The organism is Methylocystis sp. H4A (assembly GCF_015709545.1).
GTDB lineage: Bacteria > Pseudomonadota > Alphaproteobacteria > Rhizobiales > Beijerinckiaceae > Methylocystis > Methylocystis silviterrae.
This window is the reverse complement of record NZ_JADNQY010000026.1, coordinates 1-112,776: the sequence shown is the minus strand read 5'-3', so window position 1 is coordinate 112,776 and position 112,776 is coordinate 1. Positions and strand designations below refer to the sequence as shown.

The following is a 112,776-nucleotide window of genomic DNA, read 5'->3' as shown; positions in this document are numbered from 1 at the left end:
CGGTTCAGCTTTCAACTGCGATTTTCGGGACGCTCGCCCTGCTCATGCTTCTGTTCATCGCTTTTCCGTGCCTGGGGGCGCTGCGAACCTTCATCAGGAAGGCGCCATGAGTCAGATCCGACGCGATTGGATTAGCAAAACCTCGGCCGGCGCCATTCTGGGCTTCAGCCTCGCGATCGCGCTTGCGGGGCTGTTTGCCTGGCTCAGTCCCGGCGGATTGGCGACTCCAAATAAATTTCAGCTCGTGATGTGGCTGATCGCGCCGATCTGGCTGACGACGCTGAGCCTGTGTTTCTTCTTCTCGAGCGGTATGCGCGCCTGGCTCTGGCTGGGCGGCGTAAATCTACTGGCATACGCCGGCCTATTCGCCTGCCGCCTCCTCCTTCGCTAATTGGGACAACGCACGATGCGCAGCGACGTTGTTCGACTCTATAAGGTTGTTCATACGTGGACAGGCATCACCGCCGGGATGTTTCTGTTCATCGCCTTCTACGCCGGCTCCATCACGGTGTTCGCCGAGCCGCTCGCGCGCTGGGTTTCATCCCCGGCTCCAGTCCGCCTCACCGTCCTTGCCCGATCGGATGAATTGATCGCGCACACGCTTGCCGCTCGGCCTGACGCAGCGAAGGAATTCACACTTTATCTGACCGATACCGAAGATCTTTGGGCGCGCCTCACATGGCGGAAAGGCAAGGACGACAAGACGCCGTGGTCGGCGGAGCTCTCTCCCGAAGGCGACTTGCGCCTGGCGCAGTCATATCGCTCGAGTCTTGCCGACTTCGTCGACAACATTCACCGAACCGCTGGCATTCCAGGCGCCAATGACATCGGCGAGATCATCATGGGCGTCGTGAGCGCCGTCTATGCCGTCGCGCTTGTGTCGGGCTTGATCATCGTTCTGCCTTCGCTCGTTAAGGATCTCTTCGCCCTGCGGATAAGCCCCAATCTCAAGCGCATGTGGCTTGACGCGCATAATGTCGTAGGCATCGTCAGCCTACCGTTCCACATCGTCATCGCGCTGAGCGCGGTCGTATTCTGCCTGCACGAGCCGCTGTACGACACGCTCGACTACGTCGTCTACGATGGGCGCCTGAAGTCGATCATGGCCGCGAGCAACCCCTTCAACTCTGTCAAGAAGGACGAGCGACCCGCGCCCATGCTGCCCGTCAACACGCTCCTTGAGCGGGTGAAGGCGGCGTCGCCGAGTTTCGTCCCCGCCGAGATGCGTTACCGAAACGCTGGGCTTCGTGGCGCGTCCGTTCAAGTTTGGGGATACGACAGCCGCTATATGACGAGAGGAAAGGGGTTTGCGGTCATCAGTCCGGTCACGGGCGAGATTGTGAACACGGACTATCTTCCAGGCAGAGAGGGAACTTGGACGGGCGTCGTGGCGACGTTTTTCGCCCTGCATTTCGCCACCTTCGGCGGCGATGTCGTGCGCGTCTGCTATTTTCTTCTCGGCATCGCGGGCGCCTTCCTCTTCTATTCCGGCAATTTGCTTTGGATTGAGTCTCGCCGGCGTACTGAACGGCGAAACGGCGGGCCTGTAAATCAGAAGACATCGACGCGGCTGATGTCCGCCGCCACGGTCGGCGTTTGTCTCGGCGCGATCTGCGCGATCTCCATCACGATCGTGGCGGCGAAATGGTTGAACGGCCGCGTCGCGAACATCGATGTGTGGCACAATGGCGTTTATTACGCCGTGTTCCTTGCGAGCGTCGTTTGGTCGTTTCTCAGGGGAGCGGCCGCGGCTGGCGTTGAGCTTCTCTGGCTTGCCGCGATAGCCGCCGCAGCAATTCCTTTCACCTCACTGTTCAGTTGGGCATCGCCTGCGCTCGGCATGCAAGGCTCGGCGAGCATGGCCGCGCTCGGCGTCGACCTCGTCGCGCTTTCCGCCGCCCTATGCTTCGTCTGGATGGCGCGCTCCGCAGCTCATCGCGTGCAATATGGGCCTGCAGACAGTGTTTGGGCCGCGTCTCACCGGCAATTGCAGGAGGCGGCGCGATGACGACGCCTTGCCAGCAATTGTTGAAAGGCCGTTTCGGCCGAGACGTGGGTTCCGATCGCTGGTGGCGTCGGGTCGCCATCGAAGGCTGTCCAATTGTCCAGGCGATAGGCGGGGACCGGGCGCGCGTCTTGTTCTTGTGGCGTGATCCTGACGGCGATGCGACGACCTCAAGGACTCGATGCGTCTATATCGATATCTGCTCAGTCACTGATCATCATAGTAATGAACCCGCCTCTTTGGAGCGGATCGCCGGAACGGATGTCTGGCATTGGTCCTTCGAGGTAGAGGCTGAATGGCGCGGAAGCTATTGCTTCATTCCTCTCGATGACAACCATCTCCATGGCGCGCGCGGCGCTGAAAGCGAAATGTCGCCGAAGGATTGGTGGCGCGCCGCACTAAAGTTCGCTCAGACCGATTCGTTGAACCCCAACCTTAGCCATGTCGGCCTGCGCGGACAGCCGTTATCCGCCGCACATCTTCCACAGGCGCCGTTGCAAACGGCATGGCGAGACGTCGACCGCAACAGCCGACCCGCGGCCGATCAGAGCCGCCTGCATCGAATGGAATGGAACAGCGCTCGGCTGCGCAACAGCCGCCGTGTTTGGATTTATCGCACGGGCGCGACGCCTAAAGAAAGCAAGCTTCCTCTCGTCGTGCTCCTGGACGGCCAATATTGGGCCGAAGCCATGCCGGTCTTCGCTGCCCTGGACCATGCCACGCTCGCCGACTTGCTCCCGCCCAGCGTCTATGTGCTCATCGATTCGCTCAACGCAGACATGCGTCGTCGCGAACTCGCGTGTGACGAAGCCTTTCTGGAGGCCGTTCAGCGGGAGCTTTTGCCAATCGTGGCAGGCCTCGCGCCGTACGGCCACGATCCGAGCAAGACCGTCATCGCTGGACAGAGTTTTGGCGGACTTGCGGCGCTTTTCGCCGGCCTTCGCTCGCCAGAGTGTTTTGGTTGCGTGCTCAGCCAATCTGGCTCGTTTTGGTGGCCGGGAGGTTATGCGCGGGAGGATCTGCGGCCGCACGTTCCTGATACTCTCGGCGATGCGCGAGACGTCGTCGCCGATTTGATCGAGAGCAGCAAAAGCGGCGCTTCCCGTCTTCGCGTCTTCCTTGAGGCTGGAAGCTTTGAGAAAATCATTCGCGTCGCCAGCGACCGCGTTCATCGGACTCTCATCGACGCAGGGCACGACGCCCACTATCGCGTCTATTCGGGCGGGCACGATCCGCTTTGCTGGCGTGGCGGATTGCTCGACGGACTGTCCTTTCTGCTCGCCGACCATCGTGCCGCGCCAGCTGGCGCTCCGGCGTCTCGCTCGGACGCCTCAAGATTAGCAATTACAAACGCGACGGAGTGAATGTGTGAACGACGCGCAGCCAAACCCATTCGACGACGAAAGCCTTACGTTCCTCGTTCTGGTCAATTCCCAGGGCCAGCACAGTCTGTGGCCGACATTCGCCCCACAGCCCGCGGGCTGGCGACGGCTCTTCGGTCCCAGCGATCGGAACGACTGCGTAAAATTCGTCGATGAATATTGGACCGACATGCGCCCGCAGTCGCTTCGTGACGCTTTTCGTCCGCGCTAACCGAATGACTTCCTAGTCAGCCTTTCTTTCGAGAGGAACGACAAGTGCTTCTTGCTCCGCCTTTGCGACCTTCCGTGCCGAGTGAGCTTGAACTCCCCCTCATTGCCGCGCAGCCGGGCATCTGGATGGGGGATCAAGTTTCCCCGACGCGAAACGCCTTCATCGTCGCGCAATACGTAGAGTTGAAGGGCGCCGTGGATGTCGAATCTTTCCGCCTGGCCATTCGCATCGGACTTTCCGAGGCTGATACGATTCATGCACGGTTTATCGAGGCAGAGGGCCGGCTCTCGCAAATCATTCCTCAACGCAGAAACGCGGAGGACTTGCCCGATCCGGATGTCGTTGACCTTAGCGAAGAGCCCGATCCGGAGGCTGCAGCGCTTGCCTTCATGCGCGCCGATCTGGCGGCGGATCTGTCGTTGGATGGCGACGCGTTGCTTTACCGGCACGTTCTGATTCGCCTCGGTGAAACATCGATTGGCGAGCGTTGGTTTTGGTACCAGCGATACCACCATATGATGGTCGACGGTTTCAGCTTTACGGCCATCGCGCGGCGCATCGCTGAGATCTATACGACGCTAAGGCGCCGAAAGCCGTTAGGGGATTCGCCTTTCACTTCCTTCTCTGAGGTGGTCGAAGAATACCAATCCTACGAGGGCTCGAAGGCGCAGGAAGCAGACCGACGCTTTTGGCTGGACCACGCCCAAAATCTGCCGACCCCGATCGCATTGTCGCAGCCGAGCGCGAGGACCCCGCAGGCCGGGGCTGTGTCCTTGCCGCTGCGGCGAAGAATATCTCTTCCGCCAGACGTTATGACGGCGTTCGAGACGCAAGGCGCCGCGGTTCGCGTCTCCGGCGTCGAAATGGCGATGGCGGCCGTCTTTGCGTATCTGCATCGGATGAGCGGCGCGACGCGATTGACGGTCGGCATGCCCTTTATGCGACGCATGGGATCCATTGCGCTCTTCGCCGCAGGTCCTGTCGTCAACGTCCTTCCTGTACAGCTGAGCATCGCACCATCGATGTTGCTGTCGGAGGCGGCGACAGCGCTTGCCTCCGAATTGAAGGCGGTGCGCCGGCGCCAACGGTACGAAGCCGAACAGCTGCGGCGAAATCTTGGGTTGGTTGGTTCGGATCGATCGCTCTACGGGCCGATGCTCAATCTCAAGATGTTCGATTATCGGCTTGATTTCGATGGCGTCGCGGGCGTGACGCATCAGCTGGCGTCGGGGCCAGTCGAAGACGTGGAAGTCGATCTTTATGTTGACGACGGCAGGTTGACGATCGATCTCGTCGCGAATAGCGATCGCTACGACAAGCAAGATCTGGAATTGCACGCGAAGAGGCTCGCCTGCCTCGTGGAGCGCCTCGCGGAAGATCCCAAGCTTGCGATCGGCGCGTCGCCGCTCCTGACCGAAGGCGAGCGCGCGCTGATCGCGGCGGCGAACGACACCGCAAAAGATGTTCCACGGCTAACATTATGCGACATGCTCGCCGCCCAGGCGGCAAAGACGCCAGACGCTATAGCGCTCGTTGATGCAGACCATGCGTTCACTTATCGGGAGGTTCGGCGCCAGGTCTCTCGACTAGCGCAAATGCTTGCAGACGCGGGGGTGGTCGCCGAAGACCATGTCGCCGTGGCGCTTCCCCGTTCCGTTCATTTGAGCCTTGCGATCATGGCGGTGCTGGAGACGGGCGCCGCATACCTGCCTCTCGACATCAATTATCCCGACGAGCGACTGTCCTTTATGGTCGAGGACGCAGCGCCGCGCTTGATCATCACCTGTGAGAATCTGCGAAGCCGCTTCGAAAAGATGGGGCGGGTTCTGATTTTCGATGAACTCACGCCCGACATCGAAGAACATTCGTTCGCGCCCAACACGGCGCTCACAACCGGCCACCCGGCCTATATCATCTACACGTCAGGCAGCACCGGGAAGCCGAAGGGCGTCGTTGTCTCTCACGGCGCGATCGTCAATCTCCTGTACTGGCTTCAAGACGAATACTCGCTGACCGCCGATGACGTTATGTTGCAGAAGACGCCCTGCAGCTTCGATGTCTCGGTCGGCGAGTTCTTCTGGCCGCTGACGTGCGGCGCGCGTCTCGTGATGGCGCCGGAAGAAGTCGACCGTGATCCGGAAGCGCTGCTTCAGGTCATTCGCGACTATCGAATCACGACCATGAATTTCGTCCCGTCGCTGCTTGCCGCCTTTGTCGCCGGCGTTCGGACGACGGCGAACGCCGCGCGCGACGCAATAAGTCTGCGTGCGGTGTTTTGCATTGGGGAGGCCTTGTCGAAGGAACTCGCTGAAGCTTTCGAGAACCTGTTTCACGCCCCGCTTCATAATGTTTACGGACCGACCGAAGCGACGGTCGAGGTGACCTATCAACCTGCATTCGGACAAGCGCTCGCGTCGGCGCGTGGACCGGGCGTGCCGATCGGGCGCCCGTTGTGGAACACAGGCTTGCGCATATTGGACGCGCGCTTGCGTCCTGCGCCGATCGGCGTCGCCGGCGATCTCTATCTGACGGGCGCGCAACTCGCGCAAGGCTATAGGCGCCGCGCTTCGCTGACCGCCAGCCGATTCGTCGCCGACCCGGAGGCCAACGGCGAACGCATGTATCGCACCGGCGACATCGCGCGCTGGCTGCCTGACGGAACCGTCGATTATCTTGGTCGTAGCGACGATCAGCTGAAAATTCGCGGCCAGCGAATCGAGCTCGGCGAAATCGAAAGCGCTTTGCGGGACCAGCCTAGCGTCGGGCAGGCGGCCGTCGTCGCGCGAATTCTTGGCGGTGGAGAGGCGGCGGCGCTCGCGTCCGATGCGCGCCAGTTGATTGGCTATGTCACGCCCGCAATGCCCGGCGACGCGCTCGACGGCGAAGCGCTTCGCGCGGGGCTGGGGAAGGGCCTTCCGGCCTATATGACGCCGGTTGCGATCATGGTTTTGGAAGAATTTCCGCTGAGCGCCAACGGCAAACTCGATCGGAAGGCTTTGCCCGATCCGTCCGAGGCGGCTCAATCAAAAAGTCGTCAGCCGCTTCCCGGACGCGAAACGATGCTGGCCGAACTTATCGCTGGCATCTTGCGCGTGGACCACGTCGGCGCCGATGATGATTTTTTTCTTCTGGGCGGCGACAGCATTTCCGCGATAGGCCTTTGCACGGCGCTGCGTCGGCGCGGCGCCCTGTTGCGTCCGCGTGACATTTTTGAATGCCGAAGCGTCGCGCGCATGGCTCAGGCGCTCGAGTCGCAGGCGCCCACGCCGTCCGTAGCAACTCTTGAGTCCAACGAAATCAGCGAGGCGGAGCTAGATGCGTTGCGGGAGCGTTACGGTCCAATCGCCGCCGTATTGCCTGCATTGCCGTTGCAAGAAGGACTGCTGTTCCATGCCCGGCTCGGCGAGCAAGCCAGCCGCTACAACGCAATCTCCCGCTTTGACATCGCAGGTCCGCTTGACGTCGAAAGACTTAAGGATGCGCTGGAGACGCTGCTCCGCCGCCACCCTCAGCTGGCCGCCATCTTCGACGTTCAACACGGCGCGGCGCTGCAAATCCTTCCGCTGCTCGATGAGGGTTCCAGTCTACGTCACTGGCCATGGAAGCGTTGCAATCTCGACGCATGCGATGAAGAGCAGCAGTTCGCCGAACTCGATCGTCTCGAGCGGGCGGAGCTCGATCGGGAGTTTCTTGGCGCCGAGGCGCAGGAGCGGATGATGGCGCAGGCGACGCTCGTGTGCCTTGCCGCAGACAGGCATGTTCTGCTCATCTGCTCGCATCATTTGATCGGCGACGGCTGGTCTTCAACGATCATGCTGCGGGAGCTGCTCGGCGCCTATGCGGGTCATGCGCTGCCGCCTCTCACGCCGGATTATCCGACAGTCGTGCGTCGCCTCGCAAGCCGCGACCCGGCCCCAGCGCGTCTCGCATGGCGAGAGGCGCTGCAGGGCGTTGCGCCGACATTGCTGTTTGAAGACACGAAGCGCTTCGACGCCATTCATGAGCTGCCGCTTAATCTTCGGCCCGGGTTCCTGGAAGAGCTGGAGGCGCTGCGCCGCAGCCGCGGGCTGACGCTCAACACGTTGATGCAAGGCGTGTGGGGCGCATTCCTTGCAGCAATGACGGGTCGCAACGATGTCGTCTTCGGATCGCCAATGTCGGGCCGTTCCGAGGCGATCGAAGGCGTCGAAGCGCATATCGGACTTTTCACCAACACGCTGCCGGTCCGCTTGCGGCTGCGCCCGGATCAGCCGCTGCTCGAGCAGCTTGCCAATGTCCAGCAGCGGCAAATTCGCCTGCTGGAGCATGACGGCGTTGGGCTTGGCGAGATCCAGCGGCTGTGCGGTGTTCCGAACCTGTTCGACACATTGCTCGTGGTGGAGAATTATCCGGAAGACGCGAACCTGTTCGCAGCGGACTTTGGCGGTCTGCGATGCGTCGGCGCCCGAAACCGCGGCTATACGCATTATCCTTTGACGCTGATGGTTCTGCCGGGCCGCGAACTGGAGCTGCGGCTCGAATATCGCGAAGGCGTCAAGGAGCCGGAGCGCATTGCCTGCCGTGTGACGAGACTGCTGGAGCAGATCGTCGACCGACCCGACGCGCCGCTCTCTGCGATGGACGTTCTGCTCCCAGAGGAGCGAGATCTGCTCGCGCGCGTCAACACGACGAAGGTGGCGAATCATCCGAGCACCCTGTGCGAACTGCTGGCGGACCAGGCGCAGTGCACGCCGGACGCCATAGCGCTGGTCGACGGCGATCATGCGCTGTCCTACCGTGAGGTTCGGCGGCAAGTGACGGCGCTCGCGCGCAACTTCTTGGCCATCGGCGTCACGACCGGCGACATCGTCGCGATTGCGCTGCCGCGCTCTGTTCGACTCGTCATCGCGCTGATGGCCGCGCAAGAAGTGGGCGCCGCCTATCTGCCGCTCGACACCAGCTATCCGGAAGAACGTCTTGCTTACATGGTGCAAGACGCTCGACCTCGCCTCATCGTCACGACGCGTGATCTGCAGGAGCGCTTCGAGCAATTGGGCGCATCGCTCGTCTATGATGAGCTGTTGGATGGTCCGAACGAAGACAGCTTAAAGAGCGTAATCCGCCCAAGCCCCGACGATGCAGCCTATGTCATCTATACCTCCGGCTCGACGGGTCGTCCTAAGGGCGTGACGGTCTCTCACAACGCGATCGTCAATCGTTTGCGCTGGATGCAGCATGAGTACCGACTGAGCGCTGACGACGTCGTTTTGCAGAAGACGCCAAGCAGCTTCGATGTTTCAGTATGGGAATTTTTTTGGCCGCTGATTACGGGCGCGCGTCTCGTCGTCGCCCCGCCCGAAGCGCATCGTGATCCACGCGAGCTACTTCGGCTCATTCAGGACCACCGGGTCAGCGTGATCCATTTCGTTCCATCAATGCTCGCGACCTTCGTCGCGACGGGCAAATCCGAGTCCGCCCATGCGGCGGACTCCAGCAGTTTGCGTCTCGTCTTCTGCAGCGGCGAAGCCCTGTCAAAGGAATTGGTCCGGTCCTATGAGACGCTGTTTGGCGCGCCTTTGTATAACCTCTACGGTCCGACGGAGGCGGCCGTCGACGTCACCTATCAACAGGCCTGCGGAGTAGGCGCAGACGACGCTGCTGAGGCGGCCAGCGTTCCCATCGGCAGACCTGTGTGGAACACAGGCCTGCGGGTTCTCGACGGTTGGCTTCGGCCGACGCCCGTCGGAGTCGCTGGCGAACTTTATCTTTCTGGCGTGCAACTTGCCGATGGTTACCTCGGCCGCCCGTCGCTCACGGCCGGTCGGTTCGTCGCCGATCCTTTTGCGGACGGCGGGAGAATGTATCGTACAGGCGATATCGTCCGCTGGCTCGCGAACGGAACCATCGAATATCTTGGTCGAGGCGACGACCAGATCAAGATCCGCGGTCAGCGGATCGAACTCGGCGAAATCGAAAGCGTGCTGCTGGAGCAGCCCGGCGTCGCGCAGGCCGCAGTCATTGCAAGAGCGACGGGCGAACGAGTCGGCGGCGGCGCCGATGAGCGTCAGTTGATCGTCTATGTCGTTCCATCAAGAGATACGGAGCTTGATGGCGAGGCGTTGCGCAGCGCGCTTTTGCGTCGTCTCCCAGGCCATATGACTCCGACGGCTGTCATCTGCCTCAAGGAATTTCCGCTGAACGCCAGCGGCAAACTGGACAGGAAGGCGTTGCCGGCGCCGGGAAGCGCACTTCATCGCCAAGGCCGCAAGCCGCTTCCGGGAATTGAAACGACTCTTTCAGAAATATTCGCGCGTGTTCTTGGAATTGATGAGGTCAACGCCGACGACGACTTCTTCGCGCTCGGCGGACATTCCTTGCTCGCTATGCAACTCGCCGCGGAGTTGGAGACGGAATTCAAGACGCCTGTCTCCGTTGGCGAAGTCATCGTCAATTCGAGCGTTGAGCGGCTTGCGCGCGCGCTTTTCGAGGAACAAGCGGGCGAAGAGCGCAAGGCGGGCTTCGGCGAAGTGCTGCATCTTCGCTCGGGCGCCGATGCGCCGCTGATCTGTATTCACCCCGCGTCAGGCTTTTCGTGGCAGTTCAGCGTCCTCACCCGCTATCTCCAAAGCGACTGCCCCGTGATCGGACTCCAGTCGCCGCGGCCGAACGGAGTCATCGCCGTCTGCGATACGATGGATGAGGTCTGCAAGAGACATCTCGAAACGATCCGCAACATACAGCCTCGCGGACCCTACCGGCTGCTCGGCTATTCGCTTGGCGGAGTTGTGGCGCAGGCGATCGCCGCGCGACTCGTCGAAGAGGGCGACGCCATCGAATTCCTCGGATTGCTCGACACCTATCCGCCAGAAATTCAGGACTGGAGCAGACCGCCGACGGAAGACGAAGAGCGAGAGATCGAGAAGGAGCGCGCGCTGTTCATGAACGCCTCCAAAGATGCTCTCGACTCGGCCTTGGCGAAGGAGAAGGCCGAGATGTTCGGTAATATCATGAGGAACTACGAAGATTCAGTGCGTCTTCTCTCCACCGCGAAGACAGCGCGCTATCCCGGAGCGGCGACGCTATTCGTAGCGAGGCGGACCTTGCCGCCGGGAATGGACGTCCAGGAGACCTGGCGTCCCTATGTGGGCCAGCTCAACGTCGTCGTCCTGGACTGCGCCCACACGGACATTGTCTCTCCGCGCTCCCTGCAGGCTTTGGGGCCAATCCTCAATGGCTTGCTGCGCGACAGAGAGGCGAGGAGCTAGGGGATGGATACTCAGCACTCCCCAGAAGCGTCGCAAGAGACGCGCAACGAAGGCCATGCCGTATCGTCGGGTTCGTCTCGTGATCCGGCGGGCGCCGTCGCCAAGAACATCGCCAAGAACATCGCCAAGAACATCGCCAAGAACAAATCTACTCTGCTGATGGACCTTAGCCTGCTGCGCGACAATGCAGCGTTTCGTACCGTCGTCATCGCTCGAACCCTGTCGGTGTTTTCGCTGGGCATGCTGACAGTGGCGGTCCCAGTTCAAATCCAGGAATTGACCGGCTCGCCCATGCAAGTCGGAATTTCCATGGCGCTTGGCGGCGGCGGCGCCTTCGCCGGGCTGTTGGCGGGTGGGGTGCTTGCGGACCGGTGGGATAGGCGCAAGCTCATCCTCTTTGCGCGATCTGTGTGCGGCCTTGGCTTCGCGGCGCTCGCCGTCAATGGCTTCAGCTCGTCGCCCTCAGTGCTGGCGATCTATGCGTTGGCGCTGTGGGACGGATTTTTCAGCGCGCTCGGCGTTACTGCGCTGCTCGCGGCTACGCCTTTTCTCGTCGGCCGCGAAAATCTTGGATCTGCCGGCCAGTTCAACATGCTGACGGTCCGCATGGGCGGAATCCTCTCTCCGGCGCTCGGCGGGATGGTGATTGCGTCTTTCGGCGTCGGCTGGAATTACCTCGCAGCCGCGATCGGCGCGCTGCTGACCGTCGCTCAGCTCATGCGGCTTCCGCCGATGCCTCCCGCCAGACGCGAACCGCAGCACCCGCTGCGCGCGCTCGGGGCGGGCATAGGCTATCTTTTCGTCAACAGGCTTGTCGGCGCCGTCGTCGCGGTGGGGGCGCTTGTCAGTCTCGGCGGCGGCGTTCGCATTCTCATGCCGGCGCTTGCCGAGGATGTGTACCGCGTCGGGCCGTCGGCGGTGGGGATGATGTATGCCGCTGCGCCGCTTGGCGCGACGGTGGCGGCCTTAACGGGCGGTTGGCTCGGCGGCTTTGCTCGTTCCGGAGCGCTACTGCTCGCAAGCGGCGCGGCAGCTTTCGTCGCGCTCGGGTCGCTCGGATTTATCAGCTATCCTGTGGTCGCCTTTGTGGCGCTGGCGGGCTTTGGCTATTTGAGCTCGATCGCATCGCTTCTGCAGTTCACTCTTGTCCAACGCCACACGCCGGAACATTTGTTGGGCCGGGTCAATGGTCTATGGGCCGCTCAGGCGGTCACCGGCGACGCGTTTGGCGCGCTTGCGCTTGGAGGCCTGACTCGCGTTTTTCCGCTGACGTCAGCGGTTCTCATTTTCAGCCTTGTCGCGCTTCTTTCAAGCGGGGCGATGGCGATCGGATTTCGTTCGCTTCGTTTCGCCTCGTTAAAGAAAAGCGAGGATTTCCCTTCGACCGCCGCCGACAGAACAGCCGCAGCCTCAATTCTTGAAGAGTGAGAAGGCTTGATGCGCCGGGCGCGCATGTAAGGCCTTTGATGAAGAAATTCGATAGCAGAAGAGGTGCGACAATGAATGCGGTTAGTCTTCCTCCATCACATTCAAGCATTGAAGCGAACCCCACCTTCTTGTTCACCTCGCCGCACCGCAGCATCAAAGCGTTCGGCGTCGCCGAGGAAATTTGCCTTTCGGCGTGTGGCGCGGCGCATTCGGATAGTTTCCTGCAGACGGCCGTGCAGGGTGCAATCAATCGGGCGCGGCGGGCCGGACAGGCGAATCCCATCGTCGCGGGCGCCATTCCCTTCGACATTCGGCAGCCCTGCTCATTGTTCGTGCCAATGAGCTATACGGCTTTCGCGAGAGAGACGCTGATGGTCGAAGAGCGACGCTCGGAGCGCGCGCCCACGGTGCTCGGCATGCGTAGCCTCCCCGACAAGGACGCCTTTAAAGACGCCGTCACGCGCGCGATCACAAGCTTTCGCGCCGGGAAAATGTCGAAAGCGGTTCTATCCCGCATCCTCGAAATCGAACTCGCGCAACCGGTCGACGTCGCAGCGATCTTGAACGCCTTGGTGAAGCAAAATCCCAGCGGCTATCATTTCAAGGCGCCTTTGGGCGATGGCGCGATATTGCTTGGCGCAAGTCCAGAGCTCCTGATCCGAAAGGACGGAGCCGCCATTCGTTCTAATCCCTTGGCCGGTTCGGCCAAACGCAGATCGGACCCGGACGAGGATCAATTGGCGAGCCGCACGTTGTTGCAGTCGAACAAGGACAATTTCGAACACAGGCTCGTCGTGGAGGAAATACAGGAAGCGCTGGAGCCCGTATGCAAAGCTCTAACGACGCCCACTGAGCCAGCGCTCATGAACACGTCGACGATGTGGCATCTCTCGACATTGATCACCGGCGAACTGGCCAACCACCACACGTCGGCGCTTCAACTTGCCTGTCGGCTGCATCCGACGCCTGCGGTCTGCGGTTATCCAACCGCTGAGTCGCGGTCGCTGATTAGCGCTCTGGAGCCATTCGACCGCGGGGTGTTCAGCGGCGCCGTCGGATGGTGCGATTCAGCGGGCGATGGCGAATGGGCGGTGGCGATAAGGTGCGGAACGGTTCACGACAAAGCGATTCGACTCTTTGCCGGCGCCGGCATCGTCGAAGCGTCTGACCCGGAATCGGAATGGGCGGAAACTGAAGCCAAGCTCGGCACGATGCTGCGCGCCTTCGGAATAGAAACCGGGGAGCGCCCCGCATGCCGATAGAGTTCACGCCCTGGCCCAAAGTCTTTGCCCGCAGATATCGCGACAAAGGCTATTGGCGCGGCGAGCCGCTGACTGAAATTTTGCGATATACACGCCAGCATCGTCCCGACGGAGTCGCGCTGATTTGCGGCGATCGACATTTCACTTACGCTCAGCTCGACGCGAAGTCGTCGCGACTGGCGTCGAGCCTTGCACGGCGCGGAATCGAGCAAGGCGATACGGCTCTGGTTCAACTTCCCAACATCGCCGAGTTTTACATCGTCTTTTTTGCGCTGCTCAAAATGGGCGTGGCGCCGGTCAATGCGCTGTTCAGCCACGACAGGCTGGAGATGACCGCCTATGCGCAACAGCTTCGGCCCAAGCTTCTGATCGCGTCGGCCGAACATCGGCTCTTCGCGGATGACGCCTTTGTCACAGGCTTACGGCGCTTCGCGCCGACATTAAGCGTCATCGCGATCCACGGGCGAATTGGATATGCCGAAAATCTAGAGTCGCTGTGGGAAAGTGACTTAGACGGCGCGGCGGACGAACCGCGCCCTTCTGCGGCCGATCAGGTGGCGTTTTTCCAATTGTCGGGCGGCAGCACCGGCGTTCCCAAGCTCATTCCGCGCACCCATGACGATTACTACTACAGCGTGCGGCGAAGCGCGGAAATCTGCCGCCTCACATCCGAGAGCCGCTATCTGTGCGCGCTTCCAGCACCCCATAATTTTCCGCTGAGTTCGCCCGGCGCGCTCGGCGTCTTTCACGCCGGCGGAACGGTGGTGATGGCGCGAAATCCGAGCGCGGATCTCTGCTTCGATCTCATTCGTCGTCACAAGGTGAACTTCACGGCCATCGTGCCGACGGTTGCTTCGTTATGGCTTGACGCCGCCGCCAACGACTCTCGCGAAGCGCCGAATCTCACAGTGATGCAGGTCGGCGGCGCGCGACTCAGCGAGACGGTCGCCCGCCAAATTGTCACGACCTTCGGTTGTCGGCTGCAGCAGGTTTTTGGCATGGCGGAAGGCTTGGTGAACTACACGGGTCTTGACGACGATCCCGAGCGCATTTTTACGACTCAAGGGCGGCCAATGAGTCCCGATGATGAGCTGAAAGTCGTCGATGCAGATGGCGAAGAGGTCGCCGCAGGCGAAGTCGGAGAGCTGCTGGCTCGTGGTCCATACACGATCCGGGGCTATTATCGCTCCCCAGAACATAACGCTCGCGCCTTCGATGAAGACGGATTCTATCACACGGGCGATCTCGTCGAGATGACGGCGGACGGATATGTGAAAGTCGTAGGCCGCAAGAAGGATCAGATCAACCGCGGCGGCGAGAAGATTCCTGCCGAAGAGATCGAAAATTTGCTGCTGCAGCACCGGGCGGTCGTGCACGCGGCGCTCATTTCCATGCCCGATTCCCTGATGGGAGAGAGAAGCTGCGCTTATATTGTCGCGAACGATGCCGCGTTAAGGCCGTTCGCTTTGCGAAAGCATCTGCGCAGCCAGGGAATTGCGGAATTCAAGCTCCCCGATCGTTTTGAATTCATCGATCAGATGCCGCTTACCGCCTTCGGTAAGGTCGACAAGCAAACGCTGCGCGATGACATCCAGGCAAAGCTCAACGTCTAAAAGCAAACAGGAATTGACCATGGCCATACAATCCCTTGCATCCTACGCAATGCCGGGCCCGGATTCCTTCCGAATAAACAAAGTCAATTGGAATTTTGCGCCCGAGCGCGCGGCGCTGCTGATCCACGACATGCAAGACTATTTCGTCGGCTTCTACGGCGAGGAAAGTCCACTCGTCGATCAGCTCATCTCAAATATTCGAAGGCTGCGCGCCTTTTTCAGGGCCAGCGGCGCGCCAGTGATCTACACTGCGCAGCCTATTGAACAGAGCGATGAAGATCGCGGCTTGCTGAATGATATGTGGGGACCCGGTCTGAACGCCCAACCGCACCGACGCAAAATCGTTGAGCCTCTATTGCCGGACGCAGGGGATATAGTGCTGACGAAGTGGCGTTATAGCGCGTTCAAGCGCTCGCGATTGGCCGAAATGATGAAGGAGATGGGCAGAGATCAACTGGCGATCTGCGGCGTCTACGGCCACATCGGTTGTCTGACGACGGCGCTCGACGCGTTCATGCATGACATCAAGCCTTTCATGATCGCCGACGCCATCGGCGATTTTTCGCTCGAGGATCATCTCATGACTCTGAACTATGTCGCCGGACGCTGCGGCATGGTGGTCGGCGTTGACGACATGATCGCCACCCGAAACGCAAGTTCGGCTCTATTGACCAGAGAAGACCTCAAGAAACAGCTCTTGCCGGCGCTCGATGTCGAGGAATCAGAATTCGACCCCAACGAAAACCTTATCGATTACGGCCTCGACTCGGTGCGAGTCATGATGCTGGTCACCGAATGGCGCAAGCTCGGCATAGATGTGGGTTTTGACGAGCTGGCGAAAAAGCCGACCTTGAATGGCTGGTGGGAGATCATCGATCGCCGGCTCGCCGCGGTCGTGTCCGCGTGACATCTCGGCGGTTACGAATGGATTTTACAGGAAAGCGGATCTGGGTCACGGGCGCCGGCCAGGGAATTGGCTATGCGACGGCCGGCCAGTTCGCGGCGCTCGGCGGCGACGTTGTCGGGCTGGACAAGACATTTGCGGCCTCGAGCTATCCTTTCGCGACCGTGCGCCTCGACGTCAGCGAGCGCGATCAGGTGCAAAAAACCTGCCGAGCCTTGTTCGAAGAATGTCCAAGACTGGATGTGCTGGTAAGCGCCGCGGGCGTGCTGCGACTCGGTTCGACGGAAGAGTTGAGCTTTGATGATTGGTCCGCGTGTATGAACGTCAACGCGTCCGGCCCTTTCCACCTGTTTCAGCAGACCATCCCGCAGTTCAAACGGCAGCGCTCGGGCGCGATCGTCAGCGTCGGCTCCAACGCTGCGCATACGCCGCGCATGCTGATGAGCGCCTATTGCGCCTCGAAGGCGGCGCTGACCAGTCTGACCCACTGCGTGGGCTTGGAGCTCGCGCCTTATGGCGTGAGGTGCAATCTCGTCTCCCCTGGCTCCACGGACACCGCCATGCAGCGGTCCATGTGGCGTTCGGCAGACGCAGAGAAGCAAGTGATCGCCGGAGACCTTGGGGCCTTCAAATTGGGAATTCCGCTGGGAAAAATCGCTGCCCCAGAGGAGATCGCAAGCGCCGTCGTGTTTCTTGCGTCGGATCTCGCCAGCCATATCACGCTTCAGGACCTTGTCGTGGACGGCGGCGCGACGCTTGCAGCTTAAAGGCTGACAGGCGCGCGCGGCCGGGCCTGCCGACATGCCCTCGCGGGCGTCCGCGCGGCCTTCATGCCGTCCGCTCCGACTCTCTCGCGGATCAGTTCGAGCCCGAATTCCGAGAGGCGGCGAACGCGCAGAAGACGCGGCGGTGCTTCGCGCTCGTAGGACCCGACTTCCGGTCGCGTCGAAGATCACCACTCTTTGCTGGGCGCAGAACCGACATCCGCCGCGCGGCGCCTCGGGCGTTGGTTTTTGGCGGGACCGCTTCGACAAGTTATAAATCACCAAGCGCGATCGCGACACTCAAGCTTCGGAGAGCCGGCCCCCGGCCGGAACGATGATCAAAATCAACTTCTTACTGCCCGCGATCGTAGCCTGCTTCGCCATCGCTCTGTCCACGCCCGCATGCGCGGAAACCAGCTCCCTTCCGGCAAAAAAGATGCAGGTTGTGGTGTTGGAAAGTCCTCCGTTCGTAATGAAGTCTGACCAGGGGTTTACTGGATTTGCGATCGACCTGTGGGAGGAGAGCGCCAAACGCATGGGCTTGGATTACGAATACCGGGAAGCTTCAACCCTCCAAGAGCTTCTCGATTCGGTAACCACAGGAAAATCCGACGTTGCGGTCACCGAGCTGACCATAAACGCCGAGCGGATGGAGCGAATGGATTTTTCCCAGCCCTGGTTCGATGCGGGCTTGCAGATGATGATTCATCAAGCGCCACCGACTGGTTTCTGGAGTTTCTTCGAGCAGCTTGAGGAGAATGGCCATCTTAGAGTGTATCTTTGGATGGGGCTCGGCGTGATCGTCGCTTCTTTTCTGCTTACGGCGCTGGATCGGCGCCTGGACCCCGAGTTTCCGACGGAGTGGAAACAGGGCTTTTCCGAGAGTTTTTATCACGTCCTCTCGGTTCTGACGTCGGGGAAAACAAATCACAAGCTGGTGTTCGGAAGTTACGGGACGATGATCGCAGGTATCTGGCTCGTCATGGGCGCGGGGGTTGTGGCTTACATAACGTCGTCGATCACCAGCGTCATGACCGTCAACTCTCTGGAACGGCGCATATGGGTCGCAGACAAAGACAGGATCGAGGATTTAACGGATCTCAAAGGCAAGATTGTTGGCACGCTCAGCGGGAGCGTCGCGAACATGTATGTCGCGAAGGCGGGACTGTCCGGCCGGGGATTCAGTACCCTTGGCAATCTCGTCAAGGCGCTAGCGGAAAATCGCGTGGATGCGATCGTCGGCGACCAGCCTTCCCTCGTTTATCTCTTACATCAGCGCCCCGATTTACCCGTGATTCCCGTGGGCAAGGTCATAAAACACGAGAAGTATGGGTTCGCCCTGAAGGCCGGGAGCCCAATCCGTCTGAAGCTCTCGAAACAGGTGATGCTCGCCTGGGAGACCGGCCTGATAGACCGTTTACGAAAAAAGTATTTTGGCGGCTGAGAGCGCACGAAACGCGTGGCGCAATTACGAATTAGGAGATAGCGTGTCGCCGATAGCTACAGGAGAAGTTATGGCACACTTTCGGATTTTGGTGACCGCGGCTACACTTGGTCTTGGTTTTGCTTTCGCGCCTACAGCATCGAACGCCATGCCGGCAGCCTCGGTGAATGCTGCGGTTCAGGCTCCGATCGAGAAAGTTTATGGGGGATGTGGCGTTTACGGACACCGTGGCCCATATGGCGGTTGCCGGGCTGGCGGGCAGGCTAGTGGATGGCGCTATCGCCGGTAAGTGATCTCTCTATCTTTAGCCGATGCAAAGCACCCCGAGGACTTAGCTCCTCCGGGTGACTCGCTTGAGACCTGGTTGGCGGTATTCAGACGGGCTCTCAAGAGTGAATTCTAAAGGAGCGCACAGGCTTGCTGGGCCGTTCGCTCTTTGGGTGTTTAGGAGTGGGCCTTGGGGCGCGACGGTCAGAAACCATCGTCGCCAGAGTTTGGAGCCGCGGCATTTGCGGCGCAAGTAGAACGGCGCCTATCGACGCGGAAGCAATGTCGGCGTATCGAGGGGGGTACGACCGCTTCGAGGAATTTCCGTGACATCAAATACAGATCAGCCGAATACGACCGAGCTCGCCGCCGAAATCGTGGCGGCCTTCGTCTCTCGCAATTCGCTTCCAGTATCGGAGCTTCCCGCTCTGATTTTGTCCGTGGATGCGACGTTGCGTCGCCTCGCGACGGGCGCGCCGGCGACGATAGCTTCGCCAGCAGAGCAGCCCACGCCTGCCGTCTCCATCCGCAAGTCGGTTACGGCGGACCATCTGATCTGTCTGGATGACGGGAAGCGGTTCAAATCGCTCAAGCGGCATCTTGCGACGCTGGGCATGACGCCGGAGGAGTATCGCGCCAAGTGGGGCTTGCCCGCCGACTATCCCATGGTCGCGGCGAATTATGCGGCGCGGCGCTCGGATCTGGCGAAGAGCATGGGGCTCGGTCAATCGCGCGACAAGGCTGCCCCTCCGGCAAAGCGCGGGCGCAAGCCGAAGGCGAGCGCTTAAATCGGTGGAGCGGGTGGTGATCTGAGACGCATTCCCCTCCCAAACGCTCATGATCGACCTTATCCACCGAGACTCCTATGAAACCGCTTCTTCCGTGCAGCGGCATTCAGCGCATGGGTCTTTGCACCACGCGTCGCGAATCAGCCTTTTGGCTGCTTTGATCGCGAGGGCAGGGTCACTTCGGTGTAAATCGAAGTTGATATGGACCCGTAGGAAATCGGCCCAGCGAAATTCGGCGAAAGGCGCATGATCTTTCGGGCATCCGCAGTCCCGGCGCAGGCGGGCTATGAGGCTCCGGAAGGGATCGTCCGCCAAGTCCTGAAGCGCGCGCGGCAACTCCGAAAGGGTCTGCGGCGCGCCGCTAGAGCAAATTAAGTCGCGTTTCCGAAGCGCCACGAAAAACTGATTTGCATCGAGGCTAGATAGATCTTCGATCTGACGCACTGAAACCAAGTCGACTCTCTCCTGAAGAAGCGCGAGAGCCATGTGATGTCCGTCAATCAGGAAATATTGCGCGTCAGGTCCGTATACAGCAGGAAAAGGGTGACCCGCGAGAAAACGGAGTTTTTCTCCAGCCGACAAGGCGCGCCACTTCAAGCGCTTGGCGCTGACCCCCTCATATCCGACCGCAATCTGGGTCGGTCGCAGCTGTGCAAGCTTGACTGAAACAGTTTTCACGGCCGCTTCCATGCTTGGCAACCGTTCTGACGCCGTCCTTGACGTGGCCACGCCCGCTCCGCGCTCACAAGGCGCTTGCTGGGCAGGGAAAGCGGTCTGGCCAACGCAAATCCACCGAAGAAAACGCCCAGACTGAGCGGGCGCGTTTTATCAGGAGTCCCGCTGATCCTGACGAGGAGCGCCGTCTGCTACAATGCGGTCATTCGACGCGCGTATGCGTATCAGCCTGGCGGTTTTCCTCGGCTTAGTATGAAGAGCCTTGGCGAAGCTTTGGAAAGGGCGGGACGACAGGGTCACTAACGAGGCGGCGGGTCGCCAGCGCCGACGCGCGAATCGGCCAGCTCAAAAGACGTCGGTGCCGAGCCGCTTCGAGAGTCTCGCATTCGAAGCGAGATTCGGCCACGGGAAGCTTTTGTCGCGCGAGCGTCGCTTGAGGAGCCGTTGTCATGATTCGCATCCGAGAAATTGACCATCTCGTGCTTCGCGTCGTGAACCTTGACGCAATGCTGAAGTTCTATTGCGATGTTCTGGGATGCACAATTGAGCGGCGACAAGAGGCGATTGGCCTAATACAGCTGAGAGCAGGCCGGTCGCTTCTCGATCTTGTGCCGGTCGATGGCGAACTCGGCAGCGCCGGAGGCGAGGCGCCGGGGAAGGGCGGGCGGAACCTAGATCACTTCTGTTTCCGTGTTGATCCCTTTGATGAGCCCGGCATCCGCAGACATCTTGAAGCCAACGGCATCGAAGCCGGCCCGACCCGTTTCCGTTACGGCGCCGAAGGCGACGGACCTTCTATCTATGTCACGGATCCCGAGCGAAATGTTGTCGAACTCAAGGGTCCCCAAGGGCGCTAACTGTTCGCGGACATATCGACGTGCATGGGGCGGCTTATGATTGCTGTGCCTGGCGCGGCGGAGGTCGAGCGTGATTTAATCCGCACGCGTACCGGCGGAGGGCGCGCCCGTGCTAAATTGCGCGGTCAGCATATGGGGCGACCGAGCGCGAGAGCCCACGGATTTAGCGGCCCCAGATCTGAAAATCACCACAAATCCATGCGGGGACAGTTATGCGTGATCACGGGTCTTGCATCGCCTCGAAGAGATCCGACAAGGCGGCGCGAAGCTTGTCCGACAAAGTCAGATCGAACTCGATCTCTTTCGCGTCATAAGGGACGGCTATTGGGCCCATCTCAATGAGTTTAGCTGACATGGTGATCAGGATTTCTCGAAGTTGTGCGTCTGCATGGGTTGCGCGCGGCGACGTATTGATCACCGCAACAGGCTTGCCGGGAAATTCGACGCTCCCGACGAGCCAATCGAGTGCGTTCTTTAAAGAGCCCGGAACGCCGTGCGCGTATTCTGGCGATGCGATCACGACGCCGTCGCTTTGACCAATACTCTTGCGTAGCGCGCGAACTTCGCAGGGAGGAGGTTGAGACGCCTCGGCGCGATCGAGATCCGGATTGAAATGCGGCAGGCTTGCAAGCCCGTCGTAGAGAACAAAGTCGACGAAAGGAGGCGCGAGCAAAGCCATCGCCCTTAAGGTCGCACTGTTTGAGGATGCAGTTCGTAAACTGCCGGAAATCCCCAATATTCGCATGGCTTCTTCAACCGCCGTCGACAAAAGATCGAGCTGTCACCGCCGCTCCTACCTCGAGCGGCGTCGGGTCCGACCAAAACCGCGATGAAAATTTGCGCGCATCGACACGGTAGGGGCGATCCCAAAGAAACCGCATCTCAGTCATTTCCCGCAATAGAGGGGAGCCCAGTCCAAGGACTCGAAGGGATGCTAGCGGCAAGGCAAAAATACGTGGTGCGCGATCGAGCGCCTGGGCGCCAAGAGTTAGGATTTCACGCGGCGTGCGCGTCGGCGCGCAGGGGAGGTGCCAAGCGTGGCCGTAAGCGTCGTCTGGCGCGTCGAGCAGTGTGACGACCCCACGCGCGACGTCGGGAACATAAGCAAAATCATGCTGCGCGTCTGGCGGCGCGAGCAAAACGGCGCGCTTCCTTTTGGCGATTGCGCCGAAGGCGTTCGCGCCCAAATGAGATAAGGTGACGCCGGGTCCATAAAAATCTGAGGCGCGTAGAGCCGTCGCCCGGATTCGTCCAGCTTCCGCCGCCGCCATCCAGATACGGGTCGCCTCGACGCGAACGGCCGGCTTCACGCCAAAAGGAACAAGGGGCATGTCCTCGCGCAAGGGCGCGTTTTGCGGACCATACATGTAAAGATTATCGACAAACACCATGCGGGCGCGCGTCGCCTCGCAGGCGCTAACAAAATTCGTCATCGCGCGCGGCCAGGCGACGCGCCAGACGTCGCCCTCATAGGGAAATCCGACTGCTACGACGATTTGCTGCGCACCCTCAGTTGTCCGACGAACAGCCTCAGCGTCCAGGACGTCGCAAGCGATGAAACGCGCGCCTTGAGGTAAATCAGGCGGCGCGTGGCGCTGCGCGACGCGAACGGAGACGCCTTGCGCGAGAAGCCGCCGCGTCGTCTCCCGTCCCACCGGCCCGAAGCCGAAGACCGTAACATCAGAACTCATCCGCCTCTGCTTCGAGTCTCGTTAAATTTGCGAACGGCCTCTCCAACCCTCATGCGGGCGAGGTCGCCTTCTGCGCATGAGCATATCGCGGCCCGTTGTATATAGAAAATGCATTGTTATGATAGTTACTATGCATAAAGTGCATTTAGCTGGCGTTGATCTCAATCTCTTGCCGCCGCTCGACGCCTTGCTGCGGCGGCGCAATGTCACGCGCGCCGCCGAGGACGTCGGGCTGAGCCAGCCGGCTATGAGTCGCGCGCTCGCGCGGTTGCGGGACCTTCTTGGGGACCCACTCCTCGTTCGCACGCGCGAAGGCTTCGCGTTGACTCCGAAGGCGCAAACGCTGGCGCCGCAGGTCGTCGCTGCGCTCGATGGTCTCAAGCCGGTATTTGCGCCGACGCCATTCGACCCCGCGAAAGAACGCCGAGTCTTGCGCGTCGCGGCGGCCGACGTTCAGTCGATTTTGCTCGGACCGCCAATCATGAGCCGTCTGTCGCGTGAGGCGCCGCTGGTCGATCTTCGCTTCGAACCCTATGGCAGCGACGTTCTTAGGCGAATGGAGAGCGGCGCGCTCGATCTCGCCTTCGCCTTGGCGACCACGCCTCTCCCGCCAGGGGCCGTGAGCGAGACGGTCGCCTGCGATGAGCTTGCGCTCATTCTGCGCCGAGGTCATCGGGCGGCTAAGCGCCGGTGGAAACTCGAAGATTACGGTCGCTTCGATCATGTCGGCGTCGCGCTGCTCGGCGATGGCGCGTCGGAGATCGACGCCATGCTCGCGGCGTCAGGCGTGTCCCGCCGCATGGCCTTCATCGCCCCCCATTTTACGACCGCGCTCGCTTGCGTCGCGGCGACGGATATGGTGACGACTCTCTCGGCCACATTTGCGCGCCGCTTCGCGGATCACTTCGGACTCGTTTTGCTTAAGCCTCCTTTCCAGAATATCTCACTGCCGATGACTCTTGTTTCCTCCCAGCTTCGGGCCATGGACCCTTTGGTAAAATGGTTCTGCGCGCTCGTGCGAGACGAGGCGAAGAAAGTTTATGAAGGAGAAATCCCCTCTCCTAAGCGGTGGAGAACGCTCCGTTAAACGGCCGGACCAACTCCGATTCGGTAACGCCAAGACTGTTTCGCCCCTGGCGGACGTCGTCTCCGGTCGCATCAAGATCGCGGCACGGGGAGACGATTTCGCTGCAGAGTTCATCTGCGGCGCATTCGCAATGCGCGCGCCGCCGCTCAATCGGCGCTTCCGGCGGCGAGCGCCCAGAGTCGTCAAGCACGGTCGCAGGCAAAGCCGATGCAAGGAATTTCATGCCGCTCGTCGCGATATCGCGCCGAACACGTCATCATGTCGTGGCGCGACAGCGGAGCCTGAGCGCCTGCCTTTCGATTTGACGGGCGATTTACTTGAACGGCTTCTCGACGCCTGGCGGCAATGCGACGTGGAAACCCTGGTTGATCGCCGAAAACATCTGATAAAAACCGGACAGGACGACGAGTTCGATAAACCCTTCGACGCCGAACGCCTTGATGGCTTCGTCCTGAACGTTCTGCGGAATATTTCGCCAGGACAATGTCGACGCCAGCACCTCAGTGACGAGATCATAGGGCGATGAAGCGACGGCGCCTAAGTCTTCGTCTCTTTCAAGGGCGCTGATCAGCGAGGATGGAACGCCCGCCGCTTCGGCGTGCTGAACATGATCAGCCCATTCGAAGGCGGCCCCGGTCCGACGCGCGACGAACAGCACGATAAACTGATACACCTCGCGGGGTAGGTGGCCCTGGAATTTTAAATAATAGCCGAGGTCCTCGATCTTTTCGCACAGCTGCGGATGGTTCATCAGCGCGGCGTAGGGACCGCCGAAGCCTGCGCCTTGCGCCTTCCGCCGTTCGACCATGCGGTCATAGCGCGCACGATCGGCCGGCGACAGCGTTGAAGGATCAAAAGGCAACTCAGCCATCGGCGCTTCCCCTTGTCACTCGTGGTAGGAATAGGCCGCAATGGCCTCGGCCCAGTCCTTCACCGGGGTCGAGAAGGCCTTGTCGGCTTTGACGTCGATGAGGCAGGGGCCCACGCCCTGCAATGCTCTCTCGAATGCGCCGGCAAGATCGCCCGGAGAGCGCACGGTTTCGGCGCGAGAGCCCAAGGCCTGCGCAAAACCCGCCCAGTCGTGATCCGGCAATCGCGTCAATTCGTCGGGCGTTGGACCGAGTCCATGCGCGCGCAACCAGACATTGCCAAGCGCGGCATTGTTGATGACGACGTAGATCACCGGCAGCTGGTAGCGCGCCGCGGTGGCGATTTCCGTGCCGCCCATGCGCATGCATCCATCGCCCGTGACGACCGCCACGCGGCGGCGCGGCTGTGCGCATTGCACGCCGATCGCAGCGCCGATCGCCCAGCCCATCGGCCCGAGATTTGTGGCGGATACGTAGGTTTTGGGTTCGTAAGCTTCCCAGTAATGGCCGGCGAAGGCGCGATGGGCGCCGGAATCCACCACCAGAACGCCGTCGCGCGGGAATGCCTTTCTCAGCTCGCTGATGACGCGCGCCGGATGAATCGGAGCCGCATCGCTCTCGCAGTTTTCTGGGTCCTGCAGGCGAGGTTGAGCGCGGATTTCGGACATCCAAGCCGCGCGTGCGGAGAGCGTCGGCTCGAGAGACGCGCGCAACCTATCGCTTTGATCGAGCAGATAGCCAAGATAGGCGCCGCAGCTGCCAACGATCCCGCCGTCCTGGACATGCGTGCCGATCGCGGAGGGCAGCAAGTTGACGCAGATCGTCTTATTGGGTTTCACTTGGAGCGCCCAATGCATCGTGTCGCGCTCGTTCAGTCCCGACCCCAAAATGATCAGCAGATCGAGCGAGGGGTCCATCAGCGCGGCGCGGGAATGGTGCGTGCCCGCATAGCCGAACACGCCGAGCGAAAGCGGATGGTCCTCCGGGAAGACGCCCTTTCCGCGCAGCGTCGTCGCGACGGGAATGCGCCAAGTCTCGGCGAATTCCTTCAGCGCATTGGCGGCTTTCGAGTGCTCGACGCCCGCGCCGGCCAGTATGGCGATTTTGACGGGCGGCTTGCCGCCAGAACCGCCATAAAAATGTTGCAACGACGACTCGGCGGCCGCCATCGACAGCGCGTTGTAATCGACCAAGGCCCGATCGATCGGCGTATGGCTGACGGAAATCTCTGCGGCCAGGCAGTCGCCAGGCAATGAGAGGTGCACGGGCGCAGCGGGACGGGTACGAAGCTGTAGCAGGGCGTGCTCAAATAGATGCGGCATATTCTTCGGATTGTCGATCGATGAGGAATAGCGCGTCAGCGGCTTCATGATCGCGACGTCGTCCAGCGTCTGGGGGCTTGCGTCCTGAAATACGCCCAAGCCCTCGAGGACCGTCGCCACTTCGCCGCTCATCAGAAGAAGCGGCGAGCCGTCGGACTGCGCGGTCGCCACGGCGGTGACGGTATTAGTAAGGCCGGGCCCGCCGATGCAAAGCGCGGCGCCGAAATTTCCGCTCGCGCGCGCGTAGCCGTCCGCCATATAGGCGGCGCCGCCTTCTTGCGCGGCGACGATCGGCGTCAGCGCTTCCTGTCGTCCGAAAGCCGGCAGAAAAGGATCGACGAGGCCGCCGGGCACCATGAACACATGGTCGAGTCCTTCGCGCGCCAGCGCTTCGAGGATGAAGTCGACCCCTAGGTGCATTCCAAGCTCCATTGACGCGTCAGGCGCGCATGAAAAAAGCGCATTCGCCAGCACTTCATATAGTCGAGCGCAAGCTTGAGGATCAATGGAGGATTTTGACCGCGATAGGCGTGGCGGGAGCAAGCGGCGTCTTGCGGCAAATCGCGAACTCGGCCGTCGCCGGAAGTGAATCCGTGCGACCGAGTTCCTATTTATGCTGTCGGCGCTGCTCCAAGGGCCGCGCCGACGCGCTTTTCATATCTTCGGCTAGATGACCAAGGATCTGATCGTTCCCGCCGCGGAGGGCCTCTACTGCCCTCCTGGAAAATTCCACATCGACCCCTGGCGCCCGGCGGCTCTGGCGGTGATTACGCATGGGCATTCTGATCACGCGCGATGGGGCAGCGGCGCCTATCTCTGTCACGAGGATTGCGCGCCGATCCTGCGCAGACGCCTCGGCGACGTTCGCATCGAGACGCTGCGTTATGGCGAGAGCCGAAACATCGGCGAGGTGCGGCTCTCGCTGCATCCCGCCGGCCATGTCATCGGCTCGGCGCAGGTGCGCATCGAGCGCGGGGGCGAGGTCTGGGTCGCCTCCGGCGACTACAAGCTCGAAGCGGACGGCGTCAGTGCGCCTTTTGAGCCCGTCCGGTGCGATGTCTTCATCACCGAATCGACCTTCGGTCTGCCGATCTATCGCTGGCGCCCGCAAGCCGAAGTGATGGGCGACATCAATTCATGGTGGGCGGAAAATGCGCGCGCGGGACGCGCCAGCGTCATGCAAGCCTACGGGCTCGGCAAAGCGCAGCGCCTGCTCAGACATCTTGACGCCAATATCGGCCCGATCGTCTGCCACGGCGAGCTCGAACCGCTCAATCAGATTCATCGCGATCTCGGCATCTCGCTGCCGCCGACGCTCAACGTCGGCGCGCTCGACAAGGCGGGGCTTTCGCGCTGCTTTGCGCTGGCGCCGCCCCACGCCGTGCAAAGCGGATGGATTCGACGCTTTGGCGATCATTCGGACGCCTTCGCCAGCGGATGGATGCGGCTGCGCGGCAATCGCCGACGCCGCGGCGTCGATCAAGGCTTCGCGCTTTCGGATCACGCCGACTGGCCGGGTCTGTTGCAGGCGATCGCCGGAACCGGCGCAGAGCGTATCCTTGTCACCCATGGAAGCGGGGAGGCGCTTTCGCGCTATCTGCGCGAAAAAGGATATGACGCGCGGCCGATGGCGACCGAATATGGCGACGAAGAGGGCGAGGCGGAGCCGAACGCCGAGGCCGACACAGACGGCGCATGAAGACCTTCGCCACGCTCTACCGGCGCATCGACGCCGCGACGTCGACGCAGCACAAGAGACAGGCGCTGGTCGACTATTTGCGCCTTGCGGTCGGCGATCCGGAGCAATATGCCAGCGCCGCCTGGACGGTCTATTTTCTCGCCGGCGGCAAGCCGCGCCAGATGATCTCGACCAAGCTCCTGCGCCAGCTCGCCTTGGAGGCGACGGATCTGCCCGAGTGGCTCCTTGACGAGTGCTATCACAGCGTCGGCGACCTCGCCGAGACTCTGGCGCTTTTGCTGCCGCCGCCGACCCGTGTGGAAGACGCGCCGCTCGACGTCTGGATGAACGCACGGCTACTGCCGTTGCGCGAGCGTGATGACGCAGCGCGGCTCGCGGCGCTGCGCGGCTGGGTGGACGCCATGCCCTCCGACGACCGCTTGCCGTTTTTCAAGCTCGTCACCGGCGAAATGCGCATCGGCGTCTCGAAGCTGCAAATGACCCAAGCGATCGCCCAGGCAACGGAGCTCGACGCCAAGCTCGTCGCGCAGCGGATGATGGGCTACACGCAGGCGAACTGGGCGCCTCAGGCGCAAGATTTCGTCGCGCTCGTTGCGCCAGCCGAAGCGGGCGAAGACGGGCGGCCTCTGCGCGGCCAGCCTTATCCGTTCTTTCTCGCGCACCCGCTTCAGGCGCCGCTTTCGGCTTTTCCAGAACTGCTCGGCCCAGTCGATGACTGGCTCGTTGAATGGAAATTCGATGGCATACGCGCGCAGTTCATTCGTCGCGCCGGAGAGTGGTGGCTGTGGTCTCGCGGCGAGGAGCTTGTCAGCGACAGCTTTCCGGAGCTTGCCGCTCTCGTCGATTTTCTGCCCGACGATATTGTCCTCGACGGCGAGCTTATCGTCGTCGCGCCCCGTTCGAACGCGCGTCCCGCCGTGGACGATCTCAGCGATCTGCGCCCCTTTTCTGAATTGCAGCAGCGTCTCGGACGCAAGCTTCTCACGCCAAAAATGCTGCGCGACAGGCCAGTGGCGCTGATCGCTTATGATCTGCTCGAGAAAGACGGCCACGATCTGCGCGAAAGGCCGCAGCGGGAACGCCGTGCGCTTCTCCAAGAGGTCGTGTCGCGCACACATTCCTGCGCGATGCAGGTCGGCGCCGATTTGCCCCTGCGGCTCAGCCCGGGGCTGACGCAAACCGATTGGGAGTCCTTTGCAAGACAGCGCGAGGAGGCCCGGGCGCGCGGCGCCGAAGGCATGATGCTGAAGGCGATGAACGCGCCTTATGGCGTCGGCCGCCAGAAGAGCGGCGCCAATCTCTGGTGGAAATGGAAGCTCGATCCGATGAGCGTCGACGCCGTGCTGATCTACGCCGCGCGGGGCCATGGGCGTCGTTCCGGCGTCTACAGCGACTACACTTTCGCGGTGTGGAGCGGCCCGCCGGAGCAGACGGACCGCACGCTGCTGCCCTTCGCCAAGGCCTATTCCGGGCTTTCGGACGAGGAGATGCGCAAGGTCGACGCGACGATCAGAAGGACCACGATAGAGAATTTCGGGCCGGTGCGCAGCGTGCGCCCGACGATGGTTTTCGAGCTCGGCTTCGAGGGAATCGGTTCAAGCAACCGCCACAAAAGCGGTCTCGCGGTTCGGTTTCCCCGCATGTTGCGCTGGCGACAGGACAAGCCCGTGGAGGACGCCGACACGATCGAGGCGCTACACGCGCTATTGCCCGGCGGCGGCGCATGAGTGGACGACGCGCCAAACAGTCCGCCGTGAAGACCTTACTCACGGAGCGCGGCTGGGAGCCGTTTCGCTTCCAGCGGGACGTTTGGCGCGAAATGGCGAAGGGACGCTCAAATTGGGATCTGCCTGACGCCCGGGTTCCGCTACGGGTGGAACCCAGCTAACTCTTGGCGTCGATCGCGCGCAGTTCTCCCGATGGAAGCGCATCGGCTTCGTCTTTGAGGTCGACGCCCGTCAGCTGGCGTCGGCGCGCTTCGTTGCAAAGATAAAGCAGCTTGTGCGCGGCGTCGGCATAGGAAAGACCTTGCGGGCGGATATTCGAGAGGCAGTTGCGTTCGGCGTCAGTGCGGCCGACCCGCGGCGCAAATGTGAGATAGACGCCCATGCTGTCCGGCGAGGAAAGGCCCGGCCGCTCGCCAATAAATACCGCCGCGAGTCTTGCCCCAATCGTTTCGCCGATATCGTCGCCGAGGGCCACGCGCCCCTGTTCGGCGAGAACGATCGGCGCGATTTTCCACGATGTTCGATCGAGAGATTGCAGCGCTCTTTCGAGCACTGGAAGTGCATGCCGCGCGATTGCGCGGGCGGAAAGTCCTTCGGCGATGACGAACGCAAGGTCGTAATCGCCCGCCAAAGGTTTGAGATGCTCGCGGGACGCCTCGTCCAGTTTTCGACCGAGGTCGGGACGCAGCAGAAAGCTTCGCCGATCGCGCGCGGCGCTCTTCACGCGGACGGCCGTCAGCCCGTGCGAGGTCAACTCGTCGAAGAGCCGGTCGGCATCGAGTCGCTCTTCCACCGCATCCCGCGCTTCGGCATGCGCCAGCTGGAAATCGAGAGTAGCGCGCGTCGTCAGCGCCGCTCCGGCGCGCGGCAGGAATATTCTCGCCGGCGTCGCCGAACGCAGCATCGACATCTTATCGAGAGGCGTCGGGCGATCGTCGGCCATCCTCAAGCTCTTTCGAGAAGCGGCGCAAAGGATGCAGGCAGCGCCGGCGCCTGCAATTCACCATGCGCGTCCGTCAAACCGACGTCAGCGAGCCATTCCGCAAACTCCGGAGCGGGCGCCAGATTCAGCATACGCCGAACGGCAAGCACGTCATGATAGGAGGTGCTTTGATAATTCAGCATCACGTCGTCCGCGCCAGGGACGCCCATGACATAATTGACGCCGGCGACGGCGAGCAGCGTCAGCAGATCGTCCATATCGTTCTGGTCGGCTTCGGCATGGTTCGTGTAACACACGTCGCAGCCCATCGGCAGTCCAAGCAGCTTGCCGCAGAAATGGTCTTCGAGCGCCGCCCGCGTGATCTGCTTGCCGTCGAAAAGATATTCAGGGCCGATGAACCCGACGACGGTGTTGATCAGCAGAGGATCGAACATCCGCGCGACGCCATAGGCGCGGGCTTCCAGCGTCTGCTGATCGCAATTCCAATGGGCGTTGGCCGAAAGCGCGCTACCCTGGCCGGTCTCAAAATACATGACATTGTCGCCGATCGTTCCGCGCCTGAGCGCAAGCGCCGCCTCGCGGGACTCGCGCAATAGGGCGAGGTCGATCCCGAAGCTTGAATTGGCGGCCTGCGTGCCGGCGATCGATTGAAACACCAGATCGACGGGCGCGCGTCGCTCCATAAGCTGCAGCGTCGTCGTGACATGGGCGAGCACGCAGGATTGCGTCGGAATGCTCAGCGTCTCGCGCAGTTCATCGAGAAGGGTCAGGAGTTCATAGCACTGTTCCGGACTGTCGGACGCGGGATTGACCCCGATGACTGCGTCGCCATTGCCGAGCAGAAGCCCGTCGATGGCGCTTGCGAGAACGCCGCGCGCGTCGTCGGTCGGATGGTTGGGCTGAATGCGCGATGACAGTCGTCCGCGCAGGCCGAGCGTGTTACGAAATTTCGTGACGACGCGCCGCTTTGCGGCGATCAGGATCAGGTCCTGGTTGCGGCAGATCTTCGAGACCGCGGCAGCCATTTCGGGGATGATCCCAAAGGTCACGGCTGCGAGCGCTTCCTCATCGGCGCCGTCGGAGAGAAGCCAGTCACGAAATTCGCCGACGGTCAGCGAGGCGATCGGCGCAAAGGCGTTTCGGTCGTGGCCGTCGAGGATCAATCGCGTGACCTCGTCCTCTTCATAGGGGACAAGCGCTTCGTTCAAGAACACGCTCAAGGGCAGATCGGCGAGGGCCATCTGCGCAGCGACGCGTTCCGCGGCGCTCGTCGCCGCAATGGCGGCGAGGCAGTCGCCGGAACGCAATGGAGTCGCCTTCGCCATCAGCGTTTTAAGGTCTGGGAACCTGTAGCTCGTTCCACGTATCGTCGTTGCATACATGGCCAGACCTCGAAAGACCTTCTCACAGGCTATGGCGCCCCAGCGGACATGTCACTGTCCGCGCGTAAGGTTTTCCCCAGGGCCCTTCGTAGCCCATGGCCTTTGCGCGCCAGCCGCATATATTAGCTCAGTCAGAGTTTGCCTTATTGCCCGCCGGAGCCGATGTCAGCTCATACCGCAGATCCAGAAACTCTGATACGCGCGCTTCCGCTCTGGCGCGGGCCGATCGAGATCGCGCCGTTGCTCGGCGGCATCACCAACAAAAATTATATCGTCAAGGATGGCGATCGATCCGTCGTCGTTCGCCTTGGCGGCGACATTCCCGTTCATGGCGTCATGCGCTTTAACGAATTGGCGGCGAGCAGGGCCGCGGGCGCCGCCGGCATATCGCCAAAAGTTCTGTTTGCCGCGCCGATGGCGATGGCCCTCGAATATATTTCCGGCCGCACCTATGAGCCGGAAGACATGCGGGCGAACCGCAGACGCTGCGTCGATCTGATCAAGCGCGTTCATCGTGAGGTTGCGCTGCATTTGCGCGGGCCGACCCTAGCGTTCAACGTCTTCCATATCATTCGCGACTACGCCCATACGCTGATCGAGGACAAAAGCCGGATGTCGGCGAAATTGCCGCGCTTGCTCGCGGCGAGCGAGATTTTGGAAAAGGCGACGGGCGCGATCGACCTTGTCTTCGGCCATAATGATCTCCTTGCCGCCAATTTCATCGACGACGGGCGTCGTCTTTGGCTTGTCGACTGGGATTATGCCGGATGGAATACGCCGCTGTTCGATCTGGGCGGACTCTCCTCGAACAATGGCTTTGACGTCGCGGACGACGACGCGATGCTCGAGGAATATTTCGAGGCGGCGCCGACCGATGCGTTGCGGCGCCGCTTCAAGGCGATGCTTTGCGCCTCGCTGTTGCGCGAAGCATTGTGGAGCCTTGTCTCGGAGAGTCGGTCAGCGATCGATTTCGATTACGTCGCTTACTCAGAGCAAAATCTGACGCGCTTCGATGACGCCTGGGCGGCGTTCCAGCAGATGGAAAGAGCATGACGGATCTCCCGCGAAGCGCCCAGATCGTCGTCGTCGGCGGCGGCATCGTTGGCTGCTCCGTCGCTTACCACCTCGCCAAGCGCGGCGTGGAGACGCTGCTGCTTGAACGTCATCAACTGTCCTCGGGTTCGACCTGGCATGCGGCGGGACTGATCGGTCAGTTGCGGACCAACGCCAATATCACCAAGCTCCTCGGCTATTCGGTGGAGCTCTACGATCGGCTCGAAGCAGAGACAGGCTATGCGACCGGCTGGCGACGCAATGGCGGTCTTCGTCTCGCCTGCAACGCCGACCGATGGATCGAAGTCAAGCGGCAGGCGACGTCCGCGAGGAGCTTCGGTCTGGAGATGCAGCTCCTGAGCGCCAAAGAGGCGCAGGCGCTCTGGCCGCTGATGAATGTCGATGACGTCATCGGCGCGGCTTTCCTGCCGACGGACGGACAAGCGAATCCTTCAGACATCACCCAGGCGCTCGCGAAAGGCGCGCGGCTTGCGGGCGCAAAGCTTGTCGAGGGCGTCGCCGTCACGGACTTCATCATCGAGAACGATTGCGTGCGCGGCATCGTCACGAATCGCGGCGCCGTCGCCTGCGAGAAGCTCGTGCTCTGCGCCGGCCTCTGGACCCAGCCGCTCGCGGCGCGCGCGGGCGTCGCCGTTCCGCTCTCGGCGGTGCATCACCAATATCTCGTGACCGAAAAGATCAACGGCGTGAACAGCGATCTGCCGACTCTGCGCGATCCGGATCGGCTCACCTATTACAAGGAGGAGGTCGGCGGCCTCGTCATGGGCGGCTACGAGCCCAACCCCGTGCCTTGGTCATCCGGCGCCGTGCCCGAGGATTTCGCCTTTCGGCTTCTCGAAGACGATTGGGATCATTTCGAGCCGATCATGGATCTCGCGCTCGGCCGCGTGCCCGCGCTCGCCGAGGCCGGCGTCAAGCAGATGATCAACGGCCTCGAAAGCTTCACGCCTGACGGCAATTGGATGATCGGCGAAGCGCCGGAGGTGCGCAATTTCTTCGTCGGCGCCGGTTTTAACGCCTTCGGCATCGCGTCGGCGGGCGGCGCCGGCATGGCGCTGGCGGAATGGGCGGCGGACGGCGAACAGCCCTTCGATCTCTGGCCGGTCGACATCCGCCGCTTCGGCGCGCCACACAGGGACCCGTCCTGGGTGCGGGTGCGGACGCTCGAAGCCTATGCGCGTCACTACAGCATCGCCTGGCCCTTCGAAGAATTTACGTCTGGTCGGCCGCTGCGGCGCTCGCCGCTCTACGAACGCCTCAAGGCGAAGGGCGCATGCTTCGGCGAAAAGATGGGCTTCGAACGGCCCAATTGGTTCGCGGATGTGAGCGTGGGCGAAGCGCCGCGGGATCGCTATTCGTTCGGCAGGCCCGGCTGGTTCGATGCGGTCGGACGAGAGCATCGCGCATGCCGGGAGGCGGCGGCGCTTTTCGATCAGACAAGCTTCGCCAAGGCGCTCATTGTCGGCAAAGACGCCGAAGCGGCGCTGTCCTGGATCGCCGCCAACAATGTCGCGAAGCCGCCGGGCGCCGTCACCTATACGCAGTTGTTGAACCGCAACGGCGGCATCGAATGCGATCTGACGATCACGCGGTTGTCGAAGGACCGCTTCTATGTCGTGACGGGAACGGCTTTCGGAACGCACGATTTCGACTGGATCAGGCGATCGATTCCCGAGGGCATGGACGCGCGAGTCATCGACGTCACTTCGGCGAATTCCGTGCTCGCGCTGATGGGTCCGCGCGCGAGAGAGATTCTGCAATCGTGCTGCGACGATGATTTTTCGAATGCCGCGTTCCCATTCATGACTTCTCGCCAAATCCATTTGGCCGGCGCGCCGGTGCTGGCGATCCGCGTCACTTATGTAGGCGAACTCGGCTGGGAGCTTCACATCCCTGTCGATTTCGCCGTCTCGGTCTATGACGTGCTGGTTGGCGCGGGCGCGCCCTTCGGCCTTGTCGACGCGGGCTATCGAGCGATCGAATCTCTGCGTCTGGAGAAGGGCTACCGCGCGTGGGGCTCGGATATCGGTCCGGATCACACGCCGCCGATGGCGGGTCTCGGCTGGGCCGTCAAGATGAAGTCCGGCGCGCCTTTTCAGGGAAGAGACGCGCTCATTGAAGTCGGCGCGAATCCGTTGCCGCGTCTTCTCGCTGGATTCGTCGTCGACGATCCTGAGATCGCGCTGCTCGGGCGTGAAACGATCTATCGCAACGGCTTGCGCGTCGGATGGCTGTCGAGCGGCGGCTACGGCTATTCGATCGGCAAGGCGATCGGCTACGGCTATGTTCGAAATTCCGAGGGGGTCGATCCGGCTTTTGTGCTCTCTGGCGAATATCAACTCGAAATCGCCGGCGAGCGCCGGCCGGCGACCGTCTCTCTTTCGCCGTTATATGATCCGAAAGGCGAACGCCTACGCGCTTAGCCGCTGCGCCTACGCTTCAAGTGAATGGCCGACGTCGGCGGCGCCACGGAGAGTGCGCGGCGCGTGAAATTTCGAGATCGCTTCCTCGACGGCGTCGAGCGCAAGATCGAGGTCGTCTTGCGATATGACGAAGGGCGGCGCCAAGCGCACGACCGTGTGATGCGTCGCGGTCGTCAGTACGCCTTTGGCGAGCAGGCCCTCGCAGATTTCCCGCGCGCTCGCGTAGCGCGGGTCGATCTCAACGCCGGCCCAGAGGCCGCGCCCGCGAACTTCGCTGATCGCCGGGGCGCGCATCGCGTGCAGCCGTTGCAGCATTCTCGCGCCAAGCGCTTGGCTGCGTTCGACCAGCCGTTCGTCACGAATGACATGCAGCGCCTCTAAACCGACGGCGGCGGCGAGAGCGTTGCCGCCGAAGGTCGATCCGTGCGAGCCGGGAGTGAAAACATCCATCACCTCGCGTTTCGCCACGAAGGCGGAGACGGGCAGCACGCCGCCGCCGAGCGCCTTTCCCAGCATCACGCCGTCGGGAAGGACATTCTCATGCTCAAAGGCGAACCAGGCGCCGCTGCGCCCCAAACCCGATTGGATTTCGTCCAGCAGCAGTAAAACGCCGCGTTCGTCGCACAGTCGGCGTAGCCCCGCGAGCCAGCCGTCCGGCGGCACGATGACGCCCGCCTCTCCCTGGATCGGCTCGACGAGAATAGCGGCGGTCCGCGGAGTGATGGCGGCTTCGAAGGCCGCGAGATCGCCAAAGGGCGCGGCGCGAAAGCCGGGCATGAACGGACCAAACCCGTCCCGATATTCGCGCTCCGAGGAGAAGCTGATGATCGTGGTGGTGCGCCCGTGGAAATTGCCAGCGGCGACGATAATCTCTGGGTCGGCGACGCCCTTTACGCGATTGGCCCAGCGGCGCGCCGCTTTGATCGCGGTTTCTACGGCCTCCGCGCCGGTGTTCATCGGCAGCGCGACGTCGAGTCCTGTCAGGGTGCAGAGCTCCTCGAGAAACGGCGCGAGCCGGTCATTGTAAAAGGCGCGGGACGGCACCGCGAGCCGCTGCGCCTGCTCAGCGAGCTTTGCAAGGATTCGGGGATGCGCGTGACCGAGGCTGACAGCTGAATAGGCGCTCATCATGTCGATGTAGCGCCGGCCTTCCACATCCCACAGATATGCGCCCTGTCCCCGCGTGAGTACGACGGGCAGCGGGTCGTAGTTTCTGGCGACGTGCGGGTTCCTGAACTCCGAGTTGTCCATATCCGAGAGCTTTTGGCGCGCATTCGTATTGGATAAATGCGTGCGAGCGATCATGTACTGACTACATTACATGGGTACATGCGGGGCGCGGCGCCAGCCGCGCATCAGCCGCGAACATCGGGAGTTGAAATGGAGGCGCGCGCCTTAGATCGTGGCCTCGCCGGGGAAGCTGCGGCCCTCCTGCGCAAGCTTGGGGTCCAATCACAGACGTTTGAGCGCGGCTCGGTGACGACCCGTTCGCCGATTACTGGCGAGATCATCGCGCGCGTCGAGAGCACGGATTCGGCGGCCGCGCATGGCGCCATTGCTAGAGCGGCGCATGCCTTTCGCATCTGGCGCAACGTCCCGGCGCCGCGTCGAGGCGAATTCGTGCGCTTGCTCGGCGAGGAGCTGAGAGCGGCCAAGACCGAGCTGGGGCGTCTCGTCACGATCGAGGCCGGCAAAATCACGACGGAGGGTCTCGGCGAAGTCCAGGAGATGATCGACATCTGCGATTTCGCCGTTGGCCTGTCGCGTCAACTTTACGGCTTGACCATCGCCACCGAGCGCCGCGGCCATCGCATGATGGAGACCTGGCGCCCGCTCGGCGTCGTCGGAATCATCACCAGCTTCAACTTTCCTGTCGCCGTTTGGGCCTGGAACGCGGCGCTTGCGCTGGTCTGCGGAAATACGCTGGTCTGGAAGCCCTCTGAAAAGACTCCGCTTGTGGCGCTGGCGACCCAAGCGCTGTTCGAGCGCGCTGCGGCGCGTTTCGGCGATGCGCCGGACGGGCTTTCAACCGTGCTCGTCGGCGGGCGCGATGTCGGTGAAGCGCTTGTCGAAGACGCGCGGGTTCAACTCATTTCCGCGACGGGTTCGACGGCGATGGGGCGCGCCATCGCGCCGCGCCTCGCGGGTCGTTTCGCGAAGTCTATTCTGGAACTCGGCGGCAACAACGCCGCCGTCGTTTGCGCCTCCGCGCCGCTTGATCTCGCTGTGCGAGCGATCGCCTTCGCGGCCATGGGCACGGCGGGCCAGCGATGCACGACGCTGCGGCGGCTGATCGTTCATGAAGACGTCTATGACGAACTTCTCGGCCGCTTGCGGCGCGCCTACGCCACGGTTCCGGTCGGCGATCCCCGAGACGGCGCCGCGCTTGTCGGCCCGCTCATCGATCAGAACGCCTATGCGGCGATGCGCGCCGCGCTCGACGAAGCGCGCGCAGCAGGGGGCGTCATCCTTGGCGGAGAACGCGTGCTGACGGAGACATTCCCCGACGCGTTCTACGTGCGCCCGGCGCTCGTGGAAATGCCGGGGCAGACGGACGTCGTTCGGCGGGAGACATTCGCGCCCATCCTCTATGTGATGAAGTTCCGCAGCCTTGATGAAGCGATAGAGCTCAATAACGATGTCGCACATGGCCTTGCGTCATCGATCTTCACCGCGCGTCTGGACGAAGCCGAGCGCTTCATGGCCGCCGACGGATCGGATTGCGGCATCGTAAATGTGAACATCGGACCTTCCGGCGCCGAAATCGGCGGAGCCTTCGGCGGCGAAAAAGACACGGGAGGCGGCCGCGAAGCGGGATCCGACTGCTGGAAGTTCTATATGCGCCGCGCCACCAACACGATTAACTATTCAGGCGAACTGCCGCTGGCGCAGGGCGTCAAATTCGATCTGGATGTTTAGCATATGACGCTACGCTCATGATTTCCGCCGCTGAGGGATTACATACCTGAGGGTAGCGAAGGTCACAAAAAAAATGAATGACGCTTCCGCTGACTCGATTCGGACGATGTTCGCATCGACGGTCTCGGACATGTATCAGGCCGAAGCGCCGCAGTATCGCGCGATGCAGGCGCTCGTCGCCGACGTAAACCGGCAGACGCTCGCCGCTGAGCCGCAACTCAAGCGTCGCCTGGCGGAAAACAATGAACTCGAGCGACTCGACGTTGAGCGCCATGGCGCTATTCGCGTCGGAACCGCCGAGGAACTGTCGATGCTGCGCCGGCTCTTCGCGATCATGGGAATGGCGCCCGTCGGCTATTACGATCTGTCGATCGCCGGAATTCCGGTGCATTCGACGGCATTCCGTCCGATCGGCGAGAAAGCATTGCGCGCTAATCCCTTTCGCATCTTCACTTCGCTTCTCAGGCTGGATCTCATCGTCGACGCGCAGGCGCGTGAGATCGCCGCCAAGGTTCTGGCGCAGCGCGACATTTTTACGCCGCGCTGCCGAACGCTGATGGATCTCTTCGAAAGACGCGGGTTCGACGACGGAGAGGCGCGCGAATTTGTCCTGGAAGCCGCGAAAATCTTTCGCTGGAACGGGCGGGCGACGGTTTCATCGGCGGTCTATCGGACGCTGCATGCGACGCATCCGCTCCTCGCCGACATCGTCTGTTTCAAAGGACCGCACATCAATCATCTTACCTTGCACGCGCTCGATATCGACGCCGCGCACAGCGCCATGGCCGCGCGCGGTATGAATCCGAAAGCGATTGTCGAGGGGCCCCCGCTTCGCCGCTGCCCGATCCTGTTGCGTCAGACGAGCTTCAAGGCGCGCCCCGAGCCTGTCGAATTCATCGAGGAAGACGGACGGCGCGTGACGGGCGCCCATGCCGCGCGTTTCGGCGAGATCGAGCAGAGAGGCGCCGCGCTGACCGCCAAGGGGCGCGCGCTTTACGACAGGCTTCTCGCTGAAGCTCAGGTTGCGGTTCCGCTCGCGACAGACGGCGCCAATGCGCTCGCCTTTAACGAGGAGCTGGCGCGGCGCTTCGCGGCGTTTCCCGATGATGATGAGACGCTGCGGCGCGAAAAGCTCGCCTTTTTCAATTATTCGGTCGATCCAAGCGCGAGGGGAAGGGACCCCCTGTCGCCTTCCACGCTGGAGGATCTTCTGCGGACTGGAGCTCTGCGCGCCGACCCGATCGTTTACGAGGATTTCCTGCCGATCAGCGCCGCAGGGATCTTTCGCTCGAATCTTGGGGAGCAAGGCGAAGAGGAATTGATCGAGCGCGCCGACCGACGCGCCTTCGAGGCGGCGCTCGGCGCGCCGGTTTTGGATGAACTTGCGCTCTACGAGGATGCGGAGACGCGCTCCCTGGGCGCAAGCCTGCAGGCGCTTGGCGTCGATCGCGCCGCTTCGGATCAACTGCCAAAATCGGGCGCCGCGCATATTGGCGCGGCGGAAAGCAGCCATAACTGAGGAGTATGGCGCTCGACGCATGGGCGGAGGCGCCGCGGTATCGGAGACGCATGCGACGCATCCTGGTCACGGGCGCCCTCGGCCAGATCGGGGCCGAACTGACGCCGGCGCTGCGAGAGCGATATGGCGCGGCGCGCGTCATCGCCTCAGACCTCGCAGAGGAGGGGCCAGCTGACGATCTTTATGAGCGCCTCGACTGCACGCAGGCGGAAGCGCTCGCCGATCTGATGCGCCGGCGCGACATCGACGTCGTCTACCACCTCGCAGCGCTTCTTTCCGCCGTCGCCGAGGACAGGCCGCAAGACGCCTGGAGCGTCAATATGAGCGGCCTCTACAATGTGCTGGAGGCGGCGCGCCGCTTCGGCTGCCAGGTGTTTTTCCCAAGCTCAATTGCGGCGTTCGGCCCTTCGACGCCGCGCCGCGGCACGCCGCAGATCACCATTCAGCGGCCAACGACCATCTATGGCGTCACCAAGGTCGCAGGCGAATTGCTGTGCGATTATTACGCGACGCGCTTTGGCGTCGACGCGCGCGGATTGCGCCTGCCGGGTCTGGTTTCTTCCGCGGCGCCGCCGGGCGGCGGCACGACCGACTACGCCGTCGAAATGTTTCGCGCGGCTGTTCGGCGCAAGCGCTATTCCTGCTTCCTCGCCGCAGAGACCCGTCTCGACATGATGTATATGCCGGACGCGATACGCGCGATCATGGAGCTCATGGAGGCTGAGCCGGAGCGCCTGCGGTTTCGCAACGCGTATAACGTCACCGGCATGAGCGTCACGCCGCGCGAAATCGCCGCAGAAATTTGCAAACACGCGCCCTCCTTCGCCGCGGACTACCGCATCGACCCGTTACGCCAAGCGATCGCCGACTCCTGGCCGCAGGCGCTTGACGCCAATGCGGCGCGCGAAGATTGGGGGTTTTCGCCGCGGTTCGATCTCGCCGCCATGACGCGGGATATGCTCGCGCGTCTTGGCGCGGCGACAGATCCATTTGACGATCCGAATTCTGACGAGGTCCCCAATGCCAATGCAGGGTTTGGCTAAGGCGCTCGCCGCGCAGCTCGGCGAACTTTCGCAGGCCGGGCTGCTCAAGGGCGCGGAAAGCGTGCTCTGTGGCGTCATTGCGCCGCGTGACGGCAACGGTCCGCGCTTTCTCATCGAAGGCGAAGGCGACAAGCCGTACCTGCGCATGAACGCCAACAATTATCTTGGCATGTCGCTGCGCGAAGAGGTGATTGACGCCGAAGATGCGGCGGCGACGAACTATGGCGCCGGGCCCGGCGCGGTGCGCTTTATCAGCGGAACTTGGTCGCCTCACGTCGCCTTGGAGCGTCGGCTCGCCGCCTTTCATTCGCGGCCGTCGGCGATCATCTTTTCGTCGGCCTATGCGGCGATCATGGGCCTCATTCCGCAGCTCGTCAGCAAGAAGACCGCCGTCATCAGCGACGAGCTCAACCACAATTGCATCATCAATGCGATTTCACTTGCGGCGCCTGCGGAGAAGCGGATCTACAAACATCTCGATATGGGCGAACTCGAGCGCTGTCTCGACGAGACCGCGAAATCATGCTCCCGCGCCATCATCGTGACCGACGGCGTGTTCAGCATGCGCGGGGATCACGCGCCGCTCGATCGCATCATGACGCTGGCGCGCAGTCGCGATAATGCCTTCGCGGAGGGCGCGATCGTCGTCGTCGATGATTCACATGGCGTTGGCGCGCTTGGCGCGACCGGGCGCGGCGCGGAGGAATATACGCGGTCAGCTCCGGTCAACATTCTCGTGGCGACGCTCGGCAAGGCCTTCGGCGTCAATGGCGGCTATGTCGTCGGCGATGAAATTCTCATCCGCTACCTGCGCGAGCGCTCGCCCTTCTACGTCTACTCCAACCCCATCACGCCGGCGGAAGCCGCCGCCGCGCATAAGGCCATCGACATCCTGGACAGTCCGGATGGCCTGTCCTTGCTCGAGCATCTGCGCGCCATGACCGCACGCTTCAAGGCGGGACTCGTCAGGCTTGGCTTTGAGACGCTGCCCGGGGAGCATCCGGTCGCGCCGCTCGTGACCCGCGACAGCGCCCGCACCGTAGCGCTTGTCGAGCATCTGCGGCGACGAGGCGTTCTGGTTACTGGGCTGACCTATCCGGTCGTGCCGAAGGGCGACGAGGAGATCCGCTTTCAGATCAGCGCGGATCACACGGCCGCCGACATCGACGCGGCTTTGGAGGCGCTGGCCGAGATGGCCGAGGCGAATGTTCCGCTGGCGCGGGCGAAGCAGCTTTAGCGCGCTATTTACCGTGGCGGCGCCGCCTGTTTTCGAGCGCGGCGACAGCCGAGGAAGCATCCATGGACAGCGCGCGCTACCACAAGGCGAGCATCGGAAACCGCTTGCTTCAGCCGGAAACGCTCATGCTGGGCTACGGCTACGATCCGACGCTGTCGGAAGGCGCGGTTAAGCCGCCGGTATTTCTGACGTCGACCTTCGTGTTTCGAACGGCCGAAGAGGGGCGCGACTTCTTCGACTATATGGCCGGCCGTCGTGCGCCGCCGGAAGGCGAAGAATCCGGACTGGTTTATTCACGGTTCAACCATCCCAATCTCGAGATCGTCGAGGACCGCTTGGCGATCTATGAGCACGCCGAATGCGGTCTCGTCTTTTCCTCCGGCATGTCGGCGATCGTCACGACGATTCTTGCCTTCGCGCGCCCAGGAGAAACGATCCTGCGCAGCCGTCCGCTCTATGGCGGCACGGAAGTTCTCATCGACAAGACGCTGGCGCCGTTCGGATTGACCGGCGTCGGCTTCACCAACGGGCTCGACGAAGACAATATCCGCGCCGCGGCCGCGCGTGCGATGGACGCCGGACGCATCGCGATGATCTTCATCGAGACGCCGTCCAATCCGATGAACAGCCTGGTTGATATCGCGCTGGTGCGACGTATCGCTGAAGACATCGCGGAACGACAGGGCTCGAGGCCGGTCATTTGCTGCGACAACACGCTGCTCGGCCCCGTTTTCCAGTCGCCGCTCCGGCACGGCGCCGATTTGTCGCTCTATTCGCTGACGAAATATGTCGGCGGGCACAGCGATCTCATCGGCGGCGCGGTTGTCGGATCCTGCGCGCATCTGAAGCCCATACGCGCGATGCGTAGCGCCATCGGCACGCAGCTTGACGCGCATTCCTGCTGGATGCTTGGCCGCTCGCTCGAGACATTGTCTTTGCGCATGAACCGGGCGGCGGAGAACGCGGCGATCGTCGCGGATTTTCTCGCCGGTCATCCCAAGGTGGCCCGCGTTCACTATCCGCCGCTGCTGCCGGCTGATCATCCCGAAAGGTTGTTGATGGCGCGCCAGTCGAGTTCCGCCGGCTCCACCTTTTCTTTCGAGGTTGTGGGCGGACAAGCCGAAGCCTTCGCCTTCCTCAATCGGCTGCAGATCTTCAAGCTCGCCGTCAGCCTCGGCGGCACCGAATCGTTGATTTGTCATCCGACGACCACCGTGCATTCGGGGCTTACCGAAGAGGCCCGCCGCGAAATCGGCATTACGCCTTCGCTCGTTCGCGCATCGATCGGCATCGAACATCCGGACGATCTTATCGCCGATCTGGCGCAGGCGTTCGATTGATTAACCTTCGTCGTAGCGTTCGCTGCCGCAAGCTGGGCGCTAAGCCCTGTTAATCGGGCGCCGCAGACATATCTATTCCAAGGAACCTTGTGGCCATAAATCGAGCTGAGACTGGACAATGAGAGTAGCGAAGGAAGTGCGAGACGACCGAACCGTTCTGAGCATCCAGGAGGATCGCATCGATGCGCACAACTCCGGCGAGCTCAAGGACTTGGTGCTAAAGACGCTCGAAGGCGGCGCTCAAAACGTCGTTATCGATTTGGCGAGAGTTCAATTCATCGACAGCTCAGGGCTGGGGGCGCTGCTCTCCGGTTACAAGAATGCGAGTTTGCGCTCGATCGGGTTCGCTTTGGCGGGTCTGCAGCCGCGCGTCAGGTCGATGTTCGAACTGACGCGACTGCACCGTGTTTTCGATATCTATCCAAGCTTGCAGCTGGCGCTGAGCGCGTGAGTCCGCGAATGGGGTGGGCGGGAATCGAGATGTGCGAGACAATCGTCAATCTGGACATCGTCGTTCCCAATCAGACACGTTATCTGCGTTTCGTTGGCGCAATCGCCGAGCAGCTTGCGAAAGAGCTGGACGTTCCGGAGGAGACACGCGACACCCTCGCTTTTCACCTCAATCTTGCTCTAACCGAGGCCGTCGCCAACGCCATTCAGTATAGCTCCGCGGCAAATTCGCCTGACTCCGTTCGGATCTCCTTTTCGGTGGAGGACGCCAATCTTTCCGTCCGAGTTTTCGATCACGGCGAAGGTTTCGACCTTGCTGCTCTGCCGACGCCCGAGTTCGACGAACTTCGCGAACGCGGCCGCGGCATATTCTTCATTCGCTCTGTGATGGACTCCGTTCAATATCACAAGACGGAGTCGGGCAATGTTCTCGAAATGCGCAAGAAGATCGCCTAGCTAATGGTTGCCCGTGCTTCGCTCTCCGGACACATTGACGTCTGAGACGCCCCGCGTCGTGGACTGGGATTCTGCGGTGCGGGATTTCCTCCGCCGCGCCGGTCGCCGTTCTGGGCTGAATCTTTCCGGCGAGGCGCTTGACGCGCTGCCCAAATCCTTTCGCTATCTCGTGCCGGCGCGGCGCGCCGCACGCGATCTCGCGCTGATTGCGGCCAACCAAAGCGAGAACGAGATCGTCGAATTGCGTCCGCTGCGCGGCCCCGGAGCCGATGTCGCCCGATACGAAGTTCGCCTGATTGGCGCCAAAGTCCATGCGCTAGACGAACTTCTGCCGATGCTGCAGAACCTCGGACTACGCGTCGCAGATCAAATTCAGTTCGCACTCAATCTCAGCATTGGGCCGCGTTTCATTCGAAGTTTCATCGTCGAGTCCTCGATGCGCAGCGGCGCGAGCGTCGCACGATCACACGGTAGACTGTTGGACGCGCTCAAAGCCGTGCTCTCAGCCGAAGTTGAGAGCGACGCCTTGAACGGGCTGGTCTTGGTCACCGCGCTTGACTGGCGGCAGATCGATCTCTTTCGCGCCTATAGCAACTATTATCAGCAGCTCGGCCTGAGGATTGAGCGCGCCCGCATCTATCGCGCGCTTTTGCACAGTCCGGCGGTCGTCCAACTGCTTTATCGTTACTTCGAAGCGCGGTTCGAACCGGATCGCGGCGGACGCGACTCCTTTGAGATCGAGTTGGAGTCGCTCACGCCGATCAGGGCTCAGCTTGTCGACGTATTGGACAAGGTCACAGACGGTGGCGACGATCGCATTCTTCGCGACCTCTTCAATCTCATTGACGCGACGGTGCGCACCAACTTCTATTTTTGCGGCGAATGGGCCCGGAAGTTCATTGCCCTAAAGATCAGCAGTCTCGGCGTGTTCAACATGCCGGCTCCAAAGCCTATGGCGGAGATCTACGTTCATTCCCCTTCAATGGAAGGCGTGCATCTGCGGGGCGCGAAAGTCGCGCGCGGCGGCATACGCTGGTCCGACCGGCCCGAGGACTTTCGCGGCGAAGTCCTGGCGCTGATGCAGACTCAGATGATCAAGAACGCCCTCATCGTGCCGCAGGGCGCCAAGGGCGGCTTTGTTCTGAAGCTTCCCTTTGAAGACGCGGCGGAGCGGCAGCGCCTCGGGAAGGAGGCCTATTCGCAGTTCTTGCGCGGGCTTCTCGATCTCACCGACAATTTGAAAGATTCGCAGATCGTCCGGCCGCCAGCGCTCGTCGCCTATGACGGGCCCGATCCTTATCTCGTCGTCGCGGCCGACAAGGGCACCGCCACCTGGGCCGACGTCGCGAATGAGATTTCGCAATCCTACGGCTTCTGGCTCGGCGACGCCTTCGCGAGCGGCGGCGCACAAGGCTATCATCATAAGCGACTGGGCATTACTGCGCGTGGCGCCTGGGTCTGTGTAAGACGGCACTTCCATGAACTCGGTCGCAACGTCGATGCGGAGCCGATTACGGTCGTCGGAGTCGGCTCGATGGATGGCGACGTCTTCGGCAACGGCATGCTGCACACGCCGAACATTCGGTTGCGTGGCGCGTTCGACGGTCAGTACATCTTTATCGACCCCAACCCGGACCCTCTCACTTCCTTCGCCGAGCGACGCCGTCTGTTCCAACTGCCGCAGTCGACGTGGCGCGACTATAACCCGGCGCTGCTCTCACAAGGCGGAGGCGTCTATCGGCGCGACGCCAAGGATATCCCGCTGAACTCGGAGGTGCGTGCGTGGCTTGGCGTGCGGCATAGCGCGGTCGATGGCGAAGCGCTGGTCCGCGGGCTCTTGATCGCGCCTGTGGATCTGTTGTGGATGGGCGGGGTCGGCACTTATGTCAAGGCAAGCTCGGAGACGAATGAGAGCGTCGGCGATCGCGTCAACGACGGCGCGCGCGTCGACGCGCTGCAGCTTCGCGCCAAGGTCGTCGGCGAGGGCGCCAACCTCGCCTTTACGCAGCGGGGGCGCATTGAATACGCCCTGAGAGGCGGCCGGATTAATACCGACGCGGTCGATAATTCGGCGGGCGTTGATCTCTCCGATCACGAAGTCAATTTGAAGACTCTGCTGCACGCGCGGCCGGACCAAAACGCGCCAGACGTCGCAGATCCCAATCGCTTGCTTGAATCCCTCACCGAGGAGGTTTGCGCGTCCGTATTGCAGGACAATGACCAACAGAGTCTTTGCCTGTCATTGGATCGCGCGCGGTGCCGTATCAATCTCGATCCATTCATGGACCTCGCGGAGCAACTTGAAAACGCCGGCTATATCAATCCTGCGGCCGAGGCCTTCCCGACACGAAAGGATGTCTCGGCGCGCGAAACGAAAGAGCTGACGCGACCGGAGCTCGCCTTGCTGATGGCCAGTTCGAAGCTGGCGCTGAAGCAGAGGCTGCTGGAGGACGAGGCCTTTCTGCAGGGTTCCTGGTCGTATGAATTTCTGGCGAGCTATTTCCCAGAATTTTTGCGGTCTCATTTTTCGGAGCGGATCAGGAGTCATTCCCTCGCGCGGGAAATCGCGGTCACGATGATCTGCAACAAAGTCGTCGATCAGGCGGGAGTTTGCTTCCTGCTGCTGGGCGAGGGATTGGTTCCAACTCTGCTGAGCTATGCCGTTAAGCTCTATCTTTCCTTCGATCGAATCTTCGAGGGCGATCGATGGCGCGCCAGTTTTGGCGAAAGCCGCGAATTGGACGCCGCGCGCCAGTACGGGCTGATTCTCCAGCTTGAAGAGGCTTTGGCGTATATGTGTCACTGGGCCATGCGGCGTGGACATCGGCTGAGCCCCGACGACGAAGACATCGAGCGCTGGCGTTCCGATCTGCGCGCCTATCGTGAACGCGTGGGTGTCAGCGAAACGCAGGGCGACCCGTCTGTGGCGGCGCCTTATTTTGATCGGCTGCGGAATTTTCCTTTCCTTGTCGCGCTTACCCGCGAATCGGGAGAGGACATGCGAGTCGCTGGCGGATATTTCGATAAGGCCGCCAATCTGTTCGGATTGGAAAAGCTTACCGCCCTTCTGGCGGAGGTGAAGCCAAGAGACCTCTGGGAGCAGCAGTTGCAGGCTGCGCTCGACGCGCGAATGCGGGATGCGTCCGCGCGTATCGCGTCCATGCAGTTGCTGAGCGGAATCGCCGACGCGCGGGCTTTGTTTCGAAACGTCGGCCTGGAGTTTCGTCTCGCCGGGCTCGAGCGGCTGGCGTTCAAACTCGAGGCTTCGCTCTTTACGACGCTGACGCCTTTCGCAGCCTTCGTCGCCGAGCTGAACGCCCTGGTCGACGCGTGCGACGCCGCTTATCGCGGCCGCTCGACGGATTCCGCGGAGAGGGCGCGAGAGCGAAGGCGCGCGTCCTCGCAAGCAGGAGCTTCGTAGCGCATGGAAACCCTCGCCGCCGATCGCGCCATTCTCGACGCGTTCGATGAAGCTCTTTGCATCCTGGAATCGTCTGGCGCGCTGCGGTCGATGAACCGAGCCGCCGAACGTCTCACGGGCTACTGCGAACGGGAGCTTCGCGGGGAGCAGTTCTTTTCGCGGCTTGTCGCGCCAGACGCGGACGATTGTGAGCCGCGTTTACCGGCTTCGAGCGCTCGCGAGCGGTTGTCCCTGCGGATTCGGCGCAAGGACAAAACGACGATCGAGATTCGCTGCGAGGTCGACCCGCTTTCCGGAGACGGGGATGGCGGTTCGCTGCTGAAGCTTCGTCCCATCGGCGGGTCCAGTAAGTCGGACGCGCTCGACGTGACAAAGAAAATGCTCGAAACGATCTTCGGCGGCATGGCCGACGGTCTCGTCGTGATCAACGAATTTGGCGACATATTGCTCTTCAGCAGAGGCGCGGAGAGGCTTTTCGGCTACCGCGCCGAGGAGGCGCTCGGAAGAAACGTCAAGATGTTGATGCCGTCACCTTATAACGAAGCGCACGACAGTTATCTTGCCGCCTACAGGCGAACCGGCGTCAAAAAGATCATTGGCATTGGCCAAGAGGTCGTCGGGCGACGCAAGAACGGCACCACCTTCCCGATGTATCTCTCGATCGGCGAAATCTGGCTCGAAGGCACGCGCTACTTCGTCGGCGTCACGCATGATCTTACGCGGGTCAAGCACGCCGAGGATAGGCTGCTGACGCTTTCCGCCGCCGTCGAGCAAAGTCCGATCGCGGTGATGATCACCAATAAGCACGGTGAAATTGAATATGTGAACAGCCGCTTCGCCAGCCTGACCGGCTACCCGCCGCATGAGCTCATCGGCCGGAACCCGCGGATGCTTCAATCGAAGCGGACCGAGGGCGATCAATATCGGCGGCTTTGGGAGAGCATTCGCGCCGGCGTTGAATGGCGCGGACAGATCCAGGACAAGAGAAAGGACGGCAAGCTCTATTGGGCCTCCGAAATCATCACGCCGCTGCGCAACGCGAAGGGCGAGATCACCCATTATCTCGCCATGCAGCAGGACATCACCGAACAGAAGCGCGACAAGGAGGCGCTGCTCGAGAGTGAACAGCGTTTCCGGCAGATCGCCGACATGGCCGGCGATTGGCTGTGGGAGCAGGACCCGGACGGCCGCTACACTTATAGCAGCGGCGCCGTCGAGGACGTGCTGGGCATGACGCCCGAAGAGGTTCTCGGCAAGACCTATGTCGATCTCTTCGCTAAGGAGAGCGGAGAAGACGCCGCTCTCAAGCCTTCCCCGAGCCCGATCGCGCTGCGCCGGGCCTTCCATCGCATCGTCAACCACTATCGGCACAAGAACGACGGCGACGTCTTCACCGAGTCGACCGGCGCGCCGATCTTCGACGAAGGCGGCCAACTGGTAAAATGGCGCGGCGTCGATCACGACATCACCTCGCGCAAAAAATTCGAAGACGCGCTGCGCGTGCGCAACCGCGCGATCGAATCCGTCCCGATCGGCATTGCGGTCTGGGACGCCCAGGCGCCCCGCGTTCCGAACATCTACGTCAATCCGGCGCTGAGCCGGATCACCGGCTTCACCCGCGAAGAGCTGCTCGGGCACAGCTTGCACCTATTGCGCGGGCCGGAGACGGACCCTGCGGCGCTTGAGGAAATCCGCAACGCCATCGTGCATCGCACGAGCTGCCAGGTGGTGGTGAAATTCTACCGCAAGGACGGCGTGTCCTTCTGGGACGAACTCTCGATCTCGCCGGTCGCCAATGAGGCGGGGCGCATCACCCATTTCGTCAGCGTTCACGCCGATATTTCCGACCGGCGGCGCGTCGAAGAGAATCGCCACGAACTCGAAATCGCCAAGCAGATCCAGCTGTCGCTGCTGCCGAACGCGCCGCTGCGCACCCCGCATATGGAGATCGCCGGAATCTGCGTGCCGGCGACGCATGTCGGCGGCGATTATTTCGACTATTTCGAAAATTCCGGCGTGATCGACATCGTCATCGCCGACGTCTCCGGCCATAGCGTCGGCGCCGCGCTGATCATGACCGAAGTGCGCAGCACGCTGCGCGCCGAAACGCGAAAGGCGACCAACGCTTTGAGCGGGCCGGCGGAGCTGTTGCGCGACCTCAATGAGCTCCTGCACGAGGACCTGACCGCCGCGGACCTCTTCATCACCATGTTCTATTGCCGCTTCCTGCCGCAGACGCGCACGCTGCAATACGCCAACGCCGGCCAAAATCCGCCGCTGCTGCTGCGCGCGGACGGCGCGGTGTGCGTGCAGCTCGACGCCGACGGCCTGGTGCTCGGCGTCGTGCGCGCGGTCGATTTCAAGGAGGGGAGCCTCGAACTCGCCGCGGGCGACAAGCTGCTGTTCTACACCGATGGAATCACCGAGGCGCAAAACCGCCAGGGCGACTTCTTTGGACTCGAACGCCTGTCAGCCGCTTTCCTGCAGCATCGCCGCCTTTCGCCGCGCGACCTCATCAAGGCGGTGCTCGCCGACGTGCGCGCCTTCCGCGGCGCGGCGCCCGCAACGGACGACGTCGCCATGGTGGTCGCGCAAGTGTGCTGACGTCGAAACGATGAACTCAAGGATCGACGGTCAGAATTTCCCCAGCCTTGTTCGCGGCGATCCACTTGTTCAGTTCAGTGACGTGACTAAGCTCTTCCGCGACAAACTCCTTGGCGAGGATCTTGATCTCGGGGTCGGACGTCGTGTCGAGAACCTGCTGGTAATATTTGAGGCCCGCGGTCTCGGCGTCGAGCGCGATCTCAAGAGCCTGTTCGCGTCCAATGAACGGATCGGCGGCCCAGATCGCCGCTGTCTCCGGGCTCTCCAGTCCGGGCCACACGAATTCATCCGGTCTCATCTTGGGCAATTCGCGAAAGCCGCCGCGGGCCTGCGCCTCGGCCAGGTGCAGTCTGGAATACTCCGCCAATCGACGAAACAGTTTGCCGACTTCGTGATTGCCGCCTGACTCCATGGCGTCGGCCAATTGCCCGTAGCGGTTCGCCGCTTCGAATTCGAGATGGATTGCATAAGCGAGAAATTCCTCGACCGATTCCATGTCCCACCCTCAGCTCGCCGAGCTCAGATTTGTAAGCGGGCGGCGGCCAAAACAGGCCGCCCCCGCCTCAAGCCGATTATTATTCAGGCTCCTCGCTCAAGCGTTGGCGCTTGGCGGGTTCCTTATCGTCCATTCTTCGCGCGTGATCCAGGCTTCGAGAATTTTGACATGCTCGGCCTCTTCCTTGACGAATTCCTTCGCCATCGCTTCGATCTCCGGCGATTTTGTTTTGGCGGCCACGGCCCGATAGAACTCATAGCCTCGGCGTTCGCCCTGCAGGGCGGCCTTCAAGCCGTCGAGCCGCGACAGCGTTGGATCGGCGGCCCAGATTTCGGTGCGCTCCGGAGTCGCATGGTTTGGCCACACGTAATCGGGCGGAATGACCGCCGAAAGGTCGATCGATCCCGCGCGCTTCCTGGCCTCGGCGAGATGCAGACGTGAAAAGCCGGCGAGCTGTCGAAACAGTTTGGCGACTTCCGCGTTGCCGCAGCCTTCCATCATGCCGGCGAGTTCATCGAAATGTATCGCCGCGTCCTCTTCGACCTTGACGGCGTATCCCATGAATTCATCCACCGTGGCGATCTCGATGCCGCCCGTGAAGCGCTTCGCGGCATGGGTGACATGGGCGCCTTGCGCCGGCAGCGTTTGATCGCCTTCGAATTTGACGAGGATGTCCTCGTTACGGACGAAACACTGGCATGCCAGGCGATAGCGCGGCGGCATGTCGTTGACTTCGGCGGCCTCGATCTCGGCTTTGGTGATCTTGCCGAGCTGGCGCAGCATCTCCTTTTCCTTCTCGGTCAGCGCGATCCCGTATTTGGGATTGCGACTGAGATGCGTGACCTCGACGAGGCAGGAGCCGCATTCGCCGTCCTGACAGTCGAAGGGAATGGGGATTTTATGGGCCTTGGCCACCGCCAGGATCGTGCCCCGATCTCCGGCGATCGCATAGACAGTAATGTCTCGCGCAAGTACGGGTGATGAGAATGTCACATTAGCCACTATTTTTGCTCCTTTTGTCTGAACTCAGACATAGTTTGGCGTTTAAGGGGCAATCCGGGTCTAAATGTAAGCTCACCGGAGTTATTCTAAGCGGCAGCCGAGCCCGTTATATTGCCAGAGACTTCGCAAAGCAGAAGTCTCGCCAATTAATACGATACGCCGTAGGACGCATTGTCGCACGCCTGCGGTATTACTGATGCGAAGGCGCCGACGCCTGACGCGGAGACGATCTCGCGGCGGCGCGATGGCGCTGATGGAAGCGTGCGGGAGCAAAAGCGCGCCAAGCATCCGGCGAGACGCGGGCGCGCGAAGACGTCCCGCCGCCGTTAAGGCGGGGGGGGCGAGCGGTCCGGGACGCCCCGGCCGTCGCTGGCCGCAGCGCAGAGAAGTGTCTTCGACGGCCGGTTTCTCCCGGACACGGATCGCGTCGTCTCGCCGCCTCCGGGCTGAGGGAGCCGCTCCCCATCGTTCGGGTAACCGACGCCTGCGCCATCCTCGGATATTGCGGTCCGGGCTTTCAAAGCCTGCACATGAGTTTCGCTAAGCCATGCGGCCTATCGAAGTTCTCATGCGTCTCCGCGCAAAGGAGAGAAGCCCAGACCGGCGACGCGCCGCCGGACCAGGGAACGAGGGTCGTTCGTCCCGCCGGATCCGTCCCTCGCCGGCGCCGCTCGACCCTGAGCCGCGCCCTCGCTTGACGAAGGCAGGCGGAGGATAGGAATATATTCCAGAGTTGTCAAGAGGCAAGCCTGGGACCGGTCGCCTCTCGACATAGAATGGGGGGCGCTCCGCCGCGCTTGAAAAGAGCGACGATAGACGAGTGGAGCCACATGAACTTAGATGGTCCTATGCCACCGATCCGCGCACATGAGTTGTAATAGTTCGTATGCAGCCGACCTTACGCCAAGCGTTTCAATAAGGAAATTAGACAATGACCGACCCGAACAACGAAGCGTCGGGAAACAAAAGCAACACAGGGGATCTGTGGGCTTTTTTCTACCTGACGCTCGGAGTTCCCGCACTCATATTTATTTTTGCGCTGCCATTCTGGGAGGATGTCGGGCGTTGGCCGCCCCTGCTGAGGATCAACGAAATTTTAGCTCCGAAGATCGCTGCCACTGATTATCCATGGCGCAGATTCTTAATTGGGGCCGCATTTCTGAATTACGTGGCGATAATTACGATTTGCGCGCTGATGATGTTCTCATGCAACTTCCGAAAAGTCTCACTCGCATTGTATGATGCGCTCAAATTGTATGATGCGCTCAAATTTTTTCGAGGGTGGGTCGCATCGATATTTTTTTTATCATTCGCTGTCTTCACGTGGGTTTCATTCTTTGTGACCGATGACTTCCTTTCAAATTCCGGGTCGTTTTCCCCCAGAAGCGCCTTGGGCAGAATTGTGTTCTTCGTTCCCGTGATCATACCTCTTGGAGTGTTCTTCGCCCTAACGCAGATCGTAGGCATAACACGCGATGCCTGGCGCAAGCTTTGTTCCATTCTGAAATTCGCGCTCACAAGAGCCCGCATTCACGGCTAAAGGGCCCAATTAACGCTACGCCCTTCCTACGGCTTCGACGCCGCAAGAGCCTCCAAATATTCCTCTTCGCGGCGCATCGTATGTGAAGGGTTTGCCGTGCTTTGTGCGTTGGGCGATCGTCTCCTTCCCGCCATGAGGTTCGTCGGCGAATAGATTGGCGCTCGCCGCTGTCATTCCCGACAGGCCGGAGGCCTGATCGGGAATCCAGAGCAAATTCACGAATGATCGGCTTTTCTGGATTCCCGATCGCGCGCGATGCGCGCGTCGGGAATGACATCGCGGCATGCGCCCAAGCGCGCGCGTTGGGACCGACAGGTTGGCCTGCGCTTCCAAACGACAGCGACGGTCCCGCTATCCCTCTTGACGCGCCGCTTGCGCAACCAATTTCACACAGATGCGCCCAGCGTTAGCGAGGGTAAGACAATGGCGATCTATCGCGTTCGTGAAGTGAAATTCATTGAGACCGAAGGCGGCCATGTGAAGCTGAAGCCGCTGCGTGAATATGAGCGGGAATCCTCCGATGCGGCGAGCGTCGTCGCCGAGGTGAGCCGCTTCTTCGAGATGGAGCTCTCCAGTCCCAAGGCGCTCGACGTCGTCGATTTCGACGAGGTGATCGTTCTCGACGAAAAAGGCGCGGTCATCGCGCGCTTCGGCGTCGCCGACTTCTGGGAAAAGGAGTGGAACGCCGTCGCCGCCAAAAGCGACGCCGCGCCGATCGCGCGCTCGGCTTAAGGCGACGCTAAGACATAAGTCTGTTGGTGGCAGGCGCATTGGCGAGCCTGGAGGCTCGCGGTCCAAAGCGGCGCATCAAGCGCGGCGCATCCCGGACCGCGAGCCTCCTGGCTCGCATGGTTGCGAAGAAGCCCCGGTGGGCGCGTTTCATTCGCCGCCGGCTTAAGCGGAATCGCCGCGAAACGCCGCTTCGACCGCGGCGATGTCGATCTTCACCATGCCGAGCATCGCCTGAAAGGCGCGGCCGGCCGCAGCGCGATCTTCATCCATAAACATGCGCGGCAAGGCTTCCGGCACGATCTGCCAGCGCACGCCAAAGCGGTCTTTGAGCCAGCTGCATTGGATCTCGGCGCCGCCGCCTTCGAGCAGCTTGTCCCAAATCTCGTCGGTCTCGCGCTGATCCTTGGTCGTCACCGAGATCGAAAAGGCTTCATTGTGGCTCGGCTCGCAACCCATGTTCAGCGCCTGATAGGGCGTGCCGGCGAGGGTGAAGGAGACCAGCAGCGCCGGCCCGTCCGGCTCGCGGCGGAAGGCGCTTTCGAACGCCGAATTCGGAATGACCGAGACATAGAAGCGCGCCGCTTCCTCCGCCTGATCCTTGAAGGCGATACAGGTTCTGACTTTCGACTGCATGGCTGCTCCTTGCGATTGGTTCCCCACTGTCATTCCCGACGCGCGCTTTGCGCGCGATCGGGAATCCAGAGCTTCCCCGAAAGTGCTCGGTGGGACTCTGGATTCCCGATCAGGCCTGCGGCCTGTCGGGAATGACACCCGAGATTTGGGCGCCTCGAACGAAAAACTGGACAACGCCGATAAACGTTGATATCAACATAAGGACGCCATGTCAAAGAAGCTGCCGATCGAGGTCGTTCATGAGGTTCGCGACTGTTGTCTCTGCCTTGCGACGCAGCGCGCGGCGCGCACGCTGGCGCGGCGCTTCGATCGCGCCTTCGCGCCGCTGCGACTCACCAATGGCCAGTTCTCGCTGATGATGTCGCTCAACGCCCCGCAGGCGCCGACGCTCGGGCGACTCGCGCAGGCGCTCGCCATGGATCGCACGACGCTCACCGCCGCGCTGAAATCCTTGGAGCGGCGCGGACTCGTCGAGACGCGTCTCGATGAGAAGGACCGCCGCGCCCGCAGGCTCTTTTTGACCCACGCGGGCGGCGACCTGCTCGCGGCGGCGCTGCCGATCTGGCGCAAAGAACATGCGGCGCTCGACGCGCAATTTTCACAAAGCGAGGGACAAAAGCTTCGCAAAGCGCTGCGCACATTAGGGGCTGAAACTCAAACCGAAGGAAAGGACGTCAAAGCATGAACGCCAATGTCGAGAAAAATCCCTCCTGCATGCGATCGATCACGCCGCATCTCATCTGCGCCGGCGCATCCGACGCGATCGAATTTTATAAGAAGGCTTTCGGCGCAGAGGAGATGATGCGCCTGCCCGGTCCTAACGGGCGGCTGATGCATGGCTCCGTGCGGATCGGCGATTCGATGGTGATGCTCGTCGACGAAGTGCCGGAATGGGGCACGCTCGGGCCAAAGGCGCTCAAGGGATCGCCCGTGACCATTCATCTCATGGTCGACGATGTCGACGCCATCTTCGCGCAGGCCGTCGCCGCCGGCGCGACGGTCAAAATGCCGGTCGCCGACATGTTCTGGGGGGACCGCTACGGCCTGGTCGTCGATCCCTTCGGCCATGTTTGGTCCATCGCGACGCATATGCGCGACCTGACGCCGGAAGAGATTCTCGAGGCGGGGCGCGAGGCGATGGCGAAGGGCTGCGCCGAGGCGACGGCCTGAGGAACGGGCGTCCTCGTCCTTCGAGACGCGTGCTGCGCACGCTCCTCAGGATGAGGAAGCCTTTCACCCGATCACCCGCCTGAGGAAGTAAGCGGGCCGGGGAGCCGGCCCGCTCACGCCAGGCGCTTAGTCATTATCGAGCCTGTAACAGGAAAAATCGCGATCGGTGAAGCCGGTGCGCCAGTCTTTCAGATCGTAACGGTAGCCCGGCGGATAGGGGAATCGACAGTCTCCCGCGTAGGCGGGCGGCCGGGCCCTTCCATACCAGCCGGGCTGGCCTGGAGAATATCCCGGGGACTGCGCCAAGGCCGAGCCCGGCGAGCCCGCCATGGCGCCGATCAGCGTCAACACACATGCGCCGGCGAAGAGCTGTCGCGTCCTGGCTTGCATTGCTCGCCTCCCGTCGAATCATTAGACGCGAGAACAACCCGGCGCTTCGCGGGATGTTCCGGCGGCATGGGAGCGCAGCCATTTTTGCGGGCATCTCGTGCATTGGCGCCACGCGCGCTGCAGGGGGCTCCGCCCGCTGGCCCTTTGGCCGCAACTCGTGTAGTCCATCCCGTGAATGAGCCAGGAATCCGAAGGCAAAAAGCGCGGCATGTTCTCCCGCCTGTTTGGCGGCGGCCAGAGCGCGCCCGCGCCTGAGGCGGCGCCCGAAGCGGCGCCCCAAGAGGCGCCCCCGCCGGCGCCGGAGGAAGTAAAGCGCTCCTGGTGGTCACGCCTGTCCGGCGGCCTCTCGCGCACCTCGCAGGCGATCACCCAGGGCGTCGCCGACGTTTTCACCAAGCGTAAGCTCGACGCGCTGACGCTCGAGGAGCTCGAAGACGTGCTGCTGCGGGCCGATCTGGGGGTCGGCGCCGCGACGCGAATCACCGAGGCGGTCGGCAAGGCGCGCTACGAGCGGGACATCGAACCCGAGGAAGTGCGCGAAATCCTCGCCCGCGAAGTCGAGCGCGTGCTGGCGCCGGTCGCGCAGCCGCTCGTCGTCGACGACAGCAAAAGCCCCTTCATCATCCTCGTCGTCGGCGTCAACGGCTCGGGCAAGACGACGACCATCGCCAAGCTCGCCTCAAGATGGACCGGCGAGGGCAAGACGGTCGTGCTCGCGGCGGGCGACACTTTCCGCGCCGCGGCGGTCGAGCAGCTCAAGGTCTGGGGCGACCGGCTCGGCGCCGAAGTCGTTTCGGGCGCGGAAGGCGCCGATGCGGCGGCGCTCGCCTTCGACGCGATCAAGCGCGCGAAAGAGCAGGGCGCCGACATTTTGCTCATGGACACGGCGGGCCGACTGCAAAATCGCGCCGAGTTGATGGCCGAGCTTGAAAAAATCGTCCGCGTGATGAAAAAGGCGGAAGCCGAGGCGCCGCATGCAGTGCTGCTCGTTCTCGACGCCACCGTCGGACAGAACGCGCTGCAGCAGGTGGATGTTTTCGAGCGGATCGCCGGCGTCACGGGCCTCGTGATGACCAAGCTCGACGGCACCGCGCGGGGCGGCATTCTGGTCGCGATCGCCGAGACTTACGGCCTGCCGATCCACTTCATCGGGGTGGGCGAAAGCGCCGACGATCTGGAGCCGTTTGCGGCGCGCGACTTCGCACGGGCGATCGCGGGGCTTGAAGAAACGTCAGAGGCGGAAAGCTAAGAGAGATGACGCAGGAAACGGCCATCGCGGCAAAACGAAAGCTCAATCCCTGGCTGAAGCTGGCGCTGGAACTCGGACCGCTGCTGCTGTTCTTCGTCATCAACTCCAAATACGGCATTTTCGCCGCGACCGGCGTGCTGATGGCCGGCGTCGTCCTGACGCTCGCCGTCTCATGGGCGATCACGCGACATCTGCCGGCGATGCCGGTGGTCACCGCCGTGCTGGTGCTGGTGTTCGGCTCGCTCACCTATTTTCTGCACGACGAAACCTTCATCAAGCTGAAGGTGACGATCCTTTACACGCTGTTTGGCGCCGGCCTGATCGGCGCGCTCTATTTCGGCAAGCTGCTGTTGCCGATCGTCTTCGACATGGCGATCCACATTGACGACGCCGGCTGGCGCAAGCTCACCCTACGCTGGGGCCTGTTCTTTTTCGCGCTTGCTGGGCTCAATGAAGTCCTGCGCCGCATTCTGACGACCGACGACTGGGTGAATTTCAAGGTTTTCGGCATATTGCCGCTGACGCTCGTCTTCGCGCTGGCGCAGGCGCCGCTCATCATGCGCCATGAAATTCGCCCCGAGGACGAAGACCCCGAAACGCATTTCTGATTTCGGCGCGCGCCTTCGAACTTGATCGCATCGCCGCACGCGCATTTGCGCGCGAATCGCTCAGACGCGTTTCCGCTCCAACATGAACTCCTCTTCATGATCGGCCGCGCCCCTGCGCCGATGATTTCAAGCGCATCCGCGCCGCCCATCGCGCGCGGGTTGCAATCGACGCGCGTTCGGGCGAAGAGAGTCTTCAGGTTTATGGGGGCTGAGTCGAATCCTTGCCGAGTCTCATCCGCTTTCTGATCGTCGTCGGCGCTATCGTCGCGATCGTCTACGGCGTCATGGTCGCGCTCGTCGCTTATGTGACGCCGCAACCGCGCCAGATGACCTATACGATCCCGGCGCAGCGGTTGAACAAGTGACGGCTGTCATTCGTGACGTCTGTGCGGAATGATGCTGGGGAGTTAAGCGCATGAAAGCCGGCGCAGCGCGCCAGCTCGACGCCTTTCTCGACATGCTGGCCGCGGAGCGCGGCGCGGCGCGCAACACGCAAGACGCCTATCGGCGCGATCTTTCCGATTACATCGCGCATCTTTCCGCGAACGGCCGCGATCCCGGCGCGGCGACGACGGACGACATTCGCGCCTATCTCGCCTCATTGGAGCCGCGCGGCATGTCGGCGGCCACTGTGGCGCGGCGTATTTCGGCGATTCGCCAGTTCCACAAATTCCTCTACGTCGACCGCCACCGCGACGACGACCCTGCCTCGGCGCTCGACGGACCGCGGATGCGGCGCAGCGCGCCCGGCGTATTCTCCACCGCGGAAATCGATCGGCTGCTCACGGTTGCGAGCGAAGGGCTCGATGACGAAACGCGGCCTGCTGGCGAGCGGCTGCGGGCGGCGCGGCTCTATGCGCTGCTCGAAACGCTCTACGCCACCGGCCTGCGCGTCTCCGAACTCGTGTCGCTGCCAAAAACCGCCGCGCATTCGCGCGATCCGTTCATCGCCATTCGCGGCAAGGGCGGGCGCGAGCGCTTGGCGCCGCTGACCGATCGGGCGCGCCGCGCGCTTCTCGCCTACCGCAAGCTGCTTGAGGAGATGGCGCTAGAGCGCGCCGGCTCGAGCTTTCTATTCCCCGCCGATAGCGACAGCGGTCATCTCACGCGCCAGGCCTTCGCGCGCGATCTCAAGGCGCTTGCGAGCGCCGCCGGCCTGCTTGCCGCCGACATGCATCCGCATGCGCTGCGCCACGCCTTTGCGAGCCATCTGCTGCAGAACGGCGCCGATCTGCGGGTGGTGCAGGAACTGCTCGGCCACGCGGACATCTCGACGACGCAGATCTATACGCATGTGCTCGACGAGCGCATGCGGGCGATGGTGCGCGATCTGCATCCGCTGTCGGAGACGGCGGAAAAGCCGGGTTGAGCCGCCCTGGGCGCATTTTCCGTTGAATGTTGAGGCGCGCTCAACGTAAGCTTTTCCGCGCATTTGCGCGACCGAGGAGCTTGGCGATGGCGAAGAACGCGATGGACTTTCGGCCCGAAGAAGAGAATGTCGCCTATATTGGCGCCGGCGTGACGCTCAAGGGCGAAATCTCGGCCTCGGATCTCATCATCGTCGACGGCGCGATCGAGGGCGACGTCTCCGCGCGCGTCATTCAGGTCGGGCAGGGCGGCGTCATCCGCGGCAACGTCAGCGCCACGGAAGCCGATGTCAGCGGCTGGATTTCCGATCATATCGAGATCAAGCAGCTTCTGGTGGTGCGCGCCACCGGGCGCGTCGAGGGTAAAATCACCTATGGCGAGATCGAATTGGAGAAGGGCGCCGTCATCGCCGGCGAACTGACCGCGATCGAGGATTATCGCGCCGCGAAGCCGGCGCAGGCGGCGAAGTCCGCCGCCGAACGTCTGGAGGTCGCGGGCGCGCCGCAGAAGCCCTCTTCGATCGATCGCATCAATGAGGCGGTGCGCGGCGCCAAAGGCGCCAAGGGCGCGCTCTATCTCGCCGCCGAGGGCGAGGCGAAGCGCGTCGCGACGCGGACGCTGCTCGGCCGCAAGACTTCGGCGGGCGGGTGAGGCTGATTCTTGCGCGACAGCTTGGCGCGACCGCTTGCCCGGCGGGCGGCGGCGGTCTATAGAACGCTCCTTCCCGCTCCCTTCGTCTAGCGGTCTAGGACGTCGCCCTCTCACGGCGAAAACAGGGGTTCGAGTCCCCTAGGGAGCGCCAAAAAACAATAAGTTATGGGATTCTCCTGGCCGCCCAGGTTGCACGCAAATTTTACGGAAAAGGCGCTACGGAGGTGGGCGCACATTTATGAACGCCTGCGATCAAATCGAGCTAGCGAAGGCCCTGCCGGTTGCGTAGGCTTCGCAATGGCGAGGCAAACCATTTTTTCCGGTTCGAGAAATGAAGGCTATTGGGTTTGGCGTGATCGCAGCAATTTGCGGTATCGCAGCCGTCATCGTTTTCCCCTATGTATTGATTGACTTGTTTAGTCGCCCTCCGGCGAAGGCTCTGCCGAGCGATTGGCCGGCATGGGTGCAAGCGATAGGCTCAATTTTGGCTGTTGCGGCAGCAGCGGGTATCGCCGTTTATCAGCAACTAGAAAATCAGCGATTGCAGCAAGGGCAACGCGAACACAAAAATATAGCAGCTCGCGCTGTTTTGCCTGCAACGCTTTCCTTGCTCGCGGAATATGCAAACGATTGCCTAGATTTGCTACAAGAGAACAGAGATATTCGGAACATCGATGGGAGCCGCAAAGCGTTTGTCGCACCGGAATTGCCCATTAATTTAATGAAGGACATTAAGGATTGTATTGAATACGCCGACGACGGACCACAAAAGCGCTTGGCAGAGCTTCTAGAGCATTACAAATTCAACATGCGCGCCTGTCGTCTATCGACAAAAAAAGTTTACGCGTAAATATGCTAACCACAGATCACAACTTAAATGGAGCAATCGTTGATACGCTTGATATTTACGCGCGCATAGAGTCGCTATTTCCATACGCTCGACGCTCAAATAATGACGATCCGGGAGAGCCGACGAAAGAAACTATGCGCGGAGCAGCCAATATTGGTCACTTTATTGATGACGAAGAAGTTATGCAGCTTGTTGACTGGCGCTACGATTAGCGGTGCTCAGGCGCGGTTGCGACCTAGCCGTAATCATCGTCGGTGCCGCGAATGAATAGATGCGACGCTTTCACGATCGGATGCCGGTCATCCTCGACGGGCGACATGTGCCCGGCTGGATGGGCGGGCGACGATCCGCGCGGACTGTTGCGGCCGCCGCCGGGTGAAACTATAGGCCTTCATGACGTCTATTCTATATTTTGCGACACGCCATAGATCTCAGCATTGCGCTTCGCCACCGCCTGTTGCGAACCAACTGCTCGGCCTCTTCACAGCCGATCTCTTTCTTGGCGCGTGTCGTGTCGTTCTTGGCGCGCGTCGTGACGTCGATGTTGACTTGGCCAAGGCGTCGCCCCACGGGCGTTGGGAGTTCCGTATGCTGCGGCGGGCATGACTCTGACAGTCAAAACCAAATTGTGTCGAACGGATCGCGCAGAGCATTTGTAAAGGTATCGAACATTCAATGTATAAGTTTCAGTCAGTCGCGATGTTCGCCCACGAATGACGGACACATCGTCGCATATGCGAACAGCGTTTACGAAGATATTGCGTTCGAACTTCGAGGCATATCGAGAGGCATCTTCGTTGCAAGACGCCGATGCGGCTTGATGCTTTCTTCGATCAATCAACGATCATTCGAGGCGCACAGAGCGACGATGAAGGCTTGCGTCCTTGTCGCGCGCGGGTTTGCCGAAGCTGGGGTTCGAAAATGCGGACAGCCTTTATGAAAATGCTCCACAGTAGAGTTATCAGATTGACGTTGGCCGCTCTGGTTGTCCAGGCGCTCGTTGCGACGATTTTTGTCGAGGCGACATTCGATCGCGGGACCGCTTCGCCCAACGCGCCGTTGCGCCCGAACTTTCGTTTGCAGTCTTCGGAGGGCTCTATCGTTGACAGCCATTTGCTGCGCGGGCGCCCCTATTTGCTCTTTTTTGGTTTCGCCAACTGCCCTGCGATCTGTCCGACAACGCTCATGGAAACGCAGGCGCTTTTGCGTGAAGCGGGCGCGGCGACGCACACATTTCCCATTTACTTCGTGTCGGTCGATCCCGCGAGAGACACGCCCGAGGCGTTGAGGGATTTCGTCAGAGGCTTTGGCGATAATGTCCTTGGCCTTACGGGCTCTGACGAAGATGTTGCGGCTGCCGCCAAATCGGTGCGAGTCTATTTTTCCAAAAGCACGAATGCGTCGGTCGAGAGCCTCGATCACAGCGCTCTCGTCTATCTTGTGAGCAGCGGCGGCGAGGTGGTCAGCACGTTTTCTGTTGATGAACCGAAGGCGAGCGCACTGTATAAAATTCGAACACTTTCCGTGTTTGGAAGATTATAGACAGGCTGCAACTGCTCGTGCGTCATATTGACGCCGCGTCTATTTAAGTCACGTGAATGTTTGACGCATTGTGGGAACCGTCTTAGCCTTCCTGTTATTCAGAAATGGCGAGCAAACTGTGATCCAAGCGGGGGACCAGAACACGGCGGCACTGCGCGGCGCCCTACATTGGGCGGCGGCATTTGTTCTGTTCTTCAATGCTGTCGCGTTCGGGTTTGCCAGCGGCGCGATGGCGGATATCGGCGGGAGCGGCGTCCTGAGCGTCGTGTGCGGCTCCAGCGTCGATGTGGCGCAGGACGACGCCGGGTCGAAAGCGCCCAGCAAAGCGCATTGCGTCGCTTGTGCGATCCTTCACGCCAGCTCCGCAGTTGAAAATGCCTTGGCGGAGATTCCCGCGAAGACGGCGCCAGACGAAGCGCCGCCGGTCTTGCTTGTTTCTATTTTCAATCCCGATGCAATTCAGGCTGCGCCTGAATTGCGTCCTCTGTGTTCGCGCGCGCCTCCTTCGCGCACTGTCTGACGCCGAAAAGCATGTCCGGGCGGCTGGCGAGAAGCCATCGTCCGTTGGATATGGGTTTCTTTCAGACGTGGCCACGCTTTCCGTGCGCCTTCAGGAGGACTGCTCAATGAGCGCTGCATCTAATCGCGCAATATACAACGATGCCCTTCGCGCCGCTGTCGTCGGCATCGCCGCAGGAGCGCTGGCGTTTCTGGCGCTGGGCCCCACCTCTCCCTTTGGACTGCAGGTCTGGGCGCTTCTGACCGGATGGGCTTCCTTTCTCCTGCTTGGAGGCGGGCTCGACGGCCTTCGTAAATCGGCGATCCATTCACTCTTCGGCGCCTTTCTCGCGCTCGGCGCGTTGGTCTTTGCAACGCATCAACCCGAAGCGCTCGGCGTCGACTTCGCCGTCTGGGCCGCGCTCGGCGTCGCTGTGACGGTGGCGCTGGTTACGCTCGCGGCGCGCTTGCCGTTGCTCGGCAGCGTTCCTGCGTCACTGCTGGGCTACGTCAGTGTGCTTGTCGCGACTTTGCCGGATTACCGTGCCGAGAGGATTTTGTCTCCGAGTGTCGGCAATCCGGTGTTCGGCGCCGTCGCGTCGCTGATCATCGGCGCCGTATTCGCCTATGCAGCGGAAGAGATTGTGCAGCGGCTTCGTTCGCGCGTCAGCGAGTCGATCGCCAAGGCATAGCGGCGATCGCATCGAATATCGCTAACGGGGCGCCCGACATCGGGGGCGCCGCGCGCCAAGTTTCGCGCCAAGCACGGCCACGATCGCTCACAAACTATCATCGCGAAAGACTGTCATGGGTCATATGATGCGTGGGAGCGCCGCTGCGGCATTCGCCCGCGACGGCGAAAAAGCCCCTCCGGAAGTTTTCGAACTCGAGAGACCGAGCGCCGCGTGGGACTGGATGCGCCAGACCGGTCAGGCTCCTCAGGGGGCGGACTGGGTACGACCACAGGTGCTTGAAGCTTGGGCGCGCTGCATCGACGAATATGATCTGCCGCCGGGCTCAGATTTCGGGCCCCGAATGGCGATGCATGCGCAGGTTTGCCGCATTGACCACGCCAAGCAGAGTTTATGCGACGCTTTCGCCGCGGGCCTGCCGCTCATGGTCTACAATCTGCGTCCATTCCTCGATGAAGGGAATGTGACGATCCTTCTGGCCGACACTCAAGGTCATGTCGTGCACCTGCTCGATGCTGGTCTGCGCATCATGTCCGCTGGCCAAAATCTCGCCCGCATCGGCGTTGGCTGGCACGAGGCCAGCATCGGCAACAATGGCCTGGGAACCGCGTGTCTTCTCGATGAGCCGGCGGCATTTGAGGGCAAGGAACATTTCTCGCGCGCGCTTCACCCATTCGCGACCGCGGGGTGTCCAATCCTTGGCTCCGACGGCCGCGCCTGCGCGACGATCGGCATGGTGACCGACAGACGAGATACCGCGAAACTGATGCTCGGTTTTCTGCGGATCACGTGTCAGCTCCTTGAGGCGCGGCTTTTCGAACGCTTCGCGACCGAGGGCTATCTCTTACGTCTGCGCCATCGCAACGGCGCCGACACTCTCGCGGAACAGTCGACGCTCATCGATGGCAAGCTTCTCGTTTCGGCCGAAGGCGTCATCGAAGGCGCAAATCGTTCGACCGTTGACCTCCTTGGCGTGGATAGCGTTGCCTCTGTTATTGGCAAGCCGTTCCGCGATGTCCTTGGCGTCGATTTGTTCGACATTGTCGGCGAGAGCGAGGCCGCAGGCGTCCGCCATTTGACCGTCAGCAAAACCCAGCGGCACATCCGTCTCGAAGCGCTTCGTCTGGATGCCGTCGCTGAGGGACGTCATGCGCGCGTGAAACTCAAAGAGGCGCAGCGAGAAGAGCCGTGGCGCGATCATGTGTCGGAGGCCGCGCTGCAAAAGGCTTCCGCGGTGCTGCAACGGGATATCTCACTTCTGATCACCGGTGAATCGGGCGTCGGCAAGGATCATCTGATCAGGCGGCTGCATGCGAGCGGGCCGCGAAAGGATCGACCGCTCGTCGCGATCAATTGTGCGGCCATACCGCGGGAACTCATTGAAAGCGAACTCTTCGGCTATGAGGGTGGCAGCTTTACCGGCGCTCGAGCCAAGGGAAAGAAAGGAAAATTTGTCGAGGCCGACGGCGGCGTGCTGTTTCTCGACGAGATCGGCGACATGGCGCTCGATCTGCAGGCGACTCTGTTGCGTGTTCTCGATTCTTCAGAGGTGGTTCCAATTGGCTCTCACCGGCCAATCAAAGTCGACGTGCGCGTAGTTGCGGCGACCAACTGTCAGCTGCGGGAAATGGTCAAGGACGGAAAATTTCGCCGCGACCTTTATTACCGGCTCAACGGAGTGCAAATCTGGCTGCCGCCGCTACGCGAGCGCCCGGACCGCCTCCAGCTTCTCGACCATCTGCTTGCATGCGAACAGGAAGGGCAGAGCGACCGTAAGCGTTTATGCGACGAAGTGCGCGCCTTGTTTTTTCGTCATCCATGGCCCGGCAATATTCGTGAGGCGCGTAACGTCATACGGTCTTCGCTGGCGGTTGCGCGTGACGGCGTGATCCGTTTTGAGGATCTGCCGCAAGATTTTGTCGAGGAGGACGAGACGGAGGCTTCCGATAAATTTGCTGATATGCGCGCGTCTGTCGCGCCAGCCAACTGGCCGACAACTGTCCGTAAAACGGCTCTTTCCGACTGGGAGGAGCAGGCTGTGCGCGCGGCGTTGACGGAGTGCGAAGGCAATATCGCCAAGGCGGCGCGTCGCCTCGGGATCACGCGCGCAACGCTCTATCACAAAATGGATCGCTATGGCATGCGCAGCGCACGCCGCATCGCCGCCCCCGAGGTAAGCAGATGAATTCCGACGATCGTGAATTCATTGAGGAGGCGGCAAAGCGTCTCGACGCCACGCTCGAACAACTCGAGGCCGAGGAGATACGCCTCCGCGGGATCGTTGGAGATGAGCGCGCGAACGAGCTTCGCGCCTTCTGGCTCGCCGAGTTTGACGAAGTCGACATGGAGGAAATCCGCCGCGGGCTGGATTTCGACGACCGCTCGCTCTTGTGGGTCTGGAATCGCCTGCATCGCAATCGCGATCGTCGCGCGCGCGCAGGCCGAAGCGCCATGATCATGAATGCCGGACGCGACGATCTCGACGCAACGCCGCCGAAAAAGAAAATTGAATAGCTGAAAAACAACAGAACAAGGCAAGGCAGGAAACCCATGGCTAAGGACATTCAATTCGGCGATGGAGTCCGCCGGGACATTCTCGTCGGCGTCCGTACGCTCGCCGACTCGGTCGGCGTCACGCTTGGTCCACGTGGACGAAACGTCATCATCGAGCACCGCGCTCACGGACTGCCGCCGGTCGCGACGAAGGACGGGGTCACCGTCGCACAAGCCATCGAACTGCCGGGAAGACGCGAAAGCATCGGCGTGTCGATGGTTCGCTCGATGGCGACGACGGTCTCGCGAGAGGCCGGTGACGGCACGACGACCGCAGTCGTTTTGACGCGCCGCATCGCCGAGGACACCCGTAAGGCGCTGGCGTCGGGAATGAACCCACGCGAATTGACCATCGGGATCGAACGCGCGATGAGGGCTGTCGACGAGGAACTCGTTCGTCAGGCAAGGCCCTGTACGGAGCGTAACAGGCTTTCGCATGTCGCGACCATTGCGTCGGGGGGCGAGGAAGATATTGGCGAGATCGTCGCCGACGCGCTTGAGCAAGCCGGCGCGGGTGGCGTGATCTCCGCCGAACTTGGCGAAGGCGTCTGCGACGAAATCGAATGCGTCGACGGCATGCGCTGGGAGCAGGGCTATCGGTCGCCCTATTTCATGACCGACAGCAAGCGCCAGCTGGCGGAATTGCAAGACGCCTATGTGCTGATCTACGACCGGGTGATCAACGATTTTTCCGAGCTCATCCCGACGCTGGAAATCGTGCGTGAAACTGGCGGCAGTCTCCTCGTCGTCGCAGAGAATTTCGAGGACTCCGCGCTCCCCGGTCTGCTCCTCAATCACGTTCGCAAAAACCTGCTTTCGATTGCCGTCAAGGGGCCAGGCTTCGGCGACAGTCGCTACGACTATCTGCTCGATCTTGCGGCGTTGACCGGCGCGCGGCCGATCATGGAGTCCTTTGGCGAAGATCTCAGCAGCGTGACGCGGACGCATCTCGGCAAAGCGCGTCGTGTCGTCGCGAGCGAGGACGCGACGATCGTCATCGGCGCGGGCGGCGATCCGGAAGCAATCGCGGACCGTTTGGCGCGCGCGCGGCGAGAACTCGACTGGATCGTTAATGGAGATCGGTCCAAAGGCTCGCCTTCGGGAAAGCGCCGCGAGGTCGAAAAGCTCGAAGAGCGCATCAGCGCGCTCACCGGCAAGATGATGACGATTAAGGTCGGCGGATATTCGGACGTGCTCATCAAGGAGCGCCTTCAACGCGTCGACAATGCGCTCAATTCGGCGCGTATGGCGCGCGAGCAGGGCGTCGTCGCAGGAGGCGGCGTCGCGCTCTACCGGGCGCGGCGCGCTCTCGAACATTTGGCGGGCGAGGGACTCGACCAAAACCATGGCATTGCGATCGTTCGCGATGCGCTTGACGAACCGTTGCGCCGGATCGCCGCCAATGCGGGGCTAGACGCCAACGAACTTCTGTTCGAACTGCGCCGCGGCGACAGCGATTTCTTCGGCTTCGACGTGCGCAGAGGGCAATGGGGCGATATGTACGAGATGGGCGTCATCGATCCTGTTGGGGTTACGCGTCTTGCCTTGCGTAATGCGGTCGGGACGGCGACCTCGTTAATGATGGTGGAATGCGCGGTCACGATTCTTCCGCCGGACGATCCGACATTCGGCTTTAGCGGCGCAGCGGCGGCGGCGACGCGAGAAGATCCGCGTTGCTGACGACCAATCGCCTAACGGAAACATAAAGGCGGCGTATCGTGGATGCGCCGCCTTTATATTTGGTCCTCGTCGCGAAGGCTGCGTCGTCCGATGCGTATAAGTCTTGAACGCCTGTATAAATGTTTTACTTCACATGCATTTCGACATCGTCTGCGTCGTATCGAAAAGCCTTTAAAAACCAATGCATTCTAGCAGTTGAATCCATTGGCATACGCTTTGCGATTATGAAAGTAACGTCGTTCCTTGAAATCATCATCTTGGCGCGGCGTAGGGTCGTTCGGTCTTTTGCGGCCTCGCAAGACTCCGGCGCCGAAGGGGCTCAGTCATCGCATTCGTCTCGCACGGACGGGATGTTGGGCCCAAAATCATTCGAAGAAATCTTTGAGGAGGAAGCATGGCTATCAGTCTCGCGACAAAAGCGGCGACCGACGCGCTAAAAGTTAATCGCGCGCCGGTGGGGGTCGAGCCGCAGGAGGTCCACAAGTGGCTGCAAAGCTTCAATTGGGACTTCAAGAACAACCGCACCAAATACGCCACCAAGTATCACATGGCGAACCAGACCAAGGAGCAGTTCAAGGTCATCGCCAAGGAATATGCGCGTATGGAAGCGGCGAAGGACGAACGCCAGTTCGGCACGCTGCTCGACGGTCTGACGCGTCTTGGCGCGGGCAATCGTGTGCATCCACGTTGGGGCGAGACCATGAAGGTCATCTCCAACTTCCTCGAGGTCGGCGAATACAACGCGATCGCCGCTTCGGCGATGTTGTGGGATTCCGCCACGGCGGCCGAGCAGAAGAACGGCTATCTCGCGCAGGTGCTCGACGAAATTCGTCACACGCATCAGTGCGCCTTCATCAACCACTATTATTCGAAGCATTATCACGATCCGGCCGGCCATAATGACGCGCGTCGCACCCGCGCCATCGGGCCGCTCTGGAAGGGCATGAAGCGCGTCTTCGCGGACGGCTTTATCTCCGGCGACGCGGTCGAATGCTCGGTCAACTTGCAGCTTGTCGGCGAGGCCTGCTTCACCAATCCGCTGATCGTCGCGGTCACGGAATGGGCGTCGGCCAATGGCGACGAGATCACGCCGACCGTGTTCCTCTCGGTCGAGACGGACGAGCTTCGTCACATGGCGAACGGCTATCAGACGGTGGTCTCGATCGCCAATGATCCGGCGGCGGCGAAATATCTGAACACCGACCTGAACAACGCCTTCTGGACGCAGCAGAAATACTTCACGCCAGCGCTTGGCTATCTCTTCGAGTATGGCTCGAAGTTCAAGGTCGAGCCGTGGGTGAAGACCTGGAACCGCTGGGTCTACGAAGATTGGGGCGGAATCTGGATTGGTCGTCTTGGCAAGTATGGCGTGGAGAGCCCGCGCTCGCTGCGCGACGCTAAGGTCGACGCCTATTGGGCGCACCACGATCTGGCGCTTGCGGCTTACGCGCTGTGGCCGCTCGGCTTCTCGCGTCTGTCGCTGCCGGACGAAGAGGATCAGGCGTGGTTCGAGGCCAACTATCCCGGTTGGGCCGATCACTACGGCAAGATCTACAACGAGTGGAAGAAGCTCGGCTACGAAGATCCCAAGAGCGGGTTCATTCCATACGCCTGGCTGGTCCAGAACGGCCACGAGGTCTACATCGACCGCGTTTCGCAGGTGCCGTTCATTCCGTCTCTCGCCAAGGGCTCAGGCTCGCTGCGCGTTCACGAGTTCAATGGCCAGAAGCACTCGCTCACGGATGAGTGGGGCGAGCGTATGTGGCTCACCGAGCCGGAGCGCTATGAGTGCCACTCGATCTTCGAGCAGTACGAAGGTCGCGAGCTCTCGGAAGTGATCGCCGAAGGTCATGGCGTCCGCTCGGACGGCAAGACGCTGATCGCCCAGCCGCACGTGCGTGGCGACAATCTCTGGACGCTCGAGGACATCAAGCGCGCCGGTTGCGTCTTCCACGATCCGCTCGCGAAGTTCAACTGATCTCTCCAAGCGTAACTCCCAAAAGTGTGACTCCCGAAATGTTCGCCGGACGCTTCTGCGCCCGGCGAACCAATCACGAATCACTAAAATCCGAGGAAATATGAGATGTCTCAACCGCAAAGCTCGGCCGTCACCAAGCGCGGCCTGATTGACCCCGAACGCGCCGCGATCATTCTCAAGGCGATCCCCGACCATCCGCTCGATACGCAGCGCAAATATCACTACTTCATTCAGCCCCGCTGGAAGCGCCTGTGTGAATACGAGCAGCTCTCCGTCTATGCGCAGCCCAATCCGGACTGGATCGCCGGCGGCCTCGATTGGGGCGACTGGACGCAGAAATTCCACGGCGGCCGTCCGTCCTGGGGCAATGAAAGCACAGAGCTCCGCACCACCGACTGGTATCGCCATCGCGATCCGGCGCGCCGCTGGCATGCGCCCTATGTGAAGGACAAATCGGAAGAAGCGCGCTATACGCAGCGCTTTCTCGCGGCCTATTCCGCCGAAGGCTCGATCCGCACGATCGACCCCTATTGGCGCGACGAGATCCTCAACAAATATTACGGCGCGCTGCTCTACAATGAATACGGGTTGTTCAACTCGCATTCGTCGGTTGGCCGGGATTGTCTCTCGGACACCATTCGTCAGTCGGCGACCTTCGCCGGTCTCGACAAGGTCGACAATGCGCAGATGATCCAGATGGAGCGTCTGTTCATCGCCAAGCTCGTTCCTGGCTTCGACGCATCGACCGACATACCGAAGAAAATCTGGACGACCGATCCGATCTATGCCGGCGCTCGCGCGGCGGTCGAAGAGATCTGGCAGGGCATTCAGGACTGGAATGAGATCCTGTGGGCCGGCCATTGCGTCTATGACGCGCTGTTCGGTCAATTCGTCCGTCGCGAATTCTTCCAGCGGCTCGCGACGGTCTATGGCGACACGCTGACGCCGTTCTTCACGGCGCAGTCGCAGACCTATTTCCAGATCACACGCGGCGCGATGGAGGATCTCTTCGTCTATTGTCTCGCCAATGATCCGGAATTTGGCGCGCATAATCGCACCTTCCTTCACGCCTGGACCGATCAGTATCTCGACAAGTCGGTAGTGGCGCTCAGGGACTTCGTCGGTCTCTACGCCAAGGTCGAAAATGTCGCCGGCGCGACGGATCGCGCTGGCGTGTCGGAAGCGCTGCATCGCGTCTTCGGCGACTGGAACGCCGATTACGCCGACAAGATTGGCTACAAGGTCAATGTCGACCAGAAGGTCGACGCCGTGCTGGCCGGCCTCAAGAAGTAAGGAAACGTCGAAATGACAACCTCCCATAATGCTTACAATGCCGGCATCATGCAGAAATCCGGCAAGGCCTTCGCCGACGAGTTTTTCGCCGAAGAAAATCAGGTCGTGCATGAGTCCAACGCCGTGGTGCTCGTTCTCATGAAGAGCGATGAAATCGACGCGATCGTCGAGGACATCATCCTCAAGGACGGCAAGGCCAAGAATCCGACGATCGTCGTCGAGGACAAGGCCGGCTTCTGGTGGATCAAGGCCGACGGCGCGATCGAGATCGACGCGGCTGAAGCCTCGGATCTGCTGGGCAAGACCTTTTCGGTCTACGACCTTCTCGTGAATGTGTCGTCGACCGTGGGGCGGGCCTATACGCTCGGCTCGAAATTCACCATCACCTCGGAACTCATGGGCCTCGATCGCGCCCTCACCGACATCTGATCGTCGGCTGAACGATAAGGAATGCACCAATGGGGAAGAAAGAACCCATCCATGACAACGCCACGCGCGCGGCTTGGGAAGACAAGATCTCCAAGCTGACGAGCGTCGATGCGGCGACGAAGTTCATTCAGGATTTCCGTCTCGCCTATTCGTCGCCCTGGCGCAAGAGCTACGCCCTCGACACCGACTATCAGTACATCGAACGCAAAATCGAGGAAAAGCTCTCGCAGCTCAAAGTCGGCCACCTGCCCGTCAGCGCGCTGATGACGAAAACATCGGCCGGCGAGGACGCCGCCGCCGTCGAGGCGACCTGGATCGGCAAGATGAAGGCGGCGAAGAACAAGTATGACGCCGAGCGCATCCATGTCGAATTCCGGCAGCTCTACAAGCCGCCGGTGATGCCGGTGAACGTCTTCCTGCGCACTGACGCGGCGCTCGGCACTTTGCTCATGGAAAAGCGCAACACCGACTACTATGCGACGCCGCTGGAAGGCTTGCGCAAGGAGCGCGGCGTGAAAGTCCTGCATCTGCAGAAGGCGTCCTGATCGCATCGTCGATTGATGGATTTGAGGGCTCGGGCGGAAGCGCCCGGGCTCCTATCCATGGCTGCACTGGAGGCGCCAATGTTTAGCTTGGATTTTGAAGCTCGCGGCGAGGGTCGCGATCCGGCTGCGGACCCGAACGCGATGCTGCTTCATGCATCGACGCTCTATGCCGCGTATGGCCGAGATCTCGAATATATGTGGCACTGGGAAATCCTGCGCGACGGCGAGTTCGTGCAGGAAGGATGTTCATTGTCGGAGCGCTCCGCGCGCGAAGCCGTGGCGCTCGTCGTCCGATTTTTCGAGCGTCAGGATTGCGCGAGCGCATCCGGCGTGAACGTAGACGGAATCCGGAACTTGCTCAGAGACGCTGGTCTCGGCGCGCCCGAAGTCGTGCGCGGCGCCGAATCCGTGCAACGAGGCAAAGATAATCCTCAGGGCGACTGAAATGTATCAGATCACTATCGAAACCGAGGAAGGGGAAACCTGTTCCTTCGAATGCGGGCCCAACGAAAACGTCATTTCCGCCGGCCTCCGCCAAAGCGTCATCCTCATGTCCTCGTGCCGGGCGGGCGGCTGCGCGACATGCAAGGGCGAATGTACGGATGGCGACTACGAACTCTTCGACGTCAGCGTTCAAGCCCTGCCGCCCGACGAAGAGGAAGACGGCATGGTGCTGCTTTGCCGCACCTTTCCGCGAAGCGACCTGCACATCATGGTTCCCTATACCTTTGATCGCATTTCCTTCGAGGCGATCCAGACCAACTGGGTCGGCGAGATCAAGACCTGCGACAAGGTGTCGTCCAATGTCGTTCGACTGGTCGTGCAGGTCCTGACGTCCGACGGCACGTCGCCGATTTCGCTCAACTTTATGCCGGGTCAGTTCGTCGACATTGAAATTCCCGGCACGCACACGCGGCGCTCCTATTCGATGGCGTCGCTTTCCGGCGACGGCGCACTCGAATTCTTCATCCGCATTTTGCCTGAGGGCGCCTTTTCGAAATTTCTGGCGAATGACGCCAGAGTGGGTATGAAGCTGAATCTGCGCGGACCGACGGGCGCGTTCAATTTGCGCGATAGCGGCGCGCGACCCCGCTATTTCGTTGGCGGCGGCACCGGATTGTCGCCTGTATTGTCGATGGTTCGGCACATGAAGAGCAGCGGCGATCAGACGCCGGCGAAGCTTTTCTTCGGCGTAACGCGGCGCGACGAGCTCTTCTATGTCGACGAACTCAAGACGCTTCAGAGCGTGATGCCCAATCTGGAATTGCGAGTCGCCGTGGTTGAAGGCGGCGATGGCAATGGCGTTGCGGGCGGTACGGTGATTGATCTGCTTCAAGCCGAACTGGCGAAAGATAACGCGCGGCCGGACATCTATCTGTGCGGACCGCCCGCCATGATCGACGCCGCCTTCGCCGCGGCCGAGACGGCAGGCGTGCCGAAGCAACAGGTCTATCAGGAGAAATTCCTCGCTTCAGGTTAGACGCGTCTCTTTGGGCAGGGGGTTATCGGTTCATCGTGCGTTTGTGACGGCGATATGGATCAATCGGTCCATATGAAGCTTGAAACGCGGCCAAACCAGGAGATTGAGGCTAACGGCCCTCGTAAGATTTCAGGCGCTCGCAATGGAACAGGCGGCAAGCTCTCGGGCGGCACAGCTGGCGCAGGTATAGGTCCTGACCAGCGCGCGCCAGATAGGCGTTGGCGAAGCTGCGGATTCTTGATCGCTCGCATTTTGAAACATTGCAGACGAAAGCATGTCTCAGTCCACCGCCGGATAATAAGCCGTCCGGAACAGAACGCGCGTGGCGTCCCGCGACTCTCGTACGACGGTTTCAGGCGGCAGTTCGCGCAGTTCGTCAGCTGAAAAATTCGCTGGCAATCCGACGGCGACGGCAACTCCCGAATGGATCGCGTTGCGTATAAGAGGCAGCGGGTTTGGCGAAAAATCCTGCCAGCCGAACCGCGCCTTCTTGAAATACTCCGGTCCGCCCCACGGCGGGTCAATATTCAGCGCATCGAATGAGAGCTTGGGATAGGCCTCCATGACGTCGGCATGAATGAATTCGATGCGCTCTGCGACGCCGTAGATCGCAGCATTACGCTTCGCCATGGACAGCCTGTCGTGATCGACGTCGACGGCGATGACGCGCTTTCCGCATCTGGCGAATCCGATCGCCGAGCCGCCGATGCCGCAAAAGGCGTCCAATACGACGGCGCCGCTCAGGAGATTGCCGATCTCCAGCGCAAAGCGCTCCGGCTTGACGGAGAACAGCCCCACCTCATCGGTTTCGACGCCCTCATCCCATTTCGAAAACAGATCGTAGCGACGATCCCAGTATTTTTGGGCGCGATCGCCGAAGGGATTATCGATGTTGGTCATCGAGAGCATTGGAGAGCATTGGGCTGAGCTTTTCGCACTCGATCACATGGATCCATCTGAGACTGATCCCTTTGCCTGAGAGGCGGTTGCCCAATATTTTCCGTTAGAATCAGTGGTAAAGGGCCATGTTGTGACGTTCACTGAATTATTGTTTGCCCAATTTCCCCCAGCATTCAAACCAGCATAAAAGCCTGTCCACATAGGAGCTGGGGCAGGAGCTGACTTGCATTTCGTCCATCCTTGTGATTGCTGGTTAGAACTTTGCAACTACTGGCGATGAAGCAAAGTTGAAGTGGTAGTTCACGCCAGCACGGACGATGTTTCCATCGATAGTATTCGCGCCTGCCCTTGCTTGTACAAGGCCTACTATAGTGCCAGGCGCAATATCTGGTACGGGATATATTCCAGCTTGGTGAACTCTTGTAAAGTAACCACCGTTGCTTGTGCTTAAGCCACCAAGATTATAGTATAGATATTCAGCTTTCAGAGTCCAGTTAGGAGCAAGCATCCATTCTGCTCCGGCGCCAGCTGTCCAGCCTACCAATACTTTTGAAGCAGAAATATTCCCTGGATCGAGTTCGTCGGTTTGATCTACTTTTTCCTGACTGGCATAATAGCTAATCTTTGCGCCGCCATAAGCTAGGCCGCCGGTTCCATAAAAAAGAAGGTTAGGAGTAACGATATACCCGACGCGCCCACGAACTGTTCCTAAATATGATACGGATTTGGATGCCTGCATAGTAGTGTAAGTAGTTGTTGTTATATCTCCATAGATAGCTGACTTCACAGTTGAAGGCGTAGATGTGAAGTTAGACTGTCCAGGCCCATTATCAACATCGAATCCTTGGAAATCGGTTTCAGCCCCAACAACAAAACTTTTATAAACTTCGAAATTATATCCAACTTGCACGCCTCCAAGAAAACCACTGCTGCTGTTTGTCGCAAGTGAGCGTGTTAGGCCGATTGCAGCAGCGTTTGTTCCTGGTAAATACGTATTACCGAATATGTTAGAACGATCGATAGTATATAGAGGAATACCCTGCGAGTAGGCGCCAGTGTTATTCGCCCACGTCCCACCAGCATTGATACCAGCATAGAAGCCTGTCCACATCGGCGTAGGTGAAGCGACTAGCGCTGATTTAACTGAAGGCAGATCGGCTGCAAAAGCTGATACGCTGCTCATTAGAAACAGAGCTGACGCTATTTTAATTGTCTTCATGGCTCTCCTCCTCTGAGTGTTCAGCTGAGACGCAGATTAATCAGCAGAGTTGATATGCATCAATGCGGAATATTCGGTCATTCTACTAATTTTGTTAAGTGTGACTTATTTGTCTCTGTTCAAAAGAAAAAGCCGCTCAACGCTCTTTACAGGCCGCGGTATGAGAGGGTGACGGCGGGATCGAGTGCGCCGTTCCAAAGGGCTTGGGCGATGTTGGCGACGCCGTTTGCCCTGGCGATGTTGAGGGCTTGCGAACACAGGCGCGCCATGACGCCTGGGTTGACGCGGATGCGGCTGGCGTCTTCAGCAAGGGTCGCGTCGCGCACCCAATGGTTCTCCCGACCTGAAAAGCGAAAAATCACCCCTCTCGGTCAAACCAAAGCACAGAGCGTTGAACAGCCCTGTGGATCCATCCCAGGCAAGGGAGGGAGGGCCCTCAGCCAATCCCGCCAATGCCTCGGCTCAATAAAAAGCGCCCGGCCAGTTTGACCGAGCGCCAAGTCGAGGGGGGAGAGGGGAGCTCCGTGCGGATGGAACCCGGCGGGACTATGAATTGTTCCAGCGGCGCGGTGTCGGAATGCGCGCTTTATTGTCGAAGCTTCAGGTTTTGCTAACGAAGTTTCAGTTGAGGCTCATGCGCCTGGAGGACAAGCGCGGCGCGCTTCTAAAAAGCCCTCGCAGCTCGCGTCGCCTCTCTCCCGCGTCCCCGCGCCGCCTTGACGAAACGGCTCCGCCTATGCCCATTGAGCGCGATTTTCCGATCGCGCCGGCGCGCCATTGCGCCAGGGAGACATAGCCCATGAACATCCACGAATATCAGGCCAAGGCCGTTCTGCGCGACTTCGGCGCGCCCGTCGCTGACGGCGTCGCCGTGCTGCGGGCCGAGGACGCCCGCACGGCGGCCGAAAAGCTTCCCGGCCCGGTCTATGTGGTGAAGGCGCAGATCCATGCCGGCGGGCGCGGCAAGGGCAAGTTCAAGGAAGCGAGCGCCGGCGACAAGGGCGGCGTGCGCATCGCCAAATCGATCGACGAGGCGGAAGCCTTCGCCAAAGAGATGCTGGGCGCGACGCTGGTGACGCTGCAGACCGGCGAGGCCGGCAAGCAAGTCAACCGCCTCTACATCGAAGACGGCGCCGACATCGATAAGGAATTCTACCTCTCGATGCTGATCGACCGCGCGACCTCGCGCATCGCCTATGTGGTCTCGACCGAAGGCGGCATGGACATCGAGAAGGTGGCGCATGACACGCCCGAGAAGATCGTGACCTTCTCGGTCGATCCGGCGACGGGGCTGATGCCGCATCACGGCCGCCAGGTCGCCGCCGCGCTCGGCCTCACCGGCGATCTCGCCAAGCAGGCGGGCGCGCTGACCGAAAAGCTCTACGCCGCCTTCGTCGCCAAGGACATGGAGCTCTTGGAGATCAATCCGCTGATTGTCACCAAGGACGGCAAGTTGCGCTGCCTCGACGCCAAGGTCAGCTTCGAAAACAACGCGCTCTATCGCCATCCCGACATGGTCGAGCTGCGCGACAAGAGCGAAGAGGACGAGAAGGAGATCGAGGCGTCGAAATACGACCTCGCCTATATTTCGCTGCCCGGCAATATCGGCTGCATGGTCAATGGCGCCGGTCTCGCCATGGCGACGATGGACATCATCAAGCTCTATGGCGAGTTTCCGGCGAACTTCCTCGACGTCGGCGGCGGCGCCACCACCGAGAAGGTGACGGCGGCGTTTAAGATCATCACCGCCGATCCGAACGTGAAGGGCATTCTCGTCAATATTTTCGGCGGCATCATGCGCTGCGACACCATCGCCGAAGGCGTGATCGCGGCCGTGAAGGAGGTGGGCCTCAAAGTGCCGCTCGTCGTGCGGCTTGAGGGCACCAACGTCGATCTTGGCAAGAAGATCATCAATGAGTCGGGGCTGAACGTCATACCCGCCGACGACCTCGACGACGCGGCGCAAAAGATCGTCGCCGCGATCCGACAGGCGTGAGCTTTCCTTTGGGCTTCTCCCGCACATGGGAGAAGCCCGGGCGCGATTTCTTCCGCCTTGCGTCATCGGCCCAAAAGGGCCATCTTTAGGCGCGATCTTGGACCTTTAGGCCGCTGTTCCCCGTGGGGCGGCCTTTGCGCGCGATCGTCGCCTTTTAGGGAAGCGCCAGTGCCCAATTCAGCTCTTCTGTTTGCGTCTCCGGCCCGCCGCGTGAGACGCGCTCTGGCGCGCCTATCGTGCATCTTGCTGGCCGGATCGGGCGCCTTCGGGCTCTCCTGCGACAGCAGTCTCGCGGCGCGGGAAAATATCGTCGTCGCGCGGCCTTTCGAGGTCGGCTCCAGCCTGTCGGGCAATTATCTCGCCGCGATCGTCGCCGGCGCGCAGCGCGACACGCTCGCCGCCTCGACCTTCTTCCGCGAAGCCTTGCGCGACGATCCCAAAAACTCTGATCTTGCCGACCGCGCCTTCGTCGCGGCGCTCGCCAACGGCAATATGTCGGAGGCCCTCTCGCTGACCGGCCGCGTGATCGCGCATGACCGCACAAACGGGCTGGCGCATCTCGCCCGCGGCGTCGATCAGATCAAGAATCGCAAATACGCCGCCGCGCGCGCCGAACTCGCCAAGGGCGGCGGCGACCGTCGCCGCGACATCACCTCGACGCTGCTCTCCGCTTGGAGTTACGCCGGCGCCAAGGACACGCGTCACGCCCTCTCGACGCTCGATACGCTCACCGACGACGCCTTCGTGGTGTTTCGCGACTATCATGCGGGCCTGATCGCCGATCTCGGCGGGGACAAGGCGGAGGCTGAAAAGCGCTTCAAATCCGCCTACAACGCCGAGAAGAACACGCTGCGGCTTGTCGACGCCTATGCGCGCTTTCTCGCGACGCGCGGGCGGCGCGACGAGGCGAAGCAGCTCTACCTCGCCTTCGACGAGGTTGCGCCCAATCACCCGATCGTCGTCGCCGGCCTCGCCGCGCTCGAGGAGGGCAAGCCGCTGCCGCCCTTCGTGCGCACCGCCGACGAAGGCGCGGGAGAAGTGCTTTACGGGCTGGGCGCCGTCGGCGGCCGCCAGGGCGACGAACTCGCTTCGCTCATCTATCTGCGCCTCGCCTTGCATCTCGCGCCGGAGAACGCTCTCGCGATCGTCACGCTCGGCGACGTTTATGAGCGCATGAAGCAGGAAGAGGCCGCCATCGATCTTTATCAAAGCGTGCCGAAGGACAGTCCGCTGCGCGTCAACGCCGACGTGCAGGCGGCGCTTCTGCTGGAGACGCTCGGCAAAACCAAAGAGGCGAGCGAAAATCTGTCCGCGATCGTCGCCGCCAACCCCAAGAATCAGGAGGCTTTGACGGCGCTCGGCAATCTTCAGCGCTCGCGCAAGGCTTTCGCCGACGCCGCCGTGACCTATACGCGCGTGCTCGATTTGCGGTCCAAGGCGGATAAGGGTCTGTGGCTGCTCTACTATTATCGTGGCATCGCCAATGAACGGCGCAAGGATTGGCCGGCGGCGGAAGCCGATCTCAAGAAGGCGCTGGATCTCAATCCCGACCAGCCGCTGGTGTTGAACTATCTCGGCTATTCCTGGGTCGACAAGGGCTCCAACCTGGACGAAGCCTTTAAGATGCTGCGCCGCGCCGTCGATCTGCGGCAGCGCGACGGCTATGTCGTCGACAGTCTCGGCTGGGCCTATTACCGCCTGGGGCGCTATGACGACGCCGTGCGCGAATTGGAGAAGGCGATCGACCTGAAGCCGTCAGACCCGGTGATCAACGATCATCTGGGCGACGCCTATTGGCGCGTCGGCCGCAAGCTCGAAGCGCATTTCCAGTGGAACCATGCGCGCGACCTCAATCCGGAGGCCGACGAACTGCCGAAGATCCTCGACAAGATCAACCACGGCATGTCGGACGCGCCGACGCTCGCCCATGACAAGGCGGCGCGGAACGGCGGGTGATTACCCCTTCTCGCCCGCCATCTCCAGCACGACGCGCCATTCTTCGTCGCTCACCGGCTGCACCGAGAGGCGCGAATTGTTGACGAGCACCATGTCCTTGAGGCGTGGCTCGGCTTTGATTTCAGCCAGCGTCACCGGCTTTTTCAGCGCCTTCACGGCCTTCACATCGACCATGCCGAATTTGCCGCTCTCGTCGGTGTGGTCGGGATAATAGGTCTTGATGATCTCGACGATGCCGACGACCGCCTTGTCCTCGTTCGAATGATAGAAGAAGCCTTTCTCGCCCTTCTTCATCGCCATCAGATTGAGTTTGGCCGAATGGTTGCGCACGCCGTTCCAGAACGTGCCCTTGGCGCCGGCTTTCACCTGCTGATCCCAGGACCAGCTCGACGGCTCGCTTTTCAATAGCCAATGCGCCACTAGAGCTGCGCTCCCACCACGCGTTTCCAGGGTTTCAGCTCCACCGAGGCGAAGAGTCCGGCGGCGGCGTAAGGGTCTTCGCTGAGCAGCGCGTGCGCCGCCGCCTCATTCTCGCAGTCGAGAATGAGCATGGAGCCGACGGGGGTCTCGCCGTCGAGAAAGGGGCCGCCGAGCTTCACGCGCGCGGCGTGCGTGTCGAGGAAGGCGAGATGCGCGGCGCGGGTCGACATGCGCAGCTCAACGTGATCGGGCTTATCCAGGCAAAGGGCGACGAAGAACACAGGCGGCCTCGCGTAAGCGTGACGAAGGCGCAACTTGTTCCAAAGCGCGCGCCGCGGGTCAACAGCGCCGCCGCCGAAATGACGATTTCATGTTCGAAGAGGCGAGGGCTTCGGGAAATGGAAGGCGCGCGTTAGGCGCGCTTTGCCGGCGTCTCAAGCTCCTGCGCGACGACGCGGTCGCCAAAATCGATGATCGCTTCGCGTAGAGCGGAGATTTCGGCGTCGCTTGCCGCGACGGGAACGATGGACAAACCCTTGGACCCGTTGGCGGCGCGGCGCATATTGGCCCGCTCCGCGCGCAGCGCCTCGACGGCGCCCTGCAGCATGGCGTTGTCGGCGCGCGCCGATTCGAGCTTTCCGGCGGCGTCGTTCGCTTCGGCGCGCGCGACGCGCAGCGCCCCTTCCAATTGGTCGCCGTCGCTCTTTTGGCGTTCTTCGGCGGCTTTGAGCTGCGCCCGCGCCGCGTCGAGCTCGGCGGCGAGCGTTTCTCCCAGCACGCGGGTCGCGGCAAGTTCGCCCGAAATGCGCGTCAGCAGATCTTCAAGCTCTGTCGCCCGCGCCCCCGACTGCGCGGCGCGCGCATGCTCCTCGCGCAAGACCTGCAGCTCGCGCTGCATCTCGCTATTGTGCTGATGCAGCGCCGCGACGCGCGATTCATAGGCGGCGACGAAACCGTCCAGTTGCGCCCCGGCCCCTTCGTCGTGCGCCGCCGTCTCCGACCGAATCAGGCGCAGTTGCGCGACGCGGCCTTCGGCGCGGTCGGTCATTTCATGCAGCGCTCGCTCCGTGGCGTTCAGAAGCTCGGTGCGCTCGCCCAAAACCTTCTCCGCCTCGTTGACGCGCAGGTTCATGTCGCGATTGTCGGCTTCGGCGCGATTGAGCTGCGCTTCGAGTTCGGCGATCCGCGCGACATGGCGGCCGACCGTCGCGAGATCGTGCGCCCGCGCGGTTTGCGTCGCCTCCATCGCTTGTTCGAGCCGCCGCTCACGAACGGCGAATTCCGCGCGCAGCAGATCGCGCTCGGCGACGACTTCCTCCATCGACATCGGCGCAAGCATCTGCAGCCGTCGCATCGAAAGACGAAGCGCGCGCCGCCAGAAAGCGGGGAGGAACATCAAGGCGAAAAGCCCGGCGACGAGGAAGCCGAGCGCGAAATACATCGCTTGTTCGATCAAGACGCAGCAATCCTTGATCCGTCTCAAGGCGGACGGCGCTGCGGATTCTGCCACGTAATGACGCGGAACGCAAAGCACGGGCTACGGTTCGTCGGCTCGGCGTCGCCAACGACCGCGGCTCGCGGCGTCGTCCATTTGGATGACGACTTTCCCGCCAGCGGGCCGCAGAACGGCGGAAGCAACCGCCGCGGGCGTTGCTCGCGGCAAGCAGGAGAAGCCAAATGACGTTATCCGCTGGCGTTTTTTGCGGTGGCCGCGCGCGCGGCGCGCCGCGATTGCGGGCGCGCCGATGAGCGCCATGCGCTGTCCCGGCGCTCCCGCGCTTCATTTCGGCGACCCAGCCGAAAGAAGCCCGCAAGACGCCAATGAGAGAGTCTTCGCCACCACGCTTGCGGCGGATGAAAGCTTTCTCGCCGCCGCGCAAACGCAGGCCGCGCCGGCTGCGCGCATCCGATTCGCGCCGAGTTGCGTTGAAAACGACTGCGCGCATTGGAGCGGCGGCGGATGCGCCTTGCTCGGCCGCATCGCGCAGCTGCTTGCCGAGGCGGGCGCGCCGGTGAAGCCGAGCCCGGCCTACGACTGCAGCATTCGCCATGATTGCCGCTGGCGCCGGCAGCGCGGCGACGAGGCCTGCGGCATTTGCGGCTTCGTCGCCCGGGAGCCGCTGGGTTCGTCTCCGCCGCGCGCGGGCGCGAGCCGCCAGCCGGTCATTTGAACGGCGCCCTTCTGAACGGGGCTCTTCTGAACGGGGCTCTTGGCGTTACGTCGGCGCGTCCGATCGGATCAGAACGGGTTCCAGGTCGATTCCGGCGTGAATTTCAGATAGCCGAGATTAAGGCCCAGCCGTGCGCCAAGTCCCGAGCGCACCGGCATGACGACGACCTCGTCATTGTTGAGCGCGGTGAATCCAAGGCCGCCGACGAGATAGGCTGATCCGGCGGCGCCGGAGAACCGCCGATAGATGGAATCGACGGACGGCAGATTATAGACGAGCATCATCGTCCGGGCGCCGTCGGCGCCGGCGTCGATGCCGATCGAGGGGCCTTGCCAAAACACACGCTGCTGACCGGCGTTGCGCGTATACATCGTGCCCTCGCCATAGCGGAGTCCGCCGACGAACGCGCCGCTCGCCTCCTGGCCAAGGATGTAGGCGTTTGGACGGCCCCACTGCCGCGACGCGCGCTCGACGCCCTCGGCGAGGCCGCGGGAAATGGAGCCAAAAAAGCGGTGGCCGTTCTCGACGATCTCGCCGCTCGAATAGGTTTCGGGCCGCTGCGCGGCGCGCGCCAAAGATGCAGGAGCCGCCCACGCGCAGGCCGAGGCGGCGGCGAGGCGAAACAGGTCGCGGCGCGAGGCGGCGTTGAACGAAGCTTTGCTCATGACGACGAACTCCAGGACGAACGTGTTCAAGCGCCATGCGTCGGCGTCAACGATGGCCGACCCGCGGCGCAGTTGCGTCGCAAAGGCGACAGGCGGACTTGCGCCCGCCAAAGTCGCGCGCCGTAGTTAAGGAAGCGTTGCGGCGGCTTCGAGCGCGGCCGCGTCGGCCCAGGCGATGAACGGACCATTGCGATAGTCGTCGGCTTTCTTGCCGTAGCGCAGCGGCGCGCCGTCCGGATCGAGCGTGACGCCGCCGGCCGCGCGCAGCACGGCGTCGCCCGCGGCGGTGTCCCATTCCATCGTCGGTCCGAAGCGCGGATAGACGTCCGCCTCGCCGTTGGCCAGCAGGCAGAATTTAATCGAGGAGCCGACGGGCGCGCTGCGCGCGATGCGCTGTCGCGAGAGAAACGCCTTCGTCGCCTCATCGAGGTGAGACTTCGAAATCAACGCGACCAGCCCTTCGGCGGGACGCGGCCGCGCGCGCAGCGGACGCCAGTCCTGCGATGGCGGCAGGGATCCGCCAGGGACCGCCCGCGCCTCATAGCCGTGTGCGCCGGCGAACCAGACGCGACCTTGCGCCGGCGCGTAAACCGCGCCGACGCGCGGCGCGGTCTTCTCCGCGAGCGCCACATTGATGGTGAACTCGGTGCTGCGGGCGAGAAATTCGCGCGTGCCGTCAATCGGATCGATCAACAAAAAGGCGTCGCCGGCGCCGAGCGTCTTGCCGCGCGAAGCGCTCTCCTCGGCCAAAAAGGGCACGCCGGGCAGCGCCGCTTCCAGTTCGCGGAGCAGATAGGCTTCGATCCGCTCGTCCGCCTCTGTCACCGGCGACGTATCGCCCTTGAGGCGCGACGCGATATTCGGATTGGCCAGCGTCTCCATCGCCAGGGCGCCCGCCGCAACTGCGATGTTCGCGAACAGGCGGGCGAGGTTTTCGATGTCGTCGAGCGCGCCTGCCGACTGAAAAGTTTTCTCCACCGCCATCGTTCGATTCCCTCAATGTTTGTTTACGATTAAAGGCGCGTGTCATTTGCAATCCGCGCGGCGCCCGTTAGTTTCGTTTTAGCCTGAACGCAGTGATTCGCGCGCCGCGTCAGTCCGCCGCGCATCACAGGAAGACTGGATCAAGCTTCCCTCAGACGTCGCCGCCTTCACCCGATTTGGATGGCATCATGACCAAATTCTCGCTCGACCCTCTCGATCTTGCCGCGCTCCTGTCCTCGCGGGTTTGTCACGACGTCATTTCGCCCGTGGGCGCCATCGTCAATGGTCTTGAAGTCCTCGAGGAGGAAAAGGACGCCGAGATGCGCGGCCATGCGCTGGCGCTGATCAAATCGAGCGCCAATGAGGCTTCGGCGCGGCTGCAGTTTTGCCGGCTCGCCTTCGGCGCCGCGGGTTCGAAAGGCGCGTCGATCGACACGGGCGACGCCGAACTGGTGACGCGCCAGCTGATCGCCGACGAGCGCACGCAGCTCTTTTGGAGCGTTCCGCGCGTGCTGATGTCCAAGAACAAGGTCAAGCTGCTGCTGAACCTCTGCGTCTTGGCCGATGCGGCGATCCCGCGTGGCGGCGTGATTTCCGTTAGCTCAACGGGCGAAGACGATCGGGTGACGTTCAGGATCGAGGCGAAAGGCGTCAATGCGCGCGTCGCATCGAATGTTCCGCGCCTCCTCGAAGGCGAATCGGAAGAGGGTGCCATCGACGCCCGCGCCATTCAAGCCTATTACGCCGGTCTCGTGGCCAATTCCTGCGGCATGCAGGTCGTGGTTTCCAGCGAGCCGGAACTTGTGACGATCGAGGCGATCCCTGTCCAAGCGGCGGCGGGGATGGATGCGTCACCAGAGAGCGCCGTCGCCTGAAGCCAGAGCTGCGGACCCGCGCGAGACCCGCGCGGATCCTGCCAGTTTTCGATGAAGCGTATCAGCGTAGCGCAGACGTACTAATCGGCGCGGGTGCTGCGCTGAGTCGCACGCGGCAGCGCCTTGGCGTCGCGCAGATGGTTCTCCAGCATCGGAACGGCGCTCTGCGCCCACCTCTTTAGCTCAGGGTTCTGGCCGGTCTTGGCGTAGCTCTCGAAAAGCTTCACCGCCTTCTCGTGTCCGTCGATTTGCTGTGTCCGGAAACGCTCTTCAAAGCGCGCGCTAGTCGTCGAGGACAATTGCTGCAGAAGATTCTGGTGTTCCTTATCGAGCGCGTTCGGAGCGTTAAGCCGGTCTTTCTGCACGATCGGCTTCAGTTCGTCGTCCATGTTCGTATGATCTCTCACGATCCTACGGGCATAGTCGAGAAACTCCTGAGTGTTTGCCTTGTTCTGAGCTTCGCGTCCGGCCTGGATTTCAAAATTGTTGATGTTCCAGGCCTTATCCAGGAAGTTCTGAGTCGTGGCGTCCGGTCGAACTGTTCGGGTCATAGTGGCCGTTGAGCCCGACTTCGGCCAAGTCGCGGCAAGCGCGTAACTAGGCGCCAGAAGCGCAAGCGCCAGGGCGCTGGCCAGCAGGGGTTTCCTCATCTTCGTCTCCTCGACGTTCGCCCCCGCACCGTAAACCGATCGCGCACACGCCTGTTCCGCGAGATGCTTCAGTCAGCAAAAGAAAACGCCGCATCCTCGGACGCGGCGTTTTGCCTGGCGCTCGTGATCGCGCTTTTGCTTCAATGTTACGAAGGCGCCGTATCAGGCGGTGATGCGTTCTTCCGCTTCGCTTGGCTCGCGCAGCACATAGCCGCGGCCCCAGACGGTCTCGATGTAGTTGCGGCCTTCGCTGGCGTTGGCGAGCTTCTTGCGCAATTTGCAAATGAACACGTCGATGATCTTCAATTCGGGCTCGTCCATCCCGCCATAAAGATGATTGAGGAACATTTCCTTCGTCAGCGTCGTGCCCTTGCGCAGCGAGAGCAGCTCCAGCATCTGATATTCCTTGCCGGTCAGATGCACGCGGGCGCCGCTGACTTCCACCGTCTTCTGGTCGAGATTGACGATGAGGTCGCCGGTGATGATGATCGATTGGGCGTGGCCCTTCGAGCGGCGGACGATGGCGTGAATGCGCGCGACGAGTTCGTCCTTATGAAAGGGCTTCGTCAGATAATCATCGGCGCCGAAGCCTAGGCCCTTCACCTTATCTTCGATGCCGGCGAGTCCGGACAGGATGAGGATCGGGGTCTTCACCTTGGCGACGCGCAGCGTGCGCAGCACCTCATAGCCGGACATGTCGGGCAGGTTGAGGTCGAGAAGAATAATGTCGTAATCGTAGAGCTTGCCGAGGTCGATGCCCTCTTCGCCGAGATCGGTCGTATAGACGTTGAAGTTCTCGGATTTGAGCATGAGCTCAATACTTTGAGCCGTCGCGCTGTCGTCTTCGATCAATAAAACGCGCATGTTGGTTCCCCACCGAGCTCCATCGTCCGCGACCGACCGCGCGAAGGACGCGCGCCGGCGGCCGGCGAGAGTCCTCGCCTCAGCGACCTGACCGACCTTCCAGCGAAGGTAAGCGGAATTGGTTAATAAACCTTCACTTACGCCTCAAACGCTGCCCTAAATCTTAATCTTGGGCGGTAAGCAAGGCGGACGCGTCACGCTACGTCTGGAAGGACACGGACAGCGACGCGCGAATCACGCGTCATTTCCAATCTATACGCCGCCGCGAGTCCGGGGGGCAAAGACAAAATACGCGGCGCGTAACCAAAAGCGCGGACGCCCCCGCGAAGCTTCGCGCGCGCGATCCTCGCCGCATCTGCGTCATGATTCGGTCCCATGCGCGGCGCCAATGGGGCGGGGGCGACGATATGCTTGCGACGCGCGCCGCTTGCCAAATTGAGACGACCGGTCGTATTATGCCCTCATGAGCCGACGCGACGTCAAAGAGCTGAGAGAGAAGCTTCTGGACCGGGGAGTCGCGCTCCTGATGGAGCAAGGCTATCACGGCACCGGGCTGCAGGAGCTGGTCAAGAGCGTCGGCGTGCCGAAAGGCTCCTTCTATAATTATTTCGAAAGCAAGGAAGCCTTCAGCGCCGAGGTCGTCAAACATTACATCGATCCGTTCATCAAACGGCTCGACGCACAGCTTCAGCGCAAGGATCTTGGGGCCGCGGCGGCGCTGCGCGCCTACTTCGATGAGCTGATCCAAGAGACGGAACGCCTGGATTTCCGAGGCGGATGCCTGCTCGGCAATCTCATCGGCGAGATCGGCGACACGAGCGATCTCTGCCAGACGTCGCTACGCGAGGCCGTGCACCGCTACCGCGACAAGCTGCGCGAGGGAATCGCCCGCGCTCAGCGGGAAGGCGGTTTCCGCACGGACATGGAAGCGAAGGAAATGGCCGACCTTCTCGTCAATTTCTGGCAGGGGGCGTTGCTGCGCATGAAGATCGAGCGCTCGGTGCGTCCGCTCACGCAGTTCTGCGACATGCTGCTCAACGGCTACTTCAAGGCGTGATCGATTTGCGCCCGAGTGAGACGACCGGTCATATCAGTTTGGGCTCTAAGTAGGGGGAAGACGATGCCGAAATTCATCATCGAACGGGAGATCCCCGGCGCCGGGAAGATGACGCAGGCCGATCTCCAGGCGATCTCGCAGCGCTCCTGCGCCGTCCTGCGCGCGCTCGGCCCGCAGACGCAATGGGTCGAAAGCTATGTCACCGACGACAAGGTCTACTGCGTCTACATCGCCGAGAGCGCGGCGGCGATCAAAGAACATGCGGAGCAAGGAGGCTTTCCGGCCAACCGGATCAGCGAAATCAGGGCGATCATAGACCCTGCGACGGCCTGACCAATAAGGGAGAGTGGTTGAATGAAGAGCTTGCCGTTGCGCGCAGCAGTGTGTGCGCTTGTATCCGCCTGGGCGCTTGCGCCGGCTGTCGCGGATGAGACCTGCAACTCGCCTTTCATGAGCGGGCTGATCAAGGGACAGGAACAGTATCTCCACGTCTGGACGCTCGGCGAGAAGGGCGTCGGCGATGGATCCGACAAGCTCGTCACGATCGACGTCATTCCCGGCTCCGCGACCTACGGAAAGGTGATTCATGCGATCGCCGTCGGCGGACGCGGCGAAGCGCATCACATGGGATTCACCGACGATCGCAAATATCTCTGGGCCGGCCGTCTCGACGACAGCAAGATTTTCATCTTCGACGTCGGCTCCGATCCCTCGACGCCGAAGCTCGTCAAAACGATCGATAATCTTGCCGAGAGCACGGGCTATGTCGGGCCGCATACGTTCTATGCGCTGCCCGGCCGCATGCTGGTGCAGGCGCTCTCCAACAAGAAGGATCACGGCGGCGTCACCGGGCTGATCACCTACAACAACGCTGGCGAACTCGTCACGACGACGCCGATGCCGCTTAATGACGGCGGCGACGGCTATGGCTACGACATCGCCATCGATCCCGCCCAGAACCGCATGCTGACGTCGAGCTTCACCGGCTGGACCAATTACATGATGGACCTTTCCCAGCTCATCCAAGACGATTCCGCGATGAAGAACTTCGGGAACACGATGGTGATGTGGGACTTAAAGGCGATGAAGCCTCTAAGGGTGTTTTCCGTTCCCGGCGCGCCGCTCGAAATTCGCTGGGCGCTGAAGCCGGGCGCCAATTGGGCGATCACCGCCGGCGCGCTCACCTCGAAACTCTATCTGATCAAAGAGGACGACAAGCACAAGTGGCAGGCGAAGGCCGTCGCCGACGTCGGCGATCCATCCAAAATTCCCTTGCCGGTCGACATCTCGATTTCGTCCGACGCGTCGTCGCTCTGGGTCAACACATTCATGGACGGAACGGCGCGGCTCTTTGATCTTTCCAATCCGGAAGCGCCGAAACAGGTCTATGCGAAAAAGATCGGCGCGCAGGTGAACATGGTCTCGCAAAGCTGGGACGGGAAGCGCGTTTATTTCACGACTTCGCTGCTCGCCAATTGGGACAAGAAGGGCGCCGAAAACGAGCAGTTCCTCAAGGGCTACTCATGGGACGGGAAGGAGCTTAGGGAAGATTTCGTCGTCGACTTCCATAAGGAGGGACTCGGCCGCGCGCATCATATGAAATTCACCGCGCGCGCCCAGAAGGCCGAACTGCCGTGACGGGCGGAGCACGACACGCGAAGGGCGCAGGCGCGCCTTTCGCCGCGTTCGTCGGTCTCGCGCTGCTTTTGGCGGCGCTCTTGACCGCACCCTTGGTCGCGCCGCTGCGCGCGGCTGAGACGCGAGCGCAGCCTGCGAATGCCGACGCCGCCCATCTCCCGCGGCCGGGCGCTTATGTTCTTCAGCGCATTCAGCGCGCCCCCGATGCGCAACTGCTCGACGCCGAGGGCAGGGCGGCGCAGCTCTCCGCCTATACGCGCGGCGCGGTGACGGCTCTCGCCTTCTTCTATGCGCATTGCGTCGATCCGGCAGGTTGCCCCCTCGCCTGGTCGACCTTCGAGACTGTCGCGCGCGACGCCAACGACGATCCGCTGCTCAAATCGAGATTGCGGCTCGTCTTCGCGAGTCTCGATCCCGAGCACGATACGCCCAGGGTCATGCGCCTGCTGCAAAGCAGCGAGAACGAAGCCGACAGGGTTCCCTGGGCGTTTCTCACCAGCCGTTCGCTGAACGATCTCTCGCCGCTGATCGCGCAAATGGGTCAGGACATCGCTTTCGAGGCCGACCCAAGTGGGCGCCGCTCCGGCGCGATCAATCACATGCTCAAAGTCTTTCTCGTCGATCCCGACGGCTGGGTGCGCGAGATCTATAGCGCCGCCTTCCTCACCCCCGAAAATCTGCTCAATGACGCGAGGACGCTCGCCATGGAGTTTCCGGAGGCGGACAACCGGCCGAAGGAGCGCTGAGATGCGCCGCGCCGCGCCGGCTTTTCTTGCCATTTTTCTTGCCCCGATGCTTTTCGCCGCGCCGGCGGGCGCGCAGGAGTGGTCGCTGCTGGGGCTGCCGCCCGTCCCCGCCGCGGTCGCGGGCGCGCCGGCCATGCGCAGGCTCGGCGAAAAGCTGTTCTTCGACCGCAGCCTTTCCGCGAACGGCACGTTGTCCTGCGCCATGTGCCATATTCCCGCGCAGGGCTTCGCCTCCAATCAAAGCGCGCTCTCGATCGGCATGGAGGGGCGGTCGCTGCGGCGCAATGCGCCCTCGCTCTATAATGTCGCCTTCAAGAAATTCCTGTTTCACGACGGCCGCGAGACCGATCTTGCCGCGCAGGTCTGGGGGCCGCTGCTCGCGGCCGACGAGATGGGCAATTCCGGGATCGGTCCGCTCGTCGCCCGGCTTCGCGCCGACGCCGAATATTGGCCGCTGTTCGAGGCCGCCTTTCCCGAGGAAGGCGCGACGATGATGACGCTCGGGCGCGCCATCGCCGCCTATGAAGCTGCGCTGCTGCGCGGCGGCGGGCGTTTCGATCGCGCCGTCTATGGCGGCGAACGGTCGGCGCTGACGCCTCAGGAGTGGAAGGGCTACGAGCTTTTCATCGGCAAGGCGGGCTGCGCCGCCTGCCATCTGATCGGAGCTGAGACGGCGCTCTTTACCGATCAGTCCTGGCACAATACCGGGGTCGGATTTCGGTCCGAGGCGACGGGCGGCAAAAGGCTGGTGCAGCTCGCGCCCGGCGTTTTTCAAAATGTCGACCTCGCGGCGGTCGGCCTCGCCCAGACCGGCGCGCCAAATGACGTCGGCCGTTTCGAGATCACCAATGCGCCCACGGACCGATGGGCCTATACGACGCCGATGCTGCGCGGCGTCAGCGAGAGCTCGCCCTACATGCACGACGGAAGCTTGAGGACGCTCGCCGATGTCATCGAGTTCTACGATGGCGGCGGGGGAGCCAATCCATCGCTCGACCCGAAAATCCGTCCGCTGGAGCTGACCCCAGAAGAAAAAGCCGCGATCGTCGTCTTTCTCAAGGCGCTCTGAATCGCGACCGGCGGATGGGAACTCGCCGACCATCGGTCGCGTCGCATTCGGTCGTTTTCGCGAGGCGCCGGCGCAAAACCGGCGGGACGAACATTGACTTGAACGTGCGCTTTCTCCTATATGCCTGCGATCGGCGCCGCTCCAAAAGGGGCGGCGAATGTTTTGTGACGGCTGCGCGTCGTCGAGGACGCCGAAGCATTTTTTAAGCCGTCTGCGGCGAGGCCGTCGACGGCGACAGCAAGACGAGCGCGAGAGCGGGCGTAAGTCCCTTTCGCCAGCGGAGAAGAACGGTGAAAAGGACATTTCAGCCCAGCAAGATCGTGCGCAAGCGCCGTCACGGCTTTCGCGCCCGCATGGCCACGGTCGGCGGCCGCAACGTTATCGCCGCGCGGCGCGCCCGCGGACGCAAGCGTCTCTCGGCCTGATACGGCTCTGAACGGACTAGGCGGATGACTGCATGAAGGCGCAAGTCCCCGCCGAAGATGAGACGTCCCCGCGCCCGGAGACTCTGCGCCGGCGCGCGGATTTCGTGCGCGCGGCGCGCGGCGCGCGCGTTGCGTTGCCTGCGTTTACGGTGCAGATGGCGCCGCGGGAGCTCACGGACTCGCATGCGCCGGCCCGTTTCGGCCTCACCGTGACGCGGAAGGTCGCGGGCGCGGTGGGTCGCAACCGCATTCGCCGCAGGCTGCGCGAGGCGCTGCGGCTCGGCGGCGCCCTTGGCGCGAAGCCCGGTCGCGATTACGTCTTCGTCGCGCGGCCCGTGTCCCTCTCCGCGCCATTCGCCGAACTGCTCGCGCAGATGACCGAAGGACTCGCCAGGTTGAACGATCGCGGCGCGGCGCGCCCGAGACGCAAACAGGAAGACAGGCTTACGCGGCCATGAGTGAAAACATCAAGAACATGATCCTCGCCGCGGCGTTGTCGCTGGTCTTCATCGGCCTGTGGGACTATTTTTACGCCTTCCCCGAGATCGACAAGCAGCGCCGGGCGCAGACGCAGCAGGAACAGCTTGCCAAGGTTCCTCAGCTTGGCGCGCCCGAGCGGGTCACAGCCGGCCAGCCGCCGGTAAAGGCCGCGCCCAAGAGCCTCGCCCAAGCGCTGGCGCTGAGCCCTCGAATCGCCATCGACACCAGATCAATCTCCGGCTCGATCGCGCTGAAAGGCGGGCGCATCGACGACGTCTCGTTGAAGAATTATCGCGAGACCGTCGATCCCTCGAGCCCGATCATCACGCTGCTCTCGCCCGAGGACGGGCCCAGCCCTTATTATGCGGAGCTCGGCTATCTGACCGCCGAAACGGAAAACGCGCCGGTTCTGCCGACCACCGAGACGCTGTGGACCACGGATGCCGACGGGCTGACGACGGCAAAGCCGGTGACGCTGACCTGGGACAATGGCCACGGCCTCGTTTTCAAGCGCGTCATCTCGGTCGACGACGAATATCTCTTCACCGTCAAGGACAGCGTCGAGAACAAGGCGGGCGCCCCCGTCACGCTTTTTAATTACGCGCGCGTGAGCCGCGTCGGCCACCCGCCATCCGCGGGCTATGCGGCGTTGCACGAAGGCTTCGTCGGCGTCGTCGGCGAGACGGGAGAGGAAGTCACCTACGACAAGATCGAGAAAGAGGACAACGCGGTCAAGACCTATAAGGGGGTCGGCGGCTGGGTTGGGCTGACGGACAAATATTGGGCTGCCGTGGTCGCTCCCGACCAGAATCTGCCCATGGAGGCGCGCTACGCCTCGATGGGCGGCGCGGTGAAAACCTATCAAGCCGATACCGTCAGCGACCAGAAGACCATCGAGCCCGGGAAAACAGCGGAGACGACGACCTATGTCTTCGCCGGCGCCAAGGTCGTCGACGTGCTCGACGCCTATAAGACGAATCCTGGCCTGAAACGCTTCGATCTTCTCATCGACTGGGGATGGTTCTACTTCATCACCCGGCCGATGTTCCGGCTGATCGACTTCCTTTACAAGCTCTTGGGGAATTTCGGCCTCGCCATTCTGGCGGTGACGGTTATCGTCAAGCTCGCCTTCCTGCCGCTCGCCAACAAAAGCTATCAGTCGATCGCCAAAATGAAGGCGATTCAGCCAAGAATCAAAGAGCTGAAGGAAAAATACGGCGACGACAAGCACAAGTTCAACATGGAGCAGATGGAGCTCTTCAAGCGGGAGAAGGTTAACCCCGCGAGCGGCTGTCTGCCGGTGATCGTGCAGATCCCGGTGTTCTTCTCGCTCTATAAGGTGCTGGTCGTCACGATCGAAATGCGTCACGCGCCGTTCTTCGGCTGGATCCGGGACCTTTCGGCGCCGGACCCGACCAATGTCTTCAACCTGTTCGGGGTGCTGCCTTTCGACCCTACGCATGTCGCGATCTTCGGCCCCTATCTGGCGCTCGGCGTCTGGCCGTTGCTGATGGGCGGCTCGATGTGGCTGCAGATGAAGATGAATCCGGAGCCTGCCGACGAGATTCAGAAGACGATGTTCGCCTGGATGCCGGTGATCTTCACATTCACCATGGGCGGCTTCGCCTCCGGCCTGCTGATCTACTGGACGTGGAACAATCTCCTGTCCATCGTCCAGCAGGGCGTCATCATGAAGCGCGCCGGCGTGAGGTTCGAGTTCTGGGACAATCTGCGCAAGACGTTCCAGAGAGCGTGACCGAATCCGACTTCACCGAACCGGGCCGGCTGCTCTTTGCCGGCCCCTGCGACTTCATTTTCGCGAGCGCCAAGGCGAGCGATCTGCCGGTCATCGGCCCGCCGGAGATCGCCTTCGCAGGGCGCTCCAACGTCGGCAAATCCTCGCTCCTCAACGCCTTGACGAACCGTAAGACGCTCGCGCGCGTCTCCAACACGCCGGGGCGGACGCAGCAGCTGAATTTCTTTGCGCTCGGCGGCGCGCCAGGCGCCGAGCGGCTGCGCCTCGTCGACATGCCCGGCTATGGCTACGCGGCCGTCGGCAAGGAGAAGGTGGCGAACTGGTCGCAGCTGATGCGCGACTATCTGAAGGGGAGAGCCAGCCTCGCCCGCGTCTTTGTGCTCGTCGACGGGCGTCGCGGCGTGAAGCCTCTCGACGAAGAGATGTTCGATCTCCTCGATCAGTCGGCCGTATCGTATCAGGTCATTCTCACCAAGCATGACGAATTGAAGATTGCCGAGCGCGACGAGGTCCTCGCCGCAACGATGAAGGCGCTGGAGAAGCGCCCCGCCGCCTTTCCTGAAGTGATTTTCACCTCGGCGCAGAGCGGCGAAGGAATTCCCGACCTTCGCGCCGCGATCGCAAAGCTCCTGGCCGAACGAAACGCTTGAAAGCGACGGCCGCGGCGGGCTAGTTGGGCGCGGAGCTCTGAAGCGCAGCGATAAAGTGGCGCCCGGTTTTTCGCCTAAACCGCGCTCTGAGCTTTCGAGATCGATCACGCTATCTGCATTTGGACGATTTTGCCCAAATGCAGCGCGATCTATGTTTTCCTCATCCTGAGGAGCGAGCGAAGCTCGCGTCTCGAAGGACGAGGAAAGCTGCGAGGCGCCTGCAAGGAACTGTCATGAACGACGCCGTCGACACTGCGCTCCAGCAAGCCCGCATTCTCATGCAGGCGCTGCCGCATATGCTGCGCTACGACGACGCCATCGTCGTGGTGAAATACGGCGGCCACGCCATGGGCGACGATCAGGTGGCGCGCGATTTCTCGCGCGACATGGTGCTGCTCGAACAGTCCGGGGTGAATCCTGTCGTCGTGCATGGCGGCGGGCCGCAGATCGGCGCGATGCTGAAGCGGCTCGGCGTCGAGTCGCGCTTCGCCGATGGCCTGCGCATCACCGACGAAGAGACGATGGACGTTGTCGAAATGGTGCTCGCCGGCTCCATCAACAAGCAGATCGTCGGCTACATCAATTCGGAAGGCGGACGCGCCATCGGGCTGACCGGCAAGGACGGACGCATGGTCACCGCCAAAAAGATCGAACGCCCCGACGGCGTCGACCTCGGCTTTGTGGGCGAACCCGACAAGGTCGACACGACCGTGCTCGATCAGGTGCTGGGACGCGAACTCATTCCGGTGCTGGCGCCCGTCGCCGAAGGTCCGCGCGGCGAAAGCTATAACGTCAACGCCGACACCTTCGCCGGCGCGATCGCCGGCGCGCTTCACGCCAAGCGCCTCATCTTCCTCACCGACGTGCCGGGCGTGCTCGACAAGGACAAGCAGATCATCCAAGAGCTGAAGGTCGGCGATATTCCCGGCCTCATCGCCGAGGGCGTGATCACCGGCGGCATGATTCCAAAGGTCGAGACCTGCATGTACGCGATCGAGCGCGGCGTCGAGGGCGTCGTCATTCTCGACGGGAAACTGCCGCACGCCGTGCTGATCGAATTGCTCACTGATCACGGCGCCGGCACGCTGATCACGCGGTGACGGGCGTTGGTTTCCACGTCATGGCCGGCCGTGCGCCGGCCATCCACGCCGAAGAGCCGCGTAATCGCTATGCATGATCCAGCGTGATGCTCCGGCCGGCTCGCAATGTCCCGGCATGGATGCCCGCGACAAGCGCGGGCATGACGGTGTGAGACAGCGGGCGCATATGAACCTCTTCATCCTCACCGGCGCGGGCGTCTCCGCCGAAAGCGGCCTCGGCGTCTTTCGCGGGCCGGGCGCGGCGCTGTGGAAGCGCTACGATCCAATGCAGCTCGCGACGCCCGAGGCCTTCGCCCGTGATCCGGCGCTGGTGCATGCGTTTTACAATGCGCGGCGGCGCAATCTGCTCGCCGCTTCGCCCAACGGCGCCCATGCCGCGCTGGCGCGGCTCGAAGTCGGACTCGCCCAGCATGGCGGCGCATTGACTCTTGTAACGCAGAATATCGACGATCTGCATGAGCGCGCCGGTTCGACGCGCGTCATTCACATGCACGGCGAATTGCTCAAAGCGCGCTGCGCCTCATGCGGCGCGGTGAGCGATTGCCGCGAAGACCTTTCGACCGATTCACGTTGCGGATGCGACGGCGCGTTGCGGCCGCATGTCGTTTGGTTCGGCGAGACGCCGCTCTATATTGAAGAGATCTATGCGGCGCTGGAAGCGGCGGATCTCTTCGTCGCCATCGGCACATCGGGCGCGGTCTATCCGGCGGCGGACTTTGTGCGCGCGGCGCGCGCCTGTGGTCTGCGCTGCTGCGAGCTCAATCTTGAACCGTCTGAAAATGCCGGCCAATTCGACGACAGGCGCTATGGCCGCGCGAGCGAGATCGTGCCGTCATGGGCTGAGGAGATACTAGCGCGATGAATCAGTGTCATTCCCGAGGCGCGAAGCGCGATCGGGTATCCAGGGCAACCACAACGATCGCTCGCCTTGCTCTGGATTCCCGCTTTCGCGGGAATGACATGCGGCGACCGATGCGATGACCAAACTCTTGCCCATTAGATCGCGCTTTGCAGAGATCGACACCTGGGTGTTCGATCTCGACAATACGCTCTATCCGCAGACCGCCGACCTCTGGCCCAAGATCGACGCCCGCATCACGCTGTTCATGATGCGGCTGTTCGGCCTCGACGCCATTTCGCTGCGCGCGTTGCAGAAACACTATTATCGCCAATATGGCACGACGCTGCGCGGGCTGATGACCGAACATGGGATCGACGCCGAGGCCTATCTGGCCTTTGTGCATGACATCGATCGCTCGTCGCTCGCGCATAATCACTCTCTGGCGGAGGCGATCGCCGCGCTGCCCGGACGCAAGCTCATCCTCACCAATGGCTCGCGCCATCATGCGGTCGAAACCGCGAAGCAGCTCGGCATCGACCATGTTTTTGAGGATATTTTCGACATCATCGCCGCGGAGTTCATCGCCAAGCCGGATGAGGGCGCCTATATGCGCTTTTTCGAGAAGCTGAAGATCGAACCCAAGCGCGCCGCGATCTTCGAGGACATCGACCGCAATCTCGTCGTGCCGCACGCGCGCGGCATGGCGACGGTGCTGGTGCTGCCGGCCCACGACGAGGGCCCCGAGCGCGAAGCCTGGGAAATCTCCACCGGCGACGAACCGCATGTGGATTTCGTGACCGACGATTTGGTGGCCTTTTTGGAGGGGTTAATTGGAGCTTAGGCCGTAAACGGCTCCATCAACATCAAATCGGTGCCTTGCGGCCTGGCGCCGGCGGCGGTCAGCATCGCATGAATCTGGCCCCGGTGATGGGTCTGGTGATTGAAGATGTGGCTGACGACAAACCACTTCGGCTTAACGACATCCGACTGCATGAGGCCTGAACGCCAGATGAGATCGCCGGCGAGCCAGTCGTCGGTGACGGCGTCGGCCCAAACGATCAGCCGTTCGTCGCAGGCGAGGCGGTCCTGTTTCAAGCTGTTCCAATCGTCGCGATACGAGGCCGATTCGCTCAGCGGCGTGGAAGGCCTCGGAGCGTCGGAAATGCGGCTCAGCCACATATGGTCCGCCCAGAGAAGATGGTTGAAGGTCGCATGAATTGATTTGAAGAAAGCGCCGCGATCCTTGCGCCGGTCGTCATCCGACAAACTATCGGCGGCGGCGTAAAGGCTGGCGTTTTGCCAGCGATTGTAACGCGCCATGGTTTTTACAAATGTCGAACGGGTCATGTGATTGTCTTGCCTCCTGGAAGCCTATCGCAGCAACGCCCGCGCCTTCGCCAAGGCCTGCGTCACGTCCGCCTTCGTCGCCGCGCCTTTCTTCCTCGCCTTACGCGCGCGCCAGTCGAGGCTCTTCACCTGATCGGCGAGCGCGGCCGAGGGCTTCGCGTCCGCGAGCGGGACTTCAAATGGATAGCTTTTCGCCGCAGCGCTTGCCAATGGTTTCCGCGTCATGGCCGGGCTTGTCCCGGCCATCCACGCCAGGACGTTGCGCCAAGGCCGCGGGACTTGCCTCACGGCGACGCGTGGATGCCCGGCATAAGGCCGGGCATGACGCTGAAAGTGCGCGCCATGCTTGTCTTCATTGCGCCGGGTCGTCGTCATAGCACATCGCCCCTTGTTGAACTCCCCTCGCCATAGCCTTACAACCGCGCCAGCCTTCACCGCATCATTTTCGGGATTTTCATGCCGCACACGGGACTTGAGACGCTCATCAGCGCCGCTTTCGAGGATCGCGCCAATATCACCGCCGAGACGCAGGGCGACATCCGCCGCGCCGTCGATGGCGCGCTGCGTCTGCTCGACGCCGGCAAGCTGCGCGTCGCCGAAAAGATCGAAGGCCAGGAAGGTCCCGAGAGCTGGCAGGTCAATCAGTGGCTGAAAAAGGCCGTGCTGCTGTCGTTCCGCTTGAATGACATGGCGGTGATCGCGGGCGGGCCGGGCGGCGCGACCTGGTGGGACAAGGTCCCCTCGAAATTCGTCGGCTGGGGCTCGGGCGAGCATACCGCGGCGGGCTTTCGCTCGGTGCCGGGCGCGATCGTGCGCCATTCGGCTTATGTGGCGCCCGGCGCGATTCTGATGCCGTCCTTCGTCAATCTCGGCGCTTATGTCGACAGCGGCACGATGGTCGACACCTGGGTCACCGTCGGTTCCTGCGCGCAGATCGGCAAGAATGTTCACTTGTCTGGCGGCGTCGGCATCGGCGGCGTGCTGGAGCCCTTGCAGGCCAATCCCACCATCATCGAGGACGACTGCTTTATCGGCGCGCGCTCCGAGGTCGTCGAAGGCGTCGTCGTCGGCAAGGGTTCGGTGCTGTCGATGGGCGTCTTCATCGGCGCCTCGACCAAGATCGTCGATCGCGCCACCGGCAAGATCCACATGGGCTATGTGCCGCCCTATTCGGTGGTCGTATCGGGGAGCCTGCCCGGCAAGCCCTTGCCGGACGGAACGCTCGGCCCGTCGCTCTATTGCGCGGTGATCGTCAAGACGGTCGATGCGCAGACGCGCAGCAAGACGGGCATCAACGAGCTGCTGAGGGATTGATGGACGCCGAGCGCCTGCGTTTTCTCTTCCAGACCGAACAGGGCCGCATTGATCGCGCGACCTGGCGGCGCGGCGCGGGCGCGCTTGTCGCGGTTCTTCTGCCGCTGACGCTGATCTGGTTCGCGCTTGCGCCCTATTCGGCGCATGATTTGGCGACGACGCCCTTCTTCGCGCCGATGACGATTCTCGCTTACGTCTATGTCATCTTTTACGCCTTCGCCGTGATGCTGATCGTCGTGAGCTTCATCAATCTTTCGGCCAAGCGCTGTCGCGACCGCGGCCTTACGCCGCCGCTCGGCCTCGCGAGCCTCGCGCCGCTTCTGGCGCTGCTCGCAGGCGCCGCGCATTTTCTGCAGCCGCGCGTCGCCGAAGTCATGTCGCGCTGGTATGTCTGGGGCGTCGACGCGCTCTTCGTCGCCGCCGCTCTGTGGACCATCTATGAATTGGGTTGGCGGGAGGAGTCGCGCTGATAATGCGCTTCACCGCCGCCTGAACCGCTCGAACTGACAAAGCGAATTGACGATGTCGGAGTCCCGCGCTGTCGCGCTTACCCGCGAACTCATCCGCTGTCCGTCCGTGACGCCAGCCGACGCCGGCGCGCTCGACGTCGTCGAGACGGCGCTGAAAGCGGTCGGCTTCGAGACGCATCGAATCGTGTTCTCCGCGCCGGGCACGCCCGACATCGACAATCTCTTCGCCAAGATCGGCGCAGGCGCGCCGCGCCTCGCCTTCGCTGGGCACACCGACGTCGTGCCGCCGGGCGATCCCGCGCGCTGGCGCTTCGAGCCCTTCGCGGCGGAAGTCTCGGACGGCCGCGTCTATGGCCGCGGCGCCTCGGACATGAAGGGCGCCATCGCCGCATTCGCCGCCGCCGCGATCGCCTATGGCGAGCTTCATGGCGCGCCGCAGGGAACGCTCTCGCTGCTCATCACCGGCGATGAGGAAGGCGTATCGATCAACGGGACGGTGAAGCTGCTTGAATGGGCGGCGGCGCGCGGCGAGCGCTTCGATCACTGCATCGTCGGCGAGCCGAGCAATGCGTCGACGCTCGGCGATATGATCAAGATCGGCCGGCGCGGTTCGCTCAGCGGACGCATTCGCGTCATCGGCAAGCAGGGCCATGTCGCCTATCCGCAGCGCGCCGAAAACCCCGCGCCGATCATCGCGCGCATCGTCGCTGCGCTCTCAGGGCACGAGCTCGACAAGGGCACGACGCATTTCGAGCGCTCCAATCTCGAATTTTCCACGATCGACATCGGCAATCCTGCGGTCAATGTCATCCCCGGCGAAGCGCGCGCGCAGTTCAATGTCCGCTTCAATGACGTTTGGACGCATGATTCGTTGAAAGAGCGCATTCTGCAGGTGATCAGGGAAGCGGCGCCGAACGCGAATGTCGAGGTGGAATTTCCGCCCTCGAACGCCCACTCCTTCATCACCAAGCCCGGCGCCTTCACCGAACTCGTGGTTGAAGCGGTGCGGCAGGTGACGGGCCTGACGCCGGAACTTTCAACGACCGGCGGCACGTCGGACGCGCGCTTCATCGTCAATTATTGTCCGGTGCTGGAGTTCGGCCTGACGAATGAGACGATTCACGCGGTCGACGAGAACGCCCGCGTCGCCGACATCGACGGGCTCTGCGCCGTCTATGCGCGAATCATCGAGCGCTATTTCGAGGGCGCATCCGCTCGATGAAGGCGGCCCAAACCGGGTTGGGCGTCCATATTCTGTCGAGGTCGGCGCGGGCGCGCGTCTCTTCCATGCCTGCGCTGATCCGATAAAGATAAAGGAAGGCCGAGACCCGGTAGTTCGCGATGCAGTGGACATGCGTCGCAGCTTCGCTGGCGCCTTCAAAAGCCGCGCAGAAGCGATCGAAGTCCGCTGGCGTGGGACTTTGAAAGTCGACCGGAATATGCGTGTAGCGCAGGCCCAGCGCCGCCAGAATCTCCGCCTCGTTCTTTAGCGCCTTCTCACTGGTCGCGGGAGCGAGATTGATGATTTCGCGCACGCCAAGCGCGGCGATCTCATCGAACTGCGCTTGCGTCGGCTGACCGGACGTCGTGGTCCGCTCATCGAGACGCAGCCAATTGTAGATGTCGACGGGATCGGCCATGGCCTCTGTCATCAGGACTCCGAACTCGGATTAATTTCAGCTCACTTTCAGCCGTCGTGGCCGGGCTTGTCCCGGCCATCTACGCCGGGACATCGCGAAATGCTTCGCGCAGAGAAGCCATGTCCGGCTAATGTCTTCACATTTGCCGCGCTTCGTCGCGTGGATGGCCGCGACAAGCGCGGCCATGACGCGGCGAGATGGTTCCTCGTTAACCTGGATTCGGGTGCCTGCCTATCTCACGCGCTGCGTTTCCCGAGACGGCGAGGCCTCGTCACCCCCGCGCGGCGAGCGGCACGACATTATGCAGCTGCGCATCCGCCGTCTCGAAGAAGCGCCGCAGATTACGCGCCGCCTGACGAATCCGCTGCTCGTTCTCGACCAGCGCGAGGCGCACGAACCCCTCGCCATGTTCGCCGAAGCCCTCGCCCGGCGCGACGGCGACGTCGGCCTTCTCGATCAAGAGCTTCGAAAATTCGAGCGTCGAGATGTTGCGGAAGCGCTCGGGCGCCGGCGCCCAGGCGAACATCGAGGCGCGCGGCGCCGGGATCGGCCAGCCCGCCTGCGCGAAGCTCTCGACCATCACGTCGCGCCGCCGCTTGTAGATCGCGCGCATCTCCTTGACGCAGTCGTCGGAGCCGTTGAGCGCCGCGACCGCCGCGACCTGCACCGGCGTGAAGGCGCCGTAGTCGAGGTAGCTTTTCACCCGCGCCAGCGCCGAGAGCAGCCGCTCATTGCCGACGGCGAAGCCGATGCGCCAGCCGGCCATCGAGAAGGTCTTCGACATTGAGGTGAATTCGACCGTCACATCCATCGCGCCCGGCACCTGCAGCATCGAGGGCGGCGGATTGTCGTCGAAATAGACTTCGGCGTAGGCGAGATCGGAGAGCACGAAGATCTCATGCTTCTTCGCGAAGGCGACGAGATCCTTGTAGAAGTCGAGCGAGGCCACTTCCGCCGTCGGATTGGACGGATAGCAGACGACGACCGCGATCGGCTTGGGGATCGAGTGGATAATGGCGCGCTCCAGCGCCACGAAATAGTCGGGCGTCGGCGCCGAGGGCACGGAGCGGATGACGCCGCCCGCCATCAGAAAGCCGAAGGCGTGGATCGGGTAGGAGGGGTTTGGCACCAGCACCACGTCGCCCGGCGCGGTGATCGCCTGCGCCATATTGGCGAAGCCCTCCTTGGAGCCGAGCGTCGCGACGACCTGGGATTCGGGGTCGAGCGTCACGCCAAAGCGGCGCGCGTAATAGCCGGCCTGGGCGCGGCGCAGCCCGGCGATGCCCTTGCTGGCCGAATAGCGGTCGGTGCGCGGCTTGCCGGCGGTCTCGACGAGCTTCTCGATGACATGCTTGGGGGCGGGCAGGTCGGGATTGCCCATGCCGAGGTCGATGATGTCGGCGCCGCCGGCGCGGGCGCGCGCCTTGAGGCGGTTCACCTGCTCGAAAACATAAGGGGGCAGACGCTTGATGCGATAGAAATCCGACATTCTGTGTTTGTTCCGAAGGCGCGAAGCAGGAACTCTAGCCCATTTTGCAGGCGCAAGGGAGGGGTTCGTTTGGGGCGAACCGAGGTCGTCGTCGCGCGATGCCGTGAAGTCTTCACATCCATGAGGGTGGGAGACTTTGCTTCGATCATCGACGGGTAGGACGGAGGCCTTGCCCCCTGCAAAGCAGGCTCTAACTCCATGTTACGCCTCATTCAACGAGGGGCGTATGTCATGGAGGGTACGATGATCTCTGCCAAGGAACACATGACAATGGCGGCTGTCGGCGCGATCGTCGGCGCCGCAATTGGCGCTGGACTAGGCGGCGCGCTTTTTGGCCTGCCGGGGGTCCTCGCCACGGCGGTGCTGGCGGGAATTGGCGGCGCCTTCATCGGATCGTTTCTGTGATCGAGAGGCGACGCCATCGAGACAATTAAGCGCCGCGCGATCTTCGAGCGCGGCGCTTTGGTAAAGGCCAGCGCGGATCACTCCGTGGTGACGATGACGAAATCCTTGCCGGAGCGGCTGTCGGGCGACAGCGGCGCGTCGGTCAGCACCATGGTCATGCCGGGATGCATGCGCGCCTGCATGGCCGCGTTGAAGGACGGGTCGGCGCGAAGCCGCTGGATCACATCCTGGTCCGGCGCGAGCGCCGCATCCTCATGATGATGCGTGATCGCGCTCCAATGCATGCCGCGCGAATTCTGGTCGGCGCCGTTCAGCACGAACACATGCGAGCCGAGCTTGTCGGCGCCCTCTAAGCCAAGGACGGATTTCGCCACCACATGGTCGTTTTCGATCAGCTCGATCACATGATCGGCGGATGAGGCGACGACGCTGGTGACGGGGAAATTCTCGGCTTCCGTCCAGTCGGAGGGATGCTTCTTGCCCTCAAGGCCGGAGAGCACCTGCTCGAACTCCTGTTCGGCATAGCCGCTCAGCACCATGCCCGGATGGGTCAGCTCCCAGGGGTCGGTATGGGCGCCGGCGATAATGACCGGCGTGCCGATATGGGTGACGCCAAACAGCAATTCGGAGAATTTCGCCGGCAGCCGCACGCAGCCATGCGAGGCCGGATAGCCGGGCAGATTGCCGGCGTGCAGCGCGACGCCCGACCAGGTGAGGCGGTTCATATTCGGCATCGGCGCGTCGTCGTACAGCGACGAGTGATGATTCCGGTCTTTCTCCAGCACGACGAAGACGCCGGTCGGCGTCGAATGTCCGGGCTTGCCGGTCGAACAGGTGGAGGCGGCGATGCGGATGCCGTTGCGATAGACATGCACGCGCTGCTGGGGAAGCGACACGACGACGGAGACGGGTCCCTTCAAGGCGAGTTCGGGGCGCCAGATGAACTCGCCCGGCTTGAGCCGGCCGATCTCCGCCATCTTCTCGTCGCCGAACGCGCGGCGCCCGGTGATGACGGCGCTCGCCAGAAGCATCGCGCCTAAAAATCCACGGCGGTTCGCTGCAATGATGGTCATGACATGCCCCCCGAAACATGGCCCCCAAGGTCCACGCGTAACGAACCGCGGGTAGCATGAACAGCTAGGTTAACAAAGTGCGGCGGGGCACAGCCGATGCGACCGAGGCGACTGGAAGGACGGTCTGCAGCGGGGAAGCGTCGCACGTTGCAAACCTCTCCTCGTAAGCGAGCGAAGCGAGGGCGAGGGGCGGGGGCATGTGGCGCAATGTGGCGAAGGCGCCGGGTCCGCTGCTGCAATCGGCCTTCCGCGACGACCCCCAAGCCCCTCACCTCACCTCTCCCCGCCAGCGGGGAGAGGGGGCGGCGGGCCGAGCGGGTCGAGACGAACGGAGCGGATGATCGCGAATTTCTTTTGGTCGAATCTCTTTGCGCTTCCGAGTCGATTCCGGCGCGGGCGCAAACCTCTCCCCGCCTGCGGGGAGAGGTCGAGCGAAGCGAGGGTGAGGGGCAGGGGCATGTGGCGCAATGTGGCGAAGGCCCCGAGTCCGCTGCTGCAATCCGCCTTCCGCGACGACCCCCAAGCCCCTCACCTCACCTCTCCCCGCCAGCGGGGAGAGGGGGCGGCGGGCCGAGCGGGTCGAGACGAACGGTGCGGATGATCGCGAATTTCTTTTGGTGGAATCTCTTTGCGCTTCCGAGTTGATTCCGGCGCGGGCGCAAACCTCTCCCCGCGCGCGGGGAGAGGTCGAGCGAAGCGAGGGTGAGGGGCCGGGGCATGTAGCGCAATGTGGCGAAGGCCCCGAATCCGCCATGTGGCGGTGAGGCGGCAGACGAACACTCCGAAAGTCGTCGTGCTCAGTGCGGAAACGTCAGAGGCGAATAATACAGTGATGATCGGCGTCGGCCCGAACCGCGCGCCTTGGCGCTGTCCTCGTCAAACGCGGCGTCGTCGCCGAAATCATGTCGCTGACGGATGAACGGAAGCTGTGAGATTTTGATGACCGACGGGCAAAAAAGGTCGAGCCCTTGCCCGCTGCAAAGCTGGCTCTAACTCCATGTCAGGCCTCTGTTCAATGAGAGGCGTAGGTCATGGAGGAGACGATGATATCTGCCAAGGAACACATGACAATGGCGGCTGTCGGCGCGATCGTCGGCGCGGCGATCGGCGCTGGACTAGGTGGCGCGCTCTTCGGGCTGCCGGGGATTCTCGCCACGGCTGTGCTCGCGGGAATCGGCGGCGCCTTCATCGGATCGTTTTTGTAATCGAGAGGCGGTGCCGTTACTGTCGTGAGACCATAAGCGCCGCGCTAAGTTTTGAGCGCGGCGCTAGGGCGACGTTCACCAATCTGCTGGATCAATTTTCATCCGGCGCCGCATCCTCGCGACGATGCGTATTGCGCTCCCAAATATCCCACGCAGATTTTGATCGCTGCCGCCTGCGCGGTCCTGTGAAGTCAGCTCGTTATGCACGTGCTTGTCACTAGGACTGGCGTAGTGCAATGTTTGCGAAAGTCGCGTTATATTGGTCGTGAAACAATTTTGGGAGATGCTTGACCTCTTCTGGGTAGCGATGATTGCAGTATGCGTCAAAGCCCCATCGCCGGAATTCACGGTCTTGAACCTTTCCCATCACCACTGATTGGATGCCGGCGATGTTTATTACGCCTGCCAACTTCTCGAATTCATCCACAGACATAATAAGATAGGGCATTTCGTCTAGCCACGCGATCGGCAGTCTCGCTGCTTCCATGCTAGTTCGGACTGCCTCATTTAGTCTGTCGGGCATTTCAAGTCCGAAGAAATACCAATCCTCCAACGTCACGACTGCCGGATAGATGCGTCGGGCTTCGACAAATGGAAGGTGCGGATAGAGGCCAGCGCGGTAATCCTTAATCGTCTTGTAGACTTGAACGACCGCGCCAGCGAGTTTGCGAATGTCCTGATCAAAATTGGACAGGTCGGCTACGCCCGCCTTTGATGCCCATGTCAGTCGTTTCGTCTTGCACTCCACAAACAAAGCAGCTTCATTGCGCTCCTGCATAATCCAGTCTACTGAATCCTTACGGCGCAGGCCCACACGATATTCCCTTTCCGGAAGAGCAGCGATATCGGGATTGGTGATACGCTGGCCTATGACCTCTCCCACGTACTGCTGGAACGACGTCCCAAACGCGGTTGGGAAACCAGGAACATCTTTCAACGTGTAATAAAGACCTGTCGTGATTCGCCAGAAAAGCAACGTTGGAATTGGGCAGGCGACTTCATCGTGGCCCTGATATGAAATTTGGATTAAGGGAAATTCGCGAAGAGATGAGTAGCGATAGAAAAATCCTTCATCTAAGGCATGTTCTGCACGAAGCCGGTCAGCTAGCCGTCTACGGTTCAGCGAGGTAAACGCGAGAAAGCACTCAATGTGCTCCTGAGATATTCCAGCAATCTGGATATTCGGTCGCCGCGCAACCCTTGGGTTTTCAGAGAACATACCAAGGTAGCACAGCCCTATAAGATAGATTTGATCGAGGCTAAGCCCGGTTACGTATCGAGTGTGCGCCCTAATGTCCGGCGTATTGAATAATTTATAATATCGGATAACTGGCTTCCAATTGAGGCGATGCTGCTGCCAAACGAATTGCCGGTGGGCAATACGCATCAACTCAAGATGGATGCGTTCACCACCAACAAATCGCGCATATATTTCGTCCTCTAAATCCCGCAAGGCGTTGGCAATTGATGCTACGTTATTCCATTGCCGCAACGACCGGCCCCGTCGCGATTGTTCATCCGCATGACGGATGACTTCGCGTGCAATCACTTCAAGTGTCCACTCTGGAAGGAAGGCTTGAGGTGGGACTGAGTTCAGGAATTCGGGAGAGACTTGGATGTCGTTTGGAATGTTGAATTTGTTGAGCTGGAGATATTGGCAATAGGCCCAAATGACATAAAGGCTGTCGCGATGGCCTAACTCACGTATTCTGGACCGAACTGAAAAATAAAGTTCTTCTAGGGACAATTTTCGTTACCCAGCGTTTGGCGATTTCCAGTTAACGAGGATTAGGGGCGGAAGGTAACGCACAGGCTGCAGACCTCAGCCGATAGACTTAAATGCGTATAGGTAGCACGGTTCGACCGTTTTCGGGAGGAGAGGGTCGATGTCTCTCTCTCCCTCATGCTGAGGAGCGCCGCCGATCTCGGCGTGCCCGAGATCGGCAGCGTGTCTCGAAGCGCGAGGGCGAGGTCCCGAGGGCGGCGCATGAAGGTTTCCTCGTCCTTCGAGACGCCCGCTGCGCGGGCTCCTCAGGATGAGGAAACCTTCGCACAATCCAGTCCGCGAATTAGCTTCGGCCACTTCTCCCGCGAATTAGCAAGACGCGCGTCGAGAATGACATGCCGGCAAATTCAGCCGGATTTGATTTAGGCCAGACGAGACGTGACGTCAGGGCGCGCCAGTCATACCTACCCCACCTCGCTCGCCCAGCGCTCCGAGCGAAACGCCCGAGCGATCGCCTCGGCGCGGGCGCTCTGGCGCGCCTCTAGGTCGTTCTCCGCAATTTCGGCGCGGGCCTTGAGCGCGATCTTCAGCAGCGCCGCCTTGGGGTAAGGCTGGCCCTCGCGGCCGGAATGAGCGCAAAAAATCGGGCGCAAAAATCGGGCGCAAAAATCGCTGGCGCAGACGTTCATCCGCTCGCGAAACCGCTGCGCCGCGCCTCATATTGTCATGAAACACTGCGGCCGATGGCTTATCTCGGCCGCAGCTTCTTTGCTACGCTCTATTCAACGATTCCTCGTGCGCGGCCGAACGGCACTGCGCAGGAACAACCTGTTCCGAGCCATCCGGGCTCGCGGAGCAAGCAAGTTTTCACGTCGGTCGCGCAATAATATCCTTCGCTCGCGACAGGTGTGGAAGCAGCTGCGCCGTAATAGCCGTACCCCGATGGATAGGCGGAGCCGTAATAGCCGTAGCTATAGGGGCGTGTCGCCGCCGCGCCGAGCGCCATGCCGTAGTAGCCGGGCCCCAAACCCCGACCACAGCGGCCCCATGCGGAAGCTGGGCTCGAAATTGACAGCAGAGGGATTGCGATCGTGGCGGCGAGCGCCGCAGTCATTATCTTGCGTGAGGTCGTCATTGGCGGAACTCCTGGGCCAGGCTCAGCCAGGCCCTTGTTGGACACAACCCCAACACCCATCCCTATAACGCCAGCCCCGCTTTGCTTGTTCCCGCCCATGAAGGCGCGGAACGCAACGGCGGGAGGCGAGTTGGACGCCAACGCTTGCGCCAACCTCATTCAAAAATCGGCGTGAAGCCCAGTCCGCAAGCGAAGCCCAGTCCGCAAGCAATGTCCGCTCTTGGCGCTGCTGAGAAAACTACGCCACTTCGTTCGACCAGCGCTCCGAGCGAAACGCCCGCGCGATCGCTTCGGCGCGGGCGCTTTGGCGCGCCTCCGGGGAGTCGCTCTCCGTAACGTCGGCGCAGGCCTTGAGCGCGATCTCCAGCAGCGCCGCCTTCGGGTAAGGCTTTCCCTCGCGGCCGGCATGGGCGCAAAAATCGCTGGCGCAGACGATCATCAGCTCCTGAAATCGCTCCGGCGCGTCGAACGCCCCGAGCCGTTCGAGCATCAAGGCGACGGGGCCGGCGCGCATTTTCGAGACGCGATGCACGCGTTCGCATTCGGCGAGCGCCAGCAGCGCGAGCGCCTTACATTCCGCCGGCGGACGAAAGCGCGCGCAGATCTCCTCGATGCGCGGGCGCCCGCGCTCGACATGTCGGTAATGCACGGGAAGATGTTCGCGCGGCGAATCCGACTTGCCGACATTCATCACGAGCAGCGCGAAACGCGCGGGCAAGGATGCGCCGCGTTTGGCCGCCGCATCGAGCGATCGCATCAGATGTTCGCCGAGATCGACCTCATCCTCGCCATCGGAAATCTGCGGCACGCCAAAGAGCGCCGCGACTTCGGGGAGGATTTCGACAAGCGCGCCGCAGCCGCGCAGCGTCTTGATCAGTTTCGACGGCGCCGGGCTCATCAGCCCGCGAACCAGCTCCGGCCATATCCGCGCGGGGTCGGCGTCGACGAGATGGCCGGCCTCGACCTGTTCGAACAACAGATCGAGCGTTTCCTCGTCCGGGTCGTCCTCGGCTTCGGCGAGCAACGCCGCCATGCGCAGGATAGCGAGGCCGGGGTCGGTTTGTCCGTAGTCGAACAGGGAGTTGGGTCCAAAGGCCATGGCGAAGCGACCATCAAGGAGATTGGGTCGACATGCAAAGCTCTTGCCGCGCGCGTCGGACTCGCGGGGGCCGCTAGCGGGCCGGCCTGGCTGGCGCGTCGGGCGCGGCGACGCGGCCCGCCCGGCGCCGGGTTTCGGCCGCCGCCGCTTCAAGCTCCGCGCTCATGGCGCGCAGATGGGCCGCCGACTTGCGCTTTGGGTCTTTGACCAGCGTCGGGTCGAAGGCGCGATACTGCAACTGCTCGGACCGCGAGTCGCGCACGAAATCCTGCGCCGGCGGCGGCGGGGTGCGCAAACCGGTCGCATCGAAGAGCCGCCCGATGAAGGCGCCGCCGCTCGACGGCGCGTCCTGCGCGAGAGCGGCGCCGGCGGCGAGACCGGCGATGAGAGCGATGGCGAGGCGCACGAACATCATCGTTCGAGCAGGCCATAAAAATGCGGCGCGAGTAGGTCTGAGCAGCATTGTGATCGGGAGCGCTCTACGCGATCTGCGCGTAGACCGCGTCGATCTTCGCGCCGCGGTTGAGGCCCCGGTGGATCGAAATCTCGAGCCCTTCTTGGCGCGCCTGCGCGCCGTGGCGCCCGAGCAGGCGGCGCGCCGCCGCGTCGCTCTCGACGAAGGCGAAGCCGGTCGGACCCCATGACGTCTGGCCGCCGCCGGTCGCGCCGTCGGCGAGCAGCCGCGCGACGATCGCCTCGACCTTGCCGCTGGTGAACCGGCGCCCGCCCTGCGCCGGGGCGAAATGATCGCCGACGATCTCCTGAATGCGGGTCACCGCGGCGCCGAAGGGCGCAAGCTCGCGTTCGGCGAGCGCCGGCAGGATCTGCATCAGCACCAGCCGGCAGACTTCGCCGCTTGTTTCGGCGCCGAAAAGCGGCAGTTCCGCGAAGGCGTCGCGCTCGTCCGCGCCATGCAGGCCGACATCGCCCGGATCGCAGACCAGCAGCACGCGCCACGCGTCGGGAAATTCGGCGCGGGCGACGACCGGCGGCGTCGTCGTCTGCGGGCCGCGTCCGCCGTCGACCACGACGCCGCCCAGCTGAAACAGGCCGGCGCCGAGCCCAGAGCGCGCGCCGCGCGCCATCAGCGCCGCGTCGGCGGCCGGGTCATTCGGCAGATCCTCGAGGCGGCGCAGCGCCGCGCTCACCGCGAGCGCCAGCTGGGTGCCGGAGCCAAAGCCCGCATGGGCGGGAATCGCTTCCTCCAGCGTCAGCCTGTGGCGCTGCGTCAGGCCAAGCGCCTCCTGCGCGCGCTCCAGAAGCGCGGCGGCGCGTTCGGCTTCGGGGCCCTCGACGCAGTTTTTGTCGGCGCGGGTCAGGGTCAGCCGGGTCGCCGGCGCGTCGAGCGCGAGGCCGACGCCGCCGAACTTGCGCCCAAGGCCGCCGTTCATATCGAGGAAACCCAGATGCAGCCGGGCGCTCGCCGCGACGTTTACCTTTGCCGGCATGCCGCCTCTTTTGGTCCAACTGAAGACTTCGGGTCGGTTTAGGCTATAACGCGTCTCAACGAAAGAATGTTGCGGCGCATGGCGGCGTTGGCGCGCCGCGCAAGAGGGGAGCCTCAGATGGCGAAGGAAGAGCGCGCGTATTCCGAAGAGGAGATCGCGGCGCGGCTGAAGTGCGAACTGCCGCACTGGCGCTACGAGAACGGCTGGATCAGGCGCAAGTTCAAGACGCATAGCTGGAAGGGCACGCTGATGGTCGTCAATACGGTCGGCCATCTCGCCGAGGCCGCCTGGCATCATCCCGATATCGCCGCCTCTTACGCATGGGTCGAGGTGAAGCTCATGACCCATACGGCGAAGGGAATCACCGACAAGGATTTCGAACTCGCCAAGAAGATCGAGGAGGTCGTCTCCTGGCGCCCGAGCAAGGCCGGCGGCGCGCTCGAAGGCACGCCCGAGACCGACCAGCGCTTCGCCTATGTGAAATACGACGACTGACGGGACACGCGCTTGGCTTTCGACGTCCAGGCGATCGCGGCAGCGCGCGATCGCTTTCTTTCGCTGATCGGAACGCGCCCCGTGATCATGGGGATCGTCAATGTCACGCCCGATTCCTTCTCGGACGGCGGGCTGTTCGCGACGCGTGACGCCGCGCTGGCGCAGGCGCGGACGCTCGTCAGCACTGGCGCCGACATCGTCGACGTCGGCGCCGAGTCGACGCGCCCCGGCCACACGCCGCTCACCGCGGAGGAGGAGTGGACGCGGCTGGAGCCGTTACTCGCCGCGCTGGTGGCGCAGGCGGGCGCGCCGGTGTCGATCGACACCTACAAAGCCGAGACGGCGCGGCGCGCGCTTGGCGAAGGCGTCTGTCTCGTCAATGACGTCTGGGGCTTGCAGCGCGATCCTTCGATGGCGCCAACGATCGCGCAAGCCGGCGCCGCCGTCGTGATCATGCATAATCGCGAGACGACGGAGCCACAGATCGACATCGTCGCCGACATGAAGCGGTTCTTCGCCCGCTCGCTCGAGATTGCCCGGCGCGCCGGCGTGCCGGAGCGGCATATTCTGCTCGATCCGGGGATCGGCTTTGGCAAGAGCCGCGAGCAGAATTATGACGCGCTGCGCGCGACGCCGGAGCTGTTGGCGCTCGGCTTTCCGCTGCTCATCGGCGTCTCGCGCAAATCGATCTTTAAGGGCCTGGGCGACGGCGTTCTCGAGGGACGGCTCGTCGGCACGCTGGCCGCCAATCTTTTCGCCGCGCGCGACGGCGCGCAGGTCTTTCGCGTGCATGACGCCGCGGAGCATCGCGCGGCTTTCGAAGTCATGCGCATTCTCGCCGCGCGCCCGGGAGGTTGAGACGATGCGGGTCGGATTTGGGCTTGGCAGCAATCTCGGCGACAAGCCGGCCAATATTCGCGAGGCGCTGCGGCTGATTGAGGCGCGTCAGCTGGCGCGGCTCGATCGGGTCTCGCGACTCTACCGCACGCCGCCCTGGGGGGATCTCGACCAGGGGGATTTCGCCAACGCCTGCGCCATCGGCGACACCGCGCTCGCGCCCTATGAGCTGCTCGCCGCGGTCAAGAAGATCGAGGCGGACATGGGCCGCGCGCCGACGCGGCGCTGGGGGCCGCGGCTGATCGACGTCGATATTCTTTTCCTCGGCGACCACGCAATCGACGATCCGGAGCTGACCCTGCCGCACAAGGAGCTATTCCGGCGCGGTTTCGTTCTTGCGCCGCTCGCCGAAATCGCCCCTGAACTCGAACTGGACGGCGTCACCATGCGCGAGGCGCTGGCCGGCGCTGACGCGAGCGGCGTGCGTCCATGGTCGGACGAATAGCCGCCCACCCCTGATGGTTGCCTATCTTTGCGGCGCAGCATTCGCTGCCGCTCTGGCGCCGAACGCAGATTTCGTAATCTAAAATAATTAGATATAACAATGCTATAAATAGAATTGTGCGTCGCGCCATGGTCCCGCTAGAAGCGCACCAAGGGTGGGAAATTAACCATCCACTAGGGTTGCATTAGCTATTCGATAGATTGTTTTCCTCTATACTAACGGGTATTGTGATTATTGGGGGTTATTGGAATGTTGCGGCACGCTGAGCTGGGTCTACGGTCTGCTCTTTCAAGGGGGCGGATTGGGGATTTTGGCTTAGGCGGCGACGTCGGTTTTCGTCCGATAACAACAAGCAGCCGGGTTCCGGGTTTTGGATGATGTGCTCGCCTATGGGCGGGGATTTTTTCTGAATGTTCGGGAAGGCTGCGGCAGACAAGGGCGGTTTTGCGTGTTTTTGAAGAAGACGCGCTTTCGCTTTGCTTTACGAAACGAGGACGAAGCGGCTCCGTTGTGGGAGGCGGAGCGATACCGGTCACGCGCAATTCCCTGGGAGCACATTGGAGGAGAAGGGTATGAGCTCAACGACTGACACAGCAGCCCGCGCTGCTGCTGGCACGGAAGCTGTAGTAGACCTGAAGGGCATGTGGATCGGCTTGGCCGTTCTGAACGGGTTCTATCTGGTCGTTCGCATTTACGA

Annotated in this window: 107 protein-coding genes and 1 tRNA gene (1 of these 108 only partly in view); 75 read left to right on the top strand and 33 right to left on the bottom strand. The window is 61.9% G+C overall.

Annotated elements, in window-relative coordinates; genetic code table 11:
- From IYW40_RS13575 to IYW40_RS13515, 13 genes are all read left to right on the top strand, one after another.
- On the top strand, positions 1 to 110 hold the final stretch of the coding sequence (locus IYW40_RS13575; RefSeq protein WP_196400902.1) for a hypothetical protein. The gene continues 178 nt to the left of window position 1, outside the view; the window shows 110 of its 288 coding nt (coding positions 179-288); its start codon lies off the left edge, out of view; the stop codon is at positions 108 to 110.
- Positions 107 to 391, top strand: coding sequence for a hypothetical protein (locus IYW40_RS13570; protein ID WP_196400901.1), 285 nt, complete (start codon positions 107 to 109; stop codon positions 389 to 391). The genes IYW40_RS13575 and IYW40_RS13570 overlap by 4 nt, the downstream gene beginning before the upstream one ends.
- Before the next feature lie 15 nt (positions 392 to 406).
- Positions 407 to 2,008, top strand: a complete 1,602-nt coding sequence (locus IYW40_RS13565) for a PepSY-associated TM helix domain-containing protein (RefSeq protein WP_196400900.1) — start codon at positions 407 to 409, stop codon at positions 2,006 to 2,008.
- A complete protein-coding gene (fes, locus tag IYW40_RS13560) occupies positions 2,005 to 3,369 on the top strand; it encodes an enterochelin esterase (RefSeq protein WP_196400899.1) in 1,365 nt (454 codons plus the stop codon). The genes IYW40_RS13565 and fes overlap by 4 nt, the downstream gene beginning before the upstream one ends.
- Positions 3,370 to 3,373: 4 nt before the next feature.
- On the top strand, positions 3,374 to 3,598 hold the full coding sequence (locus tag IYW40_RS13555; RefSeq protein WP_196400898.1) for an MbtH family protein: 225 nt from the start codon (positions 3,374 to 3,376) through the stop codon (positions 3,596 to 3,598).
- A 44-nt stretch (positions 3,599 to 3,642) separates the two neighbouring features.
- On the top strand, positions 3,643 to 10,842 hold the full coding sequence (locus IYW40_RS13550) for an amino acid adenylation domain-containing protein (protein ID WP_348644279.1): 7,200 nt from the start codon (positions 3,643 to 3,645) through the stop codon (positions 10,840 to 10,842).
- A gap of 3 nt (positions 10,843 to 10,845) precedes the next feature.
- Positions 10,846 to 12,270, top strand: coding sequence for an enterobactin transporter EntS (entS, locus tag IYW40_RS13545; RefSeq protein WP_246720792.1), 1,425 nt, complete (start codon positions 10,846 to 10,848; stop codon positions 12,268 to 12,270).
- Positions 12,271 to 12,341: 71 nt separating this feature from the next.
- Positions 12,342 to 13,532 carry an isochorismate synthase gene (locus IYW40_RS13540; RefSeq protein ID WP_196400896.1) on the top strand — a complete coding sequence of 397 codons (1,191 nt, stop codon included), beginning with the start codon at positions 12,342 to 12,344 and terminating at the stop codon, positions 13,530 to 13,532.
- The gene (locus IYW40_RS13535; RefSeq protein WP_196400895.1) at positions 13,523 to 15,145 is read left to right on the top strand and encodes a (2,3-dihydroxybenzoyl)adenylate synthase; all 1,623 of its coding nucleotides are present in this window, start codon (positions 13,523 to 13,525) and stop codon (positions 15,143 to 15,145) included. Before IYW40_RS13540 ends, IYW40_RS13535 begins: the two co-directional genes overlap by 10 nt.
- A gap of 19 nt (positions 15,146 to 15,164) precedes the next feature.
- Complete coding sequence (locus IYW40_RS13530; protein ID WP_196400894.1) at positions 15,165 to 16,052, top strand: isochorismatase family protein; 888 nt, start codon at positions 15,165 to 15,167, stop codon at positions 16,050 to 16,052.
- Between the two features lie 17 nt (positions 16,053 to 16,069).
- A complete protein-coding gene (dhbA, locus tag IYW40_RS13525) occupies positions 16,070 to 16,816 on the top strand; it encodes a 2,3-dihydro-2,3-dihydroxybenzoate dehydrogenase (protein WP_196400893.1) in 747 nt (248 codons plus the stop codon).
- 331 nt (positions 16,817 to 17,147) lie between these two features.
- On the top strand, positions 17,148 to 18,257 hold the full coding sequence (locus IYW40_RS13520; RefSeq protein WP_196400892.1) for a transporter substrate-binding domain-containing protein: 1,110 nt from the start codon (positions 17,148 to 17,150) through the stop codon (positions 18,255 to 18,257).
- Positions 18,258 to 18,850: 593 nt separating this feature from the next.
- A complete protein-coding gene (locus IYW40_RS13515; protein WP_196400891.1) occupies positions 18,851 to 19,312 on the top strand; it encodes a MucR family transcriptional regulator in 462 nt (153 codons plus the stop codon).
- 75 nt (positions 19,313 to 19,387) lie between these two features.
- Here the strand turns inward: IYW40_RS13515 and IYW40_RS13510 are convergent, their stop codons facing one another.
- Positions 19,388 to 19,990: a ParB-like protein gene (locus IYW40_RS13510; protein ID WP_348644278.1), complete on the bottom strand. Its 603-nt coding sequence runs from the start codon at positions 19,988 to 19,990 to the stop codon at positions 19,388 to 19,390.
- Positions 19,991 to 20,436: 446 nt separating this feature from the next.
- On the opposite strand from IYW40_RS13510, the gene IYW40_RS13505 reads away from it, so the two are divergent.
- Positions 20,437 to 20,844: a VOC family protein gene (locus tag IYW40_RS13505; RefSeq protein ID WP_196400889.1), complete on the top strand. Its 408-nt coding sequence runs from the start codon at positions 20,437 to 20,439 to the stop codon at positions 20,842 to 20,844.
- 220 nt (positions 20,845 to 21,064) lie between these two features.
- Here IYW40_RS13505 and IYW40_RS13500 read toward each other — a convergent pair whose 3' ends face one another.
- Positions 21,065 to 21,589 (bottom strand): NADPH-dependent FMN reductase, encoded by a 525-nt coding sequence (locus IYW40_RS13500; protein ID WP_196400888.1) that lies wholly within the window; start codon positions 21,587 to 21,589, stop codon positions 21,065 to 21,067.
- A 7-nt stretch (positions 21,590 to 21,596) separates the two neighbouring features.
- On the bottom strand, positions 21,597 to 22,535 hold the full coding sequence (locus IYW40_RS13495) for an NAD-dependent epimerase/dehydratase family protein (protein WP_196400887.1): 939 nt from the start codon (positions 22,533 to 22,535) through the stop codon (positions 21,597 to 21,599).
- A gap of 130 nt (positions 22,536 to 22,665) precedes the next feature.
- On the opposite strand from IYW40_RS13495, the gene IYW40_RS13490 reads away from it, so the two are divergent.
- Positions 22,666 to 23,622: a LysR family transcriptional regulator gene (locus IYW40_RS13490; RefSeq protein WP_196400886.1), complete on the top strand. Its 957-nt coding sequence runs from the start codon at positions 22,666 to 22,668 to the stop codon at positions 23,620 to 23,622.
- Between the two features lie 313 nt (positions 23,623 to 23,935).
- Here the strand turns inward: IYW40_RS13490 and IYW40_RS13485 are convergent, their stop codons facing one another.
- Both IYW40_RS13485 and IYW40_RS13480 read right to left on the bottom strand, forming a co-directional pair.
- Positions 23,936 to 24,493 carry a carboxymuconolactone decarboxylase gene (locus IYW40_RS13485; RefSeq protein ID WP_196400885.1) on the bottom strand — a complete coding sequence of 186 codons (558 nt, stop codon included), beginning with the start codon at positions 24,491 to 24,493 and terminating at the stop codon, positions 23,936 to 23,938.
- A gap of 15 nt (positions 24,494 to 24,508) precedes the next feature.
- On the bottom strand, positions 24,509 to 26,233 hold the full coding sequence (locus tag IYW40_RS13480) for a thiamine pyrophosphate-binding protein (protein ID WP_246720791.1): 1,725 nt from the start codon (positions 26,231 to 26,233) through the stop codon (positions 24,509 to 24,511).
- Between the two features lie 250 nt (positions 26,234 to 26,483).
- Here IYW40_RS13480 and IYW40_RS13475 point away from each other — a divergent pair, with 250 nt between their 5' ends.
- Together IYW40_RS13475 and IYW40_RS13470 are read left to right on the top strand one after the other, a co-directional pair.
- Positions 26,484 to 27,512: a ligase-associated DNA damage response exonuclease gene (locus IYW40_RS13475; protein WP_196400883.1), complete on the top strand. Its 1,029-nt coding sequence runs from the start codon at positions 26,484 to 26,486 to the stop codon at positions 27,510 to 27,512.
- Positions 27,509 to 29,239: an ATP-dependent DNA ligase gene (locus IYW40_RS13470; RefSeq protein WP_196400882.1), complete on the top strand. Its 1,731-nt coding sequence runs from the start codon at positions 27,509 to 27,511 to the stop codon at positions 29,237 to 29,239. The genes IYW40_RS13475 and IYW40_RS13470 overlap by 4 nt, the downstream gene beginning before the upstream one ends.
- A 157-nt stretch (positions 29,240 to 29,396) precedes the next feature.
- Here the strand turns inward: IYW40_RS13470 and eutC are convergent, their stop codons facing one another.
- Together eutC and IYW40_RS13460 are read right to left on the bottom strand one after the other, a co-directional pair.
- Positions 29,397 to 30,182 carry an ethanolamine ammonia-lyase subunit EutC gene (eutC, locus tag IYW40_RS13465; protein WP_196400881.1) on the bottom strand — a complete coding sequence of 262 codons (786 nt, stop codon included), beginning with the start codon at positions 30,180 to 30,182 and terminating at the stop codon, positions 29,397 to 29,399.
- Positions 30,183 to 30,184: 2 nt separating this feature from the next.
- A complete protein-coding gene (locus IYW40_RS13460) occupies positions 30,185 to 31,564 on the bottom strand; it encodes an ethanolamine ammonia-lyase subunit EutB (protein ID WP_196400880.1) in 1,380 nt (459 codons plus the stop codon).
- Positions 31,565 to 31,726: 162 nt separating this feature from the next.
- On the opposite strand from IYW40_RS13460, the gene IYW40_RS13455 reads away from it, so the two are divergent.
- Both IYW40_RS13455 and IYW40_RS13450 read left to right on the top strand, forming a co-directional pair.
- Positions 31,727 to 32,617, top strand: coding sequence for a choline kinase family protein (locus IYW40_RS13455; protein WP_196400879.1), 891 nt, complete (start codon positions 31,727 to 31,729; stop codon positions 32,615 to 32,617).
- On the top strand, positions 32,614 to 35,061 hold the full coding sequence (locus tag IYW40_RS13450; protein ID WP_196400878.1) for an FAD-dependent oxidoreductase: 2,448 nt from the start codon (positions 32,614 to 32,616) through the stop codon (positions 35,059 to 35,061). The genes IYW40_RS13455 and IYW40_RS13450 overlap by 4 nt, the downstream gene beginning before the upstream one ends.
- A 9-nt stretch (positions 35,062 to 35,070) precedes the next feature.
- Here the strand turns inward: IYW40_RS13450 and rocD are convergent, their stop codons facing one another.
- Positions 35,071 to 36,366 carry an ornithine--oxo-acid transaminase gene (gene rocD, locus IYW40_RS13445; RefSeq protein ID WP_281432882.1) on the bottom strand — a complete coding sequence of 432 codons (1,296 nt, stop codon included), beginning with the start codon at positions 36,364 to 36,366 and terminating at the stop codon, positions 35,071 to 35,073.
- A 75-nt stretch (positions 36,367 to 36,441) separates the two neighbouring features.
- Between rocD and IYW40_RS13440 the strand changes: the two genes are divergently transcribed.
- The 9 genes from IYW40_RS13440 to IYW40_RS13400 all read left to right on the top strand — a co-directional run bounded on the left by IYW40_RS13440 (position 36,442) and on the right by IYW40_RS13400 (position 50,050).
- Positions 36,442 to 37,980 (top strand): aldehyde dehydrogenase family protein, encoded by a 1,539-nt coding sequence (locus IYW40_RS13440; RefSeq protein ID WP_196400876.1) that lies wholly within the window; start codon positions 36,442 to 36,444, stop codon positions 37,978 to 37,980.
- A 73-nt stretch (positions 37,981 to 38,053) separates the two neighbouring features.
- Positions 38,054 to 39,499, top strand: a complete 1,446-nt coding sequence (locus tag IYW40_RS13435; protein WP_196400875.1) for a VOC family protein — start codon at positions 38,054 to 38,056, stop codon at positions 39,497 to 39,499.
- Between the two features lie 50 nt (positions 39,500 to 39,549).
- Positions 39,550 to 40,542: an NAD-dependent epimerase/dehydratase family protein gene (locus IYW40_RS13430; protein WP_196400874.1), complete on the top strand. Its 993-nt coding sequence runs from the start codon at positions 39,550 to 39,552 to the stop codon at positions 40,540 to 40,542.
- Positions 40,520 to 41,779 (top strand): aminotransferase class I/II-fold pyridoxal phosphate-dependent enzyme, encoded by a 1,260-nt coding sequence (locus IYW40_RS13425; protein ID WP_246720790.1) that lies wholly within the window; start codon positions 40,520 to 40,522, stop codon positions 41,777 to 41,779. Before IYW40_RS13430 ends, IYW40_RS13425 begins: the two co-directional genes overlap by 23 nt.
- A 62-nt stretch (positions 41,780 to 41,841) precedes the next feature.
- Entirely contained in the window at positions 41,842 to 43,119 is a 1,278-nt protein-coding gene (locus tag IYW40_RS13420) for a cystathionine gamma-synthase family protein (RefSeq protein ID WP_196400873.1), read from the top strand.
- Between the two features lie 118 nt (positions 43,120 to 43,237).
- Positions 43,238 to 43,570 (top strand): STAS domain-containing protein, encoded by a 333-nt coding sequence (locus tag IYW40_RS13415; RefSeq protein WP_196400872.1) that lies wholly within the window; start codon positions 43,238 to 43,240, stop codon positions 43,568 to 43,570.
- Between the two features lie 29 nt (positions 43,571 to 43,599).
- Positions 43,600 to 44,025, top strand: coding sequence for an ATP-binding protein (locus tag IYW40_RS13410; protein ID WP_196400871.1), 426 nt, complete (start codon positions 43,600 to 43,602; stop codon positions 44,023 to 44,025).
- Positions 44,026 to 44,101: 76 nt separating this feature from the next.
- Positions 44,102 to 47,446 (top strand): NAD-glutamate dehydrogenase domain-containing protein, encoded by a 3,345-nt coding sequence (locus IYW40_RS13405; RefSeq protein WP_348644277.1) that lies wholly within the window; start codon positions 44,102 to 44,104, stop codon positions 47,444 to 47,446.
- 3 nt (positions 47,447 to 47,449) lie between these two features.
- Positions 47,450 to 50,050: a PAS domain S-box protein gene (locus IYW40_RS13400; RefSeq protein WP_196400869.1), complete on the top strand. Its 2,601-nt coding sequence runs from the start codon at positions 47,450 to 47,452 to the stop codon at positions 50,048 to 50,050.
- Between the two features lie 16 nt (positions 50,051 to 50,066).
- Here the strand turns inward: IYW40_RS13400 and IYW40_RS13395 are convergent, their stop codons facing one another.
- Together IYW40_RS13395 and IYW40_RS13390 are read right to left on the bottom strand one after the other, a co-directional pair.
- Positions 50,067 to 50,546 carry a ferritin family protein gene (locus tag IYW40_RS13395; RefSeq protein WP_196400868.1) on the bottom strand — a complete coding sequence of 160 codons (480 nt, stop codon included), beginning with the start codon at positions 50,544 to 50,546 and terminating at the stop codon, positions 50,067 to 50,069.
- Between the two features lie 96 nt (positions 50,547 to 50,642).
- Positions 50,643 to 51,548 carry a ferritin family protein gene (locus tag IYW40_RS13390; RefSeq protein ID WP_196400867.1) on the bottom strand — a complete coding sequence of 302 codons (906 nt, stop codon included), beginning with the start codon at positions 51,546 to 51,548 and terminating at the stop codon, positions 50,643 to 50,645.
- 931 nt (positions 51,549 to 52,479) lie between these two features.
- On the opposite strand from IYW40_RS13390, the gene IYW40_RS13385 reads away from it, so the two are divergent.
- A complete protein-coding gene (locus tag IYW40_RS13385) occupies positions 52,480 to 53,088 on the top strand; it encodes a hypothetical protein (RefSeq protein WP_196400866.1) in 609 nt (202 codons plus the stop codon).
- Between the two features lie 423 nt (positions 53,089 to 53,511).
- Entirely contained in the window at positions 53,512 to 53,820 is a 309-nt protein-coding gene (locus tag IYW40_RS13380) for a hypothetical protein (RefSeq protein ID WP_196400865.1), read from the top strand.
- Positions 53,821 to 53,982: 162 nt separating this feature from the next.
- Here IYW40_RS13380 and IYW40_RS13375 read toward each other — a convergent pair whose 3' ends face one another.
- Complete coding sequence (locus tag IYW40_RS13375) at positions 53,983 to 54,453, bottom strand: VOC family protein (protein WP_196400864.1); 471 nt, start codon at positions 54,451 to 54,453, stop codon at positions 53,983 to 53,985.
- A gap of 208 nt (positions 54,454 to 54,661) precedes the next feature.
- On the opposite strand from IYW40_RS13375, the gene IYW40_RS13370 reads away from it, so the two are divergent.
- Positions 54,662 to 55,138, top strand: coding sequence for a MarR family winged helix-turn-helix transcriptional regulator (locus IYW40_RS13370; protein ID WP_196400863.1), 477 nt, complete (start codon positions 54,662 to 54,664; stop codon positions 55,136 to 55,138).
- Positions 55,135 to 55,623 (top strand): VOC family protein, encoded by a 489-nt coding sequence (locus IYW40_RS13365; RefSeq protein ID WP_196400862.1) that lies wholly within the window; start codon positions 55,135 to 55,137, stop codon positions 55,621 to 55,623. The genes IYW40_RS13370 and IYW40_RS13365 overlap by 4 nt, the downstream gene beginning before the upstream one ends.
- 126 nt (positions 55,624 to 55,749) lie before the next feature.
- Here the strand turns inward: IYW40_RS13365 and IYW40_RS13360 are convergent, their stop codons facing one another.
- Entirely contained in the window at positions 55,750 to 56,013 is a 264-nt protein-coding gene (locus tag IYW40_RS13360) for a hypothetical protein (protein WP_196400861.1), read from the bottom strand.
- A 175-nt stretch (positions 56,014 to 56,188) separates the two neighbouring features.
- Here IYW40_RS13360 and ftsY point away from each other — a divergent pair, with 175 nt between their 5' ends.
- The 19 genes from ftsY (at position 56,189) to mmoC (ending at position 73,429) form a co-directional block, all read left to right on the top strand.
- Positions 56,189 to 57,262 carry a signal recognition particle-docking protein FtsY gene (ftsY, locus tag IYW40_RS13355; RefSeq protein ID WP_196400860.1) on the top strand — a complete coding sequence of 358 codons (1,074 nt, stop codon included), beginning with the start codon at positions 56,189 to 56,191 and terminating at the stop codon, positions 57,260 to 57,262.
- Between the two features lie 5 nt (positions 57,263 to 57,267).
- Positions 57,268 to 57,870 carry a septation protein A gene (locus tag IYW40_RS13350; RefSeq protein ID WP_196400859.1) on the top strand — a complete coding sequence of 201 codons (603 nt, stop codon included), beginning with the start codon at positions 57,268 to 57,270 and terminating at the stop codon, positions 57,868 to 57,870.
- Between the two features lie 221 nt (positions 57,871 to 58,091).
- Positions 58,092 to 58,235 carry a hypothetical protein gene (locus IYW40_RS13345; RefSeq protein WP_014892238.1) on the top strand — a complete coding sequence of 48 codons (144 nt, stop codon included), beginning with the start codon at positions 58,092 to 58,094 and terminating at the stop codon, positions 58,233 to 58,235.
- Positions 58,236 to 58,285: 50 nt separating this feature from the next.
- Positions 58,286 to 59,239: a tyrosine recombinase gene (locus IYW40_RS13340; RefSeq protein ID WP_196400858.1), complete on the top strand. Its 954-nt coding sequence runs from the start codon at positions 58,286 to 58,288 to the stop codon at positions 59,237 to 59,239.
- Positions 59,240 to 59,325: 86 nt separating this feature from the next.
- On the top strand, positions 59,326 to 59,889 hold the full coding sequence (locus tag IYW40_RS13335) for a polymer-forming cytoskeletal protein (RefSeq protein ID WP_196400857.1): 564 nt from the start codon (positions 59,326 to 59,328) through the stop codon (positions 59,887 to 59,889).
- Positions 59,890 to 59,964: 75 nt separating this feature from the next.
- Positions 59,965 to 60,040 (top strand) — tRNA-Glu (locus tag IYW40_RS13330).
- A gap of 180 nt (positions 60,041 to 60,220) precedes the next feature.
- Positions 60,221 to 60,739 carry a hypothetical protein gene (locus IYW40_RS13325; RefSeq protein ID WP_196400856.1) on the top strand — a complete coding sequence of 173 codons (519 nt, stop codon included), beginning with the start codon at positions 60,221 to 60,223 and terminating at the stop codon, positions 60,737 to 60,739.
- A gap of 2 nt (positions 60,740 to 60,741) precedes the next feature.
- On the top strand, positions 60,742 to 60,951 hold the full coding sequence (locus IYW40_RS13320) for a hypothetical protein (RefSeq protein WP_196400855.1): 210 nt from the start codon (positions 60,742 to 60,744) through the stop codon (positions 60,949 to 60,951).
- A gap of 598 nt (positions 60,952 to 61,549) precedes the next feature.
- Complete coding sequence (locus IYW40_RS13315) at positions 61,550 to 62,281, top strand: SCO family protein (RefSeq protein ID WP_348644276.1); 732 nt, start codon at positions 61,550 to 61,552, stop codon at positions 62,279 to 62,281.
- A gap of 626 nt (positions 62,282 to 62,907) precedes the next feature.
- The gene (locus IYW40_RS13305; protein WP_196400852.1) at positions 62,908 to 63,471 is read left to right on the top strand and encodes a DUF1097 domain-containing protein; all 564 of its coding nucleotides are present in this window, start codon (positions 62,908 to 62,910) and stop codon (positions 63,469 to 63,471) included.
- Between the two features lie 115 nt (positions 63,472 to 63,586).
- Positions 63,587 to 65,656 carry a sigma-54-dependent Fis family transcriptional regulator gene (locus IYW40_RS13300; protein WP_246720789.1) on the top strand — a complete coding sequence of 690 codons (2,070 nt, stop codon included), beginning with the start codon at positions 63,587 to 63,589 and terminating at the stop codon, positions 65,654 to 65,656.
- Entirely contained in the window at positions 65,653 to 65,985 is a 333-nt protein-coding gene (locus IYW40_RS13295; protein ID WP_196400851.1) for a hypothetical protein, read from the top strand. Before IYW40_RS13300 ends, IYW40_RS13295 begins: the two co-directional genes overlap by 4 nt.
- Before the next feature lie 36 nt (positions 65,986 to 66,021).
- Positions 66,022 to 67,704: a molecular chaperone GroEL gene (locus IYW40_RS13290; RefSeq protein ID WP_196400850.1), complete on the top strand. Its 1,683-nt coding sequence runs from the start codon at positions 66,022 to 66,024 to the stop codon at positions 67,702 to 67,704.
- 394 nt (positions 67,705 to 68,098) lie between these two features.
- Positions 68,099 to 69,682, top strand: coding sequence for an aromatic/alkene monooxygenase hydroxylase subunit alpha (gene mmoX / locus IYW40_RS13285; protein ID WP_175094678.1), 1,584 nt, complete (start codon positions 68,099 to 68,101; stop codon positions 69,680 to 69,682).
- A 105-nt stretch (positions 69,683 to 69,787) separates the two neighbouring features.
- Positions 69,788 to 70,975 (top strand): aromatic/alkene monooxygenase hydroxylase subunit beta, encoded by a 1,188-nt coding sequence (gene mmoY / locus IYW40_RS13280; protein ID WP_196400849.1) that lies wholly within the window; start codon positions 69,788 to 69,790, stop codon positions 70,973 to 70,975.
- Positions 70,976 to 70,987: 12 nt separating this feature from the next.
- The gene (mmoB, locus tag IYW40_RS13275; protein WP_123175025.1) at positions 70,988 to 71,404 is read left to right on the top strand and encodes a methane monooxygenase regulator MmoB; all 417 of its coding nucleotides are present in this window, start codon (positions 70,988 to 70,990) and stop codon (positions 71,402 to 71,404) included.
- A 29-nt stretch (positions 71,405 to 71,433) separates the two neighbouring features.
- Positions 71,434 to 71,949 carry an aromatic/alkene monooxygenase hydroxylase subunit gamma gene (mmoZ, locus tag IYW40_RS13270; protein ID WP_196400848.1) on the top strand — a complete coding sequence of 172 codons (516 nt, stop codon included), beginning with the start codon at positions 71,434 to 71,436 and terminating at the stop codon, positions 71,947 to 71,949.
- 78 nt (positions 71,950 to 72,027) lie between these two features.
- Positions 72,028 to 72,393: a soluble methane monooxygenase-binding protein MmoD gene (gene mmoD / locus IYW40_RS13265; protein ID WP_246720788.1), complete on the top strand. Its 366-nt coding sequence runs from the start codon at positions 72,028 to 72,030 to the stop codon at positions 72,391 to 72,393.
- A gap of 1 nt (position 72,394) precedes the next feature.
- On the top strand, positions 72,395 to 73,429 hold the full coding sequence (gene mmoC / locus IYW40_RS13260; protein ID WP_196400847.1) for an aromatic/alkene monooxygenase hydroxylase FAD-binding subunit MmoC: 1,035 nt from the start codon (positions 72,395 to 72,397) through the stop codon (positions 73,427 to 73,429).
- Positions 73,430 to 73,708: 279 nt separating this feature from the next.
- Here mmoC and IYW40_RS13255 read toward each other — a convergent pair whose 3' ends face one another.
- The 3 genes from IYW40_RS13255 to IYW40_RS13245 all read right to left on the bottom strand — a co-directional run bounded on the left by IYW40_RS13255 (position 73,709) and on the right by IYW40_RS13245 (position 75,874).
- A complete protein-coding gene (locus IYW40_RS13255; protein WP_196400846.1) occupies positions 73,709 to 74,329 on the bottom strand; it encodes a methyltransferase domain-containing protein in 621 nt (206 codons plus the stop codon).
- Between the two features lie 253 nt (positions 74,330 to 74,582).
- Positions 74,583 to 75,548 carry an outer membrane beta-barrel protein gene (locus IYW40_RS13250; protein ID WP_196400845.1) on the bottom strand — a complete coding sequence of 322 codons (966 nt, stop codon included), beginning with the start codon at positions 75,546 to 75,548 and terminating at the stop codon, positions 74,583 to 74,585.
- Positions 75,549 to 75,694: 146 nt separating this feature from the next.
- Positions 75,695 to 75,874 (bottom strand): hypothetical protein, encoded by a 180-nt coding sequence (locus tag IYW40_RS13245; protein ID WP_196400844.1) that lies wholly within the window; start codon positions 75,872 to 75,874, stop codon positions 75,695 to 75,697.
- A gap of 473 nt (positions 75,875 to 76,347) precedes the next feature.
- Between IYW40_RS13245 and sucC the strand changes: the two genes are divergently transcribed.
- Together sucC and IYW40_RS13235 are read left to right on the top strand one after the other, a co-directional pair.
- Complete coding sequence (sucC, locus tag IYW40_RS13240) at positions 76,348 to 77,544, top strand: ADP-forming succinate--CoA ligase subunit beta (protein ID WP_196400843.1); 1,197 nt, start codon at positions 76,348 to 76,350, stop codon at positions 77,542 to 77,544.
- A gap of 210 nt (positions 77,545 to 77,754) precedes the next feature.
- Positions 77,755 to 79,500 carry a tetratricopeptide repeat protein gene (locus tag IYW40_RS13235; RefSeq protein WP_348644275.1) on the top strand — a complete coding sequence of 582 codons (1,746 nt, stop codon included), beginning with the start codon at positions 77,755 to 77,757 and terminating at the stop codon, positions 79,498 to 79,500.
- On the opposite strand, the gene IYW40_RS13230 is transcribed toward IYW40_RS13235, so the two are convergent.
- The 3 genes from IYW40_RS13230 to IYW40_RS13220 form a co-directional block, all read right to left on the bottom strand.
- Positions 79,501 to 79,920, bottom strand: coding sequence for an EVE domain-containing protein (locus IYW40_RS13230; protein WP_196400842.1), 420 nt, complete (start codon positions 79,918 to 79,920; stop codon positions 79,501 to 79,503).
- A complete protein-coding gene (locus IYW40_RS13225) occupies positions 79,920 to 80,201 on the bottom strand; it encodes a YciI family protein (protein ID WP_196400841.1) in 282 nt (93 codons plus the stop codon). The genes IYW40_RS13230 and IYW40_RS13225 overlap by 1 nt, the downstream gene beginning before the upstream one ends.
- A gap of 131 nt (positions 80,202 to 80,332) precedes the next feature.
- Positions 80,333 to 81,376 carry a hypothetical protein gene (locus IYW40_RS13220; protein WP_246720787.1) on the bottom strand — a complete coding sequence of 348 codons (1,044 nt, stop codon included), beginning with the start codon at positions 81,374 to 81,376 and terminating at the stop codon, positions 80,333 to 80,335.
- Between the two features lie 289 nt (positions 81,377 to 81,665).
- On the opposite strand from IYW40_RS13220, the gene IYW40_RS13215 reads away from it, so the two are divergent.
- Entirely contained in the window at positions 81,666 to 82,091 is a 426-nt protein-coding gene (locus IYW40_RS13215; RefSeq protein ID WP_196400840.1) for a hypothetical protein, read from the top strand.
- Between the two features lie 68 nt (positions 82,092 to 82,159).
- Here IYW40_RS13215 and IYW40_RS13210 read toward each other — a convergent pair whose 3' ends face one another.
- Together IYW40_RS13210 and cysQ are read right to left on the bottom strand one after the other, a co-directional pair.
- Positions 82,160 to 82,756, bottom strand: coding sequence for a DUF1134 domain-containing protein (locus IYW40_RS13210; protein WP_196400839.1), 597 nt, complete (start codon positions 82,754 to 82,756; stop codon positions 82,160 to 82,162).
- 126 nt (positions 82,757 to 82,882) lie between these two features.
- Positions 82,883 to 83,740 (bottom strand): 3'(2'),5'-bisphosphate nucleotidase CysQ, encoded by an 858-nt coding sequence (cysQ, locus tag IYW40_RS13205; RefSeq protein ID WP_196400838.1) that lies wholly within the window; start codon positions 83,738 to 83,740, stop codon positions 82,883 to 82,885.
- 188 nt (positions 83,741 to 83,928) lie between these two features.
- Here cysQ and IYW40_RS13200 point away from each other — a divergent pair, with 188 nt between their 5' ends.
- The gene (locus tag IYW40_RS13200) at positions 83,929 to 84,615 is read left to right on the top strand and encodes a histidine phosphotransferase family protein (RefSeq protein ID WP_196400837.1); all 687 of its coding nucleotides are present in this window, start codon (positions 83,929 to 83,931) and stop codon (positions 84,613 to 84,615) included.
- A gap of 80 nt (positions 84,616 to 84,695) precedes the next feature.
- Here IYW40_RS13200 and IYW40_RS13195 read toward each other — a convergent pair whose 3' ends face one another.
- Both IYW40_RS13195 and IYW40_RS13190 read right to left on the bottom strand, forming a co-directional pair.
- Entirely contained in the window at positions 84,696 to 85,265 is a 570-nt protein-coding gene (locus IYW40_RS13195) for a DUF4142 domain-containing protein (RefSeq protein ID WP_196400836.1), read from the bottom strand.
- 162 nt (positions 85,266 to 85,427) lie between these two features.
- Positions 85,428 to 86,129, bottom strand: a complete 702-nt coding sequence (locus tag IYW40_RS13190) for a response regulator transcription factor CtrA (protein WP_018407261.1) — start codon at positions 86,127 to 86,129, stop codon at positions 85,428 to 85,430.
- A 463-nt stretch (positions 86,130 to 86,592) separates the two neighbouring features.
- Between IYW40_RS13190 and IYW40_RS13185 the strand changes: the two genes are divergently transcribed.
- The 12 genes from IYW40_RS13185 (at position 86,593) to IYW40_RS13130 (ending at position 96,732) form a co-directional block, all read left to right on the top strand.
- Positions 86,593 to 87,186 (top strand): TetR/AcrR family transcriptional regulator, encoded by a 594-nt coding sequence (locus tag IYW40_RS13185; RefSeq protein ID WP_196400835.1) that lies wholly within the window; start codon positions 86,593 to 86,595, stop codon positions 87,184 to 87,186.
- A gap of 63 nt (positions 87,187 to 87,249) precedes the next feature.
- On the top strand, positions 87,250 to 87,519 hold the full coding sequence (locus tag IYW40_RS13180) for a DUF4242 domain-containing protein (protein WP_196400834.1): 270 nt from the start codon (positions 87,250 to 87,252) through the stop codon (positions 87,517 to 87,519).
- A 21-nt stretch (positions 87,520 to 87,540) separates the two neighbouring features.
- Positions 87,541 to 88,824: a selenium-binding protein SBP56-related protein gene (locus tag IYW40_RS13175; protein ID WP_196400833.1), complete on the top strand. Its 1,284-nt coding sequence runs from the start codon at positions 87,541 to 87,543 to the stop codon at positions 88,822 to 88,824.
- 80 nt (positions 88,825 to 88,904) lie between these two features.
- Positions 88,905 to 89,570, top strand: a complete 666-nt coding sequence (locus IYW40_RS13170; RefSeq protein WP_196400832.1) for an SCO family protein — start codon at positions 88,905 to 88,907, stop codon at positions 89,568 to 89,570.
- A gap of 1 nt (position 89,571) precedes the next feature.
- The gene (locus IYW40_RS13165; protein ID WP_246720786.1) at positions 89,572 to 90,639 is read left to right on the top strand and encodes a cytochrome c peroxidase; all 1,068 of its coding nucleotides are present in this window, start codon (positions 89,572 to 89,574) and stop codon (positions 90,637 to 90,639) included.
- Positions 90,640 to 90,929: 290 nt separating this feature from the next.
- Positions 90,930 to 91,064, top strand: a complete 135-nt coding sequence (gene rpmH, locus IYW40_RS13160) for a 50S ribosomal protein L34 (protein ID WP_083858773.1) — start codon at positions 90,930 to 90,932, stop codon at positions 91,062 to 91,064.
- 32 nt (positions 91,065 to 91,096) lie between these two features.
- The gene (rnpA, locus tag IYW40_RS13155; RefSeq protein ID WP_196400830.1) at positions 91,097 to 91,522 is read left to right on the top strand and encodes a ribonuclease P protein component; all 426 of its coding nucleotides are present in this window, start codon (positions 91,097 to 91,099) and stop codon (positions 91,520 to 91,522) included.
- Positions 91,519 to 93,300 (top strand): membrane protein insertase YidC, encoded by a 1,782-nt coding sequence (gene yidC / locus IYW40_RS13150; RefSeq protein ID WP_196400829.1) that lies wholly within the window; start codon positions 91,519 to 91,521, stop codon positions 93,298 to 93,300. Before rnpA ends, yidC begins: the two co-directional genes overlap by 4 nt.
- Positions 93,297 to 93,950, top strand: coding sequence for a ribosome biogenesis GTP-binding protein YihA/YsxC (yihA, locus tag IYW40_RS13145; protein WP_196400828.1), 654 nt, complete (start codon positions 93,297 to 93,299; stop codon positions 93,948 to 93,950). The genes yidC and yihA overlap by 4 nt, the downstream gene beginning before the upstream one ends.
- 233 nt (positions 93,951 to 94,183) lie before the next feature.
- On the top strand, positions 94,184 to 95,050 hold the full coding sequence (gene argB / locus IYW40_RS13140) for an acetylglutamate kinase (protein WP_196400827.1): 867 nt from the start codon (positions 94,184 to 94,186) through the stop codon (positions 95,048 to 95,050).
- A gap of 166 nt (positions 95,051 to 95,216) precedes the next feature.
- On the top strand, positions 95,217 to 95,912 hold the full coding sequence (locus IYW40_RS13135; protein WP_196400826.1) for an NAD-dependent deacylase: 696 nt from the start codon (positions 95,217 to 95,219) through the stop codon (positions 95,910 to 95,912).
- Between the two features lie 115 nt (positions 95,913 to 96,027).
- Complete coding sequence (locus IYW40_RS13130) at positions 96,028 to 96,732, top strand: pyrimidine 5'-nucleotidase (protein ID WP_196400825.1); 705 nt, start codon at positions 96,028 to 96,030, stop codon at positions 96,730 to 96,732.
- Here the strand turns inward: IYW40_RS13130 and IYW40_RS13125 are convergent.
- Positions 96,729 to 97,238, bottom strand: a complete 510-nt coding sequence (locus IYW40_RS13125; RefSeq protein ID WP_196400824.1) for a DinB family protein — start codon at positions 97,236 to 97,238, stop codon at positions 96,729 to 96,731. The genes IYW40_RS13130 and IYW40_RS13125 overlap by 4 nt on opposite strands.
- A gap of 24 nt (positions 97,239 to 97,262) precedes the next feature.
- The gene (locus tag IYW40_RS13120) at positions 97,263 to 97,463 is read right to left on the bottom strand and encodes a type II toxin-antitoxin system PemK/MazF family toxin (RefSeq protein WP_196400823.1); all 201 of its coding nucleotides are present in this window, start codon (positions 97,461 to 97,463) and stop codon (positions 97,263 to 97,265) included.
- A 231-nt stretch (positions 97,464 to 97,694) separates the two neighbouring features.
- Here IYW40_RS13120 and dapD point away from each other — a divergent pair, with 231 nt between their 5' ends.
- The 3 genes from dapD to dapE are packed head-to-tail and all read left to right on the top strand — an operon-like array spanning position 97,695 to position 100,244.
- Complete coding sequence (gene dapD / locus IYW40_RS13115; protein ID WP_196400822.1) at positions 97,695 to 98,552, top strand: 2,3,4,5-tetrahydropyridine-2,6-dicarboxylate N-succinyltransferase; 858 nt, start codon at positions 97,695 to 97,697, stop codon at positions 98,550 to 98,552.
- On the top strand, positions 98,552 to 99,022 hold the full coding sequence (locus IYW40_RS13110) for a hypothetical protein (RefSeq protein ID WP_196400821.1): 471 nt from the start codon (positions 98,552 to 98,554) through the stop codon (positions 99,020 to 99,022). The genes dapD and IYW40_RS13110 overlap by 1 nt, the downstream gene beginning before the upstream one ends.
- 52 nt (positions 99,023 to 99,074) lie before the next feature.
- A complete protein-coding gene (gene dapE, locus IYW40_RS13105; RefSeq protein WP_196400820.1) occupies positions 99,075 to 100,244 on the top strand; it encodes a succinyl-diaminopimelate desuccinylase in 1,170 nt (389 codons plus the stop codon).
- Here dapE and IYW40_RS13100 read toward each other — a convergent pair.
- Both IYW40_RS13100 and IYW40_RS13095 read right to left on the bottom strand, forming a co-directional pair.
- Positions 100,207 to 100,674, bottom strand: a complete 468-nt coding sequence (locus tag IYW40_RS13100) for a protein tyrosine phosphatase family protein (protein WP_196400819.1) — start codon at positions 100,672 to 100,674, stop codon at positions 100,207 to 100,209. The genes dapE and IYW40_RS13100 overlap by 38 nt on opposite strands.
- A gap of 259 nt (positions 100,675 to 100,933) precedes the next feature.
- Positions 100,934 to 102,151: an LL-diaminopimelate aminotransferase gene (locus IYW40_RS13095; protein WP_196400818.1), complete on the bottom strand. Its 1,218-nt coding sequence runs from the start codon at positions 102,149 to 102,151 to the stop codon at positions 100,934 to 100,936.
- Between the two features lie 243 nt (positions 102,152 to 102,394).
- On the opposite strand from IYW40_RS13095, the gene IYW40_RS13090 reads away from it, so the two are divergent.
- A complete protein-coding gene (locus IYW40_RS13090) occupies positions 102,395 to 102,556 on the top strand; it encodes a hypothetical protein (RefSeq protein ID WP_158273629.1) in 162 nt (53 codons plus the stop codon).
- A gap of 77 nt (positions 102,557 to 102,633) precedes the next feature.
- On the opposite strand, the gene IYW40_RS13085 is transcribed toward IYW40_RS13090, so the two are convergent.
- Positions 102,634 to 103,629 (bottom strand): L,D-transpeptidase, encoded by a 996-nt coding sequence (locus IYW40_RS13085; RefSeq protein ID WP_196400817.1) that lies wholly within the window; start codon positions 103,627 to 103,629, stop codon positions 102,634 to 102,636.
- Positions 103,630 to 104,699: 1,070 nt separating this feature from the next.
- On the opposite strand from IYW40_RS13085, the gene IYW40_RS22140 reads away from it, so the two are divergent.
- Positions 104,700 to 104,834, top strand: a complete 135-nt coding sequence (locus IYW40_RS22140) for a hypothetical protein (protein WP_281432881.1) — start codon at positions 104,700 to 104,702, stop codon at positions 104,832 to 104,834.
- 217 nt (positions 104,835 to 105,051) lie between these two features.
- On the opposite strand, the gene IYW40_RS13080 is transcribed toward IYW40_RS22140, so the two are convergent.
- The 6 genes from IYW40_RS13080 to IYW40_RS13055 form a co-directional block, all read right to left on the bottom strand.
- On the bottom strand, positions 105,052 to 106,581 hold the full coding sequence (locus IYW40_RS13080; protein WP_196400816.1) for a hypothetical protein: 1,530 nt from the start codon (positions 106,579 to 106,581) through the stop codon (positions 105,052 to 105,054).
- A gap of 443 nt (positions 106,582 to 107,024) precedes the next feature.
- Positions 107,025 to 107,249 carry a hypothetical protein gene (locus IYW40_RS13075; RefSeq protein ID WP_246720785.1) on the bottom strand — a complete coding sequence of 75 codons (225 nt, stop codon included), beginning with the start codon at positions 107,247 to 107,249 and terminating at the stop codon, positions 107,025 to 107,027.
- 89 nt (positions 107,250 to 107,338) lie between these two features.
- Entirely contained in the window at positions 107,339 to 107,695 is a 357-nt protein-coding gene (locus IYW40_RS13070; RefSeq protein WP_196401075.1) for a hypothetical protein, read from the bottom strand.
- Between the two features lie 238 nt (positions 107,696 to 107,933).
- Positions 107,934 to 108,794, bottom strand: a complete 861-nt coding sequence (locus IYW40_RS13065) for a tRNA nucleotidyltransferase (RefSeq protein ID WP_246720784.1) — start codon at positions 108,792 to 108,794, stop codon at positions 107,934 to 107,936.
- A gap of 73 nt (positions 108,795 to 108,867) precedes the next feature.
- Complete coding sequence (locus IYW40_RS13060; protein WP_196400815.1) at positions 108,868 to 109,209, bottom strand: hypothetical protein; 342 nt, start codon at positions 109,207 to 109,209, stop codon at positions 108,868 to 108,870.
- Positions 109,210 to 109,273: 64 nt separating this feature from the next.
- A complete protein-coding gene (locus IYW40_RS13055; protein ID WP_196400814.1) occupies positions 109,274 to 110,242 on the bottom strand; it encodes a beta-ribofuranosylaminobenzene 5'-phosphate synthase family protein in 969 nt (322 codons plus the stop codon).
- Positions 110,243 to 110,359: 117 nt separating this feature from the next.
- Here IYW40_RS13055 and IYW40_RS13050 point away from each other — a divergent pair, with 117 nt between their 5' ends.
- Genes IYW40_RS13050 through folK form a run of 3 tightly spaced genes read left to right on the top strand, consistent with a single transcriptional unit; the run spans position 110,360 to position 112,079 of the window.
- Positions 110,360 to 110,737 carry a 4a-hydroxytetrahydrobiopterin dehydratase gene (locus IYW40_RS13050; protein WP_196400813.1) on the top strand — a complete coding sequence of 126 codons (378 nt, stop codon included), beginning with the start codon at positions 110,360 to 110,362 and terminating at the stop codon, positions 110,735 to 110,737.
- 12 nt (positions 110,738 to 110,749) lie between these two features.
- A complete protein-coding gene (gene folP / locus IYW40_RS13045) occupies positions 110,750 to 111,595 on the top strand; it encodes a dihydropteroate synthase (RefSeq protein WP_196400812.1) in 846 nt (281 codons plus the stop codon).
- A gap of 4 nt (positions 111,596 to 111,599) precedes the next feature.
- Positions 111,600 to 112,079 carry a 2-amino-4-hydroxy-6-hydroxymethyldihydropteridine diphosphokinase gene (gene folK / locus IYW40_RS13040; RefSeq protein ID WP_196400811.1) on the top strand — a complete coding sequence of 160 codons (480 nt, stop codon included), beginning with the start codon at positions 111,600 to 111,602 and terminating at the stop codon, positions 112,077 to 112,079.
- Positions 112,080 to 112,776 lie beyond the last annotated feature (697 nt).

What these genes read in the sequence shown, in the direction of transcription:
- IYW40_RS13095 (WP_196400818.1), bottom strand. Translation starts at nt 102,151, where the DNA reads ATGTCGGATTTCTATCGCATCAAGCGTCTGCCCCCTTATGTTTTCGAG.
- sucC (WP_196400843.1), top strand. Translation starts at nt 76,348, where the DNA reads ATGAACATCCACGAATATCAGGCCAAGGCCGTTCTGCGCGACTTCGGC.
- IYW40_RS13440 (WP_196400876.1), top strand. Translation starts at nt 36,442, where the DNA reads ATGGAGGCGCGCGCCTTAGATCGTGGCCTCGCCGGGGAAGCTGCGGCC.
- IYW40_RS13180 (WP_196400834.1), top strand. Translation starts at nt 87,250, where the DNA reads ATGCCGAAATTCATCATCGAACGGGAGATCCCCGGCGCCGGGAAGATG.
- IYW40_RS13350 (WP_196400859.1), top strand. Translation starts at nt 57,268, where the DNA reads ATGACGCAGGAAACGGCCATCGCGGCAAAACGAAAGCTCAATCCCTGG.
- IYW40_RS13370 (WP_196400863.1), top strand. Translation starts at nt 54,662, where the DNA reads ATGTCAAAGAAGCTGCCGATCGAGGTCGTTCATGAGGTTCGCGACTGT.
- IYW40_RS13530 (WP_196400894.1), top strand. Translation starts at nt 15,165, where the DNA reads ATGGCCATACAATCCCTTGCATCCTACGCAATGCCGGGCCCGGATTCC.
- IYW40_RS13195 (WP_196400836.1), bottom strand. Translation starts at nt 85,265, where the DNA reads ATGAGGAAACCCCTGCTGGCCAGCGCCCTGGCGCTTGCGCTTCTGGCG.
- IYW40_RS13325 (WP_196400856.1), top strand. Translation starts at nt 60,221, where the DNA reads ATGAAGGCTATTGGGTTTGGCGTGATCGCAGCAATTTGCGGTATCGCA.
- IYW40_RS13210 (WP_196400839.1), bottom strand. Translation starts at nt 82,756, where the DNA reads ATGAGCAAAGCTTCGTTCAACGCCGCCTCGCGCCGCGACCTGTTTCGC.
- IYW40_RS13535 (WP_196400895.1), top strand. Translation starts at nt 13,523, where the DNA reads ATGCCGATAGAGTTCACGCCCTGGCCCAAAGTCTTTGCCCGCAGATAT.
- IYW40_RS13215 (WP_196400840.1), top strand. Translation starts at nt 81,666, where the DNA reads ATGAGCGCCATGCGCTGTCCCGGCGCTCCCGCGCTTCATTTCGGCGAC.
- mmoC (WP_196400847.1), top strand. Translation starts at nt 72,395, where the DNA reads ATGTATCAGATCACTATCGAAACCGAGGAAGGGGAAACCTGTTCCTTC.
- IYW40_RS13395 (WP_196400868.1), bottom strand. Translation starts at nt 50,546, where the DNA reads ATGGAATCGGTCGAGGAATTTCTCGCTTATGCAATCCATCTCGAATTC.
- ftsY (WP_196400860.1), top strand. Translation starts at nt 56,189, where the DNA reads ATGAGCCAGGAATCCGAAGGCAAAAAGCGCGGCATGTTCTCCCGCCTG.
- IYW40_RS13565 (WP_196400900.1), top strand. Translation starts at nt 407, where the DNA reads ATGCGCAGCGACGTTGTTCGACTCTATAAGGTTGTTCATACGTGGACA.
- IYW40_RS13420 (WP_196400873.1), top strand. Translation starts at nt 41,842, where the DNA reads ATGGACAGCGCGCGCTACCACAAGGCGAGCATCGGAAACCGCTTGCTT.
- IYW40_RS13380 (WP_196400865.1), top strand. Translation starts at nt 53,512, where the DNA reads ATGGCGATCTATCGCGTTCGTGAAGTGAAATTCATTGAGACCGAAGGC.
- IYW40_RS13410 (WP_196400871.1), top strand. Translation starts at nt 43,600, where the DNA reads ATGTGCGAGACAATCGTCAATCTGGACATCGTCGTTCCCAATCAGACA.
- IYW40_RS13365 (WP_196400862.1), top strand. Translation starts at nt 55,135, where the DNA reads ATGAACGCCAATGTCGAGAAAAATCCCTCCTGCATGCGATCGATCACG.
- IYW40_RS13130 (WP_196400825.1), top strand. Translation starts at nt 96,028, where the DNA reads ATGACCAAACTCTTGCCCATTAGATCGCGCTTTGCAGAGATCGACACC.
- mmoD (WP_246720788.1), top strand. Translation starts at nt 72,028, where the DNA reads ATGTTTAGCTTGGATTTTGAAGCTCGCGGCGAGGGTCGCGATCCGGCT.
- IYW40_RS13475 (WP_196400883.1), top strand. Translation starts at nt 26,484, where the DNA reads ATGACCAAGGATCTGATCGTTCCCGCCGCGGAGGGCCTCTACTGCCCT.
- IYW40_RS13135 (WP_196400826.1), top strand. Translation starts at nt 95,217, where the DNA reads ATGAACCTCTTCATCCTCACCGGCGCGGGCGTCTCCGCCGAAAGCGGC.
- mmoZ (WP_196400848.1), top strand. Translation starts at nt 71,434, where the DNA reads ATGGGGAAGAAAGAACCCATCCATGACAACGCCACGCGCGCGGCTTGG.
- IYW40_RS13340 (WP_196400858.1), top strand. Translation starts at nt 58,286, where the DNA reads ATGAAAGCCGGCGCAGCGCGCCAGCTCGACGCCTTTCTCGACATGCTG.
- IYW40_RS13430 (WP_196400874.1), top strand. Translation starts at nt 39,550, where the DNA reads ATGCGACGCATCCTGGTCACGGGCGCCCTCGGCCAGATCGGGGCCGAA.
- rnpA (WP_196400830.1), top strand. Translation starts at nt 91,097, where the DNA reads ATGAAGGCGCAAGTCCCCGCCGAAGATGAGACGTCCCCGCGCCCGGAG.
- IYW40_RS13335 (WP_196400857.1), top strand. Translation starts at nt 59,326, where the DNA reads ATGGCGAAGAACGCGATGGACTTTCGGCCCGAAGAAGAGAATGTCGCC.
- IYW40_RS13100 (WP_196400819.1), bottom strand. Translation starts at nt 100,674, where the DNA reads ATGACAGAGGCCATGGCCGATCCCGTCGACATCTACAATTGGCTGCGT.
- IYW40_RS13520 (WP_196400892.1), top strand. Translation starts at nt 17,148, where the DNA reads ATGATCAAAATCAACTTCTTACTGCCCGCGATCGTAGCCTGCTTCGCC.
- IYW40_RS13090 (WP_158273629.1), top strand. Translation starts at nt 102,395, where the DNA reads ATGATCTCTGCCAAGGAACACATGACAATGGCGGCTGTCGGCGCGATC.
- IYW40_RS13120 (WP_196400823.1), bottom strand. Translation starts at nt 97,463, where the DNA reads ATGACGCGGAAACCATTGGCAAGCGCTGCGGCGAAAAGCTATCCATTT.
- IYW40_RS13065 (WP_246720784.1), bottom strand. Translation starts at nt 108,794, where the DNA reads ATGGCCTTTGGACCCAACTCCCTGTTCGACTACGGACAAACCGACCCC.
- IYW40_RS13055 (WP_196400814.1), bottom strand. Translation starts at nt 110,242, where the DNA reads ATGCCGGCAAAGGTAAACGTCGCGGCGAGCGCCCGGCTGCATCTGGGT.
- IYW40_RS13485 (WP_196400885.1), bottom strand. Translation starts at nt 24,493, where the DNA reads ATGGCTGAGTTGCCTTTTGATCCTTCAACGCTGTCGCCGGCCGATCGT.
- mmoB (WP_123175025.1), top strand. Translation starts at nt 70,988, where the DNA reads ATGACAACCTCCCATAATGCTTACAATGCCGGCATCATGCAGAAATCC.
- IYW40_RS13540 (WP_196400896.1), top strand. Translation starts at nt 12,342, where the DNA reads ATGAATGCGGTTAGTCTTCCTCCATCACATTCAAGCATTGAAGCGAAC.
- IYW40_RS13190 (WP_018407261.1), bottom strand. Translation starts at nt 86,129, where the DNA reads ATGCGCGTTTTATTGATCGAAGACGACAGCGCGACGGCTCAAAGTATT.
- IYW40_RS13070 (WP_196401075.1), bottom strand. Translation starts at nt 107,695, where the DNA reads ATGACGACCTCACGCAAGATAATGACTGCGGCGCTCGCCGCCACGATC.
- IYW40_RS13050 (WP_196400813.1), top strand. Translation starts at nt 110,360, where the DNA reads ATGGCGAAGGAAGAGCGCGCGTATTCCGAAGAGGAGATCGCGGCGCGG.
- cysQ (WP_196400838.1), bottom strand. Translation starts at nt 83,740, where the DNA reads ATGGCGGTGGAGAAAACTTTTCAGTCGGCAGGCGCGCTCGACGACATC.
- IYW40_RS13200 (WP_196400837.1), top strand. Translation starts at nt 83,929, where the DNA reads ATGACCAAATTCTCGCTCGACCCTCTCGATCTTGCCGCGCTCCTGTCC.
- argB (WP_196400827.1), top strand. Translation starts at nt 94,184, where the DNA reads ATGAACGACGCCGTCGACACTGCGCTCCAGCAAGCCCGCATTCTCATG.
- IYW40_RS13300 (WP_246720789.1), top strand. Translation starts at nt 63,587, where the DNA reads ATGGGTCATATGATGCGTGGGAGCGCCGCTGCGGCATTCGCCCGCGAC.
- IYW40_RS13360 (WP_196400861.1), bottom strand. Translation starts at nt 56,013, where the DNA reads ATGCAAGCCAGGACGCGACAGCTCTTCGCCGGCGCATGTGTGTTGACG.
- IYW40_RS13165 (WP_246720786.1), top strand. Translation starts at nt 89,572, where the DNA reads ATGCGCCGCGCCGCGCCGGCTTTTCTTGCCATTTTTCTTGCCCCGATG.
- eutC (WP_196400881.1), bottom strand. Translation starts at nt 30,182, where the DNA reads ATGGCCGACGATCGCCCGACGCCTCTCGATAAGATGTCGATGCTGCGT.
- IYW40_RS13085 (WP_196400817.1), bottom strand. Translation starts at nt 103,629, where the DNA reads ATGACCATCATTGCAGCGAACCGCCGTGGATTTTTAGGCGCGATGCTT.
- IYW40_RS13435 (WP_196400875.1), top strand. Translation starts at nt 38,054, where the DNA reads ATGAATGACGCTTCCGCTGACTCGATTCGGACGATGTTCGCATCGACG.
- dhbA (WP_196400893.1), top strand. Translation starts at nt 16,070, where the DNA reads ATGGATTTTACAGGAAAGCGGATCTGGGTCACGGGCGCCGGCCAGGGA.
- IYW40_RS13375 (WP_196400864.1), bottom strand. Translation starts at nt 54,453, where the DNA reads ATGCAGTCGAAAGTCAGAACCTGTATCGCCTTCAAGGATCAGGCGGAG.
- IYW40_RS13075 (WP_246720785.1), bottom strand. Translation starts at nt 107,249, where the DNA reads ATGAACGTCTGCGCCAGCGATTTTTGCGCCCGATTTTTGCGCCCGATT.
- entS (WP_246720792.1), top strand. Translation starts at nt 10,846, where the DNA reads ATGGATACTCAGCACTCCCCAGAAGCGTCGCAAGAGACGCGCAACGAA.
- IYW40_RS22140 (WP_281432881.1), top strand. Translation starts at nt 104,700, where the DNA reads ATGGCGGCTGTCGGCGCGATCGTCGGCGCGGCGATCGGCGCTGGACTA.
- IYW40_RS13455 (WP_196400879.1), top strand. Translation starts at nt 31,727, where the DNA reads ATGTCAGCTCATACCGCAGATCCAGAAACTCTGATACGCGCGCTTCCG.
- yidC (WP_196400829.1), top strand. Translation starts at nt 91,519, where the DNA reads ATGAGTGAAAACATCAAGAACATGATCCTCGCCGCGGCGTTGTCGCTG.
- IYW40_RS13290 (WP_196400850.1), top strand. Translation starts at nt 66,022, where the DNA reads ATGGCTAAGGACATTCAATTCGGCGATGGAGTCCGCCGGGACATTCTC.
- IYW40_RS13460 (WP_196400880.1), bottom strand. Translation starts at nt 31,564, where the DNA reads ATGTATGCAACGACGATACGTGGAACGAGCTACAGGTTCCCAGACCTT.
- IYW40_RS13295 (WP_196400851.1), top strand. Translation starts at nt 65,653, where the DNA reads ATGAATTCCGACGATCGTGAATTCATTGAGGAGGCGGCAAAGCGTCTC.
- IYW40_RS13315 (WP_348644276.1), top strand. Translation starts at nt 61,550, where the DNA reads ATGCGGCTTGATGCTTTCTTCGATCAATCAACGATCATTCGAGGCGCA.
- IYW40_RS13450 (WP_196400878.1), top strand. Translation starts at nt 32,614, where the DNA reads ATGACGGATCTCCCGCGAAGCGCCCAGATCGTCGTCGTCGGCGGCGGC.
- IYW40_RS13385 (WP_196400866.1), top strand. Translation starts at nt 52,480, where the DNA reads ATGACCGACCCGAACAACGAAGCGTCGGGAAACAAAAGCAACACAGGG.
- IYW40_RS13060 (WP_196400815.1), bottom strand. Translation starts at nt 109,209, where the DNA reads ATGATGTTCGTGCGCCTCGCCATCGCTCTCATCGCCGGTCTCGCCGCC.
- IYW40_RS13175 (WP_196400833.1), top strand. Translation starts at nt 87,541, where the DNA reads ATGAAGAGCTTGCCGTTGCGCGCAGCAGTGTGTGCGCTTGTATCCGCC.
- IYW40_RS13480 (WP_246720791.1), bottom strand. Translation starts at nt 26,233, where the DNA reads ATGCACCTAGGGGTCGACTTCATCCTCGAAGCGCTGGCGCGCGAAGGA.
- IYW40_RS13505 (WP_196400889.1), top strand. Translation starts at nt 20,437, where the DNA reads ATGATTCGCATCCGAGAAATTGACCATCTCGTGCTTCGCGTCGTGAAC.
- mmoX (WP_175094678.1), top strand. Translation starts at nt 68,099, where the DNA reads ATGGCTATCAGTCTCGCGACAAAAGCGGCGACCGACGCGCTAAAAGTT.
- IYW40_RS13250 (WP_196400845.1), bottom strand. Translation starts at nt 75,548, where the DNA reads ATGAAGACAATTAAAATAGCGTCAGCTCTGTTTCTAATGAGCAGCGTA.
- IYW40_RS13305 (WP_196400852.1), top strand. Translation starts at nt 62,908, where the DNA reads ATGAGCGCTGCATCTAATCGCGCAATATACAACGATGCCCTTCGCGCC.
- rocD (WP_281432882.1), bottom strand. Translation starts at nt 36,366, where the DNA reads ATGATCGCTCGCACGCATTTATCCAATACGAATGCGCGCCAAAAGCTC.
- fes (WP_196400899.1), top strand. Translation starts at nt 2,005, where the DNA reads ATGACGACGCCTTGCCAGCAATTGTTGAAAGGCCGTTTCGGCCGAGAC.
- IYW40_RS13320 (WP_196400855.1), top strand. Translation starts at nt 60,742, where the DNA reads ATGCTAACCACAGATCACAACTTAAATGGAGCAATCGTTGATACGCTT.
- IYW40_RS13185 (WP_196400835.1), top strand. Translation starts at nt 86,593, where the DNA reads ATGAGCCGACGCGACGTCAAAGAGCTGAGAGAGAAGCTTCTGGACCGG.
- IYW40_RS13500 (WP_196400888.1), bottom strand. Translation starts at nt 21,589, where the DNA reads ATGCGAATATTGGGGATTTCCGGCAGTTTACGAACTGCATCCTCAAAC.
- IYW40_RS13400 (WP_196400869.1), top strand. Translation starts at nt 47,450, where the DNA reads ATGGAAACCCTCGCCGCCGATCGCGCCATTCTCGACGCGTTCGATGAA.
- dapD (WP_196400822.1), top strand. Translation starts at nt 97,695, where the DNA reads ATGCCGCACACGGGACTTGAGACGCTCATCAGCGCCGCTTTCGAGGAT.
- IYW40_RS13425 (WP_246720790.1), top strand. Translation starts at nt 40,520, where the DNA reads ATGCCAATGCAGGGTTTGGCTAAGGCGCTCGCCGCGCAGCTCGGCGAA.
- IYW40_RS13495 (WP_196400887.1), bottom strand. Translation starts at nt 22,535, where the DNA reads ATGAGTTCTGATGTTACGGTCTTCGGCTTCGGGCCGGTGGGACGGGAG.
- dapE (WP_196400820.1), top strand. Translation starts at nt 99,075, where the DNA reads ATGTCGGAGTCCCGCGCTGTCGCGCTTACCCGCGAACTCATCCGCTGT.
- folK (WP_196400811.1), top strand. Translation starts at nt 111,600, where the DNA reads ATGCGGGTCGGATTTGGGCTTGGCAGCAATCTCGGCGACAAGCCGGCC.
- IYW40_RS13110 (WP_196400821.1), top strand. Translation starts at nt 98,552, where the DNA reads ATGGACGCCGAGCGCCTGCGTTTTCTCTTCCAGACCGAACAGGGCCGC.
- IYW40_RS13415 (WP_196400872.1), top strand. Translation starts at nt 43,238, where the DNA reads ATGAGAGTAGCGAAGGAAGTGCGAGACGACCGAACCGTTCTGAGCATC.
- IYW40_RS13570 (WP_196400901.1), top strand. Translation starts at nt 107, where the DNA reads ATGAGTCAGATCCGACGCGATTGGATTAGCAAAACCTCGGCCGGCGCC.
- mmoY (WP_196400849.1), top strand. Translation starts at nt 69,788, where the DNA reads ATGTCTCAACCGCAAAGCTCGGCCGTCACCAAGCGCGGCCTGATTGAC.
- IYW40_RS13490 (WP_196400886.1), top strand. Translation starts at nt 22,666, where the DNA reads ATGCATAAAGTGCATTTAGCTGGCGTTGATCTCAATCTCTTGCCGCCG.
- IYW40_RS13255 (WP_196400846.1), bottom strand. Translation starts at nt 74,329, where the DNA reads ATGACCAACATCGATAATCCCTTCGGCGATCGCGCCCAAAAATACTGG.
- IYW40_RS13125 (WP_196400824.1), bottom strand. Translation starts at nt 97,238, where the DNA reads ATGACCCGTTCGACATTTGTAAAAACCATGGCGCGTTACAATCGCTGG.
- IYW40_RS13470 (WP_196400882.1), top strand. Translation starts at nt 27,509, where the DNA reads ATGAAGACCTTCGCCACGCTCTACCGGCGCATCGACGCCGCGACGTCG.